This window comes from Sinorhizobium arboris LMG 14919 (assembly GCF_000427465.1).
GTDB lineage: Bacteria > Pseudomonadota > Alphaproteobacteria > Rhizobiales > Rhizobiaceae > Sinorhizobium > Sinorhizobium arboris.
In genome coordinates, this window is sequence record NZ_ATYB01000009.1 from 511036 (window position 1) to 624185 (window position 113150).

General features: G+C 61.4%; 111 protein-coding genes and 2 pseudogenes (1 of these 113 running past the window's edge). 74 read left to right on the plus strand and 39 right to left on the minus strand.

What is annotated here, in order from left to right:
- Positions 1-267: 267 nt before the first annotated feature.
- From SINAR_RS0110225 to nuoG, 14 genes are all read left to right on the plus strand, one after another.
- Positions 268-768: an NADH-quinone oxidoreductase subunit J family protein gene (locus SINAR_RS0110225; protein ID WP_027999012.1), complete on the plus strand. Its 501-nt coding sequence runs from the start codon at positions 268-270 to the stop codon at positions 766-768.
- Positions 768-1070 carry an NADH-quinone oxidoreductase subunit NuoK gene (gene nuoK, locus SINAR_RS0110230; protein ID WP_027999013.1) on the plus strand — a complete coding sequence of 101 codons (303 nt, stop codon included), beginning with the start codon at positions 768-770 and terminating at the stop codon, positions 1068-1070. Before SINAR_RS0110225 ends, nuoK begins: the two co-directional genes overlap by 1 nt.
- Positions 1071-1074: 4 nt before the next feature.
- Positions 1075-2538 carry a monovalent cation/H+ antiporter subunit D family protein gene (locus SINAR_RS0110235; RefSeq protein ID WP_027999014.1) on the plus strand — a complete coding sequence of 488 codons (1464 nt, stop codon included), beginning with the start codon at positions 1075-1077 and terminating at the stop codon, positions 2536-2538.
- Positions 2535-2789 (plus strand): hypothetical protein, encoded by a 255-nt coding sequence (locus tag SINAR_RS0110240; RefSeq protein WP_027999015.1) that lies wholly within the window; start codon positions 2535-2537, stop codon positions 2787-2789. Before SINAR_RS0110235 ends, SINAR_RS0110240 begins: the two co-directional genes overlap by 4 nt.
- A complete protein-coding gene (locus tag SINAR_RS0110245; RefSeq protein WP_027999016.1) occupies positions 2782-4539 on the plus strand; it encodes a Na(+)/H(+) antiporter subunit D in 1758 nt (585 codons plus the stop codon). The genes SINAR_RS0110240 and SINAR_RS0110245 overlap by 8 nt, the downstream gene beginning before the upstream one ends.
- A gap of 5 nt (positions 4540-4544) precedes the next feature.
- Positions 4545-6020 carry an NADH-quinone oxidoreductase subunit M gene (locus SINAR_RS0110250; RefSeq protein WP_027999017.1) on the plus strand — a complete coding sequence of 492 codons (1476 nt, stop codon included), beginning with the start codon at positions 4545-4547 and terminating at the stop codon, positions 6018-6020.
- Positions 6017-7456: an NADH-quinone oxidoreductase subunit N gene (locus SINAR_RS0110255; protein WP_027999018.1), complete on the plus strand. Its 1440-nt coding sequence runs from the start codon at positions 6017-6019 to the stop codon at positions 7454-7456. Before SINAR_RS0110250 ends, SINAR_RS0110255 begins: the two co-directional genes overlap by 4 nt.
- 222 nt (positions 7457-7678) lie before the next feature.
- Entirely contained in the window at positions 7679-8044 is a 366-nt protein-coding gene (locus SINAR_RS0110260; protein ID WP_027999019.1) for an NADH-quinone oxidoreductase subunit A, read from the plus strand.
- Positions 8032-8535 (plus strand): NuoB/complex I 20 kDa subunit family protein, encoded by a 504-nt coding sequence (locus tag SINAR_RS0110265; RefSeq protein ID WP_027999020.1) that lies wholly within the window; start codon positions 8032-8034, stop codon positions 8533-8535. The genes SINAR_RS0110260 and SINAR_RS0110265 overlap by 13 nt, the downstream gene beginning before the upstream one ends.
- On the plus strand, positions 8532-9080 hold the full coding sequence (locus tag SINAR_RS0110270; protein ID WP_027999021.1) for an NADH-quinone oxidoreductase subunit C: 549 nt from the start codon (positions 8532-8534) through the stop codon (positions 9078-9080). The genes SINAR_RS0110265 and SINAR_RS0110270 overlap by 4 nt, the downstream gene beginning before the upstream one ends.
- Positions 9081-9096: 16 nt before the next feature.
- Complete coding sequence (gene nuoD / locus SINAR_RS0110275; RefSeq protein WP_027999022.1) at positions 9097-10311, plus strand: NADH dehydrogenase (quinone) subunit D; 1215 nt, start codon at positions 9097-9099, stop codon at positions 10309-10311.
- Positions 10312-10329: 18 nt separating this feature from the next.
- On the plus strand, positions 10330-10842 hold the full coding sequence (nuoE, locus tag SINAR_RS0110280) for an NADH-quinone oxidoreductase subunit NuoE (RefSeq protein WP_027999023.1): 513 nt from the start codon (positions 10330-10332) through the stop codon (positions 10840-10842).
- A gap of 3 nt (positions 10843-10845) precedes the next feature.
- Positions 10846-12111, plus strand: a complete 1266-nt coding sequence (nuoF, locus tag SINAR_RS0110285) for an NADH-quinone oxidoreductase subunit NuoF (RefSeq protein WP_027999024.1) — start codon at positions 10846-10848, stop codon at positions 12109-12111.
- A 29-nt stretch (positions 12112-12140) separates the two neighbouring features.
- Complete coding sequence (gene nuoG, locus SINAR_RS0110290; RefSeq protein WP_027999025.1) at positions 12141-14705, plus strand: NADH-quinone oxidoreductase subunit NuoG; 2565 nt, start codon at positions 12141-12143, stop codon at positions 14703-14705.
- Between the two features lie 91 nt (positions 14706-14796).
- Here nuoG and SINAR_RS0110295 read toward each other — a convergent pair whose 3' ends face one another.
- The 3 genes from SINAR_RS0110295 to nuoH form a co-directional block, all read right to left on the minus strand.
- On the minus strand, positions 14797-15237 hold the full coding sequence (locus SINAR_RS0110295) for a CBS domain-containing protein (RefSeq protein ID WP_027999026.1): 441 nt from the start codon (positions 15235-15237) through the stop codon (positions 14797-14799).
- 43 nt (positions 15238-15280) lie between these two features.
- Entirely contained in the window at positions 15281-15847 is a 567-nt protein-coding gene (locus tag SINAR_RS0110300) for an NADH-quinone oxidoreductase subunit I (RefSeq protein WP_027999027.1), read from the minus strand.
- A gap of 67 nt (positions 15848-15914) precedes the next feature.
- Positions 15915-16901, minus strand: coding sequence for an NADH-quinone oxidoreductase subunit NuoH (gene nuoH, locus SINAR_RS0110305; RefSeq protein ID WP_027999028.1), 987 nt, complete (start codon positions 16899-16901; stop codon positions 15915-15917).
- Positions 16902-17280: 379 nt separating this feature from the next.
- Here nuoH and SINAR_RS0110310 point away from each other — a divergent pair, with 379 nt between their 5' ends.
- Complete coding sequence (locus SINAR_RS0110310) at positions 17281-17469, plus strand: hypothetical protein (protein WP_027999029.1); 189 nt, start codon at positions 17281-17283, stop codon at positions 17467-17469.
- 220 nt (positions 17470-17689) lie between these two features.
- Here the strand turns inward: SINAR_RS0110310 and SINAR_RS0110315 are convergent, their stop codons facing one another.
- Genes SINAR_RS0110315 through SINAR_RS1000000136570 form a run of 3 tightly spaced genes read right to left on the minus strand, consistent with a single transcriptional unit; the run spans position 17690 to position 18941 of the window.
- Positions 17690-18376, minus strand: coding sequence for an NnrU family protein (locus SINAR_RS0110315; protein ID WP_027999030.1), 687 nt, complete (start codon positions 18374-18376; stop codon positions 17690-17692).
- 10 nt (positions 18377-18386) lie between these two features.
- Positions 18387-18770 (minus strand): hypothetical protein, encoded by a 384-nt coding sequence (locus tag SINAR_RS0110320; protein WP_027999031.1) that lies wholly within the window; start codon positions 18768-18770, stop codon positions 18387-18389.
- 15 nt (positions 18771-18785) lie between these two features.
- The gene (locus SINAR_RS1000000136570) at positions 18786-18941 is read right to left on the minus strand and encodes a hypothetical protein (protein ID WP_150824061.1); all 156 of its coding nucleotides are present in this window, start codon (positions 18939-18941) and stop codon (positions 18786-18788) included.
- A 210-nt stretch (positions 18942-19151) separates the two neighbouring features.
- On the opposite strand from SINAR_RS1000000136570, the gene SINAR_RS0110330 reads away from it, so the two are divergent.
- The 6 genes from SINAR_RS0110330 (at position 19152) to SINAR_RS0110355 (ending at position 24762) form a co-directional block, all read left to right on the plus strand.
- Positions 19152-19703 carry a cytochrome c oxidase subunit 3 gene (locus SINAR_RS0110330; protein WP_027999032.1) on the plus strand — a complete coding sequence of 184 codons (552 nt, stop codon included), beginning with the start codon at positions 19152-19154 and terminating at the stop codon, positions 19701-19703.
- Positions 19704-19706: 3 nt separating this feature from the next.
- Entirely contained in the window at positions 19707-19997 is a 291-nt protein-coding gene (locus SINAR_RS0110335) for a cytochrome C oxidase subunit IV family protein (RefSeq protein WP_027999033.1), read from the plus strand.
- A gap of 165 nt (positions 19998-20162) precedes the next feature.
- Positions 20163-20615, plus strand: coding sequence for a c-type cytochrome (locus SINAR_RS0110340; RefSeq protein ID WP_027999034.1), 453 nt, complete (start codon positions 20163-20165; stop codon positions 20613-20615).
- Between the two features lie 26 nt (positions 20616-20641).
- Positions 20642-21988, plus strand: a complete 1347-nt coding sequence (locus tag SINAR_RS0110345) for a nitric-oxide reductase large subunit (RefSeq protein ID WP_027999035.1) — start codon at positions 20642-20644, stop codon at positions 21986-21988.
- A 58-nt stretch (positions 21989-22046) separates the two neighbouring features.
- Positions 22047-22859, plus strand: a complete 813-nt coding sequence (locus tag SINAR_RS0110350; protein ID WP_027999036.1) for a CbbQ/NirQ/NorQ/GpvN family protein — start codon at positions 22047-22049, stop codon at positions 22857-22859.
- A gap of 7 nt (positions 22860-22866) precedes the next feature.
- Positions 22867-24762, plus strand: coding sequence for a nitric oxide reductase activation protein NorD (locus tag SINAR_RS0110355; RefSeq protein WP_027999037.1), 1896 nt, complete (start codon positions 22867-22869; stop codon positions 24760-24762).
- 65 nt (positions 24763-24827) lie between these two features.
- Here the strand turns inward: SINAR_RS0110355 and hemN are convergent, their stop codons facing one another.
- Complete coding sequence (gene hemN / locus SINAR_RS0110360; protein WP_027999038.1) at positions 24828-26180, minus strand: oxygen-independent coproporphyrinogen III oxidase; 1353 nt, start codon at positions 26178-26180, stop codon at positions 24828-24830.
- Positions 26181-26418: 238 nt separating this feature from the next.
- Here hemN and SINAR_RS0110365 point away from each other — a divergent pair, with 238 nt between their 5' ends.
- The 4 genes from SINAR_RS0110365 to SINAR_RS01000000133345 are packed head-to-tail and all read left to right on the plus strand — an operon-like array spanning position 26419 to position 28949.
- Positions 26419-26694: a DUF2249 domain-containing protein gene (locus tag SINAR_RS0110365; protein ID WP_033057242.1), complete on the plus strand. Its 276-nt coding sequence runs from the start codon at positions 26419-26421 to the stop codon at positions 26692-26694.
- A gap of 25 nt (positions 26695-26719) precedes the next feature.
- Positions 26720-28084 carry a hypothetical protein gene (locus tag SINAR_RS0110370; RefSeq protein WP_027999040.1) on the plus strand — a complete coding sequence of 455 codons (1365 nt, stop codon included), beginning with the start codon at positions 26720-26722 and terminating at the stop codon, positions 28082-28084.
- Positions 28081-28608 carry a DUF2249 domain-containing protein gene (locus SINAR_RS0110375; RefSeq protein ID WP_027999041.1) on the plus strand — a complete coding sequence of 176 codons (528 nt, stop codon included), beginning with the start codon at positions 28081-28083 and terminating at the stop codon, positions 28606-28608. The genes SINAR_RS0110370 and SINAR_RS0110375 overlap by 4 nt, the downstream gene beginning before the upstream one ends.
- The gene (locus SINAR_RS01000000133345; protein ID WP_050577467.1) at positions 28605-28949 is read left to right on the plus strand and encodes a metal-sulfur cluster assembly factor; all 345 of its coding nucleotides are present in this window, start codon (positions 28605-28607) and stop codon (positions 28947-28949) included. The genes SINAR_RS0110375 and SINAR_RS01000000133345 overlap by 4 nt, the downstream gene beginning before the upstream one ends.
- Positions 28950-29046: 97 nt before the next feature.
- Here the strand turns inward: SINAR_RS01000000133345 and SINAR_RS0110385 are convergent, their stop codons facing one another.
- Complete coding sequence (locus SINAR_RS0110385) at positions 29047-30243, minus strand: GGDEF domain-containing protein (protein WP_027999042.1); 1197 nt, start codon at positions 30241-30243, stop codon at positions 29047-29049.
- A gap of 94 nt (positions 30244-30337) precedes the next feature.
- On the minus strand, positions 30338-31549 hold the full coding sequence (locus SINAR_RS0110390) for an NnrS family protein (protein ID WP_027999043.1): 1212 nt from the start codon (positions 31547-31549) through the stop codon (positions 30338-30340).
- A 255-nt stretch (positions 31550-31804) separates the two neighbouring features.
- Between SINAR_RS0110390 and nirK the strand changes: the two genes are divergently transcribed.
- The 28 genes and pseudogenes from nirK to SINAR_RS0110530 all read left to right on the plus strand — a co-directional run bounded on the left by nirK (position 31805) and on the right by SINAR_RS0110530 (position 56536).
- Positions 31805-32935, plus strand: a complete 1131-nt coding sequence (gene nirK, locus SINAR_RS0110395; protein ID WP_027999044.1) for a copper-containing nitrite reductase — start codon at positions 31805-31807, stop codon at positions 32933-32935.
- Positions 32936-33024: 89 nt separating this feature from the next.
- Positions 33025-33939 (plus strand): SUMF1/EgtB/PvdO family nonheme iron enzyme, encoded by a 915-nt coding sequence (locus SINAR_RS0110400; RefSeq protein WP_027999045.1) that lies wholly within the window; start codon positions 33025-33027, stop codon positions 33937-33939.
- 105 nt (positions 33940-34044) lie between these two features.
- Positions 34045-34740 (plus strand): Crp/Fnr family transcriptional regulator, encoded by a 696-nt coding sequence (locus SINAR_RS0110405; protein ID WP_027999046.1) that lies wholly within the window; start codon positions 34045-34047, stop codon positions 34738-34740.
- A 268-nt stretch (positions 34741-35008) separates the two neighbouring features.
- The gene (locus tag SINAR_RS0110410) at positions 35009-35452 is read left to right on the plus strand and encodes a pseudoazurin (RefSeq protein ID WP_027999047.1); all 444 of its coding nucleotides are present in this window, start codon (positions 35009-35011) and stop codon (positions 35450-35452) included.
- 255 nt (positions 35453-35707) lie between these two features.
- Positions 35708-35893 (plus strand): periplasmic nitrate reductase, NapE protein, encoded by a 186-nt coding sequence (gene napE, locus SINAR_RS0110415; RefSeq protein ID WP_027999048.1) that lies wholly within the window; start codon positions 35708-35710, stop codon positions 35891-35893.
- A gap of 7 nt (positions 35894-35900) precedes the next feature.
- Positions 35901-36401 carry a ferredoxin-type protein NapF gene (locus tag SINAR_RS1000000135205; RefSeq protein WP_084617266.1) on the plus strand — a complete coding sequence of 167 codons (501 nt, stop codon included), beginning with the start codon at positions 35901-35903 and terminating at the stop codon, positions 36399-36401.
- Positions 36394-36682: pseudogene (locus tag SINAR_RS0110425) on the plus strand (chaperone NapD). Before SINAR_RS1000000135205 ends, SINAR_RS0110425 begins: the two are co-directional and overlap by 8 nt.
- Complete coding sequence (gene napA / locus SINAR_RS0110430) at positions 36657-39161, plus strand: periplasmic nitrate reductase subunit alpha (protein ID WP_027999051.1); 2505 nt, start codon at positions 36657-36659, stop codon at positions 39159-39161. Before SINAR_RS0110425 ends, napA begins: the two are co-directional and overlap by 26 nt.
- Positions 39162-39178: 17 nt before the next feature.
- Positions 39179-39640: a nitrate reductase cytochrome c-type subunit gene (locus SINAR_RS0110435; protein ID WP_033057245.1), complete on the plus strand. Its 462-nt coding sequence runs from the start codon at positions 39179-39181 to the stop codon at positions 39638-39640.
- Between the two features lie 3 nt (positions 39641-39643).
- Positions 39644-40348, plus strand: coding sequence for a NapC/NirT family cytochrome c (locus SINAR_RS0110440; RefSeq protein WP_027999053.1), 705 nt, complete (start codon positions 39644-39646; stop codon positions 40346-40348).
- 158 nt (positions 40349-40506) lie between these two features.
- The gene (gene fixL, locus SINAR_RS0110445; protein WP_027999054.1) at positions 40507-42024 is read left to right on the plus strand and encodes a sensor histidine kinase; all 1518 of its coding nucleotides are present in this window, start codon (positions 40507-40509) and stop codon (positions 42022-42024) included.
- On the plus strand, positions 42017-42631 hold the full coding sequence (fixJ, locus tag SINAR_RS0110450) for a response regulator FixJ (RefSeq protein WP_027999055.1): 615 nt from the start codon (positions 42017-42019) through the stop codon (positions 42629-42631). The genes fixL and fixJ overlap by 8 nt, the downstream gene beginning before the upstream one ends.
- Positions 42632-42789: 158 nt before the next feature.
- Positions 42790-43080: a transcriptional regulator gene (locus SINAR_RS0110455; protein ID WP_272913687.1), complete on the plus strand. Its 291-nt coding sequence runs from the start codon at positions 42790-42792 to the stop codon at positions 43078-43080.
- Positions 43081-43159: 79 nt separating this feature from the next.
- Positions 43160-43798, plus strand: a complete 639-nt coding sequence (locus SINAR_RS0110460) for a helix-turn-helix domain-containing protein (protein ID WP_027999057.1) — start codon at positions 43160-43162, stop codon at positions 43796-43798.
- A gap of 80 nt (positions 43799-43878) precedes the next feature.
- A complete protein-coding gene (locus SINAR_RS0110465; protein WP_027999058.1) occupies positions 43879-44334 on the plus strand; it encodes a pyridoxamine 5'-phosphate oxidase family protein in 456 nt (151 codons plus the stop codon).
- A 441-nt stretch (positions 44335-44775) separates the two neighbouring features.
- Complete coding sequence (ccoN, locus tag SINAR_RS0110470; RefSeq protein WP_027999059.1) at positions 44776-46395, plus strand: cytochrome-c oxidase, cbb3-type subunit I; 1620 nt, start codon at positions 44776-44778, stop codon at positions 46393-46395.
- Between the two features lie 11 nt (positions 46396-46406).
- Positions 46407-47138 carry a cytochrome-c oxidase, cbb3-type subunit II gene (gene ccoO, locus SINAR_RS0110475; RefSeq protein WP_027999060.1) on the plus strand — a complete coding sequence of 244 codons (732 nt, stop codon included), beginning with the start codon at positions 46407-46409 and terminating at the stop codon, positions 47136-47138.
- 11 nt (positions 47139-47149) lie between these two features.
- Positions 47150-47302 (plus strand): CcoQ/FixQ family Cbb3-type cytochrome c oxidase assembly chaperone, encoded by a 153-nt coding sequence (locus SINAR_RS0110480; RefSeq protein WP_027999061.1) that lies wholly within the window; start codon positions 47150-47152, stop codon positions 47300-47302.
- 3 nt (positions 47303-47305) lie between these two features.
- Positions 47306-48169, plus strand: coding sequence for a cytochrome-c oxidase, cbb3-type subunit III (gene ccoP, locus SINAR_RS0110485; protein WP_027999062.1), 864 nt, complete (start codon positions 47306-47308; stop codon positions 48167-48169).
- 180 nt (positions 48170-48349) lie between these two features.
- Positions 48350-49924 carry a cytochrome c oxidase accessory protein CcoG gene (ccoG, locus tag SINAR_RS0110490; protein WP_027999063.1) on the plus strand — a complete coding sequence of 525 codons (1575 nt, stop codon included), beginning with the start codon at positions 48350-48352 and terminating at the stop codon, positions 49922-49924.
- A 6-nt stretch (positions 49925-49930) separates the two neighbouring features.
- Entirely contained in the window at positions 49931-50425 is a 495-nt protein-coding gene (locus SINAR_RS0110495; protein WP_027999064.1) for a FixH family protein, read from the plus strand.
- Entirely contained in the window at positions 50422-52707 is a 2286-nt protein-coding gene (locus SINAR_RS0110500) for a cation-translocating P-type ATPase (protein WP_027999065.1), read from the plus strand. The genes SINAR_RS0110495 and SINAR_RS0110500 overlap by 4 nt, the downstream gene beginning before the upstream one ends.
- Positions 52704-52859, plus strand: coding sequence for a cbb3-type cytochrome oxidase assembly protein CcoS (ccoS, locus tag SINAR_RS0110505; RefSeq protein ID WP_027999066.1), 156 nt, complete (start codon positions 52704-52706; stop codon positions 52857-52859). The genes SINAR_RS0110500 and ccoS overlap by 4 nt, the downstream gene beginning before the upstream one ends.
- Before the next feature lie 85 nt (positions 52860-52944).
- Positions 52945-53622, plus strand: a complete 678-nt coding sequence (locus SINAR_RS0110510) for a Crp/Fnr family transcriptional regulator (protein ID WP_234710591.1) — start codon at positions 52945-52947, stop codon at positions 53620-53622.
- Between the two features lie 134 nt (positions 53623-53756).
- Positions 53757-54320, plus strand: coding sequence for a threonine transporter (locus SINAR_RS1000000136575; RefSeq protein WP_027999068.1), 564 nt, complete (start codon positions 53757-53759; stop codon positions 54318-54320).
- A 414-nt stretch (positions 54321-54734) separates the two neighbouring features.
- Entirely contained in the window at positions 54735-55043 is a 309-nt protein-coding gene (locus SINAR_RS0110520) for a hypothetical protein (protein ID WP_027999069.1), read from the plus strand.
- A gap of 94 nt (positions 55044-55137) precedes the next feature.
- Positions 55138-56022 carry a hypothetical protein gene (locus SINAR_RS0110525; protein ID WP_027999070.1) on the plus strand — a complete coding sequence of 295 codons (885 nt, stop codon included), beginning with the start codon at positions 55138-55140 and terminating at the stop codon, positions 56020-56022.
- Positions 55961-56536, plus strand: a complete 576-nt coding sequence (locus SINAR_RS0110530) for a DUF4334 domain-containing protein (protein WP_050577468.1) — start codon at positions 55961-55963, stop codon at positions 56534-56536. The genes SINAR_RS0110525 and SINAR_RS0110530 overlap by 62 nt, the downstream gene beginning before the upstream one ends.
- Positions 56537-56720: 184 nt before the next feature.
- On the opposite strand, the gene SINAR_RS0110535 is transcribed toward SINAR_RS0110530, so the two are convergent.
- The 3 genes from SINAR_RS0110535 to SINAR_RS0110545 form a co-directional block, all read right to left on the minus strand.
- Positions 56721-57026 carry a hypothetical protein gene (locus SINAR_RS0110535; RefSeq protein ID WP_027999072.1) on the minus strand — a complete coding sequence of 102 codons (306 nt, stop codon included), beginning with the start codon at positions 57024-57026 and terminating at the stop codon, positions 56721-56723.
- 218 nt (positions 57027-57244) lie between these two features.
- Complete coding sequence (locus tag SINAR_RS0110540) at positions 57245-58297, minus strand: nucleotidyltransferase family protein (protein ID WP_027999073.1); 1053 nt, start codon at positions 58295-58297, stop codon at positions 57245-57247.
- 613 nt (positions 58298-58910) lie between these two features.
- Positions 58911-59114: a cold-shock protein gene (locus tag SINAR_RS0110545; protein WP_027999074.1), complete on the minus strand. Its 204-nt coding sequence runs from the start codon at positions 59112-59114 to the stop codon at positions 58911-58913.
- Between the two features lie 463 nt (positions 59115-59577).
- Here SINAR_RS0110545 and SINAR_RS0110555 point away from each other — a divergent pair, with 463 nt between their 5' ends.
- The 10 genes from SINAR_RS0110555 to SINAR_RS1000000136585 all read left to right on the plus strand — a co-directional run bounded on the left by SINAR_RS0110555 (position 59578) and on the right by SINAR_RS1000000136585 (position 70159).
- Positions 59578-60312 carry a GntR family transcriptional regulator gene (locus SINAR_RS0110555; protein WP_027999075.1) on the plus strand — a complete coding sequence of 245 codons (735 nt, stop codon included), beginning with the start codon at positions 59578-59580 and terminating at the stop codon, positions 60310-60312.
- Between the two features lie 23 nt (positions 60313-60335).
- The gene (locus SINAR_RS0110560; RefSeq protein ID WP_027999076.1) at positions 60336-61121 is read left to right on the plus strand and encodes a transporter substrate-binding domain-containing protein; all 786 of its coding nucleotides are present in this window, start codon (positions 60336-60338) and stop codon (positions 61119-61121) included.
- Positions 61122-61187: 66 nt separating this feature from the next.
- The gene (locus tag SINAR_RS0110565; RefSeq protein WP_027999077.1) at positions 61188-61859 is read left to right on the plus strand and encodes an amino acid ABC transporter permease; all 672 of its coding nucleotides are present in this window, start codon (positions 61188-61190) and stop codon (positions 61857-61859) included.
- Positions 61856-62515 (plus strand): amino acid ABC transporter permease, encoded by a 660-nt coding sequence (locus SINAR_RS0110570; RefSeq protein ID WP_027999164.1) that lies wholly within the window; start codon positions 61856-61858, stop codon positions 62513-62515. Before SINAR_RS0110565 ends, SINAR_RS0110570 begins: the two co-directional genes overlap by 4 nt.
- On the plus strand, positions 62493-63224 hold the full coding sequence (locus SINAR_RS0110575; protein WP_027999078.1) for an amino acid ABC transporter ATP-binding protein: 732 nt from the start codon (positions 62493-62495) through the stop codon (positions 63222-63224). Before SINAR_RS0110570 ends, SINAR_RS0110575 begins: the two co-directional genes overlap by 23 nt.
- A gap of 906 nt (positions 63225-64130) precedes the next feature.
- Positions 64131-64802, plus strand: coding sequence for a class I SAM-dependent methyltransferase (locus tag SINAR_RS0110585; protein ID WP_027999080.1), 672 nt, complete (start codon positions 64131-64133; stop codon positions 64800-64802).
- On the plus strand, positions 64799-65845 hold the full coding sequence (locus SINAR_RS0110590; RefSeq protein ID WP_027999081.1) for an NAD(P)H-binding protein: 1047 nt from the start codon (positions 64799-64801) through the stop codon (positions 65843-65845). The genes SINAR_RS0110585 and SINAR_RS0110590 overlap by 4 nt, the downstream gene beginning before the upstream one ends.
- 23 nt (positions 65846-65868) lie before the next feature.
- On the plus strand, positions 65869-66411 hold the full coding sequence (locus SINAR_RS0110595) for a TetR family transcriptional regulator (RefSeq protein WP_027999082.1): 543 nt from the start codon (positions 65869-65871) through the stop codon (positions 66409-66411).
- A 436-nt stretch (positions 66412-66847) separates the two neighbouring features.
- Complete coding sequence (locus tag SINAR_RS1000000137770; protein WP_234710592.1) at positions 66848-69421, plus strand: autotransporter family protein; 2574 nt, start codon at positions 66848-66850, stop codon at positions 69419-69421.
- Between the two features lie 9 nt (positions 69422-69430).
- A complete protein-coding gene (locus SINAR_RS1000000136585) occupies positions 69431-70159 on the plus strand; it encodes a DUF6065 family protein (protein WP_027999083.1) in 729 nt (242 codons plus the stop codon).
- A 129-nt stretch (positions 70160-70288) separates the two neighbouring features.
- Here the strand turns inward: SINAR_RS1000000136585 and SINAR_RS0110610 are convergent, their stop codons facing one another.
- From SINAR_RS0110610 to SINAR_RS0110625, 3 genes are all read right to left on the minus strand, one after another.
- Complete coding sequence (locus SINAR_RS0110610) at positions 70289-71914, minus strand: copper resistance CopC/CopD family protein (RefSeq protein ID WP_027999084.1); 1626 nt, start codon at positions 71912-71914, stop codon at positions 70289-70291.
- 40 nt (positions 71915-71954) lie between these two features.
- Positions 71955-72485 (minus strand): YcnI family copper-binding membrane protein, encoded by a 531-nt coding sequence (locus SINAR_RS0110615; protein WP_027999085.1) that lies wholly within the window; start codon positions 72483-72485, stop codon positions 71955-71957.
- A gap of 927 nt (positions 72486-73412) precedes the next feature.
- A complete protein-coding gene (locus SINAR_RS0110625; protein ID WP_027999087.1) occupies positions 73413-73715 on the minus strand; it encodes a hypothetical protein in 303 nt (100 codons plus the stop codon).
- Between the two features lie 157 nt (positions 73716-73872).
- Between SINAR_RS0110625 and SINAR_RS01000000133355 the strand changes: the two genes are divergently transcribed.
- On the plus strand, positions 73873-75999 hold the full coding sequence (locus tag SINAR_RS01000000133355) for a winged helix-turn-helix domain-containing tetratricopeptide repeat protein (RefSeq protein ID WP_050577469.1): 2127 nt from the start codon (positions 73873-73875) through the stop codon (positions 75997-75999).
- A gap of 139 nt (positions 76000-76138) precedes the next feature.
- Here SINAR_RS01000000133355 and SINAR_RS01000000133360 read toward each other — a convergent pair whose 3' ends face one another.
- A complete protein-coding gene (locus SINAR_RS01000000133360; protein WP_033057248.1) occupies positions 76139-77752 on the minus strand; it encodes a putative bifunctional diguanylate cyclase/phosphodiesterase in 1614 nt (537 codons plus the stop codon).
- 270 nt (positions 77753-78022) lie between these two features.
- On the opposite strand from SINAR_RS01000000133360, the gene SINAR_RS0110640 reads away from it, so the two are divergent.
- The 5 genes from SINAR_RS0110640 to SINAR_RS0110665 all read left to right on the plus strand — a co-directional run bounded on the left by SINAR_RS0110640 (position 78023) and on the right by SINAR_RS0110665 (position 83574).
- Entirely contained in the window at positions 78023-78628 is a 606-nt protein-coding gene (locus tag SINAR_RS0110640) for a Csu type fimbrial protein (protein WP_234710593.1), read from the plus strand.
- 24 nt (positions 78629-78652) lie between these two features.
- Positions 78653-79375 (plus strand): fimbrial biogenesis chaperone, encoded by a 723-nt coding sequence (locus SINAR_RS0110645; RefSeq protein ID WP_027999089.1) that lies wholly within the window; start codon positions 78653-78655, stop codon positions 79373-79375.
- A 19-nt stretch (positions 79376-79394) separates the two neighbouring features.
- The gene (locus SINAR_RS0110650; protein WP_234710594.1) at positions 79395-81788 is read left to right on the plus strand and encodes a fimbria/pilus outer membrane usher protein; all 2394 of its coding nucleotides are present in this window, start codon (positions 79395-79397) and stop codon (positions 81786-81788) included.
- A gap of 7 nt (positions 81789-81795) precedes the next feature.
- Positions 81796-82752: a Csu type fimbrial protein gene (locus SINAR_RS0110655; RefSeq protein WP_027999091.1), complete on the plus strand. Its 957-nt coding sequence runs from the start codon at positions 81796-81798 to the stop codon at positions 82750-82752.
- Positions 82753-83322: 570 nt separating this feature from the next.
- Entirely contained in the window at positions 83323-83574 is a 252-nt protein-coding gene (locus SINAR_RS0110665; protein ID WP_027999092.1) for a WGR domain-containing protein, read from the plus strand.
- Between the two features lie 164 nt (positions 83575-83738).
- On the opposite strand, the gene SINAR_RS0110670 is transcribed toward SINAR_RS0110665, so the two are convergent.
- The 11 genes from SINAR_RS0110670 to SINAR_RS0110735 form a co-directional block, all read right to left on the minus strand.
- Positions 83739-84983, minus strand: coding sequence for a glycosyltransferase (locus SINAR_RS0110670; RefSeq protein WP_027999093.1), 1245 nt, complete (start codon positions 84981-84983; stop codon positions 83739-83741).
- A 25-nt stretch (positions 84984-85008) separates the two neighbouring features.
- A complete protein-coding gene (locus SINAR_RS01000000133365; protein ID WP_050577470.1) occupies positions 85009-87396 on the minus strand; it encodes a xanthine dehydrogenase family protein molybdopterin-binding subunit in 2388 nt (795 codons plus the stop codon).
- A complete protein-coding gene (locus SINAR_RS0110695; RefSeq protein WP_027999097.1) occupies positions 87396-87866 on the minus strand; it encodes a (2Fe-2S)-binding protein in 471 nt (156 codons plus the stop codon). Before SINAR_RS0110695 ends, SINAR_RS01000000133365 begins: the two co-directional genes overlap by 1 nt.
- A 16-nt stretch (positions 87867-87882) precedes the next feature.
- A complete protein-coding gene (locus tag SINAR_RS0110700; protein WP_027999098.1) occupies positions 87883-88740 on the minus strand; it encodes an FAD binding domain-containing protein in 858 nt (285 codons plus the stop codon).
- A gap of 53 nt (positions 88741-88793) precedes the next feature.
- Entirely contained in the window at positions 88794-89609 is an 816-nt protein-coding gene (locus SINAR_RS01000000133370) for an inositol monophosphatase family protein (protein WP_050577471.1), read from the minus strand.
- Between the two features lie 102 nt (positions 89610-89711).
- A complete protein-coding gene (locus SINAR_RS0110710) occupies positions 89712-90758 on the minus strand; it encodes an aldose epimerase family protein (RefSeq protein ID WP_027999099.1) in 1047 nt (348 codons plus the stop codon).
- Positions 90759-90837: 79 nt separating this feature from the next.
- Positions 90838-92796 carry an FAD/NAD(P)-binding protein gene (locus SINAR_RS0110715; protein ID WP_027999100.1) on the minus strand — a complete coding sequence of 653 codons (1959 nt, stop codon included), beginning with the start codon at positions 92794-92796 and terminating at the stop codon, positions 90838-90840.
- A gap of 116 nt (positions 92797-92912) precedes the next feature.
- The gene (locus tag SINAR_RS0110720) at positions 92913-94313 is read right to left on the minus strand and encodes an L-fucose/L-arabinose isomerase family protein (protein ID WP_027999101.1); all 1401 of its coding nucleotides are present in this window, start codon (positions 94311-94313) and stop codon (positions 92913-92915) included.
- Positions 94314-94462: 149 nt separating this feature from the next.
- Positions 94463-95158, minus strand: coding sequence for a hypothetical protein (locus tag SINAR_RS0110725; RefSeq protein WP_027999102.1), 696 nt, complete (start codon positions 95156-95158; stop codon positions 94463-94465).
- A gap of 642 nt (positions 95159-95800) precedes the next feature.
- Entirely contained in the window at positions 95801-96823 is a 1023-nt protein-coding gene (locus tag SINAR_RS0110730; protein WP_027999103.1) for a LacI family DNA-binding transcriptional regulator, read from the minus strand.
- A 253-nt stretch (positions 96824-97076) separates the two neighbouring features.
- A complete protein-coding gene (locus tag SINAR_RS0110735; RefSeq protein WP_027999104.1) occupies positions 97077-97832 on the minus strand; it encodes an SDR family oxidoreductase in 756 nt (251 codons plus the stop codon).
- A gap of 364 nt (positions 97833-98196) precedes the next feature.
- On the opposite strand from SINAR_RS0110735, the gene SINAR_RS0110740 reads away from it, so the two are divergent.
- Positions 98197-99360 (plus strand): MFS transporter, encoded by a 1164-nt coding sequence (locus SINAR_RS0110740; protein ID WP_033057250.1) that lies wholly within the window; start codon positions 98197-98199, stop codon positions 99358-99360.
- A 240-nt stretch (positions 99361-99600) separates the two neighbouring features.
- Here SINAR_RS0110740 and SINAR_RS0110745 read toward each other — a convergent pair whose 3' ends face one another.
- The 3 genes from SINAR_RS0110745 to SINAR_RS0110755 form a co-directional block, all read right to left on the minus strand.
- Positions 99601-100641, minus strand: a complete 1041-nt coding sequence (locus SINAR_RS0110745; RefSeq protein ID WP_027999106.1) for a Fic/DOC family protein — start codon at positions 100639-100641, stop codon at positions 99601-99603.
- A gap of 64 nt (positions 100642-100705) precedes the next feature.
- Positions 100706-100912, minus strand: a complete 207-nt coding sequence (locus SINAR_RS0110750; RefSeq protein WP_027999107.1) for an antitoxin VbhA family protein — start codon at positions 100910-100912, stop codon at positions 100706-100708.
- 93 nt (positions 100913-101005) lie between these two features.
- The gene (locus SINAR_RS0110755; protein WP_027999108.1) at positions 101006-101500 is read right to left on the minus strand and encodes a nucleoside deaminase; all 495 of its coding nucleotides are present in this window, start codon (positions 101498-101500) and stop codon (positions 101006-101008) included.
- Between the two features lie 549 nt (positions 101501-102049).
- Here SINAR_RS0110755 and SINAR_RS0110760 point away from each other — a divergent pair.
- Together SINAR_RS0110760 and SINAR_RS0110765 are read left to right on the plus strand one after the other, a co-directional pair.
- Positions 102050-102256, plus strand: a complete 207-nt coding sequence (locus SINAR_RS0110760) for a hypothetical protein (RefSeq protein WP_027999109.1) — start codon at positions 102050-102052, stop codon at positions 102254-102256.
- A gap of 441 nt (positions 102257-102697) precedes the next feature.
- Positions 102698-103207 (plus strand): GNAT family N-acetyltransferase, encoded by a 510-nt coding sequence (locus SINAR_RS0110765; protein ID WP_027999110.1) that lies wholly within the window; start codon positions 102698-102700, stop codon positions 103205-103207.
- 154 nt (positions 103208-103361) lie between these two features.
- On the opposite strand, the gene SINAR_RS0110770 is transcribed toward SINAR_RS0110765, so the two are convergent.
- The gene (locus tag SINAR_RS0110770; RefSeq protein ID WP_027999111.1) at positions 103362-103835 is read right to left on the minus strand and encodes a hypothetical protein; all 474 of its coding nucleotides are present in this window, start codon (positions 103833-103835) and stop codon (positions 103362-103364) included.
- Between the two features lie 532 nt (positions 103836-104367).
- On the opposite strand from SINAR_RS0110770, the gene SINAR_RS0110775 reads away from it, so the two are divergent.
- A complete protein-coding gene (locus tag SINAR_RS0110775; RefSeq protein WP_027999112.1) occupies positions 104368-105795 on the plus strand; it encodes an ISNCY family transposase in 1428 nt (475 codons plus the stop codon).
- A gap of 286 nt (positions 105796-106081) precedes the next feature.
- Positions 106082-106186: pseudogene (locus tag SINAR_RS1000000138460) on the plus strand (IS30 family transposase); the annotation flags it as partial.
- 26 nt (positions 106187-106212) lie between these two features.
- On the opposite strand, the gene SINAR_RS0110780 reads toward SINAR_RS1000000138460, so the two are convergent.
- The 8 genes from SINAR_RS0110780 to SINAR_RS0110820 all read right to left on the minus strand — a co-directional run.
- Positions 106213-106587 carry a DUF5615 family PIN-like protein gene (locus SINAR_RS0110780; RefSeq protein WP_027999113.1) on the minus strand — a complete coding sequence of 125 codons (375 nt, stop codon included), beginning with the start codon at positions 106585-106587 and terminating at the stop codon, positions 106213-106215.
- On the minus strand, positions 106584-107213 hold the full coding sequence (locus SINAR_RS0110785; protein ID WP_027999114.1) for a DUF433 domain-containing protein: 630 nt from the start codon (positions 107211-107213) through the stop codon (positions 106584-106586). Before SINAR_RS0110785 ends, SINAR_RS0110780 begins: the two co-directional genes overlap by 4 nt.
- 330 nt (positions 107214-107543) lie before the next feature.
- A complete protein-coding gene (locus SINAR_RS0110795) occupies positions 107544-108581 on the minus strand; it encodes a flavodoxin family protein (RefSeq protein WP_033057338.1) in 1038 nt (345 codons plus the stop codon).
- A gap of 311 nt (positions 108582-108892) precedes the next feature.
- Positions 108893-109918: an SDR family oxidoreductase gene (locus tag SINAR_RS0110800; RefSeq protein ID WP_027999117.1), complete on the minus strand. Its 1026-nt coding sequence runs from the start codon at positions 109916-109918 to the stop codon at positions 108893-108895.
- A gap of 397 nt (positions 109919-110315) precedes the next feature.
- Entirely contained in the window at positions 110316-110675 is a 360-nt protein-coding gene (locus SINAR_RS0110805) for a RidA family protein (protein WP_027999118.1), read from the minus strand.
- A gap of 117 nt (positions 110676-110792) precedes the next feature.
- Complete coding sequence (locus SINAR_RS0110810; protein WP_027999119.1) at positions 110793-111593, minus strand: IclR family transcriptional regulator; 801 nt, start codon at positions 111591-111593, stop codon at positions 110793-110795.
- Between the two features lie 220 nt (positions 111594-111813).
- Positions 111814-112545: an amino acid ABC transporter ATP-binding protein gene (locus tag SINAR_RS0110815; protein WP_027999120.1), complete on the minus strand. Its 732-nt coding sequence runs from the start codon at positions 112543-112545 to the stop codon at positions 111814-111816.
- A protein-coding gene (locus SINAR_RS0110820) for an amino acid ABC transporter permease (protein ID WP_033057340.1) crosses the window boundary here: on the minus strand, positions 112542-113150 show its 3' portion. It continues 48 nt past the right edge of the window; only the last 609 of its 657 coding nucleotides appear in the window; its start codon lies beyond the right edge, outside the window — the gene reads right to left on this strand; the stop codon is at positions 112542-112544. The genes SINAR_RS0110815 and SINAR_RS0110820 overlap by 4 nt, the downstream gene beginning before the upstream one ends.

A 113150-nucleotide genomic window follows, 5' to 3' on the forward strand; every position in this document is an offset into this window, starting at 1 on the left:
TTGACGGCTTTTCCATCCATCGTTTCGGACGCAGGCCGGTTCAACTGCTTAACGATGGGTCAGTTTAGACTTCGGCCTGCGGGAACCGCATTTCACCCCCATGGTGGCCTCCCAAAGGGAGGGGAGGGCCGACTCCACCACCTCCTGGCTTGGACCCGCAAAGCGATCTTGTGAAAGATCCGATACTAGGGCACAATTTGTGAGTGCGGCGCTATCTCGACTCCGGCCGTCTTGCGCCGAGAGTCCGTGGGCGAAAGGTCGGCGTCGATGGGTCAGGGGTTCTTTCTTCTGTTCGCTACGGGGTCCGTGGTCACAGCCCTGATGCTGGTCCTGGCGCGCAACCCGGTTCACAGCGCATTGGCGCTGATGGCGTGCTTCCTTCAGGTTTCCGCGATTTTCGTCATGCTCGGTGCGCCGCTGCTCGCGGTGATCCAGATCTTCGTCTACGTCGGCGCGATCATGGTCCTGTTCCTGTTCGTGATCATGATGATCGACGTGCGCGAAGCGGTGTTGCAGCGCTTCATGCCCGGCGGCAACCTGCCGGCCCTTGCGCTCCTCATTCTCCTCGGCGTCGAGATGATCGTGCTCGTGCTCTGGAGCGATCGATTTGCCGGGACGCCGCCCGTCGCCAGCCGCGGCGGCGATAAGGTCAGAGAGCTCGGCACCACGCTCTTCTCCGATTATCTCCTGCCGTTCGAAGTCGCCTCCGTCATCCTTTTGGCTGCCCTCGTCGGAGCGATCGTCCTTGCGCGAAAGGAGCCTGGGTGATGGTCCCGCTCTGGTGGTCGATCCTGCTCGGCGTGGCGCTCTTCGTAATCGGCGCGGCGGGCGTGCTGCTCAGACGCAATATTCTGATCGTGCTGATGTCGCTGGAGCTTCTGCTCAACTCGGTCAATATCAATTTCATCGCCTTCGGGCAGCACTACGACGATTTCCGCGGCCAGATCTTCGCGATCTTCGTCATCGCAATCACTGCGGCGGAGGTTGCCGTCGCCCTCGGCATATTGGTCGCCCTGGTGAGGAACAAGTCTACTCTCAGGGTCGACGACGTGACGACGATGAAAGGATAGCGGCTTGGACCCGGTGATATCGACCCGGCCGCTGCTTGCCGTCGCCATCGCAGGTCTGGCGGCACTTGCCATTCTCCTGCTGAACAAGCGCGAGAAGCTCCGCGACGCCGTCTCGCCGATCGCCGCGGTCGCGATGTTTTTGACCGTCGCCTCCATGGCGCCGACCGTGCTCGCCGGTGGAACGATGGAATTGCGCCTCTTCGAGATCCTGCCGGGGATCGACCTCGCTTTCCGGGCCGATGCGCTCGGCATGGTCTTCGCGACCGTCTCGTCGCTTCTGTGGATCGTCGCTGCGGTCTATTCCATCGGCTATATGCGGCATTTGCGCGAGCACGCCCAGACCCGCTTTTTTGCATGCTTCGCGACCAGCCTCGCGGCAGCGGTAGGCGGTGCCTTCGCGGCCAATCTGTTCACGCTGGTGATCTTCTACGAGGCGCTGAGCCTCGTCACCTATCCGCTCGTCTATCATCACGAGGACGAAGAAGGATGGCGGGGCAGCCGCAAGTACATAGTTTATCTGATGGGTGCCTCGAAGAGCGTCCTTCTCGCCGCCTTGGCCCTGACCTATCACATCGCCGGGTCTCTCGACTTCGTGGCGGGCGGACTGCTCGCGGGCGCCAATGCCTCGGCGGCGCTGCTGACAGTCGTGTATTTCTGCTATCTCTTCGGCTTCGCCAAGGCGGCGGTGATGCCGATGCACGCCTGGCTGCCCGCCGCCATGGTGGCGCCGACCCCGGTGAGTGCGCTCTTGCATGCAGTCGCCGTCGTCAAGATGGGTGTGTTCTGCGTGCTGCGGGTGATCTTCCATGTCTTCGGCGCTGGCCTGGTCGGAGAGTTGGGCCTCGGCATTGCCACGGCCTATCTGGTCTCGTTCACCATTCTTATGGCGTCCATCTATGCGCTGACTCGGGACGACCTGAAGGCGAGGCTTGCCTATTCGACGGTGAGCCAGCTCTCCTACATCGTGTTGGGCGCGGTCCTCCTGTCGCCGCTGGCGATGGTCGGCGGCATCATCCACATTGCGGCGCACGCATTTTCCAAGATCACGCTCTTTTTCTGCGCCGGGTCGATCTATTGTGCGTCCGGAAAGCGCAACATCAGCGACATGGCCGGCATCGGCCGCCGCCTGCCTTGGACCATGGGGGCATTCTTCGTCGCCTCGCTCAGTATGATCGGAATCCCGCCGACGGCGGGCTTCGTCAGCAAGTGGTACCTGGCCGAGGGCTCGATCGAGGCGGGGCAGATGGTTTTCCTGGCGGTGCTGCTCGCAAGCTCGGTGCTGAACGCCGCTTACTTCCTGCCGGTTAGCTACGCCGCCTTTTTCGAGGCGGAGACCAAGGAGAGCCGGGCGTCGGTCCGCGAAATCCCGCTCGTGACGATCCCGCTGGTCGCGACCGCGATCCTTTCGGTTCTGATGGGGATCTTCCCTTATTATTTCCTCACCCTCGCGGACGGAGTGATCCCATGATCAAGTCTGTCGTCGATTTCTTTGGCGATGCGGAACATGCGAGGCCGCGCCGGTGGCTGTTCTATCTGGTGCTCGTTCTGATCGTCCTCGCCGATTTCGTGGTCCCGCGCGAGCATGCCGAATATCTATGGGAGCGGCTGCCAGGCTGGTCGGCTGCTTACGGCTTCTTCTCCTGCGTGCTGCTGATCTTCGTTTCCAAGTTTCTCGGCCATCGCGCCGGGCTGATGCGGCGCGAGGACTATTATGACTGACTTCGTCCATCCGGCCGTGATCTTCATTCTTGGCGCTCTGCCGATCCCGTTCTTCACGGGACCGGTGCGTAAAGCCTATCTCGTGCTGGTTCCGGTGCTGGCGGCCGCCGCAGTCATGGCGGTTGAGCCCGGCAGTTATGGCGAGACGCAATTCATCGGCCGGGAAATTCTGATTGCAAAGGTCGACAAGCTCAGCATCGTCTTCGCTACCGTCTTCACCATGATGGCGCTGATCGGCACGGTATATTCGCTGCATCTGCGCGACGCCGGCCAGCATATGGCGGCCTTCGTCTATGTGGGTAGCGCTCTCGGCGTGGTGTTCGCCGGCGACTATCTGACGCTGTATCTGTTCTGGGAGGCGATGGCATTCGCCTCTGCCTATCTGGTCTTCGCCCGAGGGGGCGAGGCGATCCGCGCCGCTTTCCGGTATCTCATGGTCCACATCGCCGGCGGCGTTGTCCTGCTCGGCGGCATCCTGCTGCATGCGGCCGCGACCGGCTCTCTGCTCTTCGGACCGGTCGGTGGCGCCATGAACATGGGCTCCTACCTGATCCTTGCCGGTTTCCTGCTCAACGCGGCGGTACCGCCGCTGAATGCCTGGCTCACCGACGCCTATCCGGAGGCAACCGTCACCGGCGCGGTGTTTATGAGCGCCTTCACCACCAAGGCCGCCGTCTACGTGCTGGCGCGGGCCTTTCCCGGCACCGAGCTTCTGGTCTGGCTCGGCACCGTCATGGCACTCTATGGCGTGATATATGCGGTGCTGGAGAACGACTGCCGTCGCCTGCTTGCCTACCATATCGTAAGCCAGGTGGGTTACATGGTGGCGGGCATCGGTATCGGCACCGAGCTGGCGATAAACGGCGCCACCAGCCATGCCTTCGCTCATATCCTCTATAAGGGGCTTCTGTTCATGGGCGCCGGGGCAGTGATTTACGTCACCGGCCGGCGCAAGCTCACGGAGCTCGGGGGCCTTTACAGGGCGATGCCGCTGACGGTGGCGCTCTATATGATCGGCGCGTTTGCGATCTCGGCATTTCCGTTCTTCTCCGGTTTCGTGAGCAAATCGATGGTCGTGGCCGCAGCAGGGCAGGACCACCGCGCGCTGGTAATGCTGGCGTTGACGATGGCGTCGTCGGGCACGTTCCTGCACACCGGGCTTAAGCTCCCCTATTACATGTTCTTCGGCACCGACCGCGGGTTACAGGCGCGGGAGCCGCCCGGCAACATGCTGGTCGCGATGGGCATGGCGGCGGCGCTTTGCATCGCTATCGGTGTGTTCCCCGGCCCGCTCTACGCGCTTCTGCCCTATCCGGTCGAGTTCGAGCCCTATACCGGGGTCCATGTGACCGAAAGCCTCGGGATACTCATGTTCACGGCTTTGGGCTTTGTGATCTTCCTTCGGGCGCTCGATCCGGAGAACACGATCAGCCTCGACACTGACTGGTTCTACCGCAAGGGAGCCCGCGCCTTCATGTGGATCGCCGAAAGGCCGCTCGCCCGCTACGAGAAGGCGGTCAGCGACTTTTCCGAGACTGCGGCGCTGCCCTTCCTGCATCGCTCGGCGCGTCGCGGCCTGCAACTCGATCTCCAAGGTGTCGATGGCCTGGTAAATGGCGTCGCCCGCTCCATCCTCGATGGCGGCGGCGTGCTGCGGCGGCTGCAGACCGGAGTCGTCACCCATTACGCGCTGGCGATGATCGCGGGCCTGTTCGCGGCGATCCTCCTCTTCGCGGTGGTGTGGAGGTAGGGCCGATGTCAGTCCCGCTCTTGAGTCTGATCCTCTTCGTGCCGGCCGCCGGCGCGGCCCTCCTGATGTTCCAGCGCAGCGACGATGCGGTGCGCTGGACGGCGCTCGGTGTCACCCTCATCGACCTTGCTTTGTCGATCGCGATGCTGGCCGGCTTCGACACCACGACACATGAGATGCAGTTCACCGAGAGGCACCCCTGGGTGCCGGCGCTCGGGATCACCTATGCGCTCGGCGTCGACGGCATCAGCGCATTGTTCGTGTTCCTGACGGCGCTGCTCGGTTCGACTTCGGTGCTCGCCTCGTGGGTGGCGATCGACCGCAAGGTGAAGGAGTTCATGATCAGCCTGCTCGTTATGCAGACGCTGATGCTCGGAGTGTTCCTGGCGCTGGATCTCTTCCTGTTCTATGTCTGCTGGGAGGCGATGCTGATCCCGATGTACCTGTTCATCGGCATCTGGGGCGGTGAGGGCAGGGTCTATGCGGCCTTCAAGTTCTTCCTCTACACGCTCGCCGGCAGCATTCTCTTCCTCATCGGCGTCATCGTCCTCTATTTCCAGGGAGGCAGGACCTTCGACATCCTTGCGCTGACGGCGCAGGATCTGCCGTTCGCAATACAGTCCTGGCTGTTCTTCGCCTTTCTCATCGCCTTCGCCGTCAAGGTACCGATGGTGCCGGTTCATACCTGGCTGCCGGACGCCCATGTGCAGGCGCCGACGGCCGGGAGCATCATTCTCGCCGGCGTGCTCCTGAAGATGGGCACTTACGGATTCCTGCGCTTCTCGCTGCCGATTCTGCCGGAAGCATCGCTCTATTATTCCACGCTTATGCTCGTGCTTTCGGCTTTTGCGATCGTCTATGGCGGCTTGCTGGCGCTGGCGCAGGACGACCTGAAAAAGCTGGTGGCCTATTCCAGCATCAGCCATATGGGCTTCGTGACGCTCGGTATATTTGCGCTGAATCTGCGCGGGCTCGAGGGCAGCATCCTGCAGATGTTCAATCACGGGATAACGACGGGCGCATTGTTCCTGTTCGTCGGCCTCATCTACGAGCGCACGCATACCCGCAGCATCGCGAATTACGGCGGGTTGATGAAGGCGGCGCCGGTTTATACATCCTTTCTTGCGCTCTTCACCCTGTCTTCGATGGCGTTGCCGGGGACGAACGCTTTCGTGGGCGAACTTCTGGTGCTGTCGGGCGGGTTTGCGGCAAACCTCGCTGCGGGCGCCGCAGCCGTAGTGGGTGCGTTGCTGAGTGCTGCCTATCTGCTGGGCATGTACGGGAAAGTCGCGCTTGGTCCGGCGAATGCAGGCGACAGGTACGACATTTACGATGTGAACGCGCGCGAGATGGCCGCAATCCTGCCGCTTGCCCTGTTCGTGCTCTGGGTCGGGCTCTATCCGCGCCCGTTCCTAGAGATCATCGATGCCTCCGTCAGAAATCTGCTGGTGCAGGTACATGGTGAAGGGAGCGGCCAATGAGTGCTGCCGCGCTTCTCCAATGGGTCCTGGCGAGCGTCCCCGAGATCATCGTGGCCACTGGTGCCTGCATCCTCCTGATTGTTGGAGAGCTTGTGCGCAAGGGGCGGGACGAACTGCTCCTGTGGGCCTCAGTCGCGGTCGTGCTCCTTGCCGCGGTGGCCACGCTCATGCTGGCAGGCGGGACGCAGCCAGCCTATGCGGGCATGTTCATTTCCGACCGCTTCGCCGTCTTTTTCAAGTTGGTGTTTTATCTGGCGACCGTCCTGACCTTCTTCCTGTCGCGAAAATACGCCGAGATTGAGGGGATCGGCAGAAGCGAATATTATGTCCTGCTGCTCTTTTCCCTTCTTGGAATGATGATCATGGCCTCCGCGATCGACCTCCTGTCGATCTATGTGGGGCTCGAACTGATGGTGCTCTGCACCTACGTGCTGACGGGCTTCCTGCGCAAGGAGCGGCGGTCGAACGAGGCGGCGCTGAAATATGTGATCCTCGGCGCTGCCTCGACGGGGATTTTCCTTTACGGCGTCTCGCTCGTCTATGGGCTTACCGGCACGACCCAACTGGACCATCTGGCCGAGGCGGTGGGCGGCGATCCGCTCGATGCAGGCTTGCTGCTGGCGGTGGTCTTCATCGTTGCGGGACTCGTTTTCAAGGTCGGCGCCGTGCCGTTCCACATGTGGTTGCCGGATGTCTACGAGGGGGCGCCGACGACGATCACGGCGTTCATGTCGGTTGCGCCAAAAGCGGCCGGCTTCGCGGTGATCCTCCGGGTGTTCCTTAACCCGCTGGTGGAAGCTTCGGGGGCCTGGATCATCGTGGCCGCAATCGCCGTCGCTACGCTGGCGGTCGGCAGCTTCGTGGCCCTCGTGCAGGACAACTTCAAGCGCCTGCTTGCCTATTCCAGCATCGCCCATGCCGGCTTCGCCATTTTCGGTGTGGTAGCCGGAGGGCAGGACGGGATCGCCAGCGTGATGCTCTACCTTCTGATTTATACTTTCATGACTCTTGGCATCTTCGGCGCCGTCATCATGATGCGAACCGCGGACTTCTCCGGCGAGGTCATCGAAGACTACGCAGGCTTCGCCAAATTCCACCCCGGGTTGGCACTTCTGATGCTGCTTTACCTCTTCTCACTCGCGGGGATCCCGCCGACCGCCGGGTTCTTCGCCAAGTTCTACGTGCTGGTCGCCCTTATCGAGCGAGGCTTCGTCGTGCTGGCGGTGATCGCCGTGTTGCTCAGCGTGGTCGCCGCCTATTTCTATATCCGCATCGTCATGGTGATCTACATGCGTGAGCCGGGGAGGGCATTCGAGCCGGCGCTGACGCCGCTTGTGCGCGCCACTCTGGCCATCACCGCGGCGGGCACCATCGGCATCGGCCTGTTTCCGACGTGGTTCCTGAGGCTTGCTCAGCAGTCGGCATTTGCGGGGTAGGGCGGATACTTCGCTGCTGTATTGCCGGCGCGAGATTGCTGCAGGCGCGGTCCGATTTGAATAAGATGTTAGTAATCAATTGGATTTGCATTGATCCGCCTGACGGAATAGACTCGCGACAGGTGAAATGGGCTGCCAGAGCGTCCGCCGGGCGCGGGCGTTCGCGGTCCCGAAGGGGTTGATCGCGGCTGAGAAAGCCGCTGGTTGGCCAAGGCCAAAGCTATGACGGCAATGGACTTCCTGCCGGTTCTGTTGATGGTCGCCGGAGTTGTGCTGGTGGCTGTGGCGACGCTTTTCGTCTCATCGCTGCTGCGCCCGTCCAATCCTTATCCCGAGAAGAACGCACCTTACGAATGCGGCATGGAAGCGGCGGGCGAGGCGGCGGGCGGCCGTTTCCGCGTTCCGTTCTTCATCCTTGCCATCCTGCTCGTGATCTTCGATGTCGAGGCGATGTTCCTCTTTCCCTGGGCGGTCGTCCTCAAAGAGATCGGTCTGATCGGCTATATCGAAATGTTCGTCTTCATGTTGTTGCTTCTTGTGGGCTTCGCCTATGCCTGGCTGAAGGGGGCGCTGGAATGGCAGGAGTAAACGACACGATCCGCGACAGCGTCTTGTTCACCACGGCCGACAGCATCATCAGCTGGAGCCGGAGATCCGCCTTGTGGCCGGAGACCTTCGGCATTGCCTGCTGCGCCATCGAAATGATCTCGGCGGGCTGTGCGCGTTATGATCTCGACCGCTTTGGCGTAGTGTTCCGCCCTTCGCCCAGACAGTCCGATGTGATGATCATTGCCGGCACCGTGACGCGGAAATTCGCACCCGTCGTGCGGCGGCTCTACGATCAGATGCCGGAGCCGCGCTGGGTGATCGCGATGGGGACCTGCGCCATCTCGGGCGGAGTCTACAACACCTATGCCGTGGTGCAGGGCTCGGAAACCTTCGTGCCCGTCGACGTGCATGTGCCCGGCTGTCCGCCACGGCCGGAAGCACTGATGCACGGCTTCCTCCTGCTTCAGGAGAAGATCAAGAAATCCCGCGCGCTGACGGGAACGCCCCTGGAGCGGGCCGCAGCGTCATGACCGTGGAGCGGCCTTTCGATTCAACTCTGATCGTCGAGCGCTTCGCAGGAGCAATCGAGGATTTGGGCACTGCGCACGGCATTCACGCCTTCGCCGTTCCGCAGGAAAGGATCGTGGAAGTCTGCCGTTTCCTCAAAGAACATCCGGCGCTCGAGTTCAATTTCCTCTCGGACATCTGCGGTGTCGATCACTATCCCGAAACGCCGCGCTTCGAGACGGTCTACCACCTCTATTCGCTGCGTAACAAATGGCGTGTCCGCATCAAGTGCCGGCTCGGCGACCCGCCGCATGTTCCGTCAGTCACGGCGGTCTGGCGCACCGCCAACTGGCATGAGCGGGAGGCTTGGGACATGTACGGCATCCGCTTCGAGGGGCATCCGGACCTGCGTCGGATCTACATGTGGGAAGACTTCGAGGGCTTTCCGCAGCGCAAGGATTTCCCACTGAGGGGCTACAGGGACAAGCTGAACCCCTTTGGAGCCGAGGGTCCGCCGCCGACGCAGCCGGACCTCGCTACTAAAGACATACCGCAAGGAGGCCGTTAGACGCCGGAGAGTCGAGATGACCGAAGTCACCGAGCTCATGAGGCCGGAAGGGGAAGCGCTCAAAACCAAGGAGGTGCTTCTCAATCTCGGTCCGCAGCACCCGAGCACCCACGGGGTACTGCGGCTCGTGCTCGAACTCGATGGCGAGTATGTCGAGCGCGTTGACCCGCATATCGGCTATCTCCACCGCGGCACCGAAAAGCTGGCGGAGAGCTTCACCTATACGCAGATCTTTCCGCTGACGGACCGGCTCGACTATCTCTGTCCGCCCTCGAACAATCTGGCCTTCGCGCTGGCAGTGGAGAAGCTGCTCGGCATAGAGGCGCCGCTCCGGGCGCAATATATCCGCGTGATGATGGCGGAACTCGCACGGATCTCCGGCCACCTGCTGATTACCGGCGCGCTGCCGATGGATCTGGGCGCCATGACCGCGCTGCTTTACGCCATGCGCGAGCGCGAAATGATCATGGACCTCCTGGAAATGATCACCGGCGCACGTATGCACACCTCCTATTGCCGCGTCGGCGGGTTGCGAGAGGACCTGCCCGACGGGTTCCTTCCGAAAATCAGGGAGTTCTGCGAGATCTTTCCGAACCGCATCCGCGACTACGAGCGCCTGATAGAGAGCAATCGGGTGTTTCTCAGCCGCACCCAGGGCGTGGGTGTGATCTCCGCCGAGGACGCCGTCGATCTGGGCCTGAGCGGCCCGAACCTGCGCGCTTCCGGCGTCGACTGGGACATCCGGCGCGACGAACCCTATGAAGTCTACGACCGGCTCGATTTCAACGTCGTCACGCGCCAGGAGGGCGATTGCTATGCGCGCTGGCTCTGCCGGGTCGAGGAGATGCGCGAGAGCATCCGCATCATCAAGCAATGCATGGAGCAGTTGCCGGAAGGGCCGTTCCAGGTCGATATTCCGACGATTGCCTTCCCCGTGGATAAAGAGCGCGTGCATTGCTCGATGGAGGCGCTGATCCAGCATTTCGACCTCTCCGCCTACGGTTTCAGCGTACCCGCAGGCGAGGTCTATTCGGCGATCGAAGCGCCAAAAGGCGAGTTGGGGTTCTACATCATCAGCGACGGATCGCCGAAACCGTTCCGCATGAAGGTGAGGGCTCCTTCCTTCGTCAATCTTCAGGCGCTCTTCGGCGTGACCAATGCACGCTACCTTGCCGATATGATCGCCGTGCTCGGCAGCCTCGACCCGGTGATGGCGGAGGTGGACAAGTAGCAGGGAGGATAGGACGCGATGACGATGCGCGAAGAGATCGAGGCGGCGGCGATGCGCTATCCCGACCGGCGGTCGGCGATCATGCCCGCGCTCATGATCGCGCAGAAGGAGCATGGCCATCTGCCCGGCCCGATTCTCGAAGAGGTCGCCGACATCCTCGGCGTCGAGCGCGTCTGGGTCTATGAACTCGCGACCTTCTACACGCTTTTCCACACCGAGCCGATCGGCAGGTTCCACCTGCAACTCTGTGACAACGTCTCCTGCATGCTCTGCGGTTCCGAGGCGCTGCTGTTACATCTGGAAACGATGCTGGGAATCGGGAAGGGAGAGACCACCCCAGACGGGCTGTTCACGCTTTCGACCGTCGAATGTCTCGGCGCCTGCGAAATGGCTCCGGTGATGCAGGTCGGCGACGATTACCACGGCAACCTCGATGCCGCGCGACTCGACGCGCTCCTCGAGAGCTTCAGTGCAGCGGCGGAGCGGGTGGCGAGCGCCGAGCGCGCTGCTGCGCCGGCGCCAGGAGAGTGAACCATGTTCGAGCCGGTCCTGCTCAGGAATGTCGATGTGCCGGACGGCCATCTGCTGTCGGCCTATGAGGCCGGCGGCGGCTATCGGGCCCTCAGGAAGGCGCTCGGCGAATACAGGCCCGACGAGATCGTCGAGCTCGTCAAGGAGTCCAACCTGCGCGGCCGCGGCGGCGCGGGCTTCCCGACGGGCATGAAGTGGAGCTTCGTCCCGAAAGCGGCCGGCAAGCCGAAATATCTTTGCTGCAACGCCGATGAAGGGGAGCCCGGCACCTTCAAGGACCGCATCATCATGGAGCGCGATCCGCACCAGCTCATCGAGGGGCTGGCAGTCAGCGCCTATGCGATCGGGGCCGAAACGGCTTACGTCTACATTCGCGGGGAATACGTGACGGCTATTGGCCGCATGGAGCAGGCGATCGCCGAGGCGCATGAAAAGGGTTATCTGGGCGCCGGCATTCTTGGTTCCAATTTCAATTTTACGATCCACATCCACCGCGGCGCCGGCGCCTATATCTGCGGCGAGGAAACCGCGATGCTCGAGTCACTCGAGGGTAGGCGCGCACAGCCGCGACTGAAGCCGCCGTTTCCGGCCGTCGCCGGGCTCTACGCCAGCCCCACCGTGATCAACAATGTCGAGACGCTTGCCTGCGTGCCGCATATCGTCATGCGCGGGTCGGCATGGTTCCGCGGCATAGGGCCGGACAGGAGCCCCGGCCCGAAGCTCTACTGCCTCAGCGGACAAGTGCGCAAACCCGGCCTTTACGAGCTGCCCATGGGCATACCGCTGCGCGAGCTCGTCGAGGAGCACGCCGGCGGTCCGTTGCCGGGACGCAAGGTCAAGGCGGTGATACCCGGCGGGGTCTCGGCGCCGGTCATTCCGGAGAGCGGGCTCGAGGTGGGGATGGATTTCGACTCCCTCGCTGCCGCCGGTTCGATGCTCGGTTCGGCGGGCGTAATCGTGGTCGACGACTCGACCTGCATGGTCAAGGTCGCCACGCGGATCATCGAGTTCTTCCACCACGAGTCCTGCGGCAAATGCACGCCCTGCCGGGAAGGACTGAACTGGGTCGTGAAGGTCCTGCGGCGCATCGAGGCTGGCGAGGGTGAAGCCGGCGACCTGGATCAACTGGAGATGCTCTGCAAGGGCATTTTCGGCAACACGTTTTGTGCCCTGGGCGACGGCGCGGCCATGGGGCTGCGGGCGGCGCTCAAGCATTTCCGCGACGAGTTCGTCACGCATATCGAAGAGCGGAGGTGCCCGTTCCACTGAAGGGGGCGCCGATCGGTCTGGGAGGAAGAATGGTTAGCGTCACGATTGACGAGCAGAGGCTGGAGGTCGAGGCTGGCTCCACGGTGCTCGCCGCAGCCGAGCGTTTGGGCATTGAAGTTCCTACGTTCTGCTACTGGAAGCGGCTGCCGCCACTCGCCTCGTGCCGCATGTGTCTGGTGGAAATCGAGGGGCTGCGGCGGCTGCAGCCTGCCTGCGCCACCCTGGCGACGGACGGCATGGTGGTGCGGACAAATACGCCCCTGATCGAGGAAACGCGCGCATCCATGCTCGACATGCTGCTCGCCAATCACCCGCTCGACTGCCCCATCTGCGACAAGGGTGGCGAGTGCGAGCTTCAGGACATGGTGATGGCGTATGGACCCGGCCAAAGCCGGTTCCGCGACGCAAAACGCGTGTTCCATTCGAAGGACATCCGTCTGAGCCCGGTCATCATCATGAATGTCAACCGGTGCATCCAGTGCCAGCGCTGCGTGCGCATGTGCGAGGAGGTCGTCGGCGCGGTGGCTCTGGGCACCGTCGAAAAGGGCATGGATACGGCCGTCACCGGTTTCGAGGGGAGCCTTGCAAGCTGCGACCAGTGCGGCAATTGCGTCGAGGTCTGCCCGGTCGGCGCGCTGATGAGTTTCCCCTATCGCTACAGGGCACGGCCCTGGGATCTCGCCGAGACCGACACGATCTGCCCGCATTGCGGCACGGGATGCCAGCTCACCGTGGGCGCCCGAAAGGGCGAGTTCATGCGGGTGCGCTCGGACTGGGAGCATGGCGTCAACCGCGAGACGCTCTGCGTGCGCGGCCGCTTCGGCCTCGATTTCATCGAAAGCCGCAATCGCATCAAGCGGCCGATGATCCGCCGTGAGGGCGTGCTCACGCCCGTTTCCTGGGAGGAGGCGGGCGACTATCTCCGCCAGCGTCTCCAGGCGATGGAGGGCAGGGCCGCCGGCGGGCTCATCTCGCCGCGTCTGCCGAACGAGGTACTCTACCAGTTCCAGAAGCTGATGCGGACGGTGTTCCGAACGAACAATATCGACTGCACCTCGCGCTGGTCCACTCCGCTCGACGTTCTGGTCCCGCTGATTGCAAGTTTTTACAGCCGTGGCCCCCTCGACCAGGTCATCGGCAATGACTGCGTCCTCGTCATCGGCGGCAATGTGACCGAGGAGAACCCGGTCACCGAATACCTCCTGCGCGATGCCGCGCGGCGGCGGCATACCGGCTTGCTCATGCTCTCGGCGCGGCCATCGCGGCTCGACGCCGATGCCCGGGCGGTGCTTCGCGCGCAGCCCGGCGGCGAGGCTCCGAGCCTGGCCGCGGTTGTCGGCGCACTTATTGGCCTGGCCGGCGAAGAATTGCCGGGCGACGTGCTTGCGAAGAGCGCCACGAGCGCCAGGCCCGTCGCCGGCACGAATGCGGAGTTGGATCGTCTGGCCCTGGCGCTCAAGGAAGGTCGGAGCGCCACTGTCCTGGTAGGTGTCGATCTGCTGAGATCACCGCAGGCGCGAGAGATGCTGCAGCAGATCGGCAATCTTTTGCAGCTCCTTCGCCTGCTTGGCAAGGAACCCGCACTGCAGTTCCTCTTCGACCGAGCCAATCAGATGGGCGCCTGGGACATGGGTGTCCTGCCGGGGCTTTTGCCGGGGCTGGGTCCCGTCGGCGACGAGGCAACGCGCACGAAGTTCGAACGGAGCTGGGGCGCGGAGATTCCTCCTGAACCGGGCGCCGATGTCGACGCGATGCTGGAACTCTGCGGAAACGGGCGGATGGGCGTGCTTTATGTGGTGGCAAGCGACCCGCTGATGTCCTATCCCGACCGGGAGTTCGTCGAGCGCGCACTCGGTGACGTCGGTCTTCTGATCGTTCAGGATGCGCTGCTCACCGAAACGGCGGGATTGGCCGATGTCGTACTGCCTGCGGCCGGCTACGGCGAGGAGTCCGGTACTTTCACAAACAATGAGGGACGGGCCCAGGCGCTCCGCAAATTCCGCGAGCCGGCCTTTGACGCCCGGAGCAATCTGGCGATCTTCGACTTTGTCGCGGCCATCCGCAAGCAGCCGCTGCAACCGTCCGCCGCGGCCTCCATCTTCGACGAGATGACGCGGCTGGTCCCCGCCTATCAAGGTTTGACGTGGGATGGGCTCGGGGCCGACGGTGCATTCACGGCGGCAGCCTCGACGCCATGGGCGAGCGCGTTCGACGCTCCTCTGACTGCGCCGGGCGTGACGGACGGGCTCAAGCTGATCACCGGCAACGGCCTGTTCCATAACGGCTATGTTTCTGAGCACTCGGAGACCCTGAACACGGTCGCGGATGACCCCTATGTCGAAATGAGCGCGCAGGATGCCGAGCGACTCGGCCTTTCGGACGGCGATCAGGTATCTGTGCGGTCCACGCAGGGCGAACTTACGGCGAAGCTCAAGATCAACAGGCGCTTTCCGCGCGGGCTCGTGTTCGTTCCCGAAAACTACCGCGCCCTCAAGCTCAACAGTCTGATGCGGAGGGGCGAGTATCCGTGTCCGGTGGAGATACGCCGGTGCGCGAAGCGCGCGGCATCTGCACTGGAGGCAGACCGGGTCTGATCGCACCCGGATCTGCAGGGCAGGGGAGGATTTGCCGTAGACTTTCCGCGGATCCTGCCCAACCCGGGAAATCTGCTTCAGGCTGACTTCGTCAGCGATAATTGGCTCCGCAAATGTAATCGTGCATGTCCCGCTCCGCTTGCAGTGCCTCTTCGAGCCGGTGCTTGACCACATCGCCAATGCTGACGACCCCGACGGTATCGTTGCCGTCCATGACCAATACATGTCGGGTGCGACGCTCGGTCATGATCGCCATCACGAAGGGGAGGAAATCCTCCGTCGAGCAGGTCGCGACGGTGCGGTTCATGATTTCTCCAGCGCGCATCAGGGGTGCTTCGGTGCCGTACTCGGCCACCGCATGGCAGCAGTCGCGCTCCGAGAGTGTACCCAGGCACTCCCCTGGCGAACGGCCGACGACGACGAAACCGATGTTCTTGTCGCGAAACAGCCGCAATACTTCCACCATCGTGTGGTCCGGCGTGACCGAGTAGATCTCGGGGGCCTTACTCCCTAGGATTTGGCAGACGTGCATCTGAGCCTCCAGTCCGTGCTCCGGCGCGACGCCCGGCGCGCCTTCACTTTCGTCGAATATTTCGCCACCAATTGTACCCGCGCGGCTCGTTCGCCTCGACCAGGACATCGCGTCCGGTGTTCAGGCGCGCAGCGACCACGCCGCCGCCGGTCATCGCCTTGCCCGGCTTGGCGAGCAGATCGTCACGGCCGATCACCAAGTCGCTCGATGAGAAACTCGAAAATTCGTATTGTTGGCCAAGAGCGATCGCGTCCGCCGGGCAAGCGTCCTCACAAAGGCCACAGAAGAGGCAGCGGGCCGTATCGATCTCGAATCGTGCCGGGCGCCGGTTGCCCTTCTCGTCCTCGTAGGGCACCACTTCTATGCAGTCGCAGGGACAGATTCGTGCGCAGAGTTCGCAGGCGACGCACTTGATCTCGCCCTCCGCGTCGCGTTTGAGGAAATGATGCCCGCGGTAACGCGAATAGGGGAGCCACTTCTCCTTGTCCGGATACTGCATGGTTACGGGTCTGGAGAACATATAGCCGAAGGTCAGAGCCAAACCACTCGCCAGATCGGCGAAGAAAGCCCAGCCGATCCATCTTCCAGCTTTGTCCAGTGCGCTCGACATCGCAGCCTCGCTGCGGCTCCAAAAGTTCTCCTGCATGTCGATGCCCGATCTGCTGGGGCGGCATGCGTCAAGAGAGAACAACACCGCTTATGATTATGTTCGCCAAAGACAGGGGAAGCAAGACCTTCCATCCGATAGCCATCAGCTGGTCGTAGCGGTAACGGGGGAATGTGAAGCGGAACCACATGAACAGATAGACGAAGAAGGCAACCTTCAGCAAAAACCAGAGGAGCGGCGGCAGCGGAATGAGCACGCCGTTCCAGCCCCCGAAGAACAGGATTACGGTGAGGACTGATACCAGCACCATGACGACATATTCGCTGACCATGAAGAAGGCGAAGCGGATGCCGCTGTATTCGGTATGGAACCCGGCTCCAAGATCGCCTTCCGCTTCCGCAAGGTCGAACGGAATGCGCTGCGCCTCGGCGAGGCCTGCGACGAAGAACACGAAAAATCCGATCGGCTGATAGACGACATTCCAGACGTCGGCTTGCGCCCGCACGATGTCCAGGAGGCTCATGGATTGCGCCAGCATGACGACGCCGATCACGGCGAAGCCCATCGGGATTTCGTAGCTGATCATCTGCGCGCAGGTCCGGAGAGAACCAAGGACCGCATATTTGCTGTTTGCTGCCCAGCCGCCGAAGATGACGCCATACACTTCCAGCCCGATAACGGCGAAGACGAATAGCAGCGCCACGTTCAGGTTGGAAATATAGAGCGTGATCTCGTTGCCGAGGACCGAGACGGTTTCGCCGAAGGGGATTGCGGCAAACACTACGAATGGCGGCGCGAGCGCCAGGATCGGGGCCAGTTTGAACAGGAACCGGTCGGCCTCGGCCGGTATATGGTCCTCTTTGGTCAGGAGCTTGATCCCGTCTGCCACCGGCTGCAGCAGACCATGCCAGCCCACGCGCATCGGCCCCATCCGCTGCTGCATGTGACCGGCGATTTTGCGTTCCAGCCACGTTAGCGGCAGGGGCAGCAACAGGAGGATTGCGATCAGCAACGCCACCTTGAAAACGATCAGGCCAAGGGCAACGACAAGTTCCATAACTTTGCGTCCATTGCCAGCCCCGCGCGTCGGTATCGGACGCGCAAAGCACAGAGCGGCACTTTGGATTGCTGCATGTTCTCATCCTTGAATCGGCTGAGGTTCAAGGACACATGCAGCAGCGCGCATTTTGCGCAGCTTGCAGCTTTACGGTACAGCCGTCACGCTCCACTTGCAATGCTGCGGCAAGGGACCGGCGTCGGCCGTCTGCTGGCCGATCTCCTCAAGCTTTTCAGAGTGGTAGCCACGCACAGGCAAACGCCAGCTCTACCGTGGGTTGGCGCAGGCAAAGGGCAACCGATACGTCTTAATTTATGACTTGCTTCATTAGACTTTAGTATCATAGTCTGGCATCAACTGCCTGGGAGGAGCAAGGATGATGGAGCGCATCGAGCCGGAAAAACTTTCCAGCCACACAGTTACCAAGGTGTGGAATATCCGCGAGTTTTGTCAGCGCCAAAACCTGTGCCAGGAAGAAGAACGGCGCTTGACCCGCCTCTTCGGCCGGTTCGCAACAGCACGCGAGCTGCTTCACAATGCCAGGCGCGCTCCCCGGTGGAGATATTGATGTAACTTGCTGCTGGTGGGGCGGGGTGAAGACCCACACCGGATTCAGGATATCAAGGATGAAACGGCCGATCCGGTCGAGCCGAGCACGACCAGCCATTCCGGCCGGTGGGTTTCGGATCGCGACGTTCTCGTCCTGCCGCTGCTCTCTCGCGGGCGGTCGACCTCGTCGCGCTACCGATCGGAGAGATTGCAACCGCATAGAGTCCGAAATCACGCAATTAGAACGGCGTCACGAGCAGCAACGGGTCGGCATGAAACAGCTCGGCATGGCCGCCGCCAAGCAGCCAAAAGGTGAGAACGGCGGCTGCTATGCCCGCGAAAGCCATGGGTGCATCGCTTGAAAGTCGTGCGCGTCTTGAAACAATAGCCGCGAACGGCAGGACGGACGTTGCCTCGGCCCGACGCTGCCATGTTTCGCCGAGCCGTAGGCGTGCGCGCTTTTCCAGCATGGATATGCCGCCGAGCGCGAACGCGGCGAAGCCGCCGAACAGGACGAGCGACCGCAGGTCGCCATTGGCGACGAGATGGCCCAACGCCCAAAGGGCGAACCCCCAAAGAACAGGGTGGCGCGTGATGGAGACGATCGCGCCTTGCGTCTCACCCTGGCGGATTGAAACCGAGAGCGCATTGACGCTGAAAAGTCCGGCAAGCACGAGAAACGCTCCGAGAGGCGCTGCGATCAATGTTATCCAGGCTTGCCAAGGCGCGGGCTCCCATAGGGGAATGAAGTCGACGTTCAGCGCCGCGTAGAATACCCAACCGAGGACAATGATGGATACGAGGGAATAAAGCGCGAAGTAGTTCGTCCGGCCGAGGCGATCTATGAGCCTCCCGCGGATGGCGGGCATCGCCGGAACCGAGTGGAGAAGCAGAAATGCAAGGAGCGCCATTAACAGCTCGGCCATGTCGTTTTCCTCAGTGCGCCGCCTTCGAGCGTTTTATCGCGTCGATAATCGCCTGTTCTGCGGCAATGTGCCTGCGAAGGTCGCAGACAAAGGTGCTCAGCATGGAGGCGATCGCTTCCCAGGGTAAGGCGCTTCGTCCGGATGCGGCCCCTCCAAGTGCTGCCGCCACGTCTGTGCTGCCGGCCGGCGACGCATAGTTTGTGCGGCCGGACAATCGGTCGGTGCGAGGCGCCCAGCCAACATCCAGGGATCTTATCTTTGCCGCTGTCGCTATGCACAGGTCGCGATCCATGCGGCCGCTCAGGGAATCTATGATCAACTGGACCGCGTCGCAGAGCGCGAGCAACTCTCCGTATTTTGCCTCAAGTCGGTCGAGTGGCGAGGCCACAGGCATCTAAGCCGTCCTTCGCTATTGGCCGATGAAAAGCACGGCGGCGCAGGCGACTGACGCAAGAACGGCGGCGAGCGTGCCTGTACGTTGCAGAACGCCCATACGATAGAGCACGAGCGCGAAGATGATGATGATTGGAGTGGCGACTGAAAGGCCAATCTGTGCGTCGTTCATGGTGATCTCCGTTTCGGCGGAACATAACCGACTGGGTGTACCGATCTTTGATCAGGCTCAAAGAAGAGAGGGCCGCATTCCCCTATCCGCTTCATCAACTGCACGCGGAGAGAACGTCCTGCCCATGGACTCCGCCGCGGCCGGACTGGATCACCCTGGGGTCCGTGGTTAATCCAGGCAAAGCACCGTCGTCTTCTGTGGAGATGCGCAATGCAAGAAGCAATGACCGCCCGCGCAGCCGACGAGGAGGACGAGGACACCTTCATCCTCTGGGTGCTCATATGGAGCGAACTTGCCGCGTTTGGCATTCTCATCGGCGCTTTCCTTGTGGTCGCAACCATCGCCTCTCAGGAGTTCTCGGTCGCCCGTCTGCACCTCGAGCCGGGGATTGCCGCTTTCAATACGCTGGTTCTTTTGACGAGCGGCTGGCAGGCGGCGATTGCCGCGCAGAAGGGCGCCTCCGTCACGACGCGGCGTCGGGGCTTGCTGGCAGCGGCGCTTCTCGGTTCGGGCTTCGTCGCGATAAAACTCTACGAATACGGCATTGAAATGCGCTTTGCCGGGCAAGCCGAGTTCCGGACGTTTTTCGAGCTATACTTCATACTGACGGGCTTTCACCTTTTCCATGTCGCGTTCGTCGCCATCATCCTGTTCGTCGTCGCTTGGCGACCCCGGCGGGCAAATGTTGAACTCGTGACCACGCTGTGGCACGTGATCGACCTCGTCTGGATCGTCATGTTCCCCGTCCTCTACCTGGTTTAAATCATGGGCGACCATACCTCCCGGCAACTGACGAAAACTTGGGCCATTCTCGCTGTCATGGTCATCGCCGGCATGCTGCTCACCCGGCAGATCGAGGATCCGGTGGTTCCCCTCGCCTTGGCCATTGCCCTGTTGATACTCGCAGTGCTGAAGGCTCGCCTGGTGGTCCTCGATTTTCTCGGCCTCCGTTCCGGCTCGCGGCCCTTGCGTCTCGGGCTTCTCGCATGGCCGATGTTCTTCGCGTTCGCCGCTGCGGCGAAAGCGCTCATCGCGACCTTTGTACTGACCGGCTGAACCGTTCTTCGAACTTGTTTGCCGAAGAGCAAAGAAGGCGCGCCGCGAATCCCTAGAAAGGAATGCGTTTGCCAGTGGGCGGGGAAGTCCCGCGGACTGCTGGCGGGGATTTGATCAGGCTGGCGCCCCGTCCTTAGCGGCTGCCGGAATCGAAAGGACCATGGGATGGCAGAACGCCTTACCAAAGCAGGGGCCCGCAACGTCTTCTACGGGGGCTCCATTTTCTTCTTCTTGATTTTTGTCGGACTAACGGCCCACAGCCATTACTACATGAAAACCGAGTCCACAGACGAGACGACACTGACGGACTCGGTGGCGCGCGGGAAGCATGTCTGGGAAAAAAACTCGTGCATCAACTGCCATACGCTCATTGGTGAAGGCGCCTATTTCGCGCCGGAGCTCGGCAATGTCTGGAAGCGCTGGGGCGGCGAGACGGATCCCGAAGGCGCACGCGAGACACTGAAATCCTGGATGGCGGCACAACCCTCCGGCGCCGTGGGGCGGCGGCAGATGCCGCAGTTCAATCTTACCGAACAGGAACTGAATGACCTTGCCGACTTCCTCGAATGGACGAGTCGAATCAAGACGCACAACTGGCCACCGAACGAGGCCGGTTAAGACGCTGGGACAAGGAGAAAAGACATATGAAATATCAAACGCAAAAGGTCGCCATGCTGTATTTCTACGGCTCGCTCGGCCTGTTCCTCGCTCAGGTCCTGTTCGGCGTCCTTGCTGGCACCATCTACGTGCTGCCGAACACGCTTTCCGAACTCCTGCCGTTTAACATCGTGCGCATGGTGCACACCAATGCGCTGATCGTCTGGCTGCTGATGGGCTTCATGGGCGCTACCTATTACCTCCTGCCGGAAGAGGCGGAGACGGAGCTCTACAGTCCTAAGATCGCGATTGCCCAGTTTTGGATCTTCCTCGTGGCGGCGGCCGTCGCGGTGGTCGGCTATCTCCTGCACATCCATGAGGGCCGTGAATTCCTGGAGCAGCCATTCGCGATCAAGATCGGCATCGTCATCGTCGCGCTGATGTTCCTCTTCAACGTCACCCTGACGGTCCTGAAAGGTCGCAAAACGACAGTAACCAACATCCTGATCTTCGGCCTATGGGGTGTGGCAATTTTCTTCCTCTTCGCATTCTACAATCCGACCAACCTGGCGCTCGACAAGATGTATTGGTGGTACGTGGTCCATCTCTGGGTCGAAGGCGTATGGGAGTTGATCATGGCGTCGGTGCTCGCCTTCCTCATGATCAAGCTCAACGGCATCGACCGCGAGGTCGTGGAGAAGTGGCTCTACGCAATCGTCGGCTTGGCTCTCTTCTCCGGCATCCTGGGCACCGGCCATCACTATTATTGGATCGGCGCGCCGGGATACTGGCAATGGATAGGCTCACTGTTCTCGACACTCGAGGTCGCGCCCTTCTTCACCATGGTCATCTTCACTTTCGTCATGACCTGGAAGGCTGGTCGCAAGCATCCGAATAAGGCCGCACTGCTCTGGTCGATCGGCTGCTCCGTCATGGCTTTCTTCGGAGCGGGCGTCTGGGGCTTCCTGCACACGCTATCATCGGTCAACTACTATACGCACGGTACCCAGGTTACCGCCGCCCACGGCCATCTCGCCTTCTTCGGCGCCTATGTGATGCTGAACCTCGCCGTCATGGCCTATGCGATTCCGGAGATTAAGGGGCGCGCGCCATACAATCAGTGGCTGTCGATCGCAAGCTTCTGGGCGATGTGCACCGCCATGTCGGTCATGACCTTCGCGCTCACTTTCGCCGGTGTCGTTCAGGTGCACCTGCAGCGTGTCCTGGGCGAGAGCTTCATGGCCGTGCAGGAGCAGCTCGCCCTGTTCTACTGGATCCGCCTCGGCTCGGGCGTCGTCGTCCTCGTGTCGGCGCTGATGTTCATCTGGGCGGTGCTGGTGCCCGGTAGGCTCCGCCATCCTGTCGTCAAGCAAGCCATCCTGCCCGCCGAATGAGGCGCTGAGGGCCGCCAGACCCGGTCCCGACGCCTCCGCCACAAAATTGGAGACTCTAATGAACATTGCCCTGAAAAATCCGCAATTTCCCGAGGGCGACATCCCGGCTTATTCTCCGTCGGGCAATGAGTGCGCGCTGTTTGAGAGCGCGTGGGTCCGTCGGCTTCCACTCCTGCTGAAGGGGCCGACCGGCTGCGGCAAGACCCGCTTTGTCGCCCACATGGCGGCGAAGCTCGGCTTGCCGCTTGCAACGGTGTCCTGCCATGACGATCTCGCCGCCGCAGATCTCGCCGGCCGTTATCTCCTGAAGGGCGGCGACACTGTCTGGGTGGACGGTCCGCTGACACGCGCCGTCCGCCAAGGCGGCATCTGCTACCTCGACGAGATCGTCGAGGCCCGGAAGGATGTGGCCGTGGTGCTCCACCCGCTGACGGACGACCGGCGCATCCTGCCGCTGGAGCGTACCGGCGAGACACTGGAAGCCCCGCCGGGCTTCATGCTCGTCGTCTCCTACAATCCTGGATACCAGAATCTCCTGAAGACTCTGAAGCCGAGTACCCGCCAGCGATTCATCGCCATTGAATTCGATTTCCTGCCGAGGGATCACGAAATTGCAGTTGTGTCTCGGGAAAGCGGTCTCGACGAGGCCCGCGTCGCGCCGCTGGTCGACCTCGCCCATCGGCTGAGGGCGCTGAAGGGACATGACCTGGAGGAGGGCGTTTCGACGCGTCTCCTTGTCTACTGCGCAAGCCTTGTCGACAGCGGTCTTTCCCTGCGCGATGCCGTGCTCGCAACGATGATCGAACCGCTCACAGACGAGCCAGAGGTCAAGGCGGCATTGATCGAGATCGCCGGCGCCATCATCCATTGAGGTGGACATGCTAGATTTCCTTGAGCTCGAAGAAACGGTCGGCCGGGCCTGGCACAGGTTCATCGGCGACACGCGCACCTGGCCGCGCTTTCCAGACGAAGCGGTCCGGCTGGACGACATTCAAGGCGTGCTTGCCATTTACTTCCGCGGCCTGGGCGGCGAGCGGGCGGTGCAGATCGCACCCGCCCGCGGCCGCACGTCGGCACACCGGCTGCGGCTGCGCCAGAGCATTGGACTCGGCGAGGAAAAACTTGTGCAGCCGGCGCGTGACCACGCGACGCTAATGTTGCCGGCCGAGATCGACCTGTTTCCAGCACGGCGACTCAATCGCGATCTCTACTTCTGGCTTGCAGCGACCATGGCAATCATGCCGCTTACGCCCGTGCGCGCCATCGATCCTCTGTGCCGCGACCTTGCCAACCTCGCTCGCGCGCAGCAGACAGTGACGCAGGTGCTTGCAGCGTTCCCCGCAATGCGTCCGCGCTATCGCCGTCTTTGCAGGGCGGTGCTGAAGGTGCGGCAACAACGGGCTCTTCCGGCCGTCGAGCAGCACGTCGAAAGCCGTATCCTGGACATGCTCCAGGACGGCGCGGGCCGGTTCGACGAGGCCATGCCGGTCATTTTTCCGCGCCGGGCTCCGCCCGGCTACCTGCCCATGCTCCCCGTCCCGCTTTGGCCAGACATATTGCTGCGCGAGGAGACGGAGCGGCGGGAGAATGAAGACGAGCCAGCCAGCGGCGGCCGCCAAGTGGAAGTGGGCGAGACGACCCGCCATGTCGCAGCCCGAGAGGCCAAGCGACAAACCGAGCGCAGCCCCTTCATTCTCAACCGCTTCGAAAAGATCCTCGCGATGGCGGAAATGGTCAATGTCGATCGCCCCGCCGACGATAGTGACAACCACGACGCACAGGCTGCTGACGAGCTCGACGACATGATGCTTGGGGAGCGCCAGGGACGTCCGGCCGCGCGTTTCCGCTTCGACCTCGATCTGCCGCCCGAAGCGCTCGACCGAACGCCTCTGACGGCGGAGTTCACCTATCCGGAATGGGACTATCGCGGTGCGGTCTATCTAAAGGACCATTGCCGGGTTTACGCGGCATCTGCATCCGGTGAAGGTGTCGCCCGCGAGCCGGACCCGGCGACGAAGAGTCTTATTCGCCGCGTTCGTCGGCAGTTTGAAGTGCTGAGGCCACGGCACGAGATGTTGAAGGCTCAAATCGACGGGTCGGATCTCGATCTCGATGCCGTGGTCCGCCACCGGACCGATCTCAAGGCCGGTGGGCAAGGCAGTGATCGCATCCATATGATGAGCCGGCCGCGGGCGCATGACTTGGCCGTCACGATTCTTGTCGACGTCTCACTATCGACCGACGCCTGGTTCGATAATCTTCGCGTGCTCGACGTCGAGAAGCAGGCGCTGACGGTCTTGGCGCACGGGCTTTCGGCCTGCGGCGATGCCCACGAGATCCTCACCTTCACCTCGCGGCGCCGCGACTGGATACGGGTCGAGACCGTCAAGGCTTTCGATGAGCCAATGGGAGCTGCTGTTGAAGCGCGCATAGCGGCGCTAAAGCCCGGCTACTACACCCGCATCGGCGCGGCGGTCCGACACGCCGCCGCTGGCCTTGTCAGACGGCCGAACCGCCGCAAGCTCCTCATCATTTTGACGGATGGCAAGCCAAACGACGTCGACCACTACGAGGGGCGTTTCGCCCTGGAGGACAGCCGCCGCGCAGTGATTGAAGCCCGTCATTCAGGCATCAATGTCTTCGGGGTGACGGTGGACCGCGAGGCGAAAGCCTATGTGCCAGTGATCTTCGGACAGAACGGCTACGCGGTCGTCGGCAACATCGGCAGGCTACCTGCGGCCCTGCCTGCGATCTATCGCGGCCTTGTGAGATAGGAGCAGGTTTGCGACACGGAAGGCCCGCCATCCTTACGGTGCGGGCCTTTCCGTATTGCGAAATCTCACGCGGCTTTACTGTGTGTATGCGCGGATTGGTCCAAATAGACGTCGAAGGCTGCAGCGACCGCACGAATGAGAAAACGGCTGTCTTCGCGGAGCCGTATGATGCCGCTGGAATTTTCCAGGATGCCGTCTTGTTCCAGCATGGCAATCCTGGCATTGCCCTCCAAAAGTATGCTCGGATCGAACCCGTTTTCTGCCGCAATGGTGGGAACGTCAACGCTGAAGTCGCACATCAAGCGTTCGATGATTTGCGCTCGCACGCGGTCCTCCCTGGTGAGACGGTAGCCCTTCGCCGTGGCGAGGCGACCGGAGGCAATTCTCTGCGCATAAAGGCCCGGGGCGACGTCATTCTGCGCATAGCCTTCCGGCACCCGCCCGATCGCCGAAGCGCCAAAACCGATGAGGGTCTCGCAGGCGTCCGTGGTATATCCTTGGAAATTGCGGTGCAGCCTTCCCGTTGCCTGAGCTACCGCCAGGCTATCCTCCGGACGGGCAAAATGGTCGAGCCCGATGCGACGATAGCCGGCGGCGGTCAGAGTGGCGGCGATGGCTTCGGCCTGCGCTACGCGGCCCTGGGCATCCGAGAGTGCGGCTTCATCAATCAGACGCTGATGTTTCTTGAACGACGGGACATGCGCGTAGCCAAAAACGGAAAACCGATCGGGCGCCATCGCGAGCGCTGCCTGGGCCGTCGCAATGCAGGACTCCACGGTTTGATGAGGTAGGCCGTAGATGAGATCGAAATTGATACTGCGGACGCCTGCCCTGCGAAGGCGAAGGACGCTCAGCAGCGTCTGTTCCTCGCTCTGAATGCGGTTGATGGCCTTTTGGACGACCGGATCGAAGCTCTGGACACCCAGGCTCGCCCTGCGAACGCCGGCTTCGCCGAGCGCTACTGCCATCTCCGGTTCAAGCGTCCTGGGATCGATTTCCACCGCAATCTCGGCATCGTCCGCAAAGTCGAACCGGTCCCGGGCAAGTGCGAGAAGATCCTGAAATTCTTCCGGTCGAATGATCGTCGGCGTTCCTCCGCCGAAATGCACATGATTGACGCTGAGGCGTTTATTGGTGGTCGCGGAGACGAGCCGCACTTCCTCGCGCAGCATGTCCAGATAGTCCAGGATCGGTTGGTCGCGCTGCGTTATGGTCGTATGGCAGCCGCAGTACCAACACATCGACCGGCAGAACGGGACATGGAAGTAGAGCGATACCGGCTTCTCCGCCGGTGCGGTTGAGAGCCAATCGCCATAGGTGCCGGCGCCGATCGTCGGCGAAAAGCGAGGTGCGGTTGGATAGCTCGTGTAGCGGGGCAGACGCGCCTCGCCATATTTCGCGACGAGAGCCGATTGCATAGGCACTTTCCTTTCGGTCGAGAACAGAAGACTGGGCGACAATCTAGTGCCTGCCTCGGGCATGTCTTTGCGCGAAGACAAGCAATCGCCGCGGCGAAGCGACTTCTCTCGATTTATTTGCTCAACGTCAAAGTGAGGGGATTGCGAGAGAGCTAGCGTCCACCCGTTCCGGTGCGGGTCCCCGCCGCCACCCCACCGGGCGCACGAGGGGCGGCCATCAGCGAGAATTGCCACGACAATGACGAATTCCAAGCCATCGATTGACGTCCGCACCGTTCCCCCGCGCGAACGCCACCCCACAATCTTCGGAATGCTCGGCGCACTTCTGCCGGGCGGCTCGATGATGATCACCAGCGATCACGATCCGCGACCGCTGCATTACCAACTCCAAACGAATTTCCCGGGCCAGTTCGGCTGGGACTATCTGGAAGAGGGACCCGAGATATGGCGCGTCGAGATCGCCCGTCTGGAAGATGGCTCGGGCTGCGAATGCTGCTGCGGCACGGATCATTGAGTCCTCCTGACCAGGGTGAAATGCAATGCCGGGCGCCACACTTTCTCCATGGACGGTATCCTACTTCGCCGCCGCCTGTCTCTTTCTGGTGATCGGTCAATGCTTGATCGCGGCAGGCTACGGCTATCCGTTCGCCAGCGTTCACGCCCCCGAAACCCTGGCGCTCGTTCACCTGTTCGCTATTGGGTGGCTGGGCCTCCTGATGGTGGGCGCACTCATGCAGTTTCTGCCAGTGCTCATCGCCGCGCCGCTCCGCGGCGGGCGACTTGCCCTGCCGACACTGCTTTTCATTGCCTGCGGGCTTCTCCTGCTCGCCGGCGGCTTTGCCGCGCTTGCAGGTGCCGAAGGCTTTTCGCCCGGCATGCTGCCGTTGGGCGCCCTTTTCCTCCTGACCGGCTTCGGTCTTGCAATCGCCATGCTCGGTTTGACGCTTCTGTCGGCGCGGCCACTTCCACTCCCGGCGCGCTTTGTCGGGGTCGGCCTATTTGCGCTGCTCGCCACGATCCTGATCGGCGCTGCCTTCGCTGCGGTGCTTTCAGGCGCTACTACAGCCGATCCGCTGATCACCCTTCTTGTTCGGGGCGTGCCGCTCCATGCCGCGCTCGGCCTTGGCGGCTGGCTGACGTTCACCGCCATTGGCGTCAGCTACCGCCTGTTGCCCATGTTCATGCTTGCTCCCGAGAAAGCGCGCGGCACAACGAAAGCAGTCTGGTGGGCCGGCGCCATCGCGGTGTTGCTCGTAGCAATATGCGTCGCCCTTATCTTCCTCGATGCCAATCTGCCAGAAATGCTGGTTGTGCTTCCGGTTGTGCTTACCGTGGCCGCCGTTTCGTTCTGTTGCACGGATCTGCTGCGGTTGTTTCGCGAGCGAAGACGAAAGGAAGTGGAGCTCAACGTTCGAGCCAGCTATGCGGCATTTGCGGCGCTGCTTGCGTCCGTCATCCTCTTTCTGGCCCCGGCCGTGCGGGCGGGCGCGGGCGAAGGTGCTGCGGCTCTCGTCTATCTCTTCGTCTTCGGCTGGCTGACGGGGCTCGGACTGGCGCAGCTTTACAAGATTGTCCCATTCCTGACCTGGCTCGAACGCTATGGTCCCGTTCTCGGCCGTGCTCCGGTTCCGCGCGTAAAGGACCTCGTGAATGAAGGCCGCGCAAGCCTCTGGTTTTGCCTATACTATGGAGCCGTGACAGCGGCCACGATTTCGCTGTTTGCCGATCGTTCCTCCTGGTTTCGCCTCGCGGTGCTGGCGCAGCTTGCAGCCACGCTCGCTCTGATGGTGGAGCTCGTTCGCGCAAGAGTCCTTGCGTCGGTCGCTCGTCCTTTGCGTTTCCCCGATGGAGCGCCGCGGCCCCGTCTCTTTCTGCCCTCTTTTGGCAACAGGAGTAACCGATGAACCCACCGCCCAAAGAACTCGACGTTCGACCGATTCTAAAAAACGGCGGGGAGCCGTTCCAGGCGATCATGGACGCCGTGGACGGATTGAAGCCAGGAGAGGCCCTGCGGCTCTTTGCCACCTTCCGTCCGCAGCCGCTGTTCAAGGTTATGGCAAACCGTGGTTTCGACCATGAAGCACGGGAGATCGCAGGCGGCGACTGGGAGGTCCTCTTCACGCCGCGGGAGACGGCTGCTCCGGTGGCACTGTCCTCTGATGCCCTTGACGTCGAGGCCTGGCCCGATCCCGTCGAGCATCTCAATCTGACCGAGCTCGATCCGCCTGAGCCGATGGTCCGCATTCTCGACGCGGCCGAGAGGCTCGAGAGCGGCGATGTGTTGTTCGCGTTACTTTCACGCGAGCCGGTTTTCCTTTTCCCGGAGCTCGCAAGTCGCGGTCATCAGTGGGCCGGAAACTTTGACGAGACGGGAACCGTCTTCCGCATCTTCGTCCGTGTCGGAAAGGAGAAGGGGCTAGGGAAATGACTGAAGCGACCAACGACGCTCTCTGCGACGAGATCCGCCAGGCACTCCGCATGATCATCGATCCGGAACTGGGTCGAAATATCGTCGATCTGGGATTGATCTACGACGTTGCTGTCGACGACGGCGGCGTCGCTCGGGTGGCGATGACGACCACGACGAAGGGCTGTCCGGCAAGTGAGTACCTCAAGGAGGCGGTGCGCAACTGCGTCTGGTACGTGCAAGGGGTGGAATATGCGGAGGTTCGGCTGACCTACGAGCCTCCTTGGACCCCTGATATGATGAGCGATCCGGCAACGCCGCCGAATCCGCAGGACCTTTCGGGAACTCGAACGTCCCTGTAAGCGGCCAATTCGTATCGAGTCAGGTCCAAGCGTACTTCGTCGTGCGATTGCCAAGGTTGCGGCAGTCGAGGTCATGCCGCCTTGGATCTCAGGCCGGTCAATGTCTCCCGGATCGATGGGAATCGGCAGAAACGACGACACGTATGGGTGGTTCGGCACATTCTACACGGTTCCTGCCTGCAGCCTTGGCGACATAAAGGGCCTCATCGGCCCGCCGCATCGCCGCGTCTAACGACTCGCCCGCCGCTGCCGCAGAAACGCCGAAGCTAGCCGTGACCGCAACTCCTGGAAGACCGTCGATCCGCTTCGACGCAAGCGCCGCACGCATTCCGTTGGCTATTACACGCGCATCGGCCAATCCGACGCTCGGGATAAATATGGCGAACTCCTCGCCGCCAATGCGGCCCGCCACCGCGCGGCTAGGCATCAGATCAGCCAGGACGCGCGAAAACGCTCGGATGACTTCGTCACCGGTATGGTGACCATAAGCGTCGTTCACGAGTTTGAACCGATCAATGTCCGCAAGGATCAGCGCGCCGGGGTCACGATCATTCAGATCACGCAGGAAAGGCGCAACACGACCCGCAAACCCGCGTCGATTGCAAAGACCCGAAAGAACGTCGATCTCGGAACTGGCGCGTGCTTCGTCGACGAGATCTTTTATCATGACGCCAAGCATCGCGACGCCGGCGCCGACAATCAACACTGCGCCGAGCGCCTGCGAAATCAGCGCGAAGGGGCTTTGAAGATAGTCTGCCGCCGTGGCGCCGGACCCGGCAGCGATTGCTGCATAGATCTTCACGAGAAAATAAAACGCGCTCAGCGTCAGCAGCCAGAAGAGGATCCTGTCCGCGTAGGACCTGCGCCCGGATCTGATGATCACCGAGGCGGACCAGGCCTGGATCAGGAAGAACGGCATTTGGTAGAAGAAGGCGTGCTGCAGCGTCCCGCGTGGAAAGTCGTAGATCAACAGATCAATGACGACCGAACCGATGAAAAAGGCTGCAAGTTGCGACGGTCTTGCCGGCACCCCATAAAAGAGCCCGAGGCCAAAACGCAGGAGACTGAAACCGGCGAGGACGCTTGCAAAGGCGCCAACAGCAAACAGCATTGGCACCGGCGTAAACGGCAGGACGGCTTCGAAAATCGCCGACAGCGAGGCGACGCCGAAACCCGCGGCGCACCAGACGGCGGGTCGTCCCAACCGACTCCTCGCCGCGATCATCAGAAAGGCAGCCACGAAGATTTGGGCAATGATGAAATTCACCGCCAGAAGTGAAATTGCGCCGCCCATCGGCAAAATCCAAGATACGCATGTGAGAACATCTGGTCCGCGATCCTGCTTCGCAGCCTGGGAGGCACATTAGTGATGGCGCACGAAGAAATCATTAAGAGATCGAACGGCGCTTGCGCACGAGGATCGGTCCGTACTCGGCGCAGAAGAGTGCGAAAGCCAAGATCCAAAAGGCGCCAGACGCAGCATATAGGGTGGCCGTCTGCTCAGGAAACATTTCCGCGAACGGACGCAGCAAGCCGGCGATCACGATCGACGCATAGGAGGTGACGGTCGTGCGCGACGCAGTGAGCGGGTGTCCCGTGTGGCCGCGGCTTGCCCGCGTCATTACCGCAAGCATCATCGAAGCGATAGCGCCGACCGTCAGTATGTGCATGACCGCACGCTCCTCAACAACGCCGAGTGCGCTAAAGGCGATTGCGGCGAAACCCAACGGCACAAAACCGTAAGCCACGTGCAGGACGACGAGCAGCATCTCGGGCCAGGTTGCCCAGCCGCGCCAGCGTGCCAGTCGAGCGATATGGAAAAGAGCAGCACCAAGCGCGGCAACCGCAGTGATCGGGTGATTGGGAACGAGTGTCCATGCAAACAGGGCGCCGATACCGATGAGAATGGCGATGGTATCGAAGCGATTGTAAGGCGCCGGGAAGTCGGTGCGGCCGGAGCGGTTTAGCCAATTGCGCGTGAAGCTTGGAAGGATGCGTCCGCCGACAATGATGATGAGCACGACATAAGCGGATATACCAAGTCGCATCGCGACCTGGGCATATTCACCTTCAATCACCGTGACATGAAAGCAGGCATTGGCGAGCGACAGCGCCAGAAGCCCGCCGAGGACTTTCAGATCTTTCCATTTGCGGCCGGCGATCACCTCGCGCGCGCAAATGAAGAGGAGTGCCGGAAGAAACAGACTGTCGATCGCCGCGGCCGTGGGAAGACCGAGTACCTCCGGCAAGAGAAGCGCTACCCGCCCTGCGCACCAGAGCGCGAACAGTCCGGCGAGGGGCCGGCCAGAGACCGGCAGGCGGCCTGTCCAGTTCGGCACGGCAGTCAGGAGGAAGCCGGCGAGGACCGCGGGGGCGAAGCCGAACAGCATCTCGTGCGCGTGCCAGTTCGCCGCGCCGTAGCTGCCGCCAAGTTCGATTGGGCCGGCAAGCGCGGTGATCCACAAGGTCATGGCGACAATCGCCCACAGCGCCGCGCCGAGAAAGAATGGTCTGAAACCGTATGAGAAGAGAACCGGGCCGGTCCGCGCGAGACCCCGCGGAACGTGCGCTGGCCGCTCGGCCACTTTTGATCCTTTCATAGTTCAACTCCTGCTGTTTGGCTCGCACCCTGGTTAACGGCGTTGAACGGGTCGTTCTTTGACTCGTGGCAAACAAACTTCACGCAGGCATGCAATGGCGCCCTTGACCGCCAGCCGCGTGTCGCTCTCGATTGCCAAAATGTCGCACCAGTGGAATTTTGGTATTTGCTCCGCCACAAAGAGCGAGGCCGCAACCCTCCTAGGATCACAAGCGACCGGGCGATGTTCGCTCTGTCCTTTTCAAGGAGAGGTTCCATGTCTGAGCTATTCCAGATGACACGCCGCAACATCCTGGCCGGCGCCGCGATTGCCGGCGCGCTGACGCCGCTCGTTGGCGCGGTGTCGGCGCATGCGGAAGAGGCGGTCGCCAGGACCGCACCGGTTGACGTCGCATCGCTGCCGCGCGTCAAGGCCGAGCTGGTGAGGCCGCCCTTCGTCCACGCCCATACCCAGAAGGCCGAAGGAGGGCCGAAAGTCGTCGAGTTCACGCTGACGATCGAGGAGAAGAAGATCATCGTCGACGACCAGGGCACCGAAATCCAGGCCATGACCTTCGATGGATCGGTCCCAGGGCCGATGATGGTCGTCCACCAGGATGACTATGTCGAGGTTACGCTCGTCAATCCCGAAACGAACCAGTTGCAGCACAACATTGATTTCCATTCGGCGACGGGCGCGCTCGGGGGCGGCGCGCTAACCATCGTCAACCCCGGCGAGAGCGCGGTTTTGCGCTTCAAGGCAACCAAGGCGGGCGTCTTCGTCTATCATTGCGCACCTCCCGGCATGGTCCCTTGGCACGTCACCTCCGGGATGAACGGCGCTATCATGGTGCTGCCGCGAGAGGGCTTGACGGACGGACAGGGCAAGTCGCTCAGCTATGACAAGGTCTACTATATAGGCGAGCAGGATTTTTATGTGCCGCGCGACGAGAAAGGCAATTTCAAGAAGTACGAGAGTGTCGGCGATGCCTATTCGGATACGCTCGAAGTGATGCGCACGCTGACCCCGACGCACATCGTTTTCAATGGAGCGGTGGGGGCGCTCACCGGCGACGACGCGCTGAGGGCCCAGGTCGGTGAGAAGGTTCTGATCGTCCATTCTCAGGCAAACCGGGACACACGGCCGCATCTGATCGGCGGTCACGGCGACTATGTGTGGGCGACCGGCAAGTTCCACAACATTCCCGACCGCGATCAGGAGACCTGGTTCATCCCCGGCGGTACGGCTGGCGCGGCCCTTTACACCTTCGAACAGCCCGGCATCTACGCCTATGTCAACCACAACCTCATCGAAGCCTTCGAACTCGGCGCGGCTGCCCATTTCGCAGTGACGGGCGAGTGGAACGACGATCTGATGACCTCGGTGCGCGCGCCTTCGGGCACCTGAGCGCGAGCGGCCGCGTCAGCGCCAGCCCGCCGGCGCGGCCTCGCCTATTGTTCTGCGGCAGTCGGAAAACAGGTCGCAAGGAGGCCCCCATGGCCGCGCTTTCAGATAGAAGAAAAGTCAGTTCCGTTTCGCTTCTGGTCCCATCCGTCCTCCTTGTGCTGCTTGCCGGCCTTCTCGCGAAGGAGACCGGTCTGGTGGGCCGCGCGCCAATGGGGGGGAGCCTCGATGAACCGGTCGTCGTCACAATGGCACCGCGCGAATTCCGCTACCGGGCCGCCGGGGAGTATTTCAAGAACGGCTATGCCGTTGACGGGCCAATGCTGACCATGCGCATCACGGCGCCGCTCACGATCATGAAATACCAGGTGACGGCTTCAGACTATGCGCGGTGCGTCGCTGACGCGGCCTGCCCGCCGGCCGAGCCCGAGCATTCGCCCTCGGACGCCGACCGGATGCCAGTGACAGGTGTCAGCTACGACGATGCGCAAGCCTATGCCGCGTGGCTCAGCCAGCGCACCGGAGCCGTCTGGGTGCTGCCCACCGACGAGCAGCTTGCCTTTGCCGCTGGATCGCGCTTTCCGGACGATGCGCTCGGCGTCGACCCGGACAGCAACAATCCAGCCCAGCGCTGGCTCGCCGATTATTTTCGCGAGGCATCACGCAAGGCCTCGCGCGAGCCTGAGCCGCAGCTTCTCGGACATTTCGGCGAGGGTGAGTTTGGATTGGCCGACTTCGCCGGCAACGTCTGGGAATGGACGACGACCTGCAGCCGCCGTGTCAGCCTCGACGAGTCCGGTTCTGTGATGAGCGAGATCTCTTCCTGCGGCATTTACATTGCCAGTGGGAAACATCGAGCAGCACTGAGTTCCTTTGTCCGCAATCCAAAGGGAGGCGGCTGTGCCGTCGGTGCGCCACCGGATAGCGTGGGCTTTCGGCTGGTGAGGGATACGCGGTGGTACGCACCTGTGCTGCAGAGGCTGCGGAGCAAGGGTGTTGACGTCTGAGGGGTGGCCGAAGAAGGCGCGGCTTTTTTCCCGTTTCCCGGCGTGCTACGACTCACGGCTAGGTGCATGTGAGAGCGTGCGAGGCGCGCCGATTGGAAAGTTGGAATGAAGATCGACCGGAGTGTCGTGAGATCGCTATCGTTGTTCGACAGGATGAGCGATGCCGATCTGGACAGGCTGCTTGCCCATGCGACCGCGAGGCGCGTGCCGCAGGGTGATGCCGTTTTCGAGCAGGGCCAGGCAGCCATTCACTTCTTCCTCCTGCTGCATGGCCGGCTGAAAGTCACTCAAGTCACCGAAGACGGTCAACAGATCATCGTTCGCGTCGTTCATCCGGGCGATCTGTTCGGATTTGCCAAGGCACTGCAGCGTTCAGACTATCCGGGTACAGCCACCGCGGTTACGGAAAGCCTCGCATTGTCCTGGCCTACGGAGCTTTGGCCGCAGTTCGTCGAGCAGAATCCCCGCCTTGCCGTCAGCACCATGCAAACGATCGGCCAGCGGCTGGAGGAGGCGCATACGCGTATCCGTGAAATGTCGACGCAGGAAGTAGAGCGCCGCGTCGCACATGCGGTGCTGCGTCTTTCCCGTCAGGCCGGCAAGCAGGAAGAAGGTGGTATCCGTATCGACTTCCCGATTTCGCGCCAGGACATTGCCGAAATGACCGGCACGACGCTGCACACCGTGTCGCGGATATTGAGCGCCTGGGAGCAAAAGGGACTGGTCGAGGGCGGGCGCCAAAAGCTCATCATTTGCGATCTGGCCGGGTTGGCGCAACTCGCAGATGGTGGGCGGGACTAGACGGGATGAGGAAAAGTATGTGCGGTTTTCCGCCGGCATCCCGCGTCTCACGTTCATGTTCTCAGGTCGACCCGACCCAAACACATCGTGATCTAGGCACACCACAGAAAAGTGTGCAGCGGATTTCCGTCCCGAGGCGCAGCTTCGTCGAGTTCGGGAACGCAGCTTCATCCAATTGTTTGACAAGCATCAAAGAGACAGCGTCGTATCTGTCGTATCTCCTGGCGGCAGGAACCAAGCCTGGTTCTGAAGCCAAAGGAGAATTTCCGTGCGCATATTCGCAAAGGTCGCTACCGCTGCCGTCACCCTTGCCGTTTTCGCCGGCAGCGCATACGCCGCCGATTTCGAGGTTCACATGCTCAACAAGGGCTCCGAGGGATCGATGGTCTTCGAACCGGCATTCGTCAGGGTGAGCCCGGGCGACAGCGTCACCTTCCTTCCGACAGACAAGGGGCACAACGTCGAGACGATCAAGGACATGATCCCTGACGGCGCCAGCCCGTTCAAGAGCAAGATGAACGAGTCCTATAAGGTGACGTTCGATGTGCCCGGCATTTACGCCGTCAAGTGCGCACCGCATATCGGCATGGGCATGGTCGGCGTCGTCATTGTCGGCGACGCGCCCGCCAATGTCGAAAAGGTGAAGGCCGGCAAGCTGCCGAAGAAGGCTCAAGAGCGCCTCGATGCCGCTCTCGCGGCCGCCCTTCAGTAATGGGCGATTAGCGGCCACGAAAGGCGGGTCCGGGGACTTTAAGCAGAGTGCGCCGGACCTGTTAGCTCTCCTGCGCCGATATTTCAGGGATATCGAATATAGATAACTGTGTGTTGGCGTCGGGTTCAAGTATTTCAAGTAATTGACATACGTCAATTCCAGACTTCGAACCGAAGAATTCTCTGAGCCTGTCCCTTTATTTTCCCATTGGAAGCGCTAGACTTCTGAAGGGCAATCGTCGAGGAGGAATGCCCGATGCCAGATGTCGATCGGACCGCGGCAAGTCCCTTGCGCGCGCGGCGAAGAACCGAGTTCACGACTTTTCTCGTATTGGCGTTCGGTATCTGGCCGATCGTCGCCGTCGCCGTGGTCGGCGCCTACGGCTTCATCGTCTGGATGTCCCAGTTGATCTTCGGACCGCCCGGTCCGCCAGCGCATTGAGGGCGGGATGGGGGAAAGCGTCTCCTTGTCAAGACGGAGGTTCCTGCGCGGTGGCCGCGAGGGCCGGGCTCAGCGTGTATGCCCGCCCGGGGTGACGCACGCGAGTCTTGAAGCCTGCACGGGCTGCGGCAGATGCGTCGACGCCTGTCCGACGCACGTCATCCGAATGGTCGCAGATCGCCCCGCGCTGGACTTCCGCATTGCAGAATGTGTTTTTTGCGGCCGATGCGCGGAACTCTGTCCCGAGCCGGTCTTCGCCGGCCGGCCGCAGCGCTTTCCACACATCGTAACGATCGGCGAGCGCTGTCTCGCGAAGAACCGTACGGACTGCCAAGCTTGCCGTGACGCCTGTCCGGTGGGGGCCATCCGATTCCTGCCGCGCAGCGGCGGGCCGTTTCTGCCCGAGCTTGATGAGCACGCGTGCACCGGCTGCGGCGCCTGCATCGCCGTTTGCCCGGTCGACGCCGTCGGGATCCAAGGGGTCGAGGGAGAGGTGTCGCATGTCTGATCCGATTGCGCCCTATCACATATCGAGCGCCGTCGTCTTCGCGAATCCGCATGTCGAGGAGAGCGTGCTCACTGAGCTCGGCGACATCGGCAATGTCGAGGTTTTCGCACATCAGGACGGCAAGATCGTCGTTACGATCGAGGGAACGAGCACGGGAATGCTCGGTGAAATCCTGGCACGCATCTCGCTGATCGAGGGCGTGGTGGCAGCCAATATGGTGTTTGAGCATGTCGAAAACGGAGGAGACGATCGGTTATGACCGGGGAACTGACGCGGCGTGATATCCTGAAGGCGCATGCCGCGGGCATTGCCGCGGCGGCGGCAGGCATCGCGCTTCCCGCCGCTGCGCAGCCGGTGCCGGGCGGTGTCGAGGCGCTTCAGATCAAGTGGTCGAAGGCCCCATGCCGTTTCTGCGGTACGGGCTGCGGGGTCATGGTGGGAGTCAAGGAGGGGCAGGTCGTCGCCACCCATGGCGATATGCAGGCTGAGGTCAATCGCGGCCTGAACTGCATCAAAGGCTATTTCCTTTCCAAGATCATGTATGGCGCCGATCGGCTGAAGACGCCGCTCCTGCGCAAGCGCAACGGTGCCTACGCCAAGGAGGGCGAGTTCGAGCCGGTGAGCTGGGACGAGGCCTTCGACGTCATGGCCGAGCAGGCGAAGAGGGTGCTGAAGGAGAAGGGACCGACGGCCGTGGGTATGTTCGGCTCCGGCCAGTGGACGATCTTCGAGGGTTACGCCGCGACCAAACTGATGCGCGCCGGGTTCCGCTCCAACAATCTCGACCCCAATGCTCGCCACTGCATGGCCTCGGCGGCCTACGCCTTCATGCGCACCTTCGGCATGGATGAGCCGATGGGGTGCTATGACGATTTCGAGCATGCGGACGCCTTCGTCCTATGGGGCTCGAACATGGCGGAAATGCACCCGATCCTCTGGACGCGTCTGGCCGACCGGCGGCTTGGGCACGAACATGTGAAGGTGGCGGTGCTCTCGACCTTCACACATCGCAGCATGGATATCGCCGATATCCCGATTGTCTTCAAACCCGGCACGGATCTCGCGATCCTCAATTACATAGCCAATCACATCATTCAGACCGGCCGCGTGAACGAGGAGTTCGTCAGGAAGCACACGACCTTCATGGCCGGCGCGACCGATATCGGCTATGGCCTGAGGCCCGACGATCCGCTCGAGGTCAAGGCGAAGAACGCCAAGGATGCGGCGAAGATGACGCCGAGCGATTTCGAAAGCTTCAAGTCTTTCGTTTCGGAATACACGCTCGACAAGACGGTGGAACTGACGGGCGTCGAAGCCGGGTTTCTCGAACAATTGGCCGACCTTTATGCCGATCCCAACCGCAAGGTCATGTCGCTCTGGACCATGGGCTTCAATCAGCATGTGCGTGGCGTCTGGGTCAACCACATGGTCTACAACCTCCACCTCCTGACCGGGAAGATATCGGAACCCGGCAACAGCCCTTTCTCGCTGACGGGGCAGCCTTCGGCCTGCGGAACGGCCCGCGAGGTCGGCACCTTCGCTCACCGGCTCCCGGCAGACATGACGGTCACCAATCCGGAACACCGGAAGCATGCCGAGGAGATCTGGCGCGTACCCCACGGCATCATCCCGGAAAAGCCGGGCTATCATGCCGTCGAGCAGGACCGGATGCTGAAGGACGGCAAGCTCAATTTCTATTGGGTGCAGGTCAACAATAATGTTCAGGCCGCCCCCAACACCAGCAACGAGACCTATCAGGGCTATCGCAATCCGGACAACTTTATCGTCGTGTCGGATGTCTACCCGACCATCACGGCGATGAGCGCCGACCTCATCCTGCCGGCCGCGATGTGGGTGGAGAAGGAGGGCGCCTATGGCAATGCCGAGCGGCGAACGCATGTGTGGCACCAGCTCGTCGATGCGCCAGGCGAGGCGCGCTCCGATCTCTGGCAGATGCTCGAGTTCTCCAAGCGCTTCACCACCGATGAGGTCTGGCCGCCCGAGATCCTCGACGCCAATCCCGGCTATCGGGGGAAAAGCCTCTACGACGTGCTTTTCAAGAACGGCAATGTCGATCGTTTCCCGGCAAGCGAAATCAATAGGGAGTATGCCAACCGTGAGGCCGAAGCCTTCGGCTTCTATGTCCAGAAGGGCCTATTCGAGGAATATGCCGCCTTCGGACGCGGCCACGGTCACGACCTCGCGCCGTATGACCGCTATCATGAGGAACGCGGACTGCGCTGGCCCGTTGTTGACGGCAAGGAGACGCGCTGGCGCTACCGCGAGGATTATGATCCCTATGTGAAACCGGGAGAGGGCGTGAAGTTCTATGGCCGTCCCGATGGCAGGGCGGTCATTCTCGCGGTTCCCTACGAGGCTCCGGCGGAGTCTCCGGACGACGAATATAACATCTGGCTCGTTACAGGTCGCGTACTCGAGCACTGGCATTCGGGTTCGATGACCATGCGTGTGCCGGAACTCTACAAGGCCTTCCCCGGCGCGGTCTGTTTCATGAATGCCGGTGACGCCCGCGATCGCGGCATTAACCAGGGCGCCGAAGTGCGGATCGTTTCCCGCCGCGGCGAGATTCGCGCTCGCGTCGAAACACGCGGGCGCAACCGCATGCCTCCGGGGGTCATCTTCGTGCCCTGGTTCGACGCCAGCCGGTTGATCAACAAGGTAACGTTGGACGCGACCGATCCCATCTCCAAACAGACGGATTTCAAAAAATGCGCGGTCAAAATCGTCTCGGTCGCATGATGAGAAGCCCCGGATCAATGCTCGCTGCGCTGCTGGCGATCGTGCTCATCGCAACGGGGGCCATTGCCCAGATGCTTCCGGGGGAACGGGTCCCGGCACTCTCCGGGCCGCCACAGGAGATGGGCGAGGTGGAGGCGCGGCCGATTCCGAAATGGGTCGTCGACGACGTCCGCAAGGAGCGCGCATATCCCGATCAGCCGCCGGTCATCCCGCATTCGATCGAAGGATATCAGCTTTCGGTCAACACCAACCGGTGTCTTTCCTGCCACAAGCGCGAACTGACGCAGGAATCGGGCGCGCCGATGATAAGCGTCACGCATTACATGACGAGGGAGGGCCAGATGCTCGCCGACGTTTCGCCGCGGCGCTATTTCTGCACGGCCTGCCACGTGCCCCAGGCGGATGTGCGTCCGCTTGTCGGCAATACCTTCAAGGACATGAGCGAGATGGGCGTCAAGCAGGCAGGGGGGAGCGAGTAGGTCATGGCTTGGATAAAGCACGTCCTGCTTTGGGCGTGGAAAGTGCTCACCACGCCGGCTGCGACTCTCAGCCTGGCCTTTCTGACGCTCGGAGGCTTCATCGGCGGCGTGGTTTTCTGGGGCGCCTTCAACACTGCGTTGGAGCTTACGAACACGGAAAAATTCTGCGTTTCCTGCCACGAGATGCGGGCCAACGTGTATGAAGAGTTGACGCGCACCGTGCATTTCTCCAACCGCTCCGGCGTGCGTGCCTCCTGCCCGGACTGTCATGTTCCGCATGAATGGACGGACAAGATCGCCCGCAAGATGCAGGCCTCCAAGGAGGTGTGGGGCAAGATTTTCGGAACGATCAATACTCGCGAGAAGTTCCTCGACCACCGGCTGGAACTTGCCAAGCATGAATGGGCGAGATTGAAAGCCAACGACAGCCTCGAATGCCGCAACTGTCACTCATCCGCGGCGATGGACCTTTCGAAGCAGACACAACGTGCCGCCGAGATCCATACGCGCTATCTCCTGCCCGGAAAGGCCACCTGCATCGATTGTCACAAGGGCATCGCTCACGAACTTCCCAACATGCAGGGTATTGAGCCCGGATGGAAGCTGCCGCCGGAACTCGAAGGTGAGACGCTCCCCTCCGCTTCCGCGATCGATGACCTGAAGAAGGCGATGGATGACGCCCATAGAATGGTCGCCTCAGAAAATTGACGTCAGCTGCGTGATCATGGGACGATTTGTTCCAGAGAGGCCGGATGGCTGACTGACACCAACTGGAGTATAGAGCAATTGAAGGGACAACTGCGCAGCGGTTTCCGTCGCGAATTGCATTATTTCAAGAGTAATTCATTGCTGCAGTGGACATTGGAATGCATTCAAAAGGCATCGTCGAAGGGACACGGCTTGGGCGGTCGCTCATCAGATGGCAGCTCGGCCGCCCCGCAGCCTACATTCTCGCGACTGCGGCGGTATTGAGTGTCGCTGCGCTGCGATTGGCGCTGTGGGATCTCCTGGGCCTCGGCGCCATTCTCCTTTCCTTCATCCCGGCGATGCTCCTGGCTGCGATAGCCGGCCAAGCAGGCCCGGTGGCCTTTGCATCCGGGCTCTCGCTTGCCGCATCAATCGCCGTCCAGCGGATCGAGGATGGCTCCGGTCCGAGTGTCGCCGAGTTGATCTTCTTCGGAGCGGCGGTACTTTTCGTAGTGGCGCTTGCGGAAGTTCTCCAGGCGGCGAGAGCCGCGATCGGCAGGACCGAGGATGTGGTAAAGGCCCGAGATGCGCATCTGAGGTCCATATTGGATACGGTGCCGGACGCCACTGTGGTCAGTGCTACCGATGGCACCATCGTCTCCTTCAACGCCGCGGCCGTCCGCCAGTTCGGCTATGCGGAGGAGGAAGTCATTGGCGAGAACCTTCGCCTGTTAATGCCAGAGCCCTATCGCCGCGAACACGATGGATACATGCAGCGCTACTTGAGAACCGGCGAAAAACGGATCATCGGCATTGATCGCGTCGTGTCCGGACGCAGGAAGGACGGGTCGATCTTTCCGATGAAGCTCGCGGTCGGGGAGATGCAGTCGGGCGGCGAGCGGTTTTTTACGGGTTTCATCAGAGACCTGACCGAGCGGGAGGAGTCTGCCGCGAGACTCGAACAGATCCAGGCCGAACTTGCGCGCCTCGCGCGTCTCAATGAGTTGGGCGAAATGGCATCGACGCTTGCGCATGAGCTGAACCAGCCTTTGTCGGCGATCGCCAACTATTCGCACGGCTGTACGAGGCTCCTGCGTGACATGGACGACGCCGTTGCAGCACGAATGCGCGGAGCGCTCGAGGAAGTGGCGAGCCAATCATTGCGGGCCGGTCAGATCATCAAGCATCTGAGGGAATTCGTCACGAAAGGCGAGACGGAAAAGGCGCCGGAAGATATTCGCAAGCTGGTCGAGGAGGCTGCCGCACTGGCATTGGTCGGTTCTCGCGAGCAAGGCGTCCGCACGGTATTCGAATATTTGCCCGGGGCCGAAATGGTAATGGTCGACCGGATCCAGGTTCAACAGGTCCTCATCAATCTGATGCGTAATGCGATCGAGGCGATGCGCTCCGTGGAGCGCCGAGAGTTGACGATCCGCACGATGTCGGCTGATGCGGGCGAGGTTGCCGTTGTCGTTGAAGACACGGGCGGAGGCATTCCGGAGGAAATCGCCGGTCAGCTCTTCAAGCCCTTTGTGACGACAAAGGCAAGCGGAATGGGCATCGGGCTTTCCATCTCGAAGCGTATCGTCGATGCGCACGGAGGTGAAATGACTGTCACGAAAAATGCGGCCGGCGGGGCTACTTTCCGGTTCACGCTTCCCGCCTATGTAGATGAACGGATCGACGCAAATGACTGACTATACGGTGCACATTGTCGATGATGAAGAGCCGGTGAGAAAGTCGCTGGCCTTCATGCTGACGATGAACGGATTCGCCGTGAAAATGCATCAATCTGCAGCGGCCTTTCTCGCCTTTGCGCCGAACGTCAAGAGCGGGGTCCTCGTGACGGATCTGAGAATGCCGGAGATGTCGGGCGTGGACCTCCTTCGCAATCTCGGCGACCGCAACATCAAGATACCGTCGATCGTGATTACGGGGCACGGCGACGTGCCCATGGCGGTAGAGGCCATGAAGGCGGGGGCGGTGGATTTCATCGAGAAACCCTTCGAGGACACCGTGATCATCGAGGCAATCGAGAGGGCATCTGAACATCTGGTCGTTCCGGAAGCCGATGCGGACGAAGCCAGCGAAATCCGGGCCAGGCTCCAGACGCTGAGCGAGAGAGAACGCCAGGTGCTCTCGGCGGTCGTGGCGGGCCTTCCCAACAAATCGATCGCGTATGACTTGGACATCAGTCCACGCACCGTCGAGGTGCATCGCGCGAATGTAATGGCCAAAATGAAGGCGAAGAGCCTTCCCCACCTCGTGCGAATGGCTCTCGCCGCAGGTTTCGGTCCATCCTGATTTCCACCGAGTTGATCTCGCGCAATGCGTCGCATTGCCGCGAACGTTCTAATACTGGCTCACGGCGGGCAGACGCACGCCAGATTGAGCGGAACTTCAACTTGTTGCCTGGAAGAAGCATTGTCGTCGTCGCAGCGGACCACGGCCTCCGGCGGTCTGTGGCATTCGCGCTCGAGGTCGAAGGATATCCGACCGAGTCGTACGACACCTTGCGGGAAGCCGAAGACGCTTCCCGGGTGGCGCTCTGCACGATTCTGGATGACGAGATCGTGAGAGCCGAGCCGCAGGCCGCCACGCGGTTGCTGCAATATCTCGGATCCCGGGCCATCCTGCTGGTGGACGGCTTGTCGGCACTTCGAGCGCATGCCGACACCACGGTTTTGACGAAGCCGTTCAGCGGTCCCGACCTGCTCGGCGTGATCAACAACCTTATCCAGGCGGCTAAGTAGTTTCCCTTAGTGATCAAACCGAATTTCTCGTTGCCCCGCGAATTGCCAATCTACCCCCATATCGAACAGGGGATAAGAGATGTACGCCGCTGCACAACTCAAGAAACAGTCCTTCCAACAGGCCGATGACTTCGCACTGACCCAGACGGCCGGACCGCATCTTGTCGCCACGTACAAGGCCGGTCGCGAGATCTATGCAGAAGGCGATGCGATTGAGAAGTGCTACGAAGTTTCCAAGGGAGCCGTGCGTGTTTACCGCCTGCTCTCGGATGGACGGCGACAAGTCGTATCCTTTCATCTCCCGGGCGAAATGTTCGGTTTCGAGGCGGGCTCCAGCCATTGCTTCTTTGCCGAGGCCATCACCGAAACAACGCTGGCGGTTTTCGGCCGGCGGCAAATGCAGGAGCGCTCGCGGGACCTTCTCGCCCTTGCCTTGACGGGCATGGCGCGGGCTCAGCAGCATCTTCTGGTGATCGGCAGGCAATGCGCCGTGGAACGGATTGCCGCATTTCTGGTCGACCTGTGCGAGCGTCAGGGTGGAGGCAGACAGCTGCGATTGCCGATGTCACGGCAAGACATCGCCGACTATCTCGGCCTGACCATCGAAACCGTTTCGCGCGTGGTCACCAAGCTGAAGGAGCGCAGTGTCATCTCTCTCACGGACGCAAGGACGATCGACATCGTGAGGCCGGACGCGCTCCGCTCGCTTTGCAACTAGAAGGGGGTCTGCGCAGCAGACTCTCCTCTGTCCTCTGCAGGCGCCGACGGAGTGGCCATTCGGCGGGAGGAGCAAGAATCATGTTCGTGAAGGAGATGTCTCGCGAGGAATGCCAAAGCGTGGTCGCGGCCGCAGATCTGGCGCGATTGGCCTGCTGCAAGGAAGGCCAGCCCTATATTGTGCCGATCAACTACGCGCTCCTGGGCAACTGCCTCTACTGCTTTTCCATGCCAGGCCAAAAAATCGACTGGATGCGCAGCAACCCCAAGGTCGCCCTTCAGATCGGCGAGTTTGCCAGCAATCGCCAGTGGAAGAGCGTCGTGGTAAGGGGGCGGTACCGCGAACTGGCGCAGACTGAGGGTCGTTGTGATGAGCGCATTCACGCTTGGTCCCTCCTCGAAAAGAGGCCCAATTGGTGGGAGCCCGGCGGACTTACACCTGTGCCGCGGGAGATTTCAGGCGCGTCTGCGCATGTCTTCTTCTGCGTGGAGATAGACGAGATGACCGGCCGTGCAGCCTGCCCGGGCGAGCTTTAGTCTTATGCATGACGGCGGCACGGTGGGACTCGGAAACACGGCAGCGTCTTCGTCCGGAATTGGCAATTTCAAAGACTCCTACTGCATGCTTGAAAGGCCGGCGCGCCCTAACTCTTGGAGCTGCGCCGGGCGGAAAACCGTCACAGATTTTTCCGCGGAAGCGCTTTAGCCTCCTGCTGCCCGGTTGTTCGCCGGCGGCCACCCCGCTCGGGGACTCTCGCATTGCATCTGTGATCCCCGAATTTCCCTCACCCCGTCTTCGACTGGAGCGACGCGTCCCTCGCCGCCCGATCTTCGGAGAACACGCTCTGCAGGGTGTCGAAGCGTCTTGATCTGAATCAAGGTAGCGAGGACCTGACTCTGACAATTCTCGGAAGGATTTTGGCGGGTTGCGTGCCAGGGCGCGCGTCAGCAGCGTTTAGGAGAGTTGGGGACCCAACCATGAAACACACAGTCGAGATGGTCGTGCTTGCCATCGGCGCCTTTCTGGCGCTGGTCGGAGCAGGCTTCGCCCAGGACCGCCTTTTCGGCGCGCATATGTGGGTACTGTTCTTCGTGCTGCTCGGCGGGACGTTGGTGCTCATGCGCCGTGTTGATTTTCGTCCGGCTGCTGCGGGTCATCGGGCCGGCCGGACGGAATATTTCGACGAGGTCGTGAAGTACGGCGTCATCGCCACGGTGTTCTGGGGCGTGGTCGGCTTTCTTGTAGGCGTCGTCGTAGCCCTGCAGCTTGCCTTCCCCGATCTCAATGTGGAGCCCTGGTTCAACTTCGGTCGCATGCGGCCGCTCCACACCTCGGCCGTGATCTTCGCGTTCGGCGGCAACGCGCTGATCGCCACGTCTTTCTATGTGGTTCAGCGCACCAGTCGCGCGCGCCTCTTCGGCGGAGATCTCGGCTGGTTCGTTTTCTGGGGGTATCAGCTTTTCATCGTGCTTGCAGCGACCGGCTACCTGCTCGGCATCACGCAGTCACGCGAATACGCGGAGCCGGAATGGTACGTCGATATCTGGCTGACCATCGTATGGGTCGCCTATCTGGTCGTCTTCCTGGGCACGATCCTGGTGCGCAAGGAGCCGCACATCTACGTCGCGAACTGGTTCTATCTCGCCTTCATCGTGACGATCGCCATGCTGCACATCGTCAACAACCTGGCGGTGCCGGTGTCGTTCCTGGGCTCCAAGAGTTATTCGGCCTTCGCCGGCGTCCAGGATGCGCTGACGCAATGGTGGTACGGCCACAATGCGGTCGGCTTCTTCCTGACCGCCGGCTTTCTGGCGATGATGTACTACTTCATCCCGAAGCAGGTGAACCGCCCCGTCTATTCCTACCGCTTGTCGATCATCCACTTCTGGGCGCTGATCTTCATGTATATCTGGGCTGGTCCCCACCACCTGCACTACACGGCATTGCCGGACTGGGCGCAGACACTCGGCATGGTCTTCTCCATCATGCTCTGGATGCCCTCCTGGGGCGGCATGATCAACGGCCTGATGACGCTCTCCGGTGCCTGGGACAAGATCCGCACGGATCCGGTCGTGCGTATGATGGTCATGGCCGTCGCCTTTTACGGCATGGCGACCTTCGAAGGGCCCATGATGTCTATCAAGACCGTCAACTCGCTGAGCCACTATACCGACTGGACCATCGGTCACGTCCATTCCGGCGCGCTCGGCTGGAACGGTCTCATCACCTTCGGTGCCGTTTACTATCTGGTTCCGAAGCTCTGGAACCGGGAGCGGCTTTACAGCCTGCAAATGGTCAACTGGCATTTTTGGCTCGCGACCCTCGGCATCGTCGTCTACGCCGCCACGATGTGGGTAGCCGGCATCCAGCAGGGGCTGATGTGGCGCGAATATGATGACCAGGGTTTCCTCGTCTACTCCTTCGCGGAGTCGGTGGCGGCGATGTTCCCGTACTACGTCATGCGCGCCGCGGGCGGTGCCCTGTTCCTCGCCGGCGCGCTCCTAATGGCCTTCAACGTAACAATGACCATTCTCGGCCGCGTGCGCGACGAGGCCGCGGCCCCGGAAGCCGCGCCACTGCCGGCACCGGCGGAATAGGAGGGCAGACTGTGTCCATTCTCGATAAGCACGCACTACTGGAACGGAATGCCACGTTACTCCTCGTCGGCTCCCTGCTCGTCGTCTCCATCGGCGGCATCGTGGAAATCGCACCGCTCTTCTATCTCGAAAACACCATCGAGAAGGTCGAGGGAATGCGGCCCTATTCGCCGCTGGAACTCGCCGGACGCGACATCTACATTCGCGAAGGCTGCTATGTTTGCCACAGCCAGATGATCCGTCCGTTCCGGGACGAAGTCGAGCGCTACGGCCACTATTCACTGGCGGCGGAGTCTATGTACGACCACCCGTTTCAGTGGGGGTCGAAGCGGACGGGGCCGGATCTCGCCCGCGTGGGCGACCGCTACTCCAATGAATGGCACGTGCAGCACATGGTCGAACCCCGCTCGGTCGTGCCGGAATCGGTGATGCCGAGCTATGGCTTCCTCAAGGAAACTCCGCTTGAGGTGACGAATGTCGCCATGAACCTCAAGGCGAACAGGGCGGTCGGCGTTCCCTATACGGACGCGATGATCGACAACGCGGCGGCGGATCTAAAGGCCCAGGCCGATCCAAGTGCCGATGCTTCCGGCGTGGAGGCACGCTACCCCAAGGCCAAGCTCGGCGATTTTGACGGCGATCCGCAACGGCTGACCGAGATGGATGCGCTCATCGCCTATCTCCAGATGCTTGGCACGCTCGCCGACTTCTCCACCTATGACGACACCACCGGTTATCGCTGAGAGGATCGCATATGGAAACCTACACGGTCATGCGCCATTTCGCCGATAGCTGGGGACTGCTTGCCATGACCCTCTTCTTCCTCGGCGTTATCCTTTTCAATTTTCGGCCAGGCGCCAAAAAATCCGCTGCTCAGGCCTCTGCCATCCCGCTGAAGGAGGACTGATCCATGACTGACAAGCACATTGACGAGATAACCGGCGTAGAGACCACCGGGCATGAATGGGACGGCATTCGCGAGCTCAACAATCCTATGCCGCGCTGGTGGGTCTACAGCTTTTACGCGACGATCATCTGGGCGATAGGATATGCCGTCGCCTATCCATCATGGCCATTGCTGACGGAAGCGACCAAGGGGGTGCTCGGCTATTCGAGCCGCGCCGAGGTCAGTGCGGAACTGACAGAAGCGAAGGCAGCGCAGGCGGGTAACCTGGAGCGCATCGCTTCGAGTACGGTCGAGGACATCATGGCCAACCCGGAACTGAAGCAGTTCGCGATCGCGGCCGGTGCATCTGCCTTCAAGGTGAATTGCGCACAATGTCATGGGTCGGGTGCGGCCGGCGGGAAAGGTTTCCCGAACCTGAACGACGACGAGTGGCTCTGGGGCGGCAAGCCTGAGGAGATCTACCAGACGATTGCGCATGGCATACGCTACACCGGTGACGGAGAGACGCGCGTCTCGGAAATGCCGGCCTTTACGGACATGCTGGCGCCCCACGAAGTCCGGGCGACCGCAGCCTACGTGGCGAGCCTGACCGGAACACCCTCCAACCCGGCGCTTGTGGAATCCGGCAAGCAGCTCTTCGCCGAGAACTGCGCCTCGTGCCATGGAGCGGACGCGAGAGGCACCCGCGAGCTAGGTGCGCCCAATCTTGCCGACGCGATCTGGCTGAACGGCGAGGGGGAGCAGGCGGTCATCGATCAGATGAGATCGCCGAAGCATGGGGTCATGCCAGCCTGGTTGCAGCGCATCGGCGATCCGGTCGTGAAAGAGCTTGCAGTCTTCGTTCATTCGCTGGGCGGCGGCGAGTAGCGAATACGAGACCCTGGCGGCCACGCGAGAGCAGTGTAGCCGCCGTGGCGACTTTTCCCGGTGAAGGTGGTGTCCACTGCCGGTGCGGCGCCCGTCGCAAACTTGACGCAGATCAAGGCGCGCGACGGCCGCGTGGCGCAAACCTCCTCTGACAGTCAAGTTCCAGTCGGGATTGCCCAGATGCTTCATCAGCCCGCCCATAAAGCTGGCTCCGTCGAGCGGCTCGAAGCCGAGCCCGTCAATGCCGCGCGTTTGCGCAAACCGCTTTACGAGAAGCGGCGGAAGATTTTTCCCAAACGTGCCGAGGGCCGCTTCCGCCGGTTCAAGTGGTTTGTGATGCTGGTGACGCTCAGCATCTACTATTTGACGCCGTGGATTCGCTGGGATCGCGGCGCGTATGCGCCGGACCAGGCCGTTTTGATCGATCTTGCCGCGCGGCGGTTCTATTTCTTCTTCATCGAAATATGGCCGCAAGAATTCTTCTTCGTGGCGGGGCTCCTCGTCATGGCGGGCTTCGGCCTCTTTCTGGTGACCTCGGCGGTCGGCCGCGCCTGGTGCGGCTACGCCTGTCCGCAAACCGTCTGGGTCGATCTCTTCCTGGTGATCGAGCGCTTCATCGAGGGCGACCGTAATGCCCGCATGCGCCTCGACGCCGCGCCTTGGACGCTGGACAAGGTTCGCAAGCGCGTTGCCAAGCATGCGATCTGGCTGGTGATCGGCGTTGCGACCGGGGGTGCCTGGATATTCTACTTCGCCGACGCTCCCTCGCTGATGAAGAGCTTCATTGCACTCGAGGCTGCACCGGCCGCCTATATGACGGTCGCGATCCTCACCGCTACGACATATGTTTTCGGCGGACTCATGCGTGAGCAGGTCTGCACCTACATGTGTCCCTGGCCACGCATCCAGGCGGCGATGCTCGATGAGAACTCACTCGTCGTGACTTACAATGACTGGCGCGGCGAGCCGCGCTCGCGGCATGCCAAGAAGGCGGCCGCAGCGGGCGAAGTGGTCGGCGACTGCGTCGACTGCAACGCTTGCGTTGCGGTTTGTCCCATGGGTATCGATATCCGGGACGGCCAGCAGCTAGAATGCATCACCTGCGCGCTCTGCATAGACGCCTGCGACGGCGTCATGGACAAGCTCGGCCGGGAGCGCGGGCTGATCTCTTACGCCACGCTCAGCGACTATGCGGCTAACATGGCGCTTGCCACCAGTAACGGCGCGACGGCAATCGACCCAAGGCGCATGCGCGACGCGAACGGCGCCTTCGTCGAGCAGGTCCGACAGTTCGACTGGCGCATCATCTTCCGGCCCCGCGTCCTTCTTTATTTCGCCGTTTGGGCACTCGTCGGCGTCGGCATGCTCTACGCGCTCGTCTCGCGCGACAGGCTCGAGCTCAATGTGCTGCATGACCGTAATCCGCAATATGTCGTTGAATCGGACGGATCGGTGCGCAACGGCTACATGCTCAAGCTGCTGAACATGATCCCCGAACAGCGACGGATCACGCTCACCCTTGACGGCATGCCATCGGCCCGGATGCGGATTGCCGGGCAGGCTCCGGGCGACGGACGCAGTTTTTCAGTTGCTGTCGATGCCGACAAGATCACGGCCCTCAAGGTCTTCGTCACTCTGCCGAAGGATAGGCTCGCCGAGGCCGAGGCAGGTTTCTCGTTCAAAGCCGAGGACTTGTCCAGCCACGAACGCGACATCTACCGAGCGAACTTCAACCAACCCGGAACAGCAAAGTGAGCGGCTATGATCAGGCAACGCAATGAACCACGCCGATTTACCGGATGGCACATGGTGGCTGTGATGGCGCTGTTCTTCGGCACCATCATCTCCGTCAATCTCGTCATGGCCTGGAATGCCAACCGGAGTTGGAGCGGCCTCGTCGTCGAAAACGCCTACGTCGCCAGCCAGCAGTTCAACCGCAAAATGGCCGAGACCCGGGCCTTTGCTGAGAGCGGCATCAAGGGCGAACTCATGGCAGGCCACGGTGGGATCCGCTACGTGATGACCCGCAAGGGCGAGCCGGAGAGGGCGACCGATACGGTCATCGCCGTCCTCAAACGGCCCGTCGAGGAACATGAGGATATGCAGCTCGAATTCGTGCGTATGGATGAGGGTGTTTTCGTCTCGAAGCAGGCGCTGAAACCCGGCCAGTGGGTTGCGGACCTGACGGCCATGGCGGGTGGAGCACTCGTCTATCGCCAGACCATTCGTTTCATCGCCCCGGGAGAAAACCAATGAGCTGTTGCGCCGCGGGAGCCGCATCGGCCCCGGTTGCGGAAGGGGCGGGTCAGCGGCTCCCTTCTTCCGAAGAACTTTGGCTGACGAGCCGGACGCTTGGAGGCGGGTTGCGCCAGACGGATCTCAGCGTGCCGGGCGTTCACTGCGGCGCGTGCATCACCACCATCGAGACGGCGTTGCGGGAGAGATCGGAAGTCGAACGGGCGCGCGTCAATCTCTCCTCCCGCCGCGTTTCGATCGTCTGGAAGGAGGAAGTCGGCGGAAAGCGCAGCGATCCTGGAGAACTGGTGCGCGCGATCAGCGAGCGCGGCTACGAGACGCATCTCTTCACCCACGGCGAGGCGGAAGGGGATGCCGTCCTGAAGCAGCTGATCCGTGCGGTCGCGGTGTCGGGCTTTGCAGCAGCCAACATCATGCTGCTTTCCGTTTCCGTCTGGTCGGGCGCGGACGCGGCCACACGCGATCTCTTTCACTGGGTCTCGGCCATGATCGCGGGGCCGACGCTGATTTATGCCGGCCGCTTCTTCTATCAGTCCGCCTGGAATGCGCTTCGCCACGGGCGGACGAACATGGATGTGCCGATCGCGCTTGCCGTCACCCTCTCCTATGCCATGTCGCTATACGAGACGATCGGCCATGGGGAACATGCCTGGTTCGACGCGACCGTCACCCTTCTGTTCTTCCTGCTCATCGGCCGGACGCTCGACCATATGATGCGCGGCCGCGCACGTTCCGCGATCAGCGGCCTCGCGCGGCTGTCGCCGCGTGGCGCGACAGTCCTGCATGCCGACGGTTCGGCGGAATATCGCGCCGTCGATGATATCGAACCGGGCGAGCAACTGATGATCGCCGCCGGCGAACGAGTACCGGTCGACGGGTGCGTGGTTTCCGGCACCAGTGATCTAGACCGCTCGGTCGTCAACGGCGAGAGCGAGCCGATTCCGGTCGGCGCCGGTGACGTGGTGGAGGCCGGCACGCTCAACCTTACCGGGCCGCTGGTGCTCCGGGCGACGGCGAGCGCGCGCAACTCCTTCCTGGCCGAGATCATGGCGCTGATGGAAGCGGCCGAAGGCGGCAGGGCCCGCTATCGCCGAATGGCCGACCGTGCGGCACAATACTATTCGCCGTTCGTCCACTTGCTTGCGCTTTTGACATTCCTTGGCTGGATGGTCGTCGAGGGCGATGTCCGCCATGCGATGCTGATCGCCGTCGCCGTCCTGATCATCACGTGCCCCTGCGCACTTGGGCTTGCGGTCCCGGTGGTGCAGGTGGTGGCCGCGGGGAGGCTCTTCCAGGGCGGTGTCATGGTGAAGGATGGCTCTGCCATGGAGCGGCTCTCCGAAATTGACACAGTGCTGCTCGACAAGACCGGCACCTTGACCATCGGCAAGCCGCGGCTCGTGAATGCGCAGCAACTAACGCCCGATGCACTCGCCACGGCGGCTGCCCTGGCTGTGCACTCAAGGCACCCGATTGCAATGGCGATCAAGGATGCGGCAGCGAGAGTATCGCCGCTTGCAGGTGACATTCGAGAAATTCCCGGCGCGGGCATCGAGGCTAAAACGGCTGACGGCGTCTACCGGCTCGGCAGCAGAGGCTTTGCGACTGATGAGCTGCGTTCTGACAGTCGGCAATCGGAGGCGGTCCTTTCGTTGGATGGAAGGGAGCTTGCCTGCTTCCGCTTCGAAGACCGCCTGCGGCCGGCAACTTCCGGCGCGATTGATGCGCTTGGCGAGATGGGCTTGGCGGTCGGAATCCTGTCCGGTGACCGCCAGCCGGTCGTACAGGCCCTAGCGGACCAGCTGGGGCTCGAAAACTGGAAGGCCGGGCTGTCGCCTCGCGGTAAGGTGGAGGCGTGCGCCGCTGTGAGTGGGAGCGGCCATAAGGCCCTCATGGTTGGCGACGGCATCAACGACGCGCCAGCTTTGCGTGCGGCCCATGTTTCGATGGCACCGGCGACTGCCGCCGATGTGGGCCGTCAGGCGGCCGATTTCGTGTTCATGCATCAGCCGCTGACCGCCATCCCCTTTGCGATAGAGACGTCGCGCCGAGCGGGACGACTGATCCGCCAGAACTTCGCGCTGGCGATCGGCTACAACGCGATAGCGGTGCCGATTGCGATCCTCGGCTATGCTACGCCTCTGGTGGCGGCGATCGCTATGTCCAGCTCATCGCTGATCGTCGTCGCCAACGCCTTGCGGCTGGCGGGCACCGCATCGCCGAACGCATTTGGTCGACGCGAGCCCCTTGCACCGCTGCAGCCGGCGGGGAGCGGACGATGAACACGCTCGTCTACCTGATTCCAATCGCATTGGTTCTCGGCGGCCTCGGGCTCCTGGCGTTCCTCTGGGCGGTGAAGAGCGGACAATATGAAGACCTGGAAGGTGCGTCCTGGCGTGTCCTGGACGAAGGCGATGGCCGACCGCAAACCTGACCCGGTCTCCACCTGTTTGACCGACGTCACAAAGCCTTGTCCACGGGACGGCTCGAGTGATGCGATCTTTGTTGAGGCTTGTGTAGTGAACGTGCAACTGAGTTCGAACGAAAGCGCCATACTCGTCCGTTCCCGCTTCCTGTCGCGGCTGCCGCAATCGGCCGTCGAGGCAATACTCAAGAGTGTGACCGTATCAACGTACGAAGAGCAGGACGTCCTGTTCCGGCAAGGTGAGCCTATAGACGATGTCTTCTTCGTGCTTTCCGGAATAGCTCGGCTTTATCGGACCGGAAAGGAAGGGCGCGAAGCAGACGTTGCCTTGCTTTCCAAGGGAGAAATGTTCGCGGAGACCGCGATGTTTCTAGGCAGGCGCGCCACAGCGAGCGCAGCCGTCGCCGAAAGATCCGTCATCGCGCGCTTGGACGGCCGCAAGCTTCGACAGCTTGCGGCGACAGATCACGAGGTGGCGCAAGCGTTGATCGAGCACCTTTGCTACCGCGGCAAGATGACGGAGGATATACTCGCAGAAGATCGCCTGCTCACCGGCCCGCAGCGGGTGGCAAGCTTCATTCTCAGTCATGGCCCCAAGGACTCGACCAGTTTCTCGTTCCGCCTGCCGTTCCAGAAGAATGTCCTCGCGGGTAAGCTCGGCCTCGCCCCGGAAGGTCTCTCTCGCGCCTTTTCGGCGCTGCGCCAATCGGGTGTCATGGTGAAGGGCCGGATCATAGAGGTTTACGACCGGCACGCGCTCGAGCGCCTCTAACGCGGCGGATGGATCGATCTGGCCATGTCGCGGATTGCTCTCTTCCTTGCCGGGGCGGGATGATTGACTTGCATCAAGGCCCGCGACACAAGGGGCCTTAAAAATGCCCTCATTTCTACTCCGCAGCTCATTTCATGGTCACTCTGTCCTTCATTCTCTCCACTCTCCTGATCCTGCTGACGCCTGGGCCGACGAATACCGTCCTGGCCACATGTGGAGCGTCGCTTGGCAGCCGGCGCGCCGCGATAATGCCCTTTGCCGAAGCAATGGGGTATCTCCTGGCCGTGTCGTTCTTCGTCGTGGTGGCCGATCGCATCCAGGGAAATGCGGTCGCATTTGCCACAATGAAGTTGCTGGCAGCGGGCTGGCTGCTGTATTCGGCGGTCAAGCTCTGGGGGATGCCGTTCCGAACTGATGCGAAGTCGGCCCGGCAGCTGTTCGTGCGCGTGCTGCTGACCACGCTGATCAATCCGAAGGCCATGCTGGTCGGAACCGTGCTGATACCGTCGGACGCTGGCGTTGAAGTTTCCATTTGGGTGGCGACCTACGCAGCCATGTCGACGCTCGCGGGCCTTGGCTGGGTCCTTTTCGGCGCATGCCTGCCCCTGGGGGTGCGACGGCACTCCTATAAACTTGCGTCGATCGTTCTGGGCGGGTTCTCCATGGTGGCCGTGGTAAGCGCGACTCTGGGCAGCTGATCGCCGGCGCATCGGCCTTTATTGGACGACCTGAGGTGCCGGTAGGAACTGCCGCGCTATCGTTCTGACGATCGAAGAGGCACGGGATCGACACAAATTGCCGGTAATCCTGGAAGCGGGGACAGCGTGCCTGTGTTCCGCGAAGATCGACACGCAACAGGCCCGAGGGCTTGGCGCCGCTGAATCCCGCAAGAGCAGGACAGGAGAAACATCCGCGGGCGGCGGCTGTGCGCAGAGGAGGAAGGTCGTCTCGGCAGGCGCATGACAGGCCTCATCGTCCGACATACCTGCGTGCACGGCACGTTCACGAACCCTCCTCTGGCAAGCATGCTGAACCAAACGACACCAGGCCGTGAAACTACCTGACCGCAGAGGCGTTCGTGCTGTGCACGTCAACGATAAGGAGACAGTCAAATGGCGGACGACAGCACCACTACAATACGAGCCACCTTCAAGACCCGTGAAGCAGCCGATCTTGCGGTCGAGCATTTGGTTCAGCAGCACGGCATACCTCGGCCCGACATCTTCATTCAGTCGGCGACGGACCGCAACACCGCCGGTTCGCAGCCGTCGGGTGGCGACGCTTCTCATGAACAGGGTGCACGTCGCGATGCACCACTCGAAGGCGAGATCGAGGTCTCGGCGGATATTGCGTCCGGTCAGATTGCCGCCGTCCAACGCAGTCTGGGCGATGCCGGAGCGATCCGTGTCTCGAGCCGCTAAGAAGCCACGGAGCCGGTCGGAAACGCCGGCTTCGCTTCTGGACCACGGGCGCACGAAGAGCGAACGGGAAGCGTCCTTGCGGCGTTTTGGAACTATGGACGAAGATCCGAATGACAACGCTCCCCGCGCGCCGCGTGTTGGCGCAACGACCGAGTTGCCACACGACAGGCCGACGCTGGCCCGGTTTCGGAAAGCGTTCCCTCGCGCTCGCTGGAGCGACCGTCTGAATGCGTGGTTCGTACCCGGCCGTACAGCTCAAAAACGCGTCGGCCGCTGGCTGGCCGAACTGGAAGCGGAAGCCGACGCGTTTGCTGACGAGAAGGGCAGGGACGCCTTCGCATTCGATCCGATCGAGAGCCGCTATCTCCAAGCAGCGCCCGCGTCGTTCCAGATCCGTACGCCGTATTCGCGCACCGTCGTCAAGGAGATCCGGGAAATCCCGTATGCGCGCTGGGATGCCGATCGCCGGCTCTGGACCGTGCCTTACCGCTCGTTCGACGAGCTCCGCCGTCGATGGCCAGCGATCGAGGCGGCCGCCAAGCGCAGCGAACCCGAGGCGAGGAAGGCGCGGCGTGAGGCAATCAAGGGAACCGAGGAAGACGAGGCGCTCAAGGCTAGAACGCGAGAGCGCCGGCGCAGGCGATATCCGGTCCCCGCCGACGATTGCCCGCCGATCGGGCGTGCGATCGGCACGCATGTCGGGGTCGTCTTCTTCGTTGGCACGGATGGCGAGATGGTGGACCCGGAGACGATGAGCGCGTTCTACTTTCCGATGAGCGACGGAGGGGAGTATGTCTGGGCCTCATGGCGACCGGGAGTGCTTGAGGAATTGGTGACGACCTGGCCGGCACGAACGCCACCGGGGGAAGACGAACTCGACCGGGGCTGGTGGATGCCGACGCTGGAGGAGCTGCGAAATGCGCGACGCGACGCCAAATCCAGGCGGCGCGCCAAGCAGCGCCGGGAACGAGAAGGTTGATCCGGTGATCGCACAGCAAACGGTCCTTGAGGAATTTCGAAGCCTGCCGTCGCTCGAGCCGCGCGAGATCGTCGGACTATGGAGGGGGCGCGGCATCCCGTCCGGGCATCCGTTCGACGGCGTTCTGGAAAACCTCGGCTGGTTCGGCAAGCGGTTTACGTCAGACATGCGCGCCGACGCGCTGCTGTTCTGGTCGGGCAAGCGGCGATTGATCGCCATCGATCCCGCGACAATACCGCTTCGCCTGGCGCTTCGCTTCCATTGGGTCGGCAGGATGTGCATCGCGCGAAATCTGTTCTCGCATCTGCAGCGCGGATTTAGCGCGAAAGGTCCCGTTGCCTCCGTGAGAACGATGCCGTTTGGCGGCGCGGCGGGCGCGGCGATGCTCTACGACAATCAACCGATTGTCGACTATTTCCGCCGGATCGATCAACACAGGATCATGGGAGCCATGACGATCAGGGGCGACGAACGGATCTATTTCTTCGAACTCGAGCGCGTCGATGAACCCTGAAACCTGGCAGGCGGGCATCGTATATCGCCGGCGTGACTGGGCAGGCGAGGGGACGCGGTCTTTGTCGCCCGAGCGGAGCAGCTTGGGGGACGGCCGCTCGGGTTTAACCCACGTTGCGTTCTGTGTTCCAATGATTGCATAACGCATCGTCTGGGATGACGGAGATTGCCGGCCCCGCGAGTCCTTAAATCCCTGACCCGTCGAGTTCTTGGTCGTCATCGCCTTCCCAGGGCGAGGGCATGGAGGAGCGACTGAGATTGGCCGACGGCATCGGCATCCAGCACTTCAATTCGGGCTCGGCGTATTCGATTATGCGGCCGGGCGACGAATCAGCGGCGCGCCAACCTTCTGCGCCGAACTGATCGCCGTTCGACCAGTACGCGAGGTCAACTTCCGCCGCGCCCTGTTCGGACGGGCGGATCGTGACGAGGATCCGACTGCCGTTTTTCGGCGCGCTTGCCATGTGGCGCCAGTGGTCTGGCTCGGTCATCGTTTTCCTCCTGCCTTGCTGCAGTGTCGCCTCGTCATCCAAAACGGTCAACTACAACCTTGCACAGGCCACCGCCTATCGATTGGCTGGCCGCTTTCCCACACAGGGTAGTCAACTGACAATGACGGCGATCCGACCGGCGAGAGGATTGGCACGATGGAACGTCGATCATTCGTCATTTGCGGTCGTCTTTCTGGGAGCAGGAATCTTCTTGCTGATCACGGCAGATCTCCAATGCAGGCGTGCAGCGCCGCATATCCCTGCTTCGGCAGCATGGCGGTCCCTTTACGGATCGCCTCCTGCCATGACGGCCCGCGATCCCATGCCTCCTGGTATGCGTCAGCCAGAATCGCACCCTGCCGGGTCACCATCAAGGCCTCAAAGAGTAGTCCGGCTTGCACCAGGTCCTTGTCCCGCTTCGCACGGCCGAGCGCGTTCGTGAGCCTCCTGGAGGCTACTATGAGCTTGTGAACCGCATACCTCTCGGGAGCCGGGACATTCACATTCACGCCCGCCTTGTGGAGCATGACCGTTCGCACGGGCTCGTAGATCAGATAATCGAGGAACCGCAGCGGCTCGGCCGACGCACCGCCAAGGGCAGGCATAGGCGAGGGCTTGCCGATATAGTCATCACTCCCCCTGTTCCCCATGAGGAACTCGACGCGGTAATCGGAGGCGTTCACGAATGTCGCCGCCTTCGCTTTGTCGCCCTGATGCGGGACCGCCCGGAAGGTCGGATCGACCGACTGCAGGAGGTCCAAGATCGGCGGCAGGCTGTCATCCACTTCGTCCGAAATCGCGAAATCCTGCGCGTAGTCCGCATCGCCCGTCTGCATGGCGGTATTCGGGAGCCTCACCCCGAGGATTCCACAATAGCACTGGAAGGCCACCGTGCCGACTAAGACGGCCCGCAGACGGAACAGGCCACCTTTCGCAAGGGCTTCGGTAACGTCGCCCGCGAAGCGATCCGGGCCAGCCATGCCGCCGCTACGAAGGAGTGTGGAGACCATCTTTCGACGCTCCTTGAGGCTGTCCTTGATCTTGCGGAAAGCTACCACCCGTTTCGTGATTTCCAGATCGGCCTCGGGGCCCACATAGCGCCGCTTGTCGCCCTCGGGAGAGGGAAGATCGAAATACCAGTAGTTGCGCCCTTTGACGGGAACGGTGACAAACCGACCCTCGAGCGGGAAGTCCGCCTGGAACTGGGAATCGAGCGAGCGCTGCACCAACTCGGCGAACATGGTCCGGTAGACGAGATCGATTTCTCTCACTGTAAGCCCTCATTATAATGTTTTTGCAAAAACATTATAACTCCCCTGCCGTCTGTCAAGGCATCAGCCGACACGGCCGCGGCAAGGCGGACAAAAAGCCCCGGAAAACCGGCGTCAGGCGATCTCGATCAAACCGATGGCACCCAAGTTTTCCGACGATTTGCCCACTGCGTCAGCATACTCGGATGACCTCCGGTTATAATGTACCCGCAGAAACATTATAACGGCCGGCCAATTTAATGAACGCGATAAAAGGCGAGAGCGGTCCGCATTCAAGGAATGATGCCGGAGCGATCCGTGTATCGAGCCGCTAAGAAGCCACGGAGCCGGTCGGAAACGCCGGTTTCCCTTCTGGAACACGGGCGCGCGAAAAGCGCACGGAAGCGTCCTTGCGGCGTTTTGGAACTATGGACGAAGATCCGAATGACGACGCCCCCCGCGCCACGTGATGACGCAACGACTGAGGCTGCCGCACGACAGGTCAACGTCGGTCGCGGTTAGCCTACGTCGCGTTCTGTGTTCCGACGACCCAGACGACCGCCGACGCTGCGACGGCTCACCTTCATGAACGAACCCTTCGAGACCAGGAAAGCCAAGGTGCGGGTCGGGCAGTTCAGGCCGGCCTGACGTTTTCGGCTCTCGATTTTCCGGTCTTGCGGTCCTGGCCAATTTCGTAGCTGACCTTCTGACCGTCTTGTAGCGGGCCCCCGCCGTCGACCGCCGAGACATGGACAAACACGTCCGCTCCTCCGTTGTCAGGCGAGATGAAGCCATAGCCCTTATCCTGGTTAAAAAACTTAACGGTACCGATTGGCATAACCACCCTCGTCAACTCAGCGCCATTTGCAGTGTCCTGAGCTTAGTCAACGCCGCACCTGCCCGCAAGCGTGCATGCAGGCGAGCGCGCTGCTCAGATGGCAGCCTTCGGCCGGCACTGCGCCGTGAGGAAGGACCTTCAAGCTCTCGACAGGCATCACTTTCCGCACAGTCGGCGCCCGCGGGAATAGGGCTGCTCGGTGCAGTCGGAGGATCGGAAGGAACGATAGCTGCGGGAACAAGCCGCATGAAGTTCCGTCAATATGCCCTGGCAGGTCGCCACCGCGCATCCGTCGGCGATTTGCACCTCTCGCGACATCAGATAAATCGCATGCCGCTGCTCAAATTGTAAGCAGATGCTGATTTGCGCGAGGGCCGGGCGCCATCTCAACGGCAGAATCGACGCAAGTGGTTGAAAGGCGGGCGGAGTTCATGTTGGCACAAGCCTTGCTTGCCTGCCTTGTATGCAAGATTTGTCTTCACAGCAGAATGTTCAGCCCAGCATCGACGAGGTCGTCGTTTCCGGCATCCTCTCCGCCCGCATCCGCCCGGGCACGCGGCTGAGCGAGAACGAGGTCGCGAGCCTCTTCAACGTTTCGCGCACCCGCGTGCGCGAGGCGATGATGCGGCTCGAACAGCGCGGCATCGTCAAGGTGAGCCCGCGGCGCGGCTGGTTCGTGGTGGAACCCTCGGCCGAGGAGGCGATCGCCGTCTATGCCGCGCGCCGCGTCATCGAAGCCGGGCTCTTACGCAGCATGGCCCCTCTGACGGAAAGCGGCCGTGACAAGCTTCATGCGCATCTCGCCGAGGAAAAGGCGGCGATCGCCGCGGGTGATCGCCAGCGGCTCACATGCCTTATGGGCGATTTCCACATCCGTATCGCCGAGCTCTCCGGCAATCCGATACTCGTCGAGATCCTGCGGGATTTGACGGCGCGCACGATCCTGATCTCGCTGCTCTACCAGTCGGACTTTCACGCGATGCAGTCGCATCTTGGCCATTGCCGCATCGTCGCGGCGATGGAGGAGGGGAATTTCTCCAAGGCCGCGGCGCTCGCCGTCGAACATCTGGACGAGGTGGAGACGGGGCTCGATCTCACCCGTCGACCCGATCCGCTCGCCGATCTCAGGCGCTCGCTTTCGCTGCCGCCGCAGTCCGTGGCGGCGTTTCCCACGGCACCCCGCAAAACCAGACCATGAAACCAGAACAGGAGAATAACCCAATGCTTTCGAGAAGATTGTTCGTTGCAATGGCGGCCATGGCCGCGGCGATCGGTTTCGGCTCCTTCGGCCATGCCGATACGCTCGACGACATCACGGCCAGGGGCACGCTACGCGTCGCAGTGCCCCAGGATTTCCCGCCCTTCGGCAGCGTCGGTCCCGACATGGCTCCTCTCGGCTACGACATCGACATGGCGAACCTCATTGCCGAAAAACTGGGGGTGACGGTCGAACTCGTGCCGGTGACCAGCGCCAACCGAATCCCCTACCTGCAGACGAACAAGGTCGACCTCGTCATTTCGAGCCTCGGCAAGAACCCGGATCGGGAAAAGGTGATCGATTTCTCCGCCGCCTACGCGCCCTTCTATAACGGCGTCTTCGCTCCGGCCGACTTTGTCGCCGCCAAGCCGGAAGAGCTTGCCGGAAAGACCATCGGCGTCACCCGCGGCGCCGTCGAGGACCTGGAACTGACGAAGGTTGCGCCGGCCGATACCGTCATCAAGCGCTATGAGGATAATAACGGCACGATCTCCGCCTTCCTCTCGGGCCAGGTCGAAGCGATCGCGACCGGCAATGTCGTCGCGGCGGCGATCCTTGCCAAGAACCCGCCGAAGCGCCCGGAGCTCAAGTTCCTCATCAAGAACTCGCCCTGCTACATCGGCCTTTCCAAGGAACAGCCGGCGCTCTTGGAGAAGGTCAACGGCATCATCGCTGCCGCGAAGGCCGACGGCAGTTTGAACGCGATTGCGCAAAAGTGGCTCGGTACCGACCTCCCGGCCGAACTCTGATCACAGGATGCCACCCCGCTCGGGCGGGGTGGCATCAGCGAAGCTTTTGACAACAGGAGTGCGCCTTTGAATTACCAATTCGAATTCGGCTGGCTCTTCGAATACTACCCGCAGATCCTGAAAGGGATCGGGATCACCATAGAGCTGATCGCCGTCGGCGGCATCGCCGGCATTTCGCTCGGCATCGTCTGCGCCTGGGTGAGAGCCCTTGGTCCGACGTGGCTGAAGCCGTTTGTCTCGGCCTATGTCGAACTCATCCGCAACACGCCGTTTCTGATCCAGCTGTTCTTCATCTTCTTCGGCCTGCCATCGCTCGGCCTGCAACTCGGCGAGCACCAGGCGGCCAATCTCGCCATGATCGTCAATCTCGGCGCCTATAGCTCGGAGATCATCCGTGCGGGTATCCAGGCGACGCCGCGGGGGCAATTCGAGGCCGGCGCGAGTCTTGCGATGACGCCATTCGAGACGTTCCGGCACGTGGTGCTGGTCCCCTCGCTTGAGCGCATCTGGCCGGCGCTCTCCTCTCAAGTCGTCATCGTCATGCTCGGTTCTGCAGTGGTTTCGCAGATCGCCGCCGAGGACCTGACCTTTGCCGCCAACTTCATCCAGTCGCGGACCTTTCGCGCCTTCGAGGCCTATCTCGTCTCGACCGCCATCTATCTGGCGCTGGCAATCCTGCTGAGACAGGTGCTGGCGATGGTGGGCGGGCTCATCTTCCCGCGGAGGGCGGCGCGATGATCGAATTCACCATATGGGACATCTTGCGCAATCTGCTTCTCGCCACCCGCTGGACGATCATGCTTTCGCTCGTCTCCTTCGCCGGCGGCGGCATCGTCGGGCTGGTGCTGCTTTTCTCGCGCCTCAGCCGGCGCAGGCGGCTGCGCTCGCTCGCGAAATGCTACGTCGAGCTCTTCCAAGGCACGCCGCTCCTGATGCAGCTTTTCATCGCCTTCTTCGGCCTCGGCCTCTTCGGTATCGATGTGCCGGCCTGGCTTGCGGCGGGCCTCGCGCTGATCCTCTGGGCCGCCGCCTTCCTCGGTGAGATCTGGCGCGGCTGCGTCGAGGCGATCGCCAAGGGGCAATGGGAAGCTTCCGCCAGCCTCGGCATGGGTCGGCTGCAGCAGATGCGCTATGTCATCCTGCCGCAGGCGATGCGGATCGCCGTTCCGCCGACCGTCGGCTTTTCCGTGCAGGTCATCAAGGGCACCGCGCTCACCTCTATCATCGGCTTCGTCGAACTGTCGAAGGCCGGCACCGTTGTCACCAATGCCACCTTCCAGCCGTTCACAGTCTACGGCCTCGTCGCCCTCATCTATTTCGCGCTCTGCTGGCCGCTCTCCAAAAGCAGCCAGATTCTCGAGAGGAAGCTCAATGTCGCTCATAGAAATTACTGAAGTCCGCAAAAGCTACGGCGAGAACGAGGTCCTGAAGGGAATCAATCTAAACGTCGAGCCGGGCGAGGTGATCGCCATCATCGGCAAGAGTGGTTCTGGCAAATCGACACTGCTCCGCTGCATCAATGGGCTGGAGGCGATCAGCCAGGGCTCGATCTCGGTCGCCGGCGCCCAACTTCTTGACGACGAGGTGCATCTGAAGGCGCTGAGATTGAAGGTCGGCATGATCTTCCAGCAGTTCAACCTCTTCCCGCACCTGACGGTCGGCGGCAACGTCATGCTGTCGCAGATCGTGGTGAAGAAGACGCCGAAGGCTGAGGCGGAAAAGATGGCTCGCAAGATGCTGGAGCGCGTCGGCCTCGAACAGAAATTCGATGCCTATCCGGACGAACTGTCCGGAGGCCAGCAGCAGCGCGTGGCGATCGCCCGGGCCCTGGCGATGCAGCCGATCACCCTTCTCTGCGACGAGATCACCTCGGCCCTCGATCCGGAACTGGTCGCCGAAGTGCTGGCGGTCGTGCGCGAGCTTGCCGCCGAGGGCATGACGCTACTCATGGTCACCCATGAGATGAAATTCGCCCGCGATGTCTGCTCGCGCGTCGTCTTCATGCATCAGGGCCGCGTCCACGAGATCGGTCCGCCGGAGGAGGTCTTCACCACTCCGCAGACGCCGGAACTGAGACAGTTCCTTGGATTTGATTTCCAGTGACATCGCGGGGACCGCAAAGGCCGTGGGGCGAGAGCATCCCCGGACCCTGCCAGGCGCTGAGCTCCGGCACTAACAAATCAGGTGCTTTCCCTTGATTCCACTTCCGCTGAGAGTACAATGTATCAAGCGACGTTCGAAGCGGTTCCCTTGAATGGAACAGGGCGAATGAGCCCCAGCTTAGGATGAAGAATACGTCGCGATTAGGAGCTGCAGCGGTCCCCCACTGCAGCTCTGTTTGTGCGGGCTAACGGTCACTTTGCCGACGAACGCATCAGGCACATCCCACCGCTTAACTGCTCACGCAGTTTATGGAATATATTATTAGATAATTCTAATTGACGGCGCACTCAGATGGGCCCAGTGTGACTAGGCACCTGGGGGAACGACATGCCGTCACCCGACGATCTAGAGCCCTTTACAAGTGCCATCTGGTGGCAAATTGGAGCTCTGGCTTGTCTCGGCGGCGCGTTTTGGTTGCATGAACGCGGCGATAAGGTGCAAGCCCTGCTATTGGCATTGGTAGCGGTCGGCGTCGCCATGAATTGGGCTCGTATCTACCCCTGAGTTGCTGGTCGACACGCCGCCAGGAGCTAATGTCCCAGCGTTGCCGACCTGTGCGCGGGCCTGTCCGCGCATGCGATGCGGAAGACCTCATTGCCATCCGCCTGTACCTCCTCCGACTGCGGCATCAAGGGCCGGACTGGGCCAACCGCCTCGTGTACAGCGCGGCCGAGTACACTCACCTATTGCGCTTCATGACGGGTATGCTATTTATTGGTTACCAACCAATTTTGGGCTGAGCTACGAAATGGCCTCGGAAGACACCGCGCATATGCTCCTGGTACCGGGTTTGGCGACCTGTAGCGGTGCCTCTGGCCAGACGAGGGAGTGACTTTATTGGGCACCATGTTCCCCGACCATGCGGCTCGGGACTATGACGAGCGGATAGTGCGCCTGGTACCGGGCTATGCACTGGCTATTGAACTCATGTCCTGCGTTCTGGCGGAACGACTTTGTGGGCGGTGCCGTGTGTTGGTTCCCGGCTGCGGAACCGGAGCAGAAATCCTGGCATTCGCAAGACGGCTCCCGCAAGCGCGATTCACTGCGCTTGATCCATCGGCCGGCATGCTGAACGCCGCGCGAGAAAAGGTCGCCGCGGCCGGTCTGGCCGATCGAGTCACATTTGTCTGCGGCCGGCTGGAAGAATTACCGAAAGAGCAGCACGACGCCGCCTCGCTGTCTTTGGTCTTGCATTTCCTGCCCGACGATGGAGCCAAGCTGACCCTTCTGCGCGAGATCGGGGGACGTCTCGCCACAGGCGCGCCCCTGCTACTGTTCGATGCGATCGAGTCCGGGGTCGGTGACGACGTTCTGTCTTCCTGGTTATGCAGCCAGGGACACGCGCACGCAGCGGTATCAGCCACTTTGAAGCGGATTACGACCGACTGGCATCGGATTGTACCGGAGCGCATGGATCAACTCCTGAGCGAGGCCGACTTTTCCGGCGAACAAATCCTCTTTCGGGCTCTTGGCTTCCGCCTGACCGTAGCCGAACGCTTGGCGCTGAACAGATTATGACCGCGCGCATCCTGATTGTCGGAGGATATGGCCATGTCGGACGCCTTGTGGCGGAAAAGCTGATCGCGACAGGTCGTCTCAAGATCCGATTGGCCGGCCGCGATGCAGAGAAGGCGCGGATGCTCGCCGCAAAGCTGGGCTGTGAGGCTCGCCGGGTCGATCTTCATGAACCGGATACTTGGGAAGCGGCACTGGACGGCGTCACCATCGTTTTGGTCTGCATTGATCAGCCGGATGGAAAGTTTGCCGCCCATGTCCTCCAACGCGGCTGCACCTATCTCGATATTACCGCGAGCGACGGGTTTTTCCGGAAAGTGGAGAAGCTTGATGGGGAGGCCCGATCCAGCAGCAGCCGTGCCCTACTCTCCGTGGGCCTCGCGCCCGGCTTGACCAATCTGCTGGTCAAAGCCTGCGCTGAGCATCTGGATCATCCCGTGGGGGCGCGCATCGGAATCATGCTGGGCCTCGGCGATGCACATGGTCCGGCGGCCGTCGATTGGACCTTGGAGCAGTTTCGATCGGATCGCCTTGAAGGTGGTGTCGAGACTATGGCCTTCGGCAGGCCTTCACGCCTTCACCCGGCAATGCCGGTCGGCTTTGCCGATCAATATGTGGTGCGCCGGACGTTGGGCCTGGAAGAAACCAAATCGGTCCTGACCTTCGACTCTCCGGCCATGAGCCGTCTTGCCTTCATGCTGCTGCGCATCGCGGCGAACAACAGGTGGTTGGAAAAAATCGTTCGCAAGACTATGCCATACATGCCAATCGGATCGGACCGGGTGGTGCTCGCGGTGGAAGTCTATGGCACGCGCGATGGCCGGCCCGAGACCTGGTGTGCCTTGCTCGAGGGCCGCAAGGAAGCGGGCATCACCGCGCTTGTTGCTGCTCTTGCGGTCTTCCATCTGCTCGACAATAAAATTGAACCCGGCGTGCATCACATCGAGGAAGTTCTTTCCATCGATGCGGTGATGCCCGAGCTCCAGAAGAACGGTGTACAGATATACCTACCGGAATGCACCGTTCCAGGGCACGGTCTTTACTGAAAGGAAATGGAGGAGCTAGCCTTTTGGACAGCCCGCAGAAGATAAGCCGTCAAGCCATTTTGAATAAAGCCCTCGATATTGTCGAGGCACAGGGCATCAAGGCGCTGACGCAGCCACGGCTGGCAAAAGCCTGTGGCATCAGGCAATCGCATCTGACCTATTACTTTCCGCGCAAGGCTGACCTCTTCGTCGCGCTCCTCGACGCTTCTCACGGGCGTGCCGAGAAGTGCAGGGACGCGTCCGCCGCGCCGCTGGAGAGGATGCTTGCTGGGCTGTTCTTCGAGCCGGAGCGCCTGCGCTTCTTCCTGTCGATCCTGCTGGAGGTTGGCGACGACCCGGCACTCCAGCCCGTCCTCCGCGAGCACGCGGAAGATCTGTGCAAGCAGATTGCCGGGCGCCTCGGACGCCCGCATGACGATCCGGATGTGCGCTCCTTTGTCGATGAGCTGCGCGGAGTTGGTCTTCGCGTCCTCATGACGGCTCAGTCCCTTGAAAATGCGACCGAGGTACTGCAGGCGGTAGCGATGCGGCATGGGATTGATCTGTCGAAGGCCCCGGCAGACTGACCATCATTCCCTAAAGGAGGAAGGCCGGACAGGTATTTTCTGCTGCCAATCTACCTTGGCCGGTCCGTCCATCCTCGCCGCATTCCTCGATGATCCGGTCGAGCTCACGGGTGAGTTCCGGACGAAAGGGCACGCTCATCCAGACAGGAATGTGCCCCAAGGTCCAATTTCGACCGTAGCGCGCTTTCGTTAGAGTGAGCGGCAATAATCACCAATTGGTTGTATCGGAATGGATTTTGATGTTACCCGGCCCCGCATTCGGATTGGCAAAGCTCGCACAGGTAGTAGAGATGTCCGCGATTCGGGCGCTCAGGCTGCTCTAGCAAACACGGCCTGGCCGCTGCATTGCCATGTCATATGCCAAGCCCTTTCGGTCGATACTTCGCGCCGCATCCGACGGGAGCTCAACAAACTCCTGCTTGGCTCCGTTGCCTCCATGGCGCTTCTTTGCAGCCTCGGTCCCGAAGCCCGCGCGGCATGCGTGGAGACGAGCCCGGACGTCTATGACTGTTCGGGAAGCAATCCCGGTTGGCACTCCAATGGATCGGTCACCGTCAACCTGCTGTCCGGCGGCAGCTTTCACAGCGATTCCGAGTTTCACGGACCTGGAACAAGCGTATTCAACAATGACGGTACGGTGTCGAACAATGTGCACGCGCTGCACAACGACCGTTTCACCTTGAACAACAGGAGCTCGATCTCCGGCACGATCTTTCTGCAGGGCTCCGGCTTCAATTTCATCAACAACACGGTTACCGGCAATATCCAAAACGGCGTCAACAGCGTCAACAACTCGATCGATTACGTGGTCAATCGCGGCTATTTTGCCGGCCTGATTTCACTCGGCGACGGCAACGACCGACTCGACCTGATCTCCGGAACTCTCGCGTCCGGCGTCGACATGGGCGACGACGACGATTTCTTCGACTGGTCGGGAGGATTCATTCCGCCCTCGGTTCAGATGGGCGATGGCAACGACTCCGCGCTTTTCCGCAACCTAACAGAAGAAAACCTCAGCGCCGGGAAGATCATAGATGGCGGCCAGGGCACCGACAGACTGACCTGGAACAACTCCTCGAACAGCCACGGCAACGAGTCGGGGAACGCCCCGTCCGATCTCATCAACTGGGAAGACATCCGGCTCACCAACGGGTCGGAGATGTCTTTCATCTACACCACGACGGTTCTGACGCTCGGCGACTCGGCGACCGGAACCGGGACGCTGTCGATCGACGAGACGAGCGCGGTCAGGGCCGGAAATTCCTTCGGCTATGGTGTCAGAGCTTTCGATTCGACGCAGCTGGTGACGGTCTACAATGCCGGCCTCATCGACATGACGAACGACATGGTGAGTGCCGGTGGCAGCGTGCACGACACCTTCACGGTGTACGGCAACTATGTCGGCCAACAGGGCGGGCTGCAGTTGCACACGGTGCTCGAAAGCGACGATGCGCCCTCGGACAAGCTGGTCATCAGCGGCACGGGCGCGAACGCTTCGGGACAAACCTTTATTTTGATCACCAATGTCGGCGGGGAGGGAGCGCTGACGCTCGCCGACGGCATCAGGGTCGTGGATGCCACTGCCGGTGCCACCACCGAGGGCACTGCCTTCACGCTGGGCGCGCCCGTCGCGGCCGGCATTTTCGAGTACCAGCTCTATCGCGGCGGTGTGACCGAAAATCCGGAAAACGACGACGACTGGTTCCTGCGCTCGGGCGGCGTTTCTCCGCCGCCACCGCCGCCGCCACCGCCGCCGCCACCGCCACCGCCGCCGCCGCCACCGCCGCCGCCACCGCCGCCGCCACCGCCGCCGCCACCGCCGCCGCCACCGCCACCGCCGCCGCCGCCGCCACCGCCGCCGCCACCGCCGCCGCCACCGCCGCCGCCGCCACCGCCGCCACCGCCACCGCCGCCGCCGCCGCCGCCACCGCCGCCACCGCCACCGCCGCCGCCGCCGCCGCCACCACCGCCGCCGCCGCCGCCGCCGCCGCCACCACCGCCGCCGCCGCCGCCGCCGGGGCCGCCGCCGATTACGCCGTCGGTCCGGCCGGAGATTCCCGGCTACATCATCACGCCGGCGCTTGCTCAGAAGATGGGCGTCGCCGCCATAGGCACCTTTCACGAGCGGCAGGGTGACGAATTCCTGCTGAACAGCAACGGGAATCTGCCCGGCGCGTGGGGACGGCTGTTCGGCGAGTCCTTCGACCAAACCTGGTCGTCCAAGGTGAGCAGGTTCGAATTCGAGGTCAGTCCGTCCTTCTCGGGAGAGCTGTGGGGACTTCAGGCCGGTCAGGACCTGATCGGAGCCCTGCACGACGATGGAAGCCAGGACCGCGTAGGGCTGTTCTTTGCCTATACCGGCACTTCGGGCTCTAACGGAGGCAATACGCTCGGAAGGCTGCAGTTCGAGTCGGGCTCGATCGATCTCCACGCCAACTCGATCGGCGCCTATTGGACGCATATCGGCGCGGACGGCTGGTATGTGGAAAGCATAGGGATGTACTCATGGCTGGATGGGGGTTCGAGCTCTGATCGGGGCATCGGGGCCGACACGTCCGGAAACTCGGTCGCCTTTTCCGTCGAGGCGGGTTATCCGTTCCGGTTCGAGAACGGCTGGGTGCTCGAGCCGCAAGGTCAGCTCATCTGGCAACACGTCGACCTGGATGACGCGCATGACCGCTTCACCGGCATAAATTATGAGTCGTTCGGGACATGGACGGGACGTCTCGGTATGAGGCTCGAGGCAAACACCACGATGAACGACGTTCCGGTCCAGCCCTTTGCCAGCATCAACCTGTGGCATGATTTCGATGCGGACTATAAGGTCTCCTTCAACCGGCTTCCGGTCGTCACCGAGCTGGAGCAGACGTCGCTTGAAGTGAATGTCGGCATGTCGGCCCAACTGAGCGAGACGGTCAGCGTCTATGGCGGGCTGCAGTATGCGACGGGCCTCGACGATGGCGACAACCGAGGCTACGGGGGCAATATTGGCTTGCGCATCAAATGGTAGATAACCCGCATGACGAGACTGACCGCCTATGTGATCGACGGATATGAGTTGACCATCCGCCCGGCTCCCCTGGAGCGCGAGTGGATGAACAGGACGAACCAGCGTTTTGCCTATCGTTGCCTGCCCTTGAACATCGCGAATGCGCATGGGTGGGAAATTCTGAATGCGGCCGGTTTTTCCGCGGCGTGGGATGGAGGCGAAGGGGAGAATGCCGTTCGCATCGAACCGGATCCGGGCACCCATGCGCCGGCCGTCAGCCACTTCGGCAGCGGTACGCTGACCTTTCACATTCCGTGCCTGTTCAAGACCGACAGTGGCACCGACCTGTTCGTGACGGGACCGCTGAACAGGCCGAAAGACGGTATCGCAGCGCTGACGGGTATCATCGAGACCGATTGGTCGCCCTACACCTTCACCATGAATTGGCAGTTCACCCGGGCGGGTCGCCGGGTGCGGTTCGAGGCAGGCGAACCGATCTGCCACATCTTTCCCGTCACGCGCGGGGAGCTCGAGAGCGTCACGCCCGAAATGCGCAAGCTATCGGAAAATCCGGAGCTCGAGGGCGAATATAAGGCCTGGTCGGAGAGCCGGAACAGCTTCAACGAGGGGCTGAACGATCCGAACTCCGACGCGGTGCGCGAGAAATGGCAGAAGTCGTATTTCCGCGGGGTGTGTCCGTCCGGGCGCAACGGGGCGGAGGATCACCGCAGCCGATTGCGGCTGAAGCCGTTCGCCTAGGTGTTTTTCGTAATTTCTCCGGCAAGCCGGCTATTGTGGTCCGGCCGTCGGAAGAGACTTAGCTCTGGAAGGTGAGCGGTGATTTCCGACGTCACCGAGCTTACGCCGAACGCTTGCTTTTGAAAGCGTTCACTGGCCTGATGGCCGGATTCTGATCTGCCCCCTCAGCCGCACCGTCTCGAAATCGCTGATCAGGATGTCCACGCGGACCTGCCAGGTGCCCGCGAGCGGGATGGGCATTTGGTCGATGCGCCAGACGGCTTCTTCGCGTCGCACCGCCGGTCGACTAAACGGCTCTATACCGGAATCAGGCTTGGAAAGCACCAGCATAACCTCCTTGGCATAAAGTCTTTCCAATTCGCCGGTTGAGAGGTTGATCGAAACGTCGCCCTGGCCGGGGCGTCCGGGCCGAACCTCAACGAGGGCCATCGCCTTGTCGGTATGGATGTGCGTCGATGCCGGCCTGGCGGCCGCGGCCAAGGTGCGCGGCGGCGGTGTGAAGCGCCAGGACGCCGCAACCAGGAACACCAGCAGCACGATCGCCGTCTCGGCAGCGATCGTGCGAACCAGCCACGACGTGGCAGCGACCTCGCCGGCGACGACCGGCCTGGTCAGGCGCCAACGATTGACGACGGCGAGCAGGAACAGCCCGGCGATCAGCCCCAACTTGACAAGAAGCACCTGGCCATAGGTCGTCGTGGTGAGGGCATTGGGCTCCTGCACCTGCACGAGGGTCAGCACGACGCCCGCGGCGAAAAGTGCAATGACGACATAGGGGATGGTCGCGGAGAAACGGCGCAGCGCCGTCGGCGCGGCCGGGTCGCCGCGTCTCAGCGCAAGGCCGAGAGGTACCAAGGCACCCATCCAGAAGGCGATCGACGCGGCGTGGAGGAATAGGGCCGGGCGCACGAGCCATTGCGGCTGGGCCGTCGCCGCATGGCCGCTCAGCAACAGGGCCGCACCGACGAGGATTAAGGAGATGAGCGATGCTGGCCGCGCAAACTGCCGCTTTCCGAGAGCAGCCACGCCCGCGGCCGCGAGCGCGATAGAGGCGGTGATCACCGTGCGCCCGTGGCTTGTTGCCATCGCTGTGGACCACATCAAGGGCTCGCAGATGCGGGCGAGCGGAGCACCCAGTGCATCGAGCCCCTGGAATCCAACGGAGGACAGGGTGCCAAGGATGCCGACACCGAGGGCCGCCGCAACGGCGCGGCGGCCGGATCGAGAGCCGCCGAGCAGCCAACTTGACGCGAACGCGCCGCCAACGCCGAGAAACAGACCAACATAGAGTGCCACTCTTGATCCGAGGATGCCGGCGCGCACGGCCCAGTCGGTGCCTTCCCCAATGAGCGGCGGCTCGGAAGTTGCCGCCCCGATCGAAAACACGAGCGAGCCGCTCACCGCATGCCCGTCCGCCGAGATCACGCGCCAGCTCAGCACATGCGTCCCGCGGCCGATGTTGGCGGGCGCGACGATCTCGACGGTTCGATCCGTGATCTCGAAGCGTTCGAGCGGCACCGACGAGCCGTCCGGTCCAACCAGCCTGAGCGAGAGCGGCGACACCGGTTCGCTGAACGTCAATTGGTAGGTCGACGGCGCGGTGTCGATCACCGCGCCGTCCCCCGGTTCGCTCGCGTTGAGCGATGCGTGTGCCCAGGCGACGCCGATCTGCGCGAGAATGCCCAGCACCGCAAGCGCCACCAGCCGCGCAAAGCGCGAGAAGCGAGGCGATATGAGTGGTCTGTGGGCTCTCATTGCGGTTGCCGGACCTGTGGACGCATCGGCTCGTGCTTAATCAATGGCCGCCCTTCTTCTCCAGCAACTTGATGCCCGGCGCCGGATATTCGAGATCGTCACTCGATTGCCCTTCCGTCGGAATCTCGATCCACCGCTCGGCCGCGCCATCCGGGCATTCCTGCACCACCGGCAGGTAGAGAATCTTGTCGACCGGGAGGCCATCGGTCAGGAACGCCCGAAACACGAACTCGTCATATTCGTCGTCGGCCAGGCTGCCGCCCTTCCAGAGGATCTCCCTGACACCCTCTTTCATCGGCGTGCCGAAGTAATCATAAGATTTCTCATAGGGGCCCTTAACCTTCTCCAGCGTCCAGCCCGGCTTAGGCATCGGCTTTGCGGCAATCATTCCTTCCGGAACCTTCACCCGCACGGCAATTGTCGGCTTGCCCTCGCAACCATGCGGCACGCGGATGACCGCCTTGTAGGAAGCACCGACATGCGCCTCCGTGACTTCAACTGTGCCGTGGGCGAAGGCCACCATGGCGCTCGCTCCGATCAGGGCCGTGGCGGCGATCAGTCTTTTCAACATTTCGTTTCTCCTTTGGATTGCTGAACCTTGCTGCGGCGTCCGGGTGGACACCGATGGAATGTCTTCCGCCGGGCTCTAGCGTGTGTTTGGAAACGGCGATCCGGACATCGAGGGCAGCCGCTGCTCGCCGGATGCCTAAAGGCCCCCCGACCCGTGGGCGAGTCGAACGCGCGCAGTTCAAAGCTCGCGGCCGGTCGCCGCAGACATCAGGCTTTCGGTTTCGGGCGAAGACTTGCGTGGAGGCACTGGGCAAAAAGGGGTCAGGCGATCAGCGTTGGAGGAGCACGGGGATACCCCGGCCTATGCTCATGGGCACGGAATTGAATCACCGGCCGGGGAAATTGACGCGCGCGGGACAGGTCAGAAATCAGGCGCAGCGAGCCCCAATCCGTGGAGCTTGCCAGCCGTGGCGGCGACACGCAGCATCCGAGCAAGCAGCAGTCGGGCGGTCGTCGATAGCCGCCATCATGTTGGCCGTCATTGTGATCACCGGGCTCGGAGAGGTGCGCGCTGATGCACAGCAGGTTGCCGAATGCATCGAGCTCCGGAGAGATCGGCCTCTCGCCTGAGGCGAAAGCAGCGACGACGGATTGCAGGACGAGCAGGCAAGCCGCGACCGGCGCCAGTCTCCAACCATTGCGTCGTCTCGACACGATCAATCCCCCTGCTGTTCCGCTACACCACGGCTGACAGAGGTTACCTACGCGGGGCGCCTACACACTTCATTGTTCCACATCAACGATCCGGGCGAAATCGCAGCGTGAGTCCTCCTGCTGCCCTCTGTTCCGCCGCAGCTCGGTGCCTGACAGCCAGATTCTGGAGATCCTGCAGCGCGATAACACGACGCCACAATGGCCAATCGGCCAGGCCGTCGAGCTCTCCCCACGTCAGAGCAGCGGCGGACCAAACGTGTGACCGACGAGGGCGTCATTCGCGCTCGAAACAGAAGGACCGACCATCGGGTGCCAGAACTCCGACCACTGGCCTATAGGCGGATGTGTCCTTCTCGGCATCACCCGTGACGCCACCGATATTGCGAGCGGGACCTATGAAGGCGAGCAGGTGAGTGCCCTCCATCTTCGGCAGGTAATAGCCGAAGGTCTCCTGCTCGGGGTTTGTCGAACGGGCGCCGATATATATCGGATCGCCTCTTGCCGACTGGGCCATAGCGGAGCTGGATAGAGCCGTGATGCCGACAAATACAATCGCGGCGAATGCAGACTTCCTCATTGCTACTCCTCCTCCATCGGTTCCCTATCGGAGTGCGGGATTCGGAAAGCCATTTCGCCGATCCCGTACGCCGACAGAATCGGGCATCCTCCGCCGCCAGTCCTGAAATCCCTCCGAAATGATCCCAAAATTTTCCCGAACTGCGATATGATGGTTCATGGCGTCTCAGCGCTTCTCGTTCGGCCCCTTTCTGCTCGATACCGGGCGTGATGCTCTGTTCGAGTACGGCGTTCCCGTGCCCCTAGGAAGCAAACCGCTAGCCCTGCTCCGGGCGCTTGCCGAGGCGCGAGGGCAAGTGGTCGCCAAGTCCGCTTTGATGGAAGCGGCATGGCCGAATACCTACGTCGAGGAGAGCAATCTGACGGTCCAGATCGCTGCACTCCGGAAGCGGCTTCAAGTCGCACCCGGTGATGAAGAGTGGATCGCGACCTTCCCGAGGGTTGGTTATCGGTTCGCCGGGCCGCTTGTGGTCGAAGAATGCGAGACTGCGACAAACGATCGGCTTCCGGATTTTGAACCGGAAGTCTCAAATTCGCGCTGCGAGCGAGTAGCCATTAGGTCCCCCGAGCCCGTGTCCATGCATGGCGAGCCGGCTGTCGCCCGCCATACAACCGCGAGGACCGCCACGCGCTGGTGGCAACGGCGAGCGATCGTTGGAGCAATTCTTGTGCTTGTCCTTTTTGCGGTGGCCGGCGCCACGGGTTGGCTTCGCCCGTGGGCCCCGACTTTCGAGTCGCGCTTGCCCTTGCCCGACAAGCCGTCAATTGCCGTGCTTCCGTTCGCGAACCTGACCCGAGATCGGGCCGACGGATATTTCACCGACGGCATTGTTGACGACCTGATCACGGATTTGTCCCGGGTCTCAGGCTTGTTCGTAATCGCCCGCAATTCGGCGTTCGCCTACAGGGACAAACCAATAGAAATTCGGGACGTCGCGCAGGAACTCGGGGTGCGTTATGTCCTGCAAGGCAGCATTCAGCGGGCGGGCAGTCGGGTCCGCATCAATGTACACCTCGTGGATGCCACGACCGCTGGACAGTTGTGGGCAGAGCGATACGATGCTTCTCTCGGCAACATCTTTGCGTTGCAAGACGAGATAACCGGCGCCATCGTAGATGCCTTGGCACTGCGGCTGACTGACGCCGAACGGAATGCCCTTCATGAAGCGGAAACCAGCGTGCCCGACGCCTACGACGCATTCTTGAGGGGTTGGGAACACTACAGACGCACCACTCCCGAGGATTACGCGGCGGCAGTTCCTTACTTCGAGCATGCAATCGAGTTGGATCCCAGCTACGGGCGTGCATACGCCGCGCTGGCACTCGTATACGTACAGACAGCCAACGCGCTTTGGAGCTACAGACTGGGCATTCCGGTCCGCGAATCGCAAGCGCGCGCACAGCTCTATTTCCTGGAGGCGCAAAAGCGGCCAACGGCTCTGGCACATCAGGTGGCGGCCATGCTGCTGCAGATGGACTGGAAGCACGCTCCCGCGCTCGACGAGATCCAGAAAGCAATTGCGCTCGATCCGGGAGAACCTTGGAATTACGCGGTCATGTCGTGGATACTGACGTCCTCCGGTCGATCAAGGGAGGCTGTTGCCCACATCCGGACAGCTATGCGACTCGAGCCGCACTCTCCACCCTATTTTTTCTTCGTCCTTGGGTTGGCTCAGTTCAGCAACGGGGATTACGCGGAAGCCTCAACGTCTCTGGAGAAGGTCATTGGACTCAGCCCCGATGCGGAGTGCCTGCTACTGCTGGCGGCCGCTTATGCGCATCTCGGCCGCCTCGAGGACGCAGCGGCCGCGCTGTCGCGATTCAACGATAGCAGACTAAGGCGCGGTGACGTTGCAATCACGATCGCCTCTATGCCCAGCTTTGACTATTCGACGTTTGCGGATCGTGAGCGCCTAAAAGAGGGATTGGCGTTGGCCGGCGTGCCGAAGTCCCTCGAGAGTGAAGAACACGCCAAGAACCGGCTGTCAGCCGGTGCAGTGCGTGAACTGTTGCTAGGTCACCGATTGCACGGGCGTACCCTCGCGACTGGCGAGGAACACGCCGCGTCGATTACGGCAGACGGCACTGCCACATTATCCGGCGACTGGGGCTCGGTAACCAATGGCAAGGTCGAAATCGACGATGCTGCAGTTTGTTATGTCTGGTCAGGCGGCGTGAGATTTTGCGGGACCGTGGTCCACAATCCCGGAGGAACGAGAGCCGCGGAGAATGAACTGATATGGATAGACGCCCGCGGGGCGTTTGCGTTCTCACAGGTAGAATGAGCGAACGATCTAAATGAGGAACTGACCTGGCGGCACTTGTCATTTCGGGGTTGGTTCAGAACAGACCTTCGGGTCGCAAGATGCGCCTCTTGCGACGTCATCGAAATAGGGGTGCCTCGGATGAGTTCAGCCCAGTTACCTACAGCCACTCCAATGACCACTGCTTGAGGAAGTCGCCGATGGCGCTCGCCGGCATAGGAGCGCCGAACAGGTATCCCTGCAGCCTGTCGCATCCTTCTTGCTCGAGCCAAAGGGCCTGATCGGCCGTCTCGACTCCCTCAGCCGTTACCTTCATGCCCAGTCCATGAGCGAGCGAAACGACGAAGCGTACGATTGTGCGGCTTTTCTCGTTGGCGTCCAAATCTTTGATGAAGTGCCTGTCGATCTTGATCATGTCGAAAGGAAAGCTCTTGAGATGATCGAGAGAGGAGTAGTGCGTGCCGAAATCATCGAGAGAAATCTCCACGCCGAGGACGTTTAGCGTATCCAAGACATCCAGGTTCTCCCTGTTTCGCTCAAGCAGCACCGATTCCGTGATTTCCAGTTCCAGGCGATCGGCAGGGAAGCCGGTTACATCCAAAGTCTCGGCAATCCGGTCGGGCAAGCCCTCACGGAGGAACTCGGCCGACGACACGTTCACTGCCAGCCTGAAGTGCTGGGGCCATTTGACAGCCTGCTTGCAGGCCTCCGCAAGCACCCATTGGCCGATGTCCCCCATCAGACCATCTGCTTCCGCCATCGGAATGAACACGGCGGGCGGTACTATACCCGCCAACGGGTGACGCCAGCGGACCAGCGCTTCGAAGCCGCTAATCGAGGATGGCAAATCCAGCAGCGGCTGATATTCGATGAACAACTCGTCGTTCTGAAGCGCCGTCCTCAAACCGCGCCGCAGCATTTCCCGCTGCTCGAGAATGACGAGCATTGACCGGCGAAAGGTCCTTGACCGGCGACGGCCGTCATTCTTTGCCGCATAGAGGGCGATGTCGGCGGCCTTCATCAATTGCTCGCTGTCATTGCCGTCGTCAGGCGAGATCGCAACGCCGACACTCGCCCCAACAAAGACGCTGATGCCTTCGACGGCGAAGGGCTCCTTGAAAGCACCAACGACAGCTTCCGCAGCCTGCTCAGCATGGGCAAGCTCATTAGCGCGGGGTAGAATGATCGCAAACTCGTCTCCGGCGAGACGATAGGCAACATCCCCGTCTGTCAGCACGCCTCTAATCCTTTCGGCGGCCATCTGCAGCACCACGTCGCCGGCCGCGTGCCCGAGCGTGTCGTTCACCGGCTTGAAATCATCGAGATCAATTTGCATGAGAGCAAATTTCGAGCCGGCGGGTGAGGGCAGGAGACGCTGCAATTGTATGCTGAACGCCCGACGGTTCGGCAAGCCGGTCAAAGGGTCATGGGTTGCCTGGTGAAGCAGGAGCTCGCGGTCATCTTCAGAACCAGGTTTCTCGTTGAGGGGAGGAGAGCCCTCTCGCATCTCGATGACGCCAAGGCCGCCGACCGCGCGCAAGAGGAACACGGAATATCGGGGGGCTGTTCCGAGCTCCACCTCGCGCGCGACTCCGTCGGCAAGGACGCGTTGCACGACGAGCCGGTGATTTGCCAACAGCTCAGGATAGATCTCCCAGAGCGTTATTCCGGCCGAGGAGACCATTCGATGCTGTTCGGCGAAACGTTCTGAGCAGGATGTGAGCTGGAATGCGTCGTCATAGAACGAAACCGAAGCGCCATGTTCGCCCGACACCCGTTTCCACCTCACACGCTTACATTTGCGAGCGGTCTAAATAAGTAATTACTAAGGAATCACGAATACGGCTGTGGTCAGGAACTGCGTTTCTACAGTGTCTGAGATAGGTATAATATTCAACTCTCCTGAGTTGAAGAATAAAAAATGACTTTCATCAATTTTTGTGGCTATTATCCGCTTGTCTTGACGTCACAGTCATCGCGGGGGCTATGCGAATGTGGGCGTGATGGCATGCGTCTTAGGGGTTAACCTGAGAGGAGCCAACGCATGCTGAACCTTCTTCGTGCCGCGAGGATCGCGGCGCTCTTGAATACAGTCATGGCCGAGCAGGCTTCCGCCGCAATTGCCGACGGCCGTTTGAAAGTTCGAACCAGACGCAAGGAGGTACGCCTTGCCGCCCGCTCATCTGCCGTGCTCACTGCACTCGTCACCGGCTCCGCGTTTGGCCAGACTGCGACCACTCAATTCAACGTCCAGATATCGATCAATGCCGAATGCCAAATCAATTCGGCCACCGACCTGAATTTCGGCGCGTCAGGCGTTATTGACGCCGTCATAGATGCGACCAGCGCAATTGCCGTTCAGTGTACCAACGGGACGCCCTACAACATCGGGCTTAATTCGGGACAAGGCGCTGGCGCCACGGTCGCATCGCGGCTCATGACGGGACCGAATTCAGAAACGGTCGCGTATTCGCTCTACACGGATGCCGGACACACGACGGTCTGGGGCAATACGATCGGAACCGATACCGTTGCCGGCACGGGCAATGGCTCTGAGCAAGCGTACACAGTGTTTGGTCAGGTGCCGGCACAGGCAACGCCCGCTGCGGGCACGTACACCGATGTCGTGACGGTCACCGTTACCTACTGACGACCCCCGAAGGAGAGCAAAACGATGCGGCTACTCGCAACGGTCGTTGCTGGCTTGGCTATATTTTCGCAATGGATTGCAGGGGCAGAAGCTGCCTCACTTCGTGTGGCGCCGGTGATCCTGGATCTCAAAGCGCCCACTGCGGCCTCTACGATGCGCATCTGGAACGAGGCGCGCACGCCAATCAATGTCCAAATCCGCGTCTTCCGCTGGAGACAAGTCAACGGTGAGAACACCTACGAGGCGACCAATGAAGTGGTCGCCAGCCCGCCGATTACGGCCCTCCGGCCTGGTGGGGAAAACCTAGTACGCATCGTCCGCACATCGAAACGGCCGGTTGAAGCCGAGGAGAGTTACCGGCTCGTCGTCGATGAACTGCCCGACCCCTCGCGTCGTACGGCTTCCGCGGTCGTGATGGTTGTGCGCCATTCTATTCCGGTCTTCTTTGGCAACCCAGAGGCCGCCAATGCTGCTCCATCCTGGGCGGTCCAAAAGGCACGCGGCGGATACGTTGTCACGGTTCGCAACCGTGGCAGCCAGCGGATTAGGATCTCGGACCTTGCTCTGAGCAGCGGCAGCACAGTTCTCGCGCGCGGGGGCGGACTCGTCGGCTATGTACTGGGAAATTCCACCGCGAAGTGGTTCGTGCCGGGCACAGGTCGAGGTCGAGGTGCCGGATCAGTGACCATATCGGCGGACAGCGAAGCAGGACGTCTTGATGCGACCGCGCGTCTCAGCGGCGGCTAGCGGTCTTGTGTTGTTTGGAATGGCTACTTCGCTGCTCCATTCCATGGCGCTCGCGGAGGATGGTCTCGATGCCGGGATTATCGTTCGCGATCCATCCGATGCATTCAGTACGGCCAACGAGCTACAGCTCGAAGTCTTCATCAATGGCTCGTCGCGGGAACTCGTCGCCGCGTTCCGTCGCGACCCTGACGGCGCGCTGGCGATCGAACCGGACCAACTACGCAACGTCGGGATATACCCCGCCGAGGAAGCGATGCGACCTGATGGGTTGATCGATATTGCGCGTCTGCCGGGCGTCTCGTTTGAGTATGACGAGGCAACCCAGAGCATCCATTTCACGGTCGAATTCGACTCGCTTTCCGCGCGCGTAGTCAAAGCACACGAGGGCGTTCAGGAAGGATCCGCCGCGCCTGCCGCTAGGAGCAGTTTCGGCGGCCTTTTGAATTACACGCTCTTTGGCAGCACCGGCGGGGACGGCATCGATGACATTTGGAGCTATGAGGGGCTTTCCGGCTGGTTCGAGGGCCGATTGTTCAGTCCCGCGGGGGTTCTCACCGCCTCCTACATCGCGTCAAGCTCACCGAGTGAGCTGTATGGTTCTACCCGCCTTGATACCACCTGGTCCTATTCAAGCCAGAAGTGGATGACGACGGCTCGGGCGGGTGATGTAATCACGGGGGGATTGAGCTGGACTCGTCCGACCCGCCTCGGAGGGGTTCAGATCCAGCGCAACTTCGGGCTCCGGCCCGACCTCGTTACCATGCCGCTACCCGAGTTGGCCGGCTCCGCCGCCGTGCCGTCAACGGTAGACGTCTACGTCAACAATGCCCGGCGGGTTTCGGAGCAGGTGCCGGCCGGTCCGTTCCAAATCACCGATCTGCCGGTCGTGACAGGGAGCGGGACCGCTCGCATTGTGGTGCGCGATGCGCTCGGGCGGGAGACGACATCCGAAACTCCGTTTTTCGCTTCTTCCAACCTGCTGGCGTCCGGGCTCTGGGATTTCTCGGCCGAGGTGGGCTTTGCCCGCCGGTTTTATGGTGTGGAATCGAACGATTACGACGGCCGGCTCATGACCTCCGGCACCATTCGATACGGTCTCACAGACTGGCTTACGTTCGAGGGACACGCCGAGGGTGGTGGGGGTCTGGTCAATGGTGGCGCGGGGACGGTCTTCGGCATCGGCCCGTATGGCGTCGGATCAATTGCTGCGGCAACGAGCAGCTATGATGGGCAGACTGGGTTCCAGGTCGCGGGCAGTCTCGAATTGGAACTCTGGCAGGACGTTCACTTATTTGCGCGAACACAACGCACCTTCGGAGACTACAACGATATCGCGGGCGTCACTGCAGAATCATTCCACGGATCTTTGCCCGAAGATGTCGTCATCAGTGCCGCGCCGCCGCGCGCGCTCGACCAGGTGTCCCTGTCCACTCCCCTGAAGTTCGATCCGTCGACGCTGAACTTCAGTTACACGCATCTCGAGACGGCCGCCGGCGACCGCTCGGAGCTTCTCGCCTTCTCGCTCAACCGCCCGATAGGTAAAGCTTCGCTCTATGCCACTGCGTTCACGGACCTGAAGGAAAAGAATTCGTTCGGTGTCTTTGCCGGGCTTTCCATCCCGATCGGCGACAGCGTCTACGCCTCGACGGGCGTGTCTTCTGATTCCGACGGGACCTCCGTTACGGCCGATTTGGTGAGATCGGAGACCGCCGAAATCGGCAGCGTCGGATGGCGGCTGCGAGACACGGATGGATCGGTGACAAACCGTGCTGCAGCAGCCAGCTACCGCTCGCGGTTCGCGCGTTTCGAGGCTGGCGTCGAGCAGCATAACGATCAGTATCGCGCCACCGGTCAGGTCGATGGTGCAATTGTCTTCGCGGGCCGCGATGCCTTCCTGTCGAATCGGGTCGATGACGCTTTTGCCGTTGTTGATACCGGGGTCCCGGATGTTGAAGTGCAGTACGAGAATCGTCCGGCGGGCCGCACCAACCGCCGGGGCAAGCTCCTTGTCCCGGATCTACGGTCGTACGAGTCGAACCAGATCACGATCGATCCAACCAATCTCCCGCTCGATGCCACCGTCGGCGCGACGCGAGAAGTGACGGTTCCGGCCGACCGCAGTGGTACAGTGGTCAGGTTTGATGTCGACACCGATGTAAAAGCGGCGCTCGTGACACTTCGCGCCGACGATGGCGAATTTGTCGAGACAGGAGCCACCGGTGAGATTGAGGACAAGGGGCAAAGCTTTGTCGTCGGTTACGACGGTCAGGCCTACATCACCGGGCTCGGCTCGCAGAACCGGATCGTCATCGACCAGCCAACCCGAGGCAAGTGTGTAGCGGAGTTCACCTTCGAGCCCCGCCAAGGCGAACAGGTCTCGATTCCCGATGCCATCTGCCGCCCGATCCAATGAGGACACCATGCTACGTTTTCTATCGACAGGTTTTGTCTTCGTTCTTCTCGCGCCCGCAGCAGCACTGGCGCAAAGCTGTTCGTTCGGCGTCACCAACGTCAACTTCGGAACGGTCGATACGTTGGCGGGAAATGCAATAGACTCGACGGCGACCGTGACCGTCACGTGCAACGGAGGCGTGACCGGCGCCAGGTTCAATGTATGTCTGAACATTAATGCGGGATCCGGAGGCGCGACATCCGGCGTCCGTCAAATGCGCAGTGCCAGCAACGCTGCCCTGAACTACAGCTTCTATCAGAACGCGGCACGTACGACGCCCTGGGGCGCAGTGGATCAGCTTTCACTGGGCAATCCGGTGCAACTCACCTTGACAGCAACCCCCCTAGGCTCGGCGCAGGCAACGCGGACGATTTACGCGCGTGTTCTGCCCGGCCAACAAACCACGCCCTCCGGCACCTACACTTCGACTTTTTCAGGGACGGCGACCGGAACGCGCTTCAATTGGCGGACCTACAGCGTCAATCCCCAGCCATGCTCGAACGTGACCCAAAACCCCGTGTCGCCGACCTTCAGCACACAAGCCATTATCGCTTCGAACTGCCGGGTTACGGCGCAGAGACTCTATTTCGGCAATTATGGCGTACTCAACACGAATATTGATGCGGCCGGCAATCTCGGGGTCACCTGCACCCAAGGCACCGCATACAGCGTTGGCCTCAGCAACGGCCTCAGTGGCACCGGTCCGACAAACCGGCGCATGACGCTGGGCGACCGGGCCGTTACGTACGGTCTTTACAAAGATGCTGCGCGCAGTCAGCCATGGGGCAATTCCGGCGCACAAGCGGTGACCGGCACAGGAGCGGGGGTGACGCAGAACCTGCCGGTTTATGGGCGTGTACCGCCGCAGCCGACGCCACCCACCGGCACCTATTCAGATACTGTTGTCGTAACCGTTACCTACTGAGTGCTGCGCAAGCTGGGCCGTCCTTCAGGCAACACATACCCGGTGAGCCATGCTGGCCGTTAGAAGATACGGAACCATAGGTTCTCTGTCCATTGCGAGAGCCGAACACCGCGATTGGGAATGCGCACCTGGGCCGATCGACCAACCTGCCAGAAGTCAGCAAAATCGGTGTTGCGTCCCGGAACTAGTGACATTCATTGCACCGGGCAGTTTCGGGCTTGCTAGCGGATAATGATACGAAGACGCGGCTGCAAAAGGCCTTCATCGAAGAATGATGCCGAAGATGACGGTACTCATGAAGGCCGCGATCGATCAGTTTCTCAGAGACAACGCCTATTGATCGATGTCAGACCGCGGCTTTCTTCTTGGCGTTGCCGCAGGCTGCGCAGTCGGCGAGTATGTCGCTCCTCATCTCCGCCGTCCGACGCCGCCGGCTCGAAGCGTCCCCGATCGGAATTCCCCCAGTGCCGCTGATGCTCGAGCGTCGCATCAAATTTTCGAATCGGTCGGCGATGATCGATTCATAAATGTCGTTGGACGGCGAGTCCTCGACCGGCCAAGCTCGCAGGCATGACCCAGCACCGGTTCCGCCTGCATGTTCAACGAATTGACGCGACCAGGAACATGGCGCGCTATTACACAATGTCTATCGAGCCGGATCTCTTCGGCGGCGCTTCGCTCGTCCGCCGTTGGGGCCGGATCGGCACCCGCGGCAAAGAGCGCGTTGATCTGTTCAAGGATGAGCGTCAGGCGATCGGACACTTCCTTTCCTTGGCTCGCCGGAAGCGAGCGCGCGGTTACAAGCCCCAGCCGCGCTCTTGACCTCCGAAGTTTGATGCCTGGCCGCCGCGCCACGAAAGGGCCGATTGCCAATGATCGACCGGCGAGACCGACCGAAGAAGATGCAAACGACGCAGCGGTGGACGAGCACGGCAAAGATGCGCAGGGAGACAACCCGGCGCAGGCTCACCATGCCCTAGGTCCCCTCAGGCTGCCCGCTCCTCGTTCGCCGTTCGGATCCACGCTTCAACGGCCTCGAATGGCATTTCAAGCTGATCTGCGGTTGTCAGGCGCCGCCCGCTGGAGATTACCCCATCGCTCGCGGTCTGGAGGACCTTCTGGATGTTCTCGGTTGTCCAGAGGTTTTCCCGCACCAGCTTGGCGGCCCGTTCATCGTGCGGTAATTTGTATTTTTCAATAACATAGATAAAGCCGTGGAGCTTCTGCCACCAAACCTTCACGTTGGTGAGCGCAATCCACGTCGTTTCGGAGTCCGAATCCACCGACACGATCGGAACGATCGCCACCGGCGCGCCGCTCGTTTTGAGATAGCCGACGATATCGAAATCCACACAGAAGTCGAACACGTCCATGTGCACGAGAAGCTCGAGCAGATATTCCCTCTCGAACATCTTGAAGGGGCACGTGACGTCGCCGAGGAGAAGGTCGAAGTCCAGAAGCGCGTGGACGCGCTTCAATATATAATTGGCGTAGGACTCGCTTTCGCGCGTGGCCTGCCATTCCGAAATGCGCGTGGCCCTGCGATCGCCGATCGCCGCCTTCTTCCCCCGGCCGACCAACTCCTCAAGAAACAGTCCGATCTGGCCCAGATTGTTGCTGTTGTCGCAGTCGGTGTACATGACATAGTCATGCCCCTCCCGGGCAGCTCTTTGCATCCCGTGCAGAACCGCGCCGCCCTTTGTCGAAGACGAGGCGCTGTCGAGCTTGGACAAGGGCAGATCCGGGCTCGGCAGGGCATCGCGGAGTTTCACAAGGACGAAATTCTGGAGCTTTGCCTCATCCACGATGCGCCGGGCGACATCGAGGCTGCCATCGGGGCACCCGTCGTCGACGATGTAGATGGTCCACTTGACGGGGGTGTCGCGAAACAACCATTCCAGTTCAGCCACCTTGGCGCGCAAGGCGTCTTCACCGGTCGGGTTTGCCGCCGAATGCGGCTGCAGCCGGCGAACCTCTTTCCAGACCGCGAAAACGATACCGATGCGAAGTGGATGGGAGATCGTACGAACGAACCGGCGGGAGCGGGCCAAGAAAGTAACGAGCTCCGCCAGGATTTCGTCATTGTCTGAAATCTCAAGGATGGACTTCCTGTCAGTGACATTGCCGGCCACCAGCAGGTCGGCAACCCGAAATGCATTCTTGCGGTAAGTCCACGAGCTCAGGAACCGGGCAACATATTCGTTATCGGGAATGATCTTTGCAGCGGTCATATTGGTTCATACTCCAATCTGGCAATCAGGCGATCGCGTTTTCTTCGGATGGGTTTTGCAGAGGATTTGCCCGCCCCTGGAACGGCGCATGGGGCAAGTCGAGAGTTCCCGCTTTGCCGAGCATGAGCGCAAGGACGCGGGGTGGCGTAAGAGGTAGCTGCTGCACGTTTTTCCCGATCGCGTTCGCGACCGCGCAGGCAATCGCGGCGCCGGCGTTCAGGATCGGTACTTCGCCGGCCCCCTTGGTCCCGAACGGACCGATCGACGGAGCCCCCTCGTGCAGCACGATTTCAACGGGAACGGTGTCCTGGGCCAATGGCACACGGTAGCTTCCGAAACCCGACTGGGAGATCTGGCCTTCCGGCCCGAGCGTCACTTCCTCATGAAGGGCATAGCCAAGCCCTTGGGTTACACCGCCCTGGATCTGGCCATGGATCGCACGAGGATTGAGCGCACGGCCGACGTCCTGGACGACCCGGTAGTTCAGGACGTCGACGTGACCGGTGTCGGGGTCTACTGCAACCTCCGCCTGGTGCACAGCGAACACGGGTATGTCGATCGCATCCAGGAAGTGGCCGGCAGCACAACCGGGCATGGCAGGAACGCCGGGACGGGTGAATGAGCCGCTGCCGGAGATAGGACCGTTTCGCATCTGGGCATGTTCGGCCACATCGGCGATCGTTGCGCCCGCCGCCTTTCTCCCGAGAACCTCCACGCGCCCGTTCTGGAGAACGAGGTTCTCGGGACGGGTTTGCAGCATCTCGCTGGCGACATCGAGGATCTTCCTGCGCACCTCCTCGCAGGCGACCGAGGCGGCCGCACCCAGGGAGACCGTTGTCCGGCCACCGCCCACACCGACATCGAACCCGGCCGCGTCGGTATCTGCTGCTTTTACGATGATATCCTCAGGGCGTAATCCCAGCTTTGCCGCAACAATCTGCGGCAAGGACTGCATCATCGTTCCCTGCCCGATTTCCACGCCGGCTGTCACAAGCGTGGCGCTGCCGTCGGGATTGAGGTTCACCGTCGCGGCAGAGGGCCCCACGAAGACGAACCAGGTGCCGACGGTAATCGCGCTGCCGTAGAGGCGGCCTGCGATATCGGTTTTCGCCGGGGATGCGGGTTTGCACATCGCCTCCATGCGGTCCAGCATCGGGCCGAGGACGTTCCCTTCAAAGACCTGACCGGTCGAACCAATATCTCCGGCGCCGAGAACGTTGCGTCGCCGGAATTCCAGCGGATCCATCCCGATGGCGCGGCAGATCTCATCTGTGTGGCGCTCCAGCGCAAAGGTATTATAGACCCCGTTGCAGGCGCGAAACGCTCCATTGGGAGCGGTATTGGTGTAGACGGCACGACTTGTCATCCGGACTGCGCCAAGACGATATCCGGCCCCGAGCGTATGGGCGGTCATGGTCGTGAGATAGATCTGTTCGCCACCATAGGCGCCGCAGTCCATCAGGACCGTCGCTTCACGCCCCACGATCCGTCCATCCTGCGTCACGGCAGAACGGATGTGTATGTCGGCATTCTCGCGGCACAGGCAGGTCTGGACCTCCTCCTGACGCGAATTGACGACGGCCACCGTTCGGCCCGCCGCGCGCGCCAGAACCGCAGCATAAGGTTCTATCGAGCAACCGTATTTCACGCCGAACCCGCCCCCGACGGGAGGAACGGTCACCCGCACGCTGGAGGGAGGCAGGCCGAGCGCCTTTGCCGTGACGTTCTTGACGGTCCAGGGGGCCTGGGTCGAGGCAACGAGATGGAGCCGTCCATCCTCGTAGGAGGCAATTGCTGCGCGGGGTTCGAGCTGCATGTGGATCTGGCGACCGACGCGATAGCAACTCTCGACTATCCGGACGTCATTCCGGGAGAATGCCGCATCCGTGTCCCCCCGGGCGACCGTCGCTTCCCAGGCGACATTCCCGCCCCGCCGTGCGCCCGCTGCTTCGAGCAGCACCTCATAGCTTTTCCATTCCTTGTGGACGAGGGGTGCGCCCGGGGCCAGGGCGTCGGCCATCGTCAGCACAGGAGAGGTCGGCTCAAGGCGGACAACGATGGCTGCGGCGGCTTCTTTCGCCTGCTGAAGGGTATCTGCGGCAACGGCCGCGATCGGCTCGCCGTGATACCGCACTACATCGCGGGCAAAAAGCGGCTGATCCGCAACGCCGATACCGAACTTGCCCGGCGCATCCAGCGCCGTGACGATGGCTCTTACACCCGGCATTCTTCGAGCGGCAGACGTGTCCAGACTGACGATCCGCGCCGATGGCGTCGCGGCCCGTAGAACGAAACCATGCAATGTCCCGGGCCCGATCCGATCCACCGTAAACCGGGTGCGCCCGCGCAATTTGTCCCGTGCGTCCCGTCTAGCGAAATCCACGACTGCATTCGAAATCTCTGCTTCAGACATCAATTTCCGAGTCCTCCCTCGCCGTGCACGGCAAGCGCGGCATCGATGATCCGTTCGTAGCCAGTGCAGCGACACACATTTCCCGCAAGGCCGCGCTTGATCTCATCGCGCGTTGCGTCGGGGTTGTCTTCGAGAAGCCGCGTCAGGCTCATGACCATGCCTGGAAAGCACATTCCGCACTGGACGGCATCGAGCTCTTCGAGAGCGCGCTGCAAGGGAGAAGAATCGCCTGCGCAGCCGAGGCATTCGATGGTCACCACGGGCCTGTCTCCGACGAGCCCGACGGGGATCAGGCAGGACATCATGGGCGCTCCGTCGACATGAACCGTGCAGGCGCCACAGAAGCCTTCGCGACAAACATCCTTGGTGCCTGTCAGGAAAAGGGTGTCCCGCAAGACATCGAGCAGGGGCGTCATTCCATCGCGCTCGAAAGCCCGCTCTTCCCCGTTCACGTTGATACGGATCGACATTCCTGCCTCGCTCCGACTAGTGTTTCCGAAGATCTTCGACAGTGCGCCGCACCAGGGCCGGCATCACGTGCACGCGATACCATCCGGGCGCCTCGGGTCCGTCACGACCTGCAAATTCGCCGGCAAGCTCGCATGCGCGCTCGTATAGGAGGGTCGGATCGAGGGGGAGGCCCGCGACTGCCTCCTCAAGGCGTCTCCATCGCCGCGGGGCCGCCTCTACGGACCCGATGGCAATGGCGGCGCGACCGATCGTGCCGCCTGGCGCCCGTTCGACCGCGGCGCTCACGAGAGCCACGGGATAGTCCCCTGCCTTGCGCATCGGTAAGCGTGCATGGGCCGAGACCACGTGACGCCTTGGAATGAGCACCCCAAGCAGCAGCTGGGCGGGCTGAACGCTGCCTCGAACTCTCAGGAACGCCTCGAGTCCCATTCGCTGGCGGCCCCGCACCGTCTCGAGTTCGACCTCGGCATCGTGACAGAGCAATGCGGTCACGAGATCGGCGGCAGGGAAATCCACAGTACAGAGATTGCCGCCCACGGTGGCCGCATTGCGCACGGCCGGGTTTGCCGAATCCCTTGCCGCGACCGTGAGGCCATAGAGCTCCGGAACGCCCAGAAGGCCGCGTGCAAGCTGACCATGGGTTACCCCGGCGCCGATTTTAACGTGGGTGTCGGTGACGTCGATCCGGTGCAACTCCGGGATCCGCGCAATCGCAACATAATTTTGCGCGAAACACTCATGCCGCAGCGGTGCCCTCATGATCCATGTGCCGCCGGCCACAACGGATCCATGCGGACCGAAGTCCGACAGGACCGCCACTGCATCCGAAACCGATTCCGGCTGAAACAAACCTGTCTTCTGCTGCCCTTGCATTTTGCCTCCGGATCGTAAGAAGGGGCTTGCGGCCAACGCCGCTTCCGATGATTTCAGGGACGCGGTTCTTGGCCATCCTGCCGGTCGATGGCGAGGAGGAGCGACGCGGTTTGAGCTGCGCGAGGTGCGGCAGCCATGATCGAGCCGCTTTGGGCGCCGCTCTCAATGAAATCCTCCACGACGCCGCCCGCTTCGCGCACCAGGACCAGGCCTGCAATCACGTCCCAGATGCTGGTGCGAGCGTCGGCGTACCCGTCCAGACGCCCATCGGCGACATGGGCAAGCATCATGGCCGATGAACCGAAGCGCCGGTACTCACTGCCATGATCGAGAATATGGCTGATCTGCCGGGCGTGTGCCGTCACGCTCTTGCCCGATGTAAAGCCCACTCCGAACACCGCTTTGTTCATGGTCCCGTCCTGGTTGACTGCGATGGGCTGCCCATTGCGGGTCGCGCCCCGGCCCAGTGCAGCGCTGTACAGCTCGTCCTTGACCGGATCGAAAATGACACCGAGCACAGGCTTGCCTTCCACGGTCGCGCCGATCGACACGCACCAGCTCGGTCGGTCACGCATGAAATTCGACGTGCCGTCGATCGGGTCGAGAACCCAGACGACCCGCGCGCCATCCTTGTCCAGCCCGAACTCCTCCCCCAGGATGGCGTGGTCGGGGAAAGCCGCCCGCAGCCGGTTTCGAATGAGCAACTCGACGGCCTTGTCGACGGCAGTGACAAAGTCCTGCGGCCCTTTTGTTTCGATCTCCAGGGGTTTGTTCTCAACGAGGTAGGACAGGGCCAGCCGGCCGGCCGCCTTTGCCGTCGCCTCGGCGACCGCTTGCATCAGAACTAGCGCGTTTTCCTCATGCTCCATGGCATTTCCCCTTGTTGATGAACGGATTCACTATTCGGTCGCGATGCCGGGCCTGCGCGGCATCCTCGGCAGGCAAACAGCCGTCAGCGCGCCACCGGGCGGTCACGGCACACGGAATCGATATTCAGTCACCTGGCGATAGGTCTCTCCGGGACGCAGCGTTGCATCGGGGAAATGGCTCCGGTTGGGGCTATCGGGGTAACGCTGCGGTTCCAGGCAGATCCCGCAGTGCTGACCGTACCGAGCCCCGTCGAGCCCGACGCCCGGCCCTTTGAAACTCCCCCCATCGTATAGCTGCAGGTGCGGCTCGGTCGTATAGACGTCCAGAGCCATTCCGGTGCGGGGGCCGGAGAGCGTCCCGGCGTGTCTCAGATCGCCGACAGAGGAGGGCCTCGATCGCAGAACCAAGCCGACATCGTATTTCACCCCCTCCGGGTTGCGTAATGGCCTCGCCCGGCGAAAGTCGAAAGGCGTCCCGCGAACCGCGAGTACCTCGCCGGTCGGAATAAGGTCATCATCGACCGGGGTATAGAAATCCGCCTGCGCCATGAATTCATGATCGACCGCATTCGGGACGGCAGAGTTGGCGAACCCGACGGGCAATTCGAGATTGAAGTAGCTGTGGCTGGCGAGATTGCAGGGCGTGGGTGCATCGGTCGTGGCGGTCAGCTCGACACGCAGGGTCGCAGCATCCGACAGGCGGTAAACGCACCGGACGTCCAGATTGCCGGGAAAGCCGGCGTCGCCATCCGGGGTTTGAAGCGACAGCGTCACCGACGAGGAATCGTATGTCTCGAGCGTCCAGGGACGGCGGCTGAAGCCCTGACCGTCGCCGCCGCCATGCAACGTATGCCTGTTGTCCTGATTGAGAGGCAACTGATGGAATCGCCCGTCCAGTTCAAAGCGACCCCGGGTAATCCGGTTGGCAAAGCGCCCCGCAATCGCGCCCGCATGGGCGGTATCGGCTGCATAGTCATCGGTCGAGTTATAGCCCACGACCACCCGCTGCAGACCGCGGGCCGTAGGAATCAGCAAATCTCGGACGGCAGCGCCCCAAGTGAGAACCTTCGCCTCCATCCCGCTCGCGGAGCGTAAGGTGACCTCATGGATATCGGCACCCTGGATCTGCCCAAAAATACGGTCCTGCATTTCGTCTACCTTGTGTTGGAAGAAAGAACCGGGACCCGCCGACGTCCCGGCGCGCCCACCGGACATTCGTCAGGCGCGGTCAGCTTAGGTACTTGCCGGGCATGGCATGCCCGAGCGGCCGCGGTCCACCATCGGGTGCGCCCGTTTCCGGTTCGCACGGCACCAGATTCCGGATGGCGGTTGTCGCGATAGCATCCGCATCGTCAACGAACTCGTCCCATACGCCCGGCTCTATGACGCCCACATGCAGGAACCACCTTGCCGACTCCGTCGGAATGCCCAGCACGTGTATGCGGTCCTTGACTTCCCCATCGACTGCGACCGGGTGGAATGGTTTGCGGGTGACCTCGACCCCGCCGACACCCATGAAATTCTTGAATATCCTGGCGTCGGCGAGGCTGCGGATAACCGGGTTTCCGTCCAGATCGACATCGGGTGCCGCCACATAGGCATCGATCAAAGTGTCGATTTCGACCTTGAAGTCTTTGACCCTTTCCGAGGATGCTACGAGAGCGGGGCCACTTTCCTGACGAAAATTCACCGACGGTCCCAGTATCTCCAGGATGCCACACTCAATGAGCGCCATTAGCTGCTTTGCCCGCATCAGGGACGGGCCGGTCGACAGGAAGGCAATTGTGCGCGCGATATTGGTTATGAAGTCATGATGCGAGGCGCGCGTCAGCCCCCCAAGGTCCACGGCTTGCCGTATAATAGGCCTGATATGGCGGAGCACATCGAGAGCGGCTTTGACCGGGTCCGTGAATTCACCCGCTTCCGCCCGCGCCACGTCCTCACGGATGAGCGCAACGACGGCCTGCCTGAAATCTGCCTGGCTGCCGAAGGACAAGTCCTTGAACGGTGCCGCGCAAATCTCGAGGTCAAGAAGCCGCGCGACGCCATAAGGCCTCGCCAGCTCGGTCATGACCGGAAGGACCGTCTCTGAGGTGACGTCAATGGTCCCGAGCGTTTCCCGAAATTGGCCATATCGGTCCGGCCCCAGCGCCTTCTCGAGGTAAACCAGGTTCACCTCCGCCGTGATCCACGGGAGATAGCGCGAGCGGAAGCATGCCGGCCCCTCCGCGCGGATGCCCGCAACGCGGGAGGTCGTGAAGAAATGCGGCACGTAAGCGCGGTTGGCGGGACGATCGTCCTTTCCGCGCACGGGCAACGGAAACCCGCTTCGCGAGCCGGCGACGATCCGCTTGGGCTCTCTGCCGCTTGGCACATAGTGAGCCTTGCCTTCTCGGTATACATACCTGCCGCCGCGGCCAATCGTCAGCTCCGACAGGACATCGTAGAAGGAAAGGCCGAGGCCTCTCACACCGATCACGCGTCCGGACAGGTCAGCCGGAAGGGATAACCCGCTCTGAAAGGTCTCGAGGACGTCGAAAGCGGTGATGTGCCGCGTTGAAGGGGGTGTGCTTTGCGCGGCTGGCTTCTCTTTCTCCCCGTGGGGATAGCCGGTGCAAACGATGAGACGGTCGACATGCAGGGCGGCCCGGCCGGATTCGAATTCGAGCACATATTCCCCGGCAAGTTCCGTGACACCGACAACCCGATCGCGCACGCGGTGGAGATGCATCTGGTCGGGCAGGTTCAGCTCGATCAGATCGAGGACGAATTTCAGATATTTTCCGTAGAGGCCTCTGGGCGCGAACCCCGAGGGGCCGGGAAAATTGCCGTCGATTTGCCGCCACCACTCCATGAAGGTCGGCCTGTAGCCGGGAAACCGGGCACCGTCCCCGGCTGTGCCCGGGAACATCGTCGCGTTCTTGCAGCGGGTGTTCATGATCAGCCAATCGGGCTGGTCGGTGCGCCAGATGCGGCCGCAGCCGACCTCGACGTCGTCGATGGCATGAACAACGAGCGGCCGGAGCGTTCTTCTTTCGGCCAGTTTGCTCGCCATCCTTTCGATGACAGAGAGCCCTCTCGGACCGGTGCCGACAATCGCGATGCGTTCGGGCGCCAACATATCGTCGTTTGGCAAGCCCCAATCATCGGCAGCGTCGAGCGGCATCTTTCGTATCGGTGCTGTCATGCCTAACCTCCATGGCAACGGGGGCCCCACACCGGGACGCAATGTTCCAGCGTGTTTTCAAGAAAGCTGAATGTGGTCAGTACGATAGCGGCGGCTCCGCGACTTTTCGCCGAGGCTTACGCTTCGTGAAGATGGAAATCCCAGCCCAGATACTGGCGCGTGGCATCCACCACCGCATCGCTGACAGAAGAGAAATTCGCGGCGACATGGTGCTCGAAGCCGTTCTCGCAGATGTAGCGCAACAGCTTCTGCATAGCGGGAATTTCGACGACACCGGCGCCCCCAAAGGTCTCCAGGGGATCGTCGGTGAACTTGCCCTCGCCGACATAACCACAGATGCGCCCCGACGTGTCATCCGTGCTGACCCGGATATAGGTCATGTGCCCGGACTTGATGGACCCGTCCACCGTTCCATAGGTGTTGTCCTTGCCGACGGTCCCGGCAATGATCTCCTGGAAATCCATCCGGTAGCTCTTGAAGAACTCCTTTGGCAGGTTGCTGCAGTGAAAGCACACGGCCTTGTTGGCATTCCCGCCATAATTGTTGTTCCAGTCGAGAAGCGCGCTCGGCGTCCCGGATGCCAGAGCCAGCATGTGCATGCCGATGAGACCGCAGACATCGACCTCGCATGCGCTCGACATCAGCTTCGAACTCATCATGCTCATCATAGTGCAGGGCACGACGCCATAATTCTCCTCGAGCGAGGTCCAGCACTGGATGGCGCTGATCGAGACATCGGCTTCCTTCATCCATTCTTCCGTGACCGCCGCAAGCTTGGCCTGCCGCAGGATCGCGGGATGCGGAACGCCCTCGATCGATATGTAATTCCTGATGGCATCCAGCTTTTCCACGACGATCGATGCGTCGTCGTCCAGCCGGGACACGCGCCCGAGGATCTCGGAAAGATCCAGAGTGACGACCGAGATTCCGGCGGCTTCGAGAAGCTTCTCGCTGTAGCGAACCGTATTGAACGCCTGCGGCCGCGCGCCAATCGCGCCAATGCGCAGGCCCCGCAGCCCGCCGACGATGCGACAGGTCGCCGAAAAACGGGCTAGGTCCTCCTGGAACTCGTCGCTGAGCGGATCGACGCAGTGGGATTTCGTAAGAGAATAGCGAATGCCATACTGCCGCAGATTATTGCAGGCCGACATCTTTCCGCAAAAACTGTCGCGGCGCCACTGGATGGACATCTTCGCCGGATCGTCCGGGGTGGCCTGGATCAGCGTGGGAACCGACAGTCCCGAAAGACGGATCGTATCGGCGATCGGCCGTTCTTCCCCGAAATTCGGCAAGGTGACGATGATCCCGTCAATATCGGCGGCGTGCCTTTTGAAAAGAGCGGCGCATTTCCTCGCATCGTCAAAGGACTGCACCGCCCCATGCTGGGTGTCTTCAGGGCCGAGGACAATGCACTTGTGGCCGGCTTTCTCAATGGCGCTGATCATGTGTTCGCGACCCGTCGCCGCAAGATGGCCCGGAAAAAACCCGCGGCTTCCGACTACAATACCGAATGTCATCGACGTCACTGTACGTTCCTCATGGTTGTCATGCGCATCAGCCGAGCGGGATCGGGCGGTCGGTAATGCGCGGTCTGAATGGTGCTGGTGTGGCTTGCGAGGATGGCGCGGCGGGACTGGCCGCAATTCTCCTCACAGCCACTCCCGCCTCAAGCGCTCAAGGCGACCTCCGGCTCACAGGCCAGGACCGCATCGAGCACCGATATTTGCTCGGGCCAGCTCAGGCCCTTGCCGAAGGCCTCGTCGAAGAGCGCCGATCCGATCGTAAAGCCCCATGGCCTGAGCTTTCGCACCTGCTTGAGGCGCTCGAACGTGCTGATGCTGCCGGCAATGATGGTCGATTGCTGGCCGACCGCCTTGAGCGTGGCCAGGCCCAGTTCCTGGGGATCGCCGTCCTTGTAGCGGTACATCGACAGGCAGATGCCATCCGCACCGCTCGCCAGTACGCGCCGGCCGTCTGCAACGACATCTTCGATGCTGCCGTAGAGATAGCGCGGGATGCCGGCCCTGCGCCCGATCGTGGGAAAATAGGAAACGGAGGAGCCTTGCAGAAGCGCGACCACGGTCTCATGGAATTCGCATCCGATGAGATATCTGCAATTGTTCCTGACGGCGAACTCCGCCGCACGCAGACAGTCGTCCTCCTCCTTTCCGAAGGATTCGAAGACGAGTGTCTTTCCCTTGTCGCTGATAAACTTTGCGAGATCGCTTGCCACCTGAACCGAGATCCCCGTATCCTTGAAGCCCCAGTATTCCGTCGGCGCATGACTTGACGACGCGAATGTCTCGCGCGCGTTTTCAACCGTCAGGTCGTTGTTCGTCAGCATTGCGATGATCTTGACCACGTTCTCACATCCTCCCGTGTCTGGAATGCCCGCCGAGCGTTGGCGCGACGGTTGAAAACCCCGCGGAGCCTGACCATCACCCGGCGGGAGTCCTTCTCTCCGGCCCGTTCGCCGGGATTGCCCCGTCGCGAAAGCGCCATTCCTCCAAGTCTGCGAACCTCGCCGGTCCGGGAGTGCTCCCGCCCCGCCAGTAGAGCGCATGCAGGCCTCCCAGTCGCCCGCAAGCGTCACAAGCTCTCGACGCATCTCTGAGGTGAAATGCGTTATGGTGATGTACGTACATCTTTCATTATCGGCTTGTCAATGCCCTAATGATGGGCGTCTTGCAAGACTTTCTGTGTGTTAAACGCCTATCGTGTTTGAGCTGCGCCTGAAAAATTTAAGGTGCGTACATCATTTTCCAGGCGCAGACGCGGGGTCCGGGTGCCTGAATCCTGTGGCGGGTACGGTCCCGAGGAGCGGGGCAGAAGCCGGCCGCCGCCCCCCTTTCGGCGAGGGAATTGCGTGGGGTTCACCCCGGATTCGGTGGCAAGACGGAGAGCCGGTCAGGCGGTTTCGCGCGAGGCACTGTCCGCCACAGCCTCCTTGATAGCGGTAGCGGAGGCAGTCTTTCGGCTGGGTAAGGAGCGCACGCAACGCTCCTTACGACAAATTTTCGTTCAGATAGATTTCGATACGAATGGTCTCCTGGCCCGCCAGGAGCGGTGTCTTGTCGATTCGCGCCTTCAGGATACGCAGGGCGCTTCGCACCTCGTGCCCGGCATCCTGATGAATGATCGCATCCACGATGCCGCCGGTAAGCGCCCGGCGCGTGTGTTCCGTAAGCTCATGTGCGATGACCACATGTTCCTGGGGCGAACCGCCCGACAGAGCCTCGATCAGGCCCCGATTTCCCGCCCCCATATTGTAGATCCCGACGACGTCATCATGCGCCTTCAGGCATCCGCTGAGATGTTCCCGGACCAAGCCGCTGTCGTCCTTTGCCTCGATCACCGGCAAGCAATGGAGATGCGGGTAATCGCTGCGAATGACCTGCTCGAAACCCATACGCCGCTCCACATGGTCTCGGACCAGCATGGATCCCGCAACCAGCGCGATCTTGCCGGGCCTTCCGCCGAGAAACTTGCCCATGAGCCGCGCGGCCGTGCGCCCGGCGGCGACATTGTCGATGCCGACATAGGCATCGCATTGGAAGGTCGGAAAATCCGAGACGAGCGTTACGACCGGCACATGATGACGCCGCAGCCGGGCCAGTGCGTCACGGACGGCGACGGATTCCGTCGCCACGACCGCCACACCGGAGTAAGCCTCGGGATCGATGCCATCCAGCGCGGCTGCCAGCGCGGCGCCATTGAAGGCGGGCACCTTGTATATCGATATTTCGGTCCGGTCATTTGCGGGATGCTGCTTGACCGTTTCGATTTCCGCCTCGAGCCCGCGCATAAAGCTGTTGGCGCCTTCGGGAATGACGAAGGCGAAGCGATAGGCCTGCCGCTTCGCCAGATTGGCTGCAGAGACGTCCCTGATATAGCCGATTTTCGCGATGGCAGCTTCGACCTTCGCGATCGTCGTCTCACGGACACCGGGGCGCCGATTGAGCACTCGGTCGACTGTGGCGAGGCTGACGCCAGCCTGTCTCGCCACGTCTTGCACGGTAGGGCGCACGCCAGATCACTCCCAATTTAAAAAACAAGAACTTAAGCTAGCTCATTCGCGCAGCCTGGATCAAGATCGGCAAGGAGTCGCGCGATGCCGGTCCCCTCCCTTCCTAGGCCGGTGTTTTTGCCAGCCGGTCGCTCCTGTTTTGACGGCGAGTCTCCACGATCTCTCCCGCCGGCGCACGCAGAGGGGGGCGCCAGCGGCAATGCACCGGCCCTGTACAGCCTGCCGTGGCGCGCAAAACAGCGACCGCTCCCTCTCAAAGAGAGGCGGTGATGCCGCCATCGACATAGAGCACGTGCCCGTTCACGAAGGAGGAAGCATTGGAGGAAAGGAAGATACAGGCCCCGACGAGCTCGTCGAGTTGCCCCCAGCGGCCAGCCGGCGTGCGCCTTTCCAGCCAATCGGTGAAGGCCGGATCGGCCACGAGAGAAGCGGTGAGCTGGGTATCGAAATAGCCGGGCGCGATTGCGTTGCACTGGAGGCCGTATCTCGCCCAGTCGGTCGCCATGCCCTTGGTGAGATTGCCCACCGCGCCCTTTGTGGCGGCGTAGGGCGCGATTCCCGGGCGAGCGAGCGCGGTCTGTACGCTGGCGATATTGATGATCTTGCCCGCGCCGCGCTTGATCATATGGCGCGCAACCGCCTGGCCGACATTGAAAACCGAGGAAATATTCGTCCTCAGAATGAGATCGAATGTGTCTGGCGGGAAGGTTTCCAGCGCCGTTCGATGGGTCATGCCGGCATTGTTGACGAGGATGTCGATCGCACCGGTCTCCGCTTCAAAGTCATCGATGGCGCCGCGTACGACCCCATGATCAGTCGCATCGAAGGCAAGCACGTGCTTTGCGCCGAGCGTCGCCGCCGCCGCTTTCAGCCTTGCCGCGTCTCGCCCGTTCAGGATGATCTGCGCGCCCGCTGCCGCAAGGCCGCGCGCAAGGGCAAAGCCGATCCCCCGGGACGAACCGGTAACCAGGGCGCGTTTTCCCGTGAGGTCGAAAAGATCAAGGCTCATATTTCCTCCTGAAGCCGAACATCATGGCCTGCCCCCGCGAGCACGCCGGCTGCATCTCGCCGCTGACGTGACGTCGGATACACGCATCTCGCCGCTCACCACGAGAGAGACGTCACCGCACACCCTCATTGGCGAGGGATCGGTGTCCGTACGTCCGGGAAAGGCTCGGCATTGACAGGTTGCCGGCTCATGAGGTACGTACAGCACAATCCATCATTTAGCCACTCATCCGCGGACAATCAAGCCTGATCGATCATTCGAGGTTGTTGCAAGATTGGCGAACGGCGCGACGAGACCTTGCACGGGGGCCCAAACGGAGGCTTCCCGTGTCAGAGGTCCAAAGAAGGAATTTCCCGACGTGACCATGATAGATCGAAAAACCGACTTCCAAAGGGGCCGCTGGGCAGCCGCCGCCCTGTTCCTGATCAACGGCTTCGTCGTCGGCAGCTGGGCACCCCAGATCCCGAGCTTCGTTGCCCGGCTGGGCATCAGTGAGTCTGTATTCGGCCTTCTCATTTTCGGCTTCGGCATAGGCGCGCTCTCAGCCATGACCCTGGCCGGCCAGCTGGTCGCCCAACTCGGATCACGGCAGGCATTGCGTCTATTTGTCCTGCCGGTCGTCCTTATGCTGCCCCTGGTGGCGCAGACATCCGATCTCTGGATCGCGGCGATCGTCCTCATCCTGTTCGGCGGCGCCATCGGCGGCATGGACGTGGCCATGAACGCGAATGTCGTCGCAGTCGAGCGGCAATTAGGCCGTGCGATCATGTCGTCGTCGCATGGCTTCTGGAGTCTCGGAGGGTTCCTCGGTGGCGGATTGGGCGGCATCGCCATTCAGACGACAGGGCCGCTTAACCACGCCCTCATCGTTGCCGTTCTCGCGGCTATGGCGGCGGTGTGGACAAATGCTCATATCGCCGAGGACGGCGTCCCAGCGAAACAGGAAGGTCACTTCCGTTTCGCGCTGCCGAGGCAACCGGCGGTTTACATCGTGGGCGCCATGGCCCTTCTGTGCATGAGCGCCGAAGGTTCCGTGCTGAACTGGTCGGCTCTCTATCTGCAGAAGGAACTGCTGGCCGACAGCGCGACGTCGGGCTTTGCCTTTGCCGGCTTTTCGGGCGCAATGGCGCTTACGCGATTCGGCGGCGACGGCATCCGTAACCGCTTCGGTGCGGTGGCGACATTCCGCCTGTCCGGCATCATTGCGGCCACAGGCATGCTCATCGTCGGCCTGTCGCCATGGCCCTGGCTGGCAATTGCAGCCTTCGCGCTTTGCGGCATGGGTGTGGCGAACCTGGCCCCCATTCTTTTTTCCGCTGCCGGCAACCAGCCGGGCCTGAACGCAGGCGTCAGCATGAGCGTCGTGACAACGATGGGTCACTCCGGCATTTTGCTTGCACCCTCGATCATCGGGTTCGTTGGTGAAAGGTTCGGCCTCGCTCCCGTCTATAGCGCCGTGGCGATCATGCTGGGCGTAATCAGTTCATTAGCCGGCAAGACCGCCGCCGCCAACATGGAACACGATTGAGACAAAGTCCTTATTCGGGGCCAAAACGCCCGGTCGGAAGGGTGGGTACTCTCCCGTCTCGCGTCGGCGCGGCCTGCGTCCGCATGGCTGCAACAGAGTGGAGGACCGCGCCCGCGGTTGCGCGGGGGAGGGGCTGTCGTAGCTTGCCCGTCAAATCACCCGATGGAAGGGGAGGGCGCAGAGTATTGCTGCCGCCCGCTCGCGAACAGCCTATTGCAGTTTGAAAATCCGGTCGCCCGGCTACCGCTCGCGATTATCACGCTCTCGATTCCGCTGCGCCGCCATCTGCGCCTCGATCGTCTCCAGCTTCGGGTTCTGATCCTGCTGTGACTGCCTGGCCGACCACCGCTGCAATTGCGCCTCCTGGGTCGGCTGCTCTCGCCCCACGCGGGAAAAGTCCGATCGGGTGGTGAAAGTAATCTCCTCGTTTGGCGGCTCCTCCGGGATGTCCGCTCGATCGACGAGGACGATTCTCCGGTCGGCCACAAGGCTGGCGATGCGATTGACGTGGCCGAGAACCGTTCCTGTGATTTCCTCGCCTTGGCGGGCGGTGCGAACATTGTGCTGCAGCGGCTCCTCGCCGACCCCCCGCATGTCTTCGAATGCGGACCGGATGGCCGCCCTGCGCGCCGGGTTCATCGCGTCCTCAATCACATGCTTCATCACCGGACTGGACGGATCGTTCGTGGTCTCGATCGACGCCTCGATCATGCGTGGTTTCGTGATTACGGAAAAATCGATCTCATGGCCGTAGCGACGGCCCAGCTCGAAAATAAAAGCCTCTTGAGCGCGCCCGTTGCCCTCTCTGAATGGGTGCACATAGTTCAGCTCCGAGAGGACCTTTGCGGCGCGTTTCGCGAATTCCTCCGGCGTCGCATTGCGAAGGGCATGCGGATCTCGGATCGGCTTCAGCGCCTCGTCCAAGCCCATATCTATGCGCGAGCCGGGCAGGAACGAAGTGCCGCCCTTGGAGAGGCCGCCGATCGGCTCCACGCGCTGTCCATCAACGACGGGACTCTCGTTGCGTGTATGACCGGCCCACTCATAGACATCCTGAAAGATGTAACCGTGGATTGTCTTCAGGTGCGCCTTGTCGAAATTGCCGCCCGGCCCACGTCCCTCGGCTATCTCGATCAGCCGGATGTTGGTCAGCGCGTATTCGGCCACCCGCAATTCCGTATTTGTCGTCAGGCTGAGTTTGTTCCGCAAGACGCCCGTGCGATCTGGATCACCGGGAACGTCGGAGTAGGTGTAAGAGCCCTTTGGCTGCACGTTTGCCAATCGATTCCTCATGAAAAAAGCCGCCCGGGAATGCAGGCGGCCTGTTCGAATCAGTGATCGAACATCAGGCGCGCTTGAAGCGCGCCAGCATCGCTTCGCGAAACTCTTCCGTGGTAATGTCGCCGGCGACATAGCGGGCGTTGGCTGCCTCGAGAACAGGATCGCGAACATAGCCCTGCCGGATGTTGGCAGCGCGCGCCTGCTCGACGGCCTTGCGCCGCTTCTCAACAGCTTCCGGGGAACGATCCGGGCGGTGGGATTGAACGTTCATCGGCAAATCTCCAGTTGCGGGCAACCTATCACGTAAAGTGCTGGAAATCCAGTATTTTGCCGGATTTCCGGCTTCCGAAAGCGGGCGCCCGGCTTAACGGCTGGACCAGTATTCTTCGTGGAGTTTCGCCGCCTCGTCCGCAAGCATTGGGCCGACGACTTCGGTGGGGCGCTGACCGGCGGCGAATACGACGGGGCAGGGGAGATCAAGCGTCGGATTTTCCTGGTTATCGCCTATCCTTTGTTTCATCTCTCTCTCGGACAGCCCAAATACGACACGCCCGATGCCTGCCCAATAGATCGCGCCTGAGCACATGGCACATGGCTCCGCGGATGTGTACATGGTGCATTCGGCAAGAAAGTTCAGGTCATAGGCTTTGCCGGCGCGCGTCGCGAGAAGCCGCTCCGCGTGAGCCGTGCGGTCGCCACCTTCCGAGCTGTAGCCATTGCACTGTTCCAGTAAGACATTGCCATCGTGGTCGGCGAGAATCGAACCAAAAGGGTGATCCCCGCGTTCGCGTGAACGCCGCGCCACATCGAATGCCTTCCGCAAAAGTAGTTCATCATAGGGGCGCTTGGTGTTTGCCATTGTGAACTCCTTTTCAGCTCTCATGTGTCTACGCCCTAGTAGGACGGCGAGTTCTGAAGCAGAGACCGAACTCGAGGACGAACGGTCGGCACAGTGTCCGGTGGCACGCATTCAGCTGACTGACCGCACTTTTTGATCGACCTGCCCTTGGCAATCTGGTTCGGATCCGCGGGGTCGCCGACCTTCAATTCCCTGCGGATGAGATCGTCTGGCCGGGAAGGTCTCGCGTCTTCGGCCAACACCGTCGCTGGCCCGGCACAGATAGCCACATAAACTGCTGCAAAAAACATCGTCTTCATGGCAGCCCCTCCGGACACAAATTATGCGCCCGGAATAGGAACGAGTCGAGCGAGGCTCGTCAGCGCACCTGCGTCAACAGGACGGGCGTCGCCCTGGAAGAGCTGCGCTTCAAAACTTGGAGGCCAGTTCGATCGGGCGCGTACGGCACCGGGCCCGGCTGCCGGTTGACTTTCGTCAAGCGCTTCGCTACCTGTGGTGGATTAATACCCCTAAAATTTACCAGTAACTTTTTATCGGAAAGGGCGCTCGATGATCAGACGAGTCGTTGAGATTATTGCCGCTATTTTCATCAATTCGATCGGAGTGGCGTTGGCTGCGGTTGGGATCGAGGCAGTGGAATACGGTAGCTTTTTGCAATTGTTGCTCGTTATATCCGCCGCTGCTGTGTTGGGCACTATGGCGGTATGGATCGCTTTGCGCATTTTCGATCATGATTATCCATATCGGCTGGGCTGACCGAAGATAGGAAATGTTCAATTCTCGATCAGTGTGTCTGTTCACCTTGGGAATTCTTTTGGCACCCCGCATTTTCTGATTTTGTCTTTTTATTCGAGCTCGAGGATGAGAAAAATTGGCTGCTTGCAGGTCCCCGGCCGGTTTCGGCTCCGAAGCCGGGTGGGTGAACGACTACAAAGCCCTGTATCACAGGCGCTCCAGGGAATCATCGCTGCAGCGGCCCGTTGCTATGCCGAGTTCGGCCCGTTCGTTGCGTTGACGCTAATGCGACGGCCGGTGATCATCGTTGCATCGAAACAGGAATCGTCGAGATGGATTCTGATCAGGGCAGCGCAATGACACCGACTGTCTCCGGCCGGCGCCCTAAGCTTCCGTGATTGGATGCCCACGGGCGATGTGCGCGTGGAACCTGTCGGGCAATCGACCTAAAGGTACAGCCAGATGATTGACTTCAGGTCACTGACCGAAGCAGATTTTCCGATATTGTGTAAATGGCTAAATAACCCTCATGTGCGTGCTCACTACCAAAAGACGCCAATAACGATCGAGGAAGTTCGGAGGAAGTATTCCGAACGCCTCAATCCAGACCATCCCACCCATTGCCATATAGCTTGCTATAATGGTGAGCCTTTCGGAAAATTGCAGTGCTATCTGGTTCGCGACTATCCCGATTTCGCCTCTGCGATAGGCGAGCACGACGGCGTCGCGGTCGACTTATTTATCGGTGATGAGCAGTTCATAGGGAGGGGCTTGGGGAAGGCTATGCTTCGCTCCTATGTGCTGAACGTGGTTCCTTCCCTTTTCTCCCAAGAGTGCAGATGCTTCATTTGTCACGCCAAGGAGAACAAAATAGCCATTCGTGCTTCGCTGTCCGCAGGGTTTCTGCCGTATCGAGACGTCATCGAGGGCGGTGTGGAAAGTCTGCTGCTTTCATTCGACCGGGCGATTTAGAGGTATTGGGATTTAAAGCCGAACTGGGCCGTCATGCCCTCGACCGTCTCGCTTATCGCGGGTGGCGACGACGACCGCCTTGCGGACCTGAAGGTACGAGCTGGCGGCAAAGTGCGCCGAGCCAGAGAAGCGGCCCAGAATTGCCTTCTGTTGCTTAAATCGCGGAGGCGTACCTGGTGCGAGCGCGTGCGCTCGCACCAGCATGGTTCACCCGGTCAAGATATGTCTTGGCACGCGCTATCGGGTCATGGAGATACTGCTCCGGCCCGAGCATCTTGTTGTCATTGAGATTGCGCCTGTCGAGCAGATCAAAGGTGACCCGTTCGAGGCGGCAATTCCATCCTTCCGGAGATCGGTTCGCCCATCCGTTCGTGTGGTAGGTCAGCAGTCGGTTCCGCAGCGAGTAGCCATGGTGATCGAACGCGACAACCCCGTCGGTCACAAAGATATGGTTTCCGGCGAAGCCTTTGCCAGGGATGATGCGCTCAGCATAAAATCCGGGGAGGGGGGCATCCCGCAGGAACACTCCGGCCAGGATCGCACACGCGCCGTTTCTGAAGAAGATTCGGTCAGGCAGAGCCCAGCGCCGCACCGGGTCCTTCTTTATGCCAGGTTTCAATGTGTACAAGGTAGATACACCGCCCTAACTGAATCGGAGACCATCAGCGTGGTCGATGATCATCGTCAGGTCAATCAAACGCAGTGGAATCTCAAATTGTGCTCACGATCCAGGGAGACGTGGAGACAATTTCGTTGATGAGATCGATGTCGCCGACGAGAACGACGGTGTCTATGCCACGAGTTGCCGTGGGTGTAGAGCATGGTTCGATCCAGTAGCTTCGACGGGGCGACGGGGATGATGACCCGCTTGAATGCCGACCCTTGCGCCCTGCGGACGCTGATCGCGCTCTTTCCGTTGTAATTCCACAACTGTGTACAAGGCGGGTTAAGCACGCAAAGCAACACCAACGAAATCGCTCGGGTGTTCCATAATATGCCTTATCTGATTTTCACATGTAGCGGCATTTTAGAGATGCGACATATGAGCCAGTTAGAGATGCGACGGTCGTCGCCTCTTGGGATGCTGGTCAAACGTCAACGTTTGGAAGGAAGACTGGCGACGTGATGCGTGGTTGAGACCATGAGCGTTCGGAGTCGTCATGTCTTGTTTGATCACCATGTCGCAGAAGGAATTGCATCGTCTTGAACTGATCCAGCGGATTCGCGGTGGCAGCCTGACCGTCGTCGAGGCGGCCGCGTTGCTCGGTCTTAGCCGCAGTCAGGTCCACCGGCTGTTGCAGGCCTATGACCTGACCGGCGCCGACGGACTGGTCTCGAAGAAGCGCGGCCGTCCGAGCAATCGGCGTTACAGTGAGGATTTCCGCAACCTGGTGCTCGACCTGGTGCGTGAGCATTACGTGGATTTTGGCCCAACGTTGGCGGCCGAGAAGCTCGTCGAACGCCACCGGATAGCGGTCAGCAAGGAGACGCTGCGTCAGTGGATGATGGAAGCCGGCATCTGGGCGTCGCGACGCGAGCGCAAGAAGCGGGTTTTTCAGCCGCGCGGCCGGCGCGATTGTTTCGGCGAACTGGTCCAGATCGATGGCTCGCATCATTGGTGGTTCGAGAACCGCGGCCCCAAATGCGCCCTGCTCGTCTATATCGACGATGCCACCGGCAAGCTGTTGCACTTACGCTTTGCGGCCTCGGAGAACACCTTCGACTATCTGCACGCGACGAAGGCCTATCTGCAGCAATGGGGCAAGCCGATCGCCTTCTACAGCGACAAGCATGGCATCTTCCGCACCACCCATGCTTCCAAGAAGGACAGGACCAGTGGCCTGACGCAGTTCGGGCGGGCCCTTTATGAGCTCAACATCGACATCATCTGCGCCAACACCCCGCAGGCCAAGGGCCGCGTCGAGCGCGCCAACCAGACGCTGCAGGATCGCCTCGTCAAGGAACTGCGGCTGCGCGGCATCGACACGATCGCGGCGGCCAATGCCTACGCGCCGGAGTTCATGGCCGACTTCAATCGTCGCTTTGGCAAGGCGGCGCGCAATCCGAAGGATATGCATCGGCCGTTTGCCGCGCATGAGAACCTCGATGGCGCCATGTGCCGCAAGGAGATCCGCAAGCTGTCGCAGTCGCTGACGTTGCGCTATGACAAGGTGATGTTCCTCCTTGATCCGACGGATTTCGCCACGGCGCTCGCCGGCCAGAAGCTCATTGTCTGCGATTATCCCGACGGCCGCCTCGAGATCACCCATGAGGGGACGTCCCTGCCCTATAGAACCTTCGACACGCTGCGCTCGGTGCACCGGTGCGAGGTGGTCGAGAACAAGCGCCTTGACGAGGTGTTGGCGCTGGTGGCCGAGATGCAGGCCGGACGAGAGCAACAGCGCAGCAAGGGCGGACCGCGCCGCACCGGCCAGACCGACCATATGTTCGGCATTCGCGACGGCAGCCAAAGCAATGGCTACCAAAAGCGCGGCACGAAGCCTGGCCGCAAGACGGATTTTACCAAGGATCCGGTGGTCATCGCCAAGCGCCAGCAAGCCCTTGCACGGCTGAAAGCGGCGGAGTGATGAGGATGTCAAAGCTAAAGTTTATCTTGCAGCTGGAGCCACCCGCCGCCGACCGGGCTGCGCAACCCTGACCAGCTCCACCCGGCCGGCGGCTTGCGTCTACGTACGTTGTAAATATATCCACTTGCAAACGCAGTAGTCAGGAATAGGATGATGTCGCATTTCTAAGTTGACTACTTTGTCTCATCTTTAAATAGCTGTGACATCACATGTAGCCGGGTACATTCTATTTCCAAGTGCGACTTGCGATAGATACCAATGGGTTATCACGCGCAAGGCATGGTTGATGAGACGCACCTACTCCCAGATCGATATGGATGAACGTCGCAGGACCGCTCGCTGGCGAGCGGCCGGCCTCAGCGAGAAGCTCGGCCGGGAATTCGGATCGATCTCTCCCGCATCGGCGGGAATTGACCGTCATTCCGGAAGCGCATAGCGCGTCAAGACGGCCTCGCCGTCTTCGATAGCAATCTCGACCACCTCGTTCACCAGGTCTCCCGCATCGACGAGTTCCTGCAACACGGCCGAGAACAACTCCCGCTGCAGTGCCGGCAGGACCTGCGGAACGATGATGACCGAGCCGGCGTGCAGCTCCTCTTTTGCGTGGAGTTTTCTGAAGTCGCGCGCGTTGTTCGTCACGAAGGTGAAGTCTTCCGCGACGATGCGCGGCATCAGATCCCAGTCGGTTTCACCGCTCAGGCCAAGCCAATTGATATGAAAACAGTCGTGGCCATGGTCTTGAGCCACGGCCACGAGCGAGGTGTGCAGGCATTCATCGATAAGGAACTTCACGAAGCCGTGCCCGACGCCTTCCGGGAACCAGCCTTGGCGAGAGGCAGGCGCTTCACCGACTTCACCTTCAGTCCCTGTTCCGACAGTTTCTTCGGCCGTCCTCGGGCCGGGTGAGCTGCCGTCCAGATCTCGGCGAGTTCCACCATGCGCGCCGTGACGGACGGATAGCCCTCGACGATTTCCGCGCTGCTGGCGCCTTGCTGTTTCATCGCGGCGATCATCCGCACCGGAACCCGGGTCCCCTTGAAAACCGGTTCGCCGCCTACAACGCCCCTCACAGCCTCAATCTTTTGCTCGGCTTCTCGAAGCGCCTCGGCGCGCGCGGCGAGTTGCTCCCTCGCCCGCGCCACGTCGACGATCAGATAGTCGTCTGCTCTCACCGTGTCCGCGTCGGGATTCTGGTCGATTGTATCGAATAAGCGCTTGCGACGCTCGGCAGAAAGAATCGATCCCACGCCGTACCATAGCTTCAGGCGCAGTAGATCCTCGTCGGAAAGTTCTCGGCCCTCACGGCCAAGACGTGCCTCGATGATCCGCTTGTCGATTGCATTGTGGACAGACTTTACGGCAACCTCACTAAGAGCTGCGGCTTCGGCGGGTGTGTAGGCACGGGATGCGGCGGCCATAATCATTCTCCTTGCAGAGAATATATATAAAGCAAGCGACTTCTTGCGTAAAGGTCGAAACGGGACCTAACGCCGTCTGTCGACAGCCCGGTATCGGCCTCACTTCTTCTCCGGCCGCTTATCGACAAGATCGTCGATGCCTTCTCGCCGCTGCCCGCCTTTGCCTTTGCCCCTTCGACGAGGATCAGCGGGTGACGCATGCGGCGATCACCGACGGGCGCCTTCGATGCCGGAGCCTCCGTCCTGACGAACGCCAGCAAGCCGCGCAAGATAGGCGGCGGCCGACGGTTAGCTCAATAAGGGCACTCGATATGAATTGATCGCCGTCGGCTATTTCTGCCGCGGTTGCGAGAGCTCTCCCCCTGCTGAAATAAGCTTTCCAGCTCGCTTGGCGGTCACCGCCTCCACCAGTGTTCGTGCTGCGTTTCGAACCTCTTCCTGCACCGCCTCATCGGCATCAAGCTCCTCGTGACTGAGCGCATACGGTTTCCAATAGCCGATATAACGATCCACCTCCGCCAATGGGCCGGCGGGTTCGAGATGCATGTAGCAAAGCCAATCCGACAGGCTGCGCCGGACGTTCTCGACCCCCTCGACGTCACCATGCACGATCACGGAAAAGACCCGCCCCGCGAGATGGCGAGGATAATTCCAGCCCTCCAGTTCGATCGCCTTGGCAAGCTTCGCATCCTTACCCTGCGTCGCGGTCGGATCTGGGTTGCCGCCGTCGGCACAAACCAGCCGATCCATCATGAGCTTTATCGGCGAGGAAACGTGATACCAGTTGACCGGCGTGACAATCATGATGCCGTGCGCCTCAACCCACATCGGGTAGATTTCGTTCATCCAGTCGTCGACCTGCCCAAGCGAATAGTTCGGATAGCAGGAGCACGGCCAATGGCAGAGAGCCGGCGAGGTAGAAAAGCAGGCCTTGCACGGGTGAATCATTCGCCCGTATTCAGAAGCGAGGCGGTGCAATTCGAGAACGGTCGTCTTCACGCCGGGCGTTTGATCGATCGTTTCCTGCGCAATTCTCATCAGTCGGTAGGATTTCGACATTTCGCCCGGACAGGTATGTTCGCTGCGGGAGGACCCGCTGATCAGAAGGATGCGCGCCGGACCCTCCGGGTCCAGATGACGTTTCTGGGCGGCATGAATTGCGTCGCGCGCCGCCAGCCAATCGACGGACAGCTCGTAATCCGGATCCTTGAACGCAGGTCCGGCCTTGCGCGTGCGAGGTGCTTTTCGCTGATGTGCATAGGCGTCCCATGCCGCCGAAGCGATCTTGTCCAGCTCCGGTTGAAGACCATCGAAGGCCGCGTCCTGGAATCGACTGAGAAAGCGCCGGCGAAATTCGCTCTCTGCCAGCCTCGGGCTTGGCGTTCCCTTTCGCGGCTCGGGCGCTGCGTGCGAAGAACCTGTGTCGGAGCTTTTCGACATCTTCCAGTACCTGCAAAGGGTTGTAGCATATAATCGAGCATCAAAACGATTGTTCCGACCGCCCTCATCCCCCAGAGACGAACGTTCGATCGGAATTGAAGCGTCCGCCGTTTGCTTTCGCCTTTTCGCTTTCGAGCCTGTGAGAACATTGCAGCCTTAAAGGGCAGATCACGGTCGAATGAAAACGCGCCAAGTCCAGTTTTGGTGTAAGCGGGGCTGCAAATTGCTTGGAGATCTGTTCACCTGCGTCCGATCCGTCTGTGGCGCGTGGCGCGGCCGATGAAGGCCCCGAGAATTGCTGCGATCAGTGCGCCGCCGATCACGGCCGCAATTCTGGTCCGAGGCTCAGAAACGGCGATTGCATTGGCGGCCGCTTCAATCCCGAAAGATCCGTTGACCCGGTGCAGCCCGTCAACGGGTTTGAACAGGTTCTCTCGGCGGTCGGCATTCGCCGGCCGTTTGGTCTGCTGAGCCTCGACCGTCCGTGCCAAAAGCCGGTCCAGCAACGAGGGCGCAACAATGTTCCCGAGAATGATCAGAGACGTGCGATTCCCGACCCAGTATTCGCGTTTTGGACGGAGCGCTGCATGAACGATAGCCGCTGCCGCGGCCTCCGGGCGGTAGACCGGTGCGACCGGCCTCGGTTGCGCGTCCATGTGCGTACGTGCCCAATCGAATTGCGGCGTGTTCACCGCAGGCAGATGGACAGTGGTCAGCGCGATCTCGCTGCCTTCGTGAATGAGCTCCGCGCGAAGTGAATCCGTGAAGCCGCGTATGGCATGCTTCGCGCCGCAATAGGCTGCCTGGAGCGGAATGCCGCGATACGCCAGAGCAGAGCCCACCTGAACAATCACTCCCCGATTACGGGGACGCATGAAATTGAGGGCGGCCATCGTGCCGTGGACATATCCGAGGTAGGTCACTTCGGTTACGCGCCGGACCTCTTCCGGAGTGATCTCGGCAACCGGCGAGAACACAGTAGCCATCGCGTTGTTGATCCAGATGTCGATCGGTCCGAGGTGGCGTTCACATTCGTCGGCAGCGGCGAACACCGCGCTGGCATCTGCCACATCTACCGCAATGGCAATTGCTTTGGCGCCCTTGGACTCGGCTTCGGCTTTAGCGTCCAGCAGGCCCTGACTTTTTCGGGCAATAAGGCAGACCTTCGCGCCCATGCCGGCAAGGGCAACAGCGGTTGCCCGTCCAACTCCCGCGGACGCTCCCGTTACGACAATCGTCCGGCCCGACAGTTCGGAATAGTGCATCGACCGAATCCACTTTTTGCAGCGCGCTCCCCCACAACCAGGTGCGCAGGACGTGTGTTCCCTCCGCTCTTGAGGATAATTCGGGGGAAACCCCCAGAACGCATCCGTCGGTGCCTCGACGGCCTCGGCGAACCATAGTGAGATCGTCGTGAAGCCGTAGAGGCTGACGACATAATCGCCGGCAATGCCCGTGCATCGCCCGCTCGAAGCGATGGCGAAGACAAAAACCGTCGTGAAATCAGGGCCTGAGTGACAGGGAGCCGAAAACGGCTGCGATTTGATTTGTTGAGAGCTATCGCTTTCGAACAACCATGCCTTTTGACCTCGGTCACTCCGGCATGCTTTCGACGCTCGAGACCCCGGCTGTACGGTCAAACCTTCGCCGTGCTTCTTCGTGTCAATCGCCGATCGCCGCCTGAACCGAGATTTCGACGAGGATGTTTTCCGCCGCGAGGTTGGCCTCGACAGTGGCGCGCGCCGGAAGAGCGTCTTCAGGGATCCAGTCTTCCCACACCGCATTCATGGCGGCGAAGTCTGCGACCACGTGCTTCAGCCAGACCTGAGCGACGAGGATCTTCGACTTGTCGGTTCCAGCCTTGGCGAGCAGTCCATCGATGCGGGCCAGTACCTGCGCCGTCTGGCCGGCAATGTCCTGCGTGCGGTCGGCGGCAACCTGACCGGTTACATAGGCAATATCCTTGTGGACGAGCACGTGGCTCAAGCGCTTGCCGTTCGGTTCAAATCTTTGGATGGACATGGGGGTACTCCTTTCGTACGTGAGGCGAAAAAATCCTGCGGCCTCCGGATCGGCGTCGGCCCGGAGCGCTTCATGCAGCATGTACGGGGTTGTCGCGCCGCTGGCGCCTGCCTCATCCTATGGCCGGCTCACCAGTGGTTTCAGCCCGCGTGCAGCATTCGAGATCGAGCGCGCCGTGTTGACGAGTTGCGGCGCAAGTTCGGCAAGCGCGTCCTTCAGCGTCCAGCGGCTGAAGGGCACGGCAATGTTGACGGCACCGATCGGACGTCCCTCCGCATTGACGATTGCGGCGCCGACGGCGATGTCGCCCACGTAATATTCCTCGTTGGTGAAGCCGAAACCGTCGTTGCGCGCCTTGCGGACGATCTCCGCCAGCCGTTCCGGGTCAGTCTCGGTGTTCTGCGTATAGGCAACGAGGCGCGAGCGGCCGATGATGCCGGACGCCTCCTCCGGCGGCAGTGCCGAAAGATAGGCGCGGCCTGCGGAGGTACAATACATCGGCAGGCGCTGGCCGAGCGGCACATGGATCGAGATCTGCTTGTGGCTTGCGAAGCGCGAGACATAGGCCATGTCGGTGCCGCAGGGTTCGAGCAGGTTGCAACTTTCCTGCGTGCTGCGGTTCAACTCGTGCAGGTAGGGATTGGCACGCTCGATCAACTCGCTGGTCTGGAGGTAGCCGGCACCGATCTCGAGCGATTTAGGCGTCAGCCGGTATCGCTTCGACTGCGGTTCCTTGGCGATATAGCCAAGCGCCTCGAGCGTAAAGGCCGACCGTTGAACGGTGCTCTTGTTGAGACCGGTGGCCTCGGCCATCTCGACGAGATTCATGCTTGGCCGCGCTGCACCGAAGGCCGCAAGCAGCGCCACGCCCTTTGCCAGAGAAGTGATGAAGAGGGGTGAGTTTTCTGCTTCGCTCAATGGACTGGACACCTGTTCGAACTCCCAACCTTGCGGAACAACCGCCACGACAGCGGCATATTGAAACCACCCGCCGCCGCTACAGCGCCGCCCGACTTACCAGGCGCGCAACGACGCTGGAGCACTATGATTCGCTGCACGTTTCTATCCTAAGTGGGCCACGGTTTATGAACACGCTGTAACCACGGTCTTTCATCGCTTCCTTCCGCCGCCATCGCGGTCACATCGGATGCGTCACGCGGCGCAGGAAGTCGCGCGTGCGCTCGTGCGTCGGCTGGTGCAGCACGTCGCGCGCCGGTCCCTGCTCGACGATCCTGCCACCGTCGAGGAAGAGCACGCTGTCGGCGACCTCGCGGGCGAACTGGATCTCGTGGGTGACGACCAGCATGGTCATGTGCTCCTCGGCAAGGCCGCGCATAACCTGCAACACTTCCCCCACCATTTCCGGATCGAGCGCCGATGTCGGCTCGTCGAAGAGGATTGCGGCGGGCTGCATGGCGAGCGCGCGGGCAATGGCGACACGCTGCTGCTGGCCACCGGAGAGCGAGCCCGGATAGGCGTCGAGCTTATCGCCTAGGCCGACGCGTTTCAGGAGTTCGCTCGCCCGGTCGTGGACCTCGTTCCTGTCCTGGCGCAACACGTAGACCGGACCCTCCATGACGTTTTCGAGCGCCGTGCGGTGCGGGAAGAGATTGAAGCGCTGGAACACCATGGCGACGCGCGTGCGGATATCATGGATGCTCGCCTCCTCGGTATCCACCAGGGCCCCGTCTATGGTGATGCGACCGGACTGGTAGGTCTCGAGCCCGTTGACACAGCGCAGCATCGTCGATTTCCCCGATCCGGAGGGGCCGATCAGGCAGACGACCCGGCCCTTGTCGATCGATGCGTCGATGCCCTTCAGCACCTCGTGCTGGCCATAGGCCTTGTGGACGTTTTCGAAACTGATCATTTCGACCTCCCGAGCGCGACTTCGACACGACGCATCAGCATGTTGAGCGGGATGGTCAGGCAGAGATAGAGGAGCGCCACGAGCGTAAAGACGGTCATGTTGTCGAAGGTGGAAGAGGCGAGCGCCTTGCCCTGCATGGTGAGTTCAGCAACCGTGATCACGGACACCTGCGAAGAATCCTTGAGCAGCATGATGATGTTGTTCGCGTAGGGCGGCATGACGATGCGCACGGCCTGCGGCAGGATCACCCGCCGCATCATCAGGGAATGTTTCATGCCGATCGATTTGGCGGCTTCGACCTGACCGCGGTCGATCGCTTCGATGCCCGCACGGAAGGTTTCGCCGATGTAGCAGGAGTAGGTGAGTGCCAGGCCTGCGATGCCCGCCTGGAAGGCGGTCAGGTCGATGCCGATGTCGGGCATGACGAAGTAGATGTAGAAGAGCACCACGAGGATCGGGATGCCGCGCACGCACTCGACGAAGATGCGTGTCGGCAGCGCCAGCGCCTTGATGCCGGAAGTCCTGAGCAGCGCCCATGTCAGGCCCAGGACGGTCGCAAGTGCGAGCGAGGCGAGCGTGATCGCGATGGTGAGCCACAATCCGTT

What these genes read in the sequence shown, in the direction of transcription:
- SINAR_RS0110225 (WP_027999012.1), top strand. Translation starts at nt 268, where the DNA reads ATGGGTCAGGGGTTCTTTCTTCTGTTCGCTACGGGGTCCGTGGTCACA.
- nuoK (WP_027999013.1), top strand. Translation starts at nt 768, where the DNA reads ATGGTCCCGCTCTGGTGGTCGATCCTGCTCGGCGTGGCGCTCTTCGTA.
- SINAR_RS0110240 (WP_027999015.1), top strand. Translation starts at nt 2,535, where the DNA reads ATGATCAAGTCTGTCGTCGATTTCTTTGGCGATGCGGAACATGCGAGG.
- SINAR_RS0110245 (WP_027999016.1), top strand. Translation starts at nt 2,782, where the DNA reads ATGACTGACTTCGTCCATCCGGCCGTGATCTTCATTCTTGGCGCTCTG.
- SINAR_RS0110250 (WP_027999017.1), top strand. Translation starts at nt 4,545, where the DNA reads ATGTCAGTCCCGCTCTTGAGTCTGATCCTCTTCGTGCCGGCCGCCGGC.
- SINAR_RS0110255 (WP_027999018.1), top strand. Translation starts at nt 6,017, where the DNA reads ATGAGTGCTGCCGCGCTTCTCCAATGGGTCCTGGCGAGCGTCCCCGAG.
- SINAR_RS0110260 (WP_027999019.1), top strand. Translation starts at nt 7,679, where the DNA reads ATGACGGCAATGGACTTCCTGCCGGTTCTGTTGATGGTCGCCGGAGTT.
- SINAR_RS0110265 (WP_027999020.1), top strand. Translation starts at nt 8,032, where the DNA reads ATGGCAGGAGTAAACGACACGATCCGCGACAGCGTCTTGTTCACCACG.
- SINAR_RS0110270 (WP_027999021.1), top strand. Translation starts at nt 8,532, where the DNA reads ATGACCGTGGAGCGGCCTTTCGATTCAACTCTGATCGTCGAGCGCTTC.
- nuoD (WP_027999022.1), top strand. Translation starts at nt 9,097, where the DNA reads ATGACCGAAGTCACCGAGCTCATGAGGCCGGAAGGGGAAGCGCTCAAA.
- nuoE (WP_027999023.1), top strand. Translation starts at nt 10,330, where the DNA reads ATGACGATGCGCGAAGAGATCGAGGCGGCGGCGATGCGCTATCCCGAC.
- nuoF (WP_027999024.1), top strand. Translation starts at nt 10,846, where the DNA reads ATGTTCGAGCCGGTCCTGCTCAGGAATGTCGATGTGCCGGACGGCCAT.
- nuoG (WP_027999025.1), top strand. Translation starts at nt 12,141, where the DNA reads ATGGTTAGCGTCACGATTGACGAGCAGAGGCTGGAGGTCGAGGCTGGC.
- SINAR_RS0110295 (WP_027999026.1), bottom strand. Translation starts at nt 15,237, where the DNA reads ATGCACGTCTGCCAAATCCTAGGGAGTAAGGCCCCCGAGATCTACTCG.
- SINAR_RS0110300 (WP_027999027.1), bottom strand. Translation starts at nt 15,847, where the DNA reads ATGTCGAGCGCACTGGACAAAGCTGGAAGATGGATCGGCTGGGCTTTC.
- nuoH (WP_027999028.1), bottom strand. Translation starts at nt 16,901, where the DNA reads ATGGAACTTGTCGTTGCCCTTGGCCTGATCGTTTTCAAGGTGGCGTTG.
- SINAR_RS0110310 (WP_027999029.1), top strand. Translation starts at nt 17,281, where the DNA reads ATGGAGCGCATCGAGCCGGAAAAACTTTCCAGCCACACAGTTACCAAG.
- SINAR_RS0110315 (WP_027999030.1), bottom strand. Translation starts at nt 18,376, where the DNA reads ATGGCCGAGCTGTTAATGGCGCTCCTTGCATTTCTGCTTCTCCACTCG.
- SINAR_RS0110320 (WP_027999031.1), bottom strand. Translation starts at nt 18,770, where the DNA reads ATGCCTGTGGCCTCGCCACTCGACCGACTTGAGGCAAAATACGGAGAG.
- SINAR_RS1000000136570 (WP_150824061.1), bottom strand. Translation starts at nt 18,941, where the DNA reads ATGAACGACGCACAGATTGGCCTTTCAGTCGCCACTCCAATCATCATC.
- SINAR_RS0110330 (WP_027999032.1), top strand. Translation starts at nt 19,152, where the DNA reads ATGCAAGAAGCAATGACCGCCCGCGCAGCCGACGAGGAGGACGAGGAC.
- SINAR_RS0110335 (WP_027999033.1), top strand. Translation starts at nt 19,707, where the DNA reads ATGGGCGACCATACCTCCCGGCAACTGACGAAAACTTGGGCCATTCTC.
- SINAR_RS0110340 (WP_027999034.1), top strand. Translation starts at nt 20,163, where the DNA reads ATGGCAGAACGCCTTACCAAAGCAGGGGCCCGCAACGTCTTCTACGGG.
- SINAR_RS0110345 (WP_027999035.1), top strand. Translation starts at nt 20,642, where the DNA reads ATGAAATATCAAACGCAAAAGGTCGCCATGCTGTATTTCTACGGCTCG.
- SINAR_RS0110350 (WP_027999036.1), top strand. Translation starts at nt 22,047, where the DNA reads ATGAACATTGCCCTGAAAAATCCGCAATTTCCCGAGGGCGACATCCCG.
- SINAR_RS0110355 (WP_027999037.1), top strand. Translation starts at nt 22,867, where the DNA reads ATGCTAGATTTCCTTGAGCTCGAAGAAACGGTCGGCCGGGCCTGGCAC.
- hemN (WP_027999038.1), bottom strand. Translation starts at nt 26,180, where the DNA reads ATGCAATCGGCTCTCGTCGCGAAATATGGCGAGGCGCGTCTGCCCCGC.
- SINAR_RS0110365 (WP_033057242.1), top strand. Translation starts at nt 26,419, where the DNA reads ATGACGAATTCCAAGCCATCGATTGACGTCCGCACCGTTCCCCCGCGC.
- SINAR_RS0110370 (WP_027999040.1), top strand. Translation starts at nt 26,720, where the DNA reads ATGCCGGGCGCCACACTTTCTCCATGGACGGTATCCTACTTCGCCGCC.
- SINAR_RS0110375 (WP_027999041.1), top strand. Translation starts at nt 28,081, where the DNA reads ATGAACCCACCGCCCAAAGAACTCGACGTTCGACCGATTCTAAAAAAC.
- SINAR_RS01000000133345 (WP_050577467.1), top strand. Translation starts at nt 28,605, where the DNA reads ATGACTGAAGCGACCAACGACGCTCTCTGCGACGAGATCCGCCAGGCA.
- SINAR_RS0110385 (WP_027999042.1), bottom strand. Translation starts at nt 30,243, where the DNA reads ATGGGCGGCGCAATTTCACTTCTGGCGGTGAATTTCATCATTGCCCAA.
- SINAR_RS0110390 (WP_027999043.1), bottom strand. Translation starts at nt 31,549, where the DNA reads ATGAAAGGATCAAAAGTGGCCGAGCGGCCAGCGCACGTTCCGCGGGGT.
- nirK (WP_027999044.1), top strand. Translation starts at nt 31,805, where the DNA reads ATGTCTGAGCTATTCCAGATGACACGCCGCAACATCCTGGCCGGCGCC.
- SINAR_RS0110400 (WP_027999045.1), top strand. Translation starts at nt 33,025, where the DNA reads ATGGCCGCGCTTTCAGATAGAAGAAAAGTCAGTTCCGTTTCGCTTCTG.
- SINAR_RS0110405 (WP_027999046.1), top strand. Translation starts at nt 34,045, where the DNA reads ATGAAGATCGACCGGAGTGTCGTGAGATCGCTATCGTTGTTCGACAGG.
- napE (WP_027999048.1), top strand. Translation starts at nt 35,708, where the DNA reads ATGCCAGATGTCGATCGGACCGCGGCAAGTCCCTTGCGCGCGCGGCGA.
- SINAR_RS1000000135205 (WP_084617266.1), top strand. Translation starts at nt 35,901, where the DNA reads ATGGGGGAAAGCGTCTCCTTGTCAAGACGGAGGTTCCTGCGCGGTGGC.
- napA (WP_027999051.1), top strand. Translation starts at nt 36,657, where the DNA reads ATGACCGGGGAACTGACGCGGCGTGATATCCTGAAGGCGCATGCCGCG.
- SINAR_RS0110435 (WP_033057245.1), top strand. Translation starts at nt 39,179, where the DNA reads ATGCTCGCTGCGCTGCTGGCGATCGTGCTCATCGCAACGGGGGCCATT.
- SINAR_RS0110440 (WP_027999053.1), top strand. Translation starts at nt 39,644, where the DNA reads ATGGCTTGGATAAAGCACGTCCTGCTTTGGGCGTGGAAAGTGCTCACC.
- fixL (WP_027999054.1), top strand. Translation starts at nt 40,507, where the DNA reads ATGCATTCAAAAGGCATCGTCGAAGGGACACGGCTTGGGCGGTCGCTC.
- fixJ (WP_027999055.1), top strand. Translation starts at nt 42,017, where the DNA reads ATGACTGACTATACGGTGCACATTGTCGATGATGAAGAGCCGGTGAGA.
- SINAR_RS0110460 (WP_027999057.1), top strand. Translation starts at nt 43,160, where the DNA reads ATGTACGCCGCTGCACAACTCAAGAAACAGTCCTTCCAACAGGCCGAT.
- SINAR_RS0110465 (WP_027999058.1), top strand. Translation starts at nt 43,879, where the DNA reads ATGTTCGTGAAGGAGATGTCTCGCGAGGAATGCCAAAGCGTGGTCGCG.
- ccoN (WP_027999059.1), top strand. Translation starts at nt 44,776, where the DNA reads ATGAAACACACAGTCGAGATGGTCGTGCTTGCCATCGGCGCCTTTCTG.
- SINAR_RS0110480 (WP_027999061.1), top strand. Translation starts at nt 47,150, where the DNA reads ATGGAAACCTACACGGTCATGCGCCATTTCGCCGATAGCTGGGGACTG.
- ccoP (WP_027999062.1), top strand. Translation starts at nt 47,306, where the DNA reads ATGACTGACAAGCACATTGACGAGATAACCGGCGTAGAGACCACCGGG.
- ccoG (WP_027999063.1), top strand. Translation starts at nt 48,350, where the DNA reads ATGCTTCATCAGCCCGCCCATAAAGCTGGCTCCGTCGAGCGGCTCGAA.
- SINAR_RS0110495 (WP_027999064.1), top strand. Translation starts at nt 49,931, where the DNA reads ATGATCAGGCAACGCAATGAACCACGCCGATTTACCGGATGGCACATG.
- SINAR_RS0110500 (WP_027999065.1), top strand. Translation starts at nt 50,422, where the DNA reads ATGAGCTGTTGCGCCGCGGGAGCCGCATCGGCCCCGGTTGCGGAAGGG.
- ccoS (WP_027999066.1), top strand. Translation starts at nt 52,704, where the DNA reads ATGAACACGCTCGTCTACCTGATTCCAATCGCATTGGTTCTCGGCGGC.
- SINAR_RS1000000136575 (WP_027999068.1), top strand. Translation starts at nt 53,757, where the DNA reads ATGGTCACTCTGTCCTTCATTCTCTCCACTCTCCTGATCCTGCTGACG.
- SINAR_RS0110520 (WP_027999069.1), top strand. Translation starts at nt 54,735, where the DNA reads ATGGCGGACGACAGCACCACTACAATACGAGCCACCTTCAAGACCCGT.
- SINAR_RS0110525 (WP_027999070.1), top strand. Translation starts at nt 55,138, where the DNA reads ATGGACGAAGATCCGAATGACAACGCTCCCCGCGCGCCGCGTGTTGGC.
- SINAR_RS0110530 (WP_050577468.1), top strand. Translation starts at nt 55,961, where the DNA reads ATGCGCGACGCGACGCCAAATCCAGGCGGCGCGCCAAGCAGCGCCGGG.
- SINAR_RS0110535 (WP_027999072.1), bottom strand. Translation starts at nt 57,026, where the DNA reads ATGACCGAGCCAGACCACTGGCGCCACATGGCAAGCGCGCCGAAAAAC.
- SINAR_RS0110545 (WP_027999074.1), bottom strand. Translation starts at nt 59,114, where the DNA reads ATGCCAATCGGTACCGTTAAGTTTTTTAACCAGGATAAGGGCTATGGC.
- SINAR_RS0110555 (WP_027999075.1), top strand. Translation starts at nt 59,578, where the DNA reads ATGCAAGATTTGTCTTCACAGCAGAATGTTCAGCCCAGCATCGACGAG.
- SINAR_RS0110560 (WP_027999076.1), top strand. Translation starts at nt 60,336, where the DNA reads ATGCTTTCGAGAAGATTGTTCGTTGCAATGGCGGCCATGGCCGCGGCG.
- SINAR_RS0110570 (WP_027999164.1), top strand. Translation starts at nt 61,856, where the DNA reads ATGATCGAATTCACCATATGGGACATCTTGCGCAATCTGCTTCTCGCC.
- SINAR_RS0110575 (WP_027999078.1), top strand. Translation starts at nt 62,493, where the DNA reads ATGTCGCTCATAGAAATTACTGAAGTCCGCAAAAGCTACGGCGAGAAC.
- SINAR_RS0110585 (WP_027999080.1), top strand. Translation starts at nt 64,131, where the DNA reads ATGTTCCCCGACCATGCGGCTCGGGACTATGACGAGCGGATAGTGCGC.
- SINAR_RS0110590 (WP_027999081.1), top strand. Translation starts at nt 64,799, where the DNA reads ATGACCGCGCGCATCCTGATTGTCGGAGGATATGGCCATGTCGGACGC.
- SINAR_RS1000000137770 (WP_234710592.1), top strand. Translation starts at nt 66,848, where the DNA reads ATGGCGCTTCTTTGCAGCCTCGGTCCCGAAGCCCGCGCGGCATGCGTG.
- SINAR_RS1000000136585 (WP_027999083.1), top strand. Translation starts at nt 69,431, where the DNA reads ATGACGAGACTGACCGCCTATGTGATCGACGGATATGAGTTGACCATC.
- SINAR_RS0110610 (WP_027999084.1), bottom strand. Translation starts at nt 71,914, where the DNA reads ATGAGAGCCCACAGACCACTCATATCGCCTCGCTTCTCGCGCTTTGCG.
- SINAR_RS0110615 (WP_027999085.1), bottom strand. Translation starts at nt 72,485, where the DNA reads ATGTTGAAAAGACTGATCGCCGCCACGGCCCTGATCGGAGCGAGCGCC.
- SINAR_RS0110625 (WP_027999087.1), bottom strand. Translation starts at nt 73,715, where the DNA reads ATGAGGAAGTCTGCATTCGCCGCGATTGTATTTGTCGGCATCACGGCT.
- SINAR_RS01000000133355 (WP_050577469.1), top strand. Translation starts at nt 73,873, where the DNA reads ATGGCGTCTCAGCGCTTCTCGTTCGGCCCCTTTCTGCTCGATACCGGG.
- SINAR_RS0110640 (WP_234710593.1), top strand. Translation starts at nt 78,023, where the DNA reads ATGCTGAACCTTCTTCGTGCCGCGAGGATCGCGGCGCTCTTGAATACA.
- SINAR_RS0110645 (WP_027999089.1), top strand. Translation starts at nt 78,653, where the DNA reads ATGCGGCTACTCGCAACGGTCGTTGCTGGCTTGGCTATATTTTCGCAA.
- SINAR_RS0110650 (WP_234710594.1), top strand. Translation starts at nt 79,395, where the DNA reads ATGGCTACTTCGCTGCTCCATTCCATGGCGCTCGCGGAGGATGGTCTC.
- SINAR_RS0110655 (WP_027999091.1), top strand. Translation starts at nt 81,796, where the DNA reads ATGCTACGTTTTCTATCGACAGGTTTTGTCTTCGTTCTTCTCGCGCCC.
- SINAR_RS0110665 (WP_027999092.1), top strand. Translation starts at nt 83,323, where the DNA reads ATGACCCAGCACCGGTTCCGCCTGCATGTTCAACGAATTGACGCGACC.
- SINAR_RS0110670 (WP_027999093.1), bottom strand. Translation starts at nt 84,983, where the DNA reads ATGACCGCTGCAAAGATCATTCCCGATAACGAATATGTTGCCCGGTTC.
- SINAR_RS01000000133365 (WP_050577470.1), bottom strand. Translation starts at nt 87,396, where the DNA reads ATGTCTGAAGCAGAGATTTCGAATGCAGTCGTGGATTTCGCTAGACGG.
- SINAR_RS0110695 (WP_027999097.1), bottom strand. Translation starts at nt 87,866, where the DNA reads ATGTCGATCCGTATCAACGTGAACGGGGAAGAGCGGGCTTTCGAGCGC.
- SINAR_RS0110700 (WP_027999098.1), bottom strand. Translation starts at nt 88,740, where the DNA reads ATGCAAGGGCAGCAGAAGACAGGTTTGTTTCAGCCGGAATCGGTTTCG.
- SINAR_RS01000000133370 (WP_050577471.1), bottom strand. Translation starts at nt 89,609, where the DNA reads ATGGAGCATGAGGAAAACGCGCTAGTTCTGATGCAAGCGGTCGCCGAG.
- SINAR_RS0110710 (WP_027999099.1), bottom strand. Translation starts at nt 90,758, where the DNA reads ATGCAGGACCGTATTTTTGGGCAGATCCAGGGTGCCGATATCCATGAG.
- SINAR_RS0110715 (WP_027999100.1), bottom strand. Translation starts at nt 92,796, where the DNA reads ATGACAGCACCGATACGAAAGATGCCGCTCGACGCTGCCGATGATTGG.
- SINAR_RS0110720 (WP_027999101.1), bottom strand. Translation starts at nt 94,313, where the DNA reads ATGACATTCGGTATTGTAGTCGGAAGCCGCGGGTTTTTTCCGGGCCAT.
- SINAR_RS0110735 (WP_027999104.1), bottom strand. Translation starts at nt 97,832, where the DNA reads ATGAGCCTTGATCTTTTCGACCTCACGGGAAAACGCGCCCTGGTTACC.
- SINAR_RS0110740 (WP_033057250.1), top strand. Translation starts at nt 98,197, where the DNA reads ATGATAGATCGAAAAACCGACTTCCAAAGGGGCCGCTGGGCAGCCGCC.
- SINAR_RS0110750 (WP_027999107.1), bottom strand. Translation starts at nt 100,912, where the DNA reads ATGAACGTTCAATCCCACCGCCCGGATCGTTCCCCGGAAGCTGTTGAG.
- SINAR_RS0110755 (WP_027999108.1), bottom strand. Translation starts at nt 101,500, where the DNA reads ATGGCAAACACCAAGCGCCCCTATGATGAACTACTTTTGCGGAAGGCA.
- SINAR_RS0110760 (WP_027999109.1), top strand. Translation starts at nt 102,050, where the DNA reads ATGATCAGACGAGTCGTTGAGATTATTGCCGCTATTTTCATCAATTCG.
- SINAR_RS0110765 (WP_027999110.1), top strand. Translation starts at nt 102,698, where the DNA reads ATGATTGACTTCAGGTCACTGACCGAAGCAGATTTTCCGATATTGTGT.
- SINAR_RS0110775 (WP_027999112.1), top strand. Translation starts at nt 104,368, where the DNA reads ATGTCTTGTTTGATCACCATGTCGCAGAAGGAATTGCATCGTCTTGAA.
- SINAR_RS0110785 (WP_027999114.1), bottom strand. Translation starts at nt 107,213, where the DNA reads ATGGCCGCCGCATCCCGTGCCTACACACCCGCCGAAGCCGCAGCTCTT.
- SINAR_RS0110800 (WP_027999117.1), bottom strand. Translation starts at nt 109,918, where the DNA reads ATGCACTATTCCGAACTGTCGGGCCGGACGATTGTCGTAACGGGAGCG.
- SINAR_RS0110805 (WP_027999118.1), bottom strand. Translation starts at nt 110,675, where the DNA reads ATGTCCATCCAAAGATTTGAACCGAACGGCAAGCGCTTGAGCCACGTG.
- SINAR_RS0110815 (WP_027999120.1), bottom strand. Translation starts at nt 112,545, where the DNA reads ATGATCAGTTTCGAAAACGTCCACAAGGCCTATGGCCAGCACGAGGTG.